The organism is Inquilinus sp. CA228 (assembly GCF_052078665.1).
In the GTDB taxonomy this organism is placed as follows: Bacteria; Pseudomonadota; Alphaproteobacteria; order DSM-16000; family Inquilinaceae; genus Inquilinus.
In genome coordinates this window covers 1-113603 of sequence record NZ_JBQJIK010000005.1, presented here as the reverse complement: position 1 = coordinate 113603, position 113603 = coordinate 1, and the positions used below count along the sequence as shown (strand labels likewise).

The 113603-nt window shown below is 69.7% G+C and carries 99 protein-coding genes, 1 tRNA gene, 1 pseudogene and 1 riboswitch (1 of these 102 running past the window's edge); of the genes and pseudogenes, 50 read left to right on the top strand and 51 right to left on the bottom strand.

The window, feature by feature from the left end; genetic code table 11:
• From hemC to ACTOWL_RS03735, 9 genes are all read left to right on the top strand, one after another.
• Positions 1-512, top strand: the 3' portion of a protein-coding gene (gene hemC / locus ACTOWL_RS03775) for a hydroxymethylbilane synthase (RefSeq protein ID WP_441319851.1). It extends 433 nt beyond the left edge of the window; the window shows 512 of its 945 coding nt (coding positions 434-945); the start codon falls outside the window, past its left edge; its stop codon occupies positions 510-512.
• Positions 512-2887 (top strand): uroporphyrinogen-III synthase, encoded by a 2376-nt coding sequence (locus ACTOWL_RS03770; protein WP_441319850.1) that lies wholly within the window; start codon positions 512-514, stop codon positions 2885-2887. Before hemC ends, ACTOWL_RS03770 begins: the two co-directional genes overlap by 1 nt.
• A complete protein-coding gene (locus ACTOWL_RS03765; protein ID WP_441319849.1) occupies positions 2884-3834 on the top strand; it encodes a heme biosynthesis HemY N-terminal domain-containing protein in 951 nt (316 codons plus the stop codon). Before ACTOWL_RS03770 ends, ACTOWL_RS03765 begins: the two co-directional genes overlap by 4 nt.
• A gap of 57 nt (positions 3835-3891) precedes the next feature.
• Positions 3892-3966, top strand: a tRNA-Thr gene (locus ACTOWL_RS03760).
• Between the two features lie 95 nt (positions 3967-4061).
• The gene (locus tag ACTOWL_RS03755; protein ID WP_441319848.1) at positions 4062-4745 is read left to right on the top strand and encodes an RraA family protein; all 684 of its coding nucleotides are present in this window, start codon (positions 4062-4064) and stop codon (positions 4743-4745) included.
• A 37-nt stretch (positions 4746-4782) separates the two neighbouring features.
• Positions 4783-6387: a sensor histidine kinase gene (locus ACTOWL_RS03750; protein WP_441319847.1), complete on the top strand. Its 1605-nt coding sequence runs from the start codon at positions 4783-4785 to the stop codon at positions 6385-6387.
• Positions 6384-7016, top strand: a complete 633-nt coding sequence (locus tag ACTOWL_RS03745) for a response regulator transcription factor (protein WP_441319846.1) — start codon at positions 6384-6386, stop codon at positions 7014-7016. Before ACTOWL_RS03750 ends, ACTOWL_RS03745 begins: the two co-directional genes overlap by 4 nt.
• Before the next feature lie 119 nt (positions 7017-7135).
• Positions 7136-7519 carry a response regulator transcription factor gene (locus ACTOWL_RS03740; protein WP_441319845.1) on the top strand — a complete coding sequence of 128 codons (384 nt, stop codon included), beginning with the start codon at positions 7136-7138 and terminating at the stop codon, positions 7517-7519.
• A gap of 143 nt (positions 7520-7662) precedes the next feature.
• Positions 7663-8088 (top strand): hypothetical protein, encoded by a 426-nt coding sequence (locus tag ACTOWL_RS03735; RefSeq protein WP_441319844.1) that lies wholly within the window; start codon positions 7663-7665, stop codon positions 8086-8088.
• 263 nt (positions 8089-8351) lie between these two features.
• On the opposite strand, the gene ACTOWL_RS03730 is transcribed toward ACTOWL_RS03735, so the two are convergent.
• From ACTOWL_RS03730 to ACTOWL_RS03720, 3 genes are all read right to left on the bottom strand, one after another.
• The gene (locus ACTOWL_RS03730) at positions 8352-9479 is read right to left on the bottom strand and encodes an NAD(P)/FAD-dependent oxidoreductase (protein WP_441319843.1); all 1128 of its coding nucleotides are present in this window, start codon (positions 9477-9479) and stop codon (positions 8352-8354) included.
• Between the two features lie 19 nt (positions 9480-9498).
• The gene (locus tag ACTOWL_RS03725) at positions 9499-11013 is read right to left on the bottom strand and encodes an amino acid ABC transporter permease/ATP-binding protein (RefSeq protein ID WP_441319842.1); all 1515 of its coding nucleotides are present in this window, start codon (positions 11011-11013) and stop codon (positions 9499-9501) included.
• Positions 11014-11077: 64 nt separating this feature from the next.
• A complete protein-coding gene (locus ACTOWL_RS03720; RefSeq protein ID WP_441319841.1) occupies positions 11078-11902 on the bottom strand; it encodes an ABC transporter substrate-binding protein in 825 nt (274 codons plus the stop codon).
• A 163-nt stretch (positions 11903-12065) separates the two neighbouring features.
• Between ACTOWL_RS03720 and ACTOWL_RS03715 the strand changes: the two genes are divergently transcribed.
• Positions 12066-13145 carry a LacI family DNA-binding transcriptional regulator gene (locus tag ACTOWL_RS03715; RefSeq protein WP_441319840.1) on the top strand — a complete coding sequence of 360 codons (1080 nt, stop codon included), beginning with the start codon at positions 12066-12068 and terminating at the stop codon, positions 13143-13145.
• A 24-nt stretch (positions 13146-13169) separates the two neighbouring features.
• Here the strand turns inward: ACTOWL_RS03715 and ACTOWL_RS03710 are convergent, their stop codons facing one another.
• Together ACTOWL_RS03710 and ACTOWL_RS03705 are read right to left on the bottom strand one after the other, a co-directional pair.
• Entirely contained in the window at positions 13170-21662 is an 8493-nt protein-coding gene (locus ACTOWL_RS03710) for a hypothetical protein (protein WP_441319839.1), read from the bottom strand.
• Between the two features lie 22 nt (positions 21663-21684).
• Positions 21685-22278: a hypothetical protein gene (locus tag ACTOWL_RS03705; protein WP_441319838.1), complete on the bottom strand. Its 594-nt coding sequence runs from the start codon at positions 22276-22278 to the stop codon at positions 21685-21687.
• 597 nt (positions 22279-22875) lie between these two features.
• Here ACTOWL_RS03705 and ACTOWL_RS03700 point away from each other — a divergent pair.
• Entirely contained in the window at positions 22876-24780 is a 1905-nt protein-coding gene (locus ACTOWL_RS03700; protein ID WP_441319837.1) for an ABC transporter substrate-binding protein, read from the top strand.
• A 42-nt stretch (positions 24781-24822) separates the two neighbouring features.
• On the opposite strand, the gene ACTOWL_RS03695 is transcribed toward ACTOWL_RS03700, so the two are convergent.
• The 4 genes from ACTOWL_RS03695 to rfbC are packed head-to-tail and all read right to left on the bottom strand — an operon-like array spanning position 24823 to position 28126.
• A complete protein-coding gene (locus ACTOWL_RS03695) occupies positions 24823-25650 on the bottom strand; it encodes an NAD-dependent epimerase/dehydratase family protein (RefSeq protein ID WP_441319836.1) in 828 nt (275 codons plus the stop codon).
• Between the two features lie 33 nt (positions 25651-25683).
• Positions 25684-26538 (bottom strand): dTDP-4-dehydrorhamnose reductase, encoded by an 855-nt coding sequence (gene rfbD, locus ACTOWL_RS03690; RefSeq protein ID WP_441319835.1) that lies wholly within the window; start codon positions 26536-26538, stop codon positions 25684-25686.
• Positions 26535-27569: a dTDP-glucose 4,6-dehydratase gene (gene rfbB, locus ACTOWL_RS03685; RefSeq protein WP_441319834.1), complete on the bottom strand. Its 1035-nt coding sequence runs from the start codon at positions 27567-27569 to the stop codon at positions 26535-26537. Before rfbB ends, rfbD begins: the two co-directional genes overlap by 4 nt.
• Positions 27566-28126, bottom strand: a complete 561-nt coding sequence (gene rfbC / locus ACTOWL_RS03680; RefSeq protein ID WP_441319884.1) for a dTDP-4-dehydrorhamnose 3,5-epimerase — start codon at positions 28124-28126, stop codon at positions 27566-27568. The genes rfbB and rfbC overlap by 4 nt, the downstream gene beginning before the upstream one ends.
• Before the next feature lie 478 nt (positions 28127-28604).
• On the opposite strand from rfbC, the gene ACTOWL_RS03675 reads away from it, so the two are divergent.
• Together ACTOWL_RS03675 and ACTOWL_RS03670 are read left to right on the top strand one after the other, a co-directional pair.
• Positions 28605-29258, top strand: coding sequence for a class I SAM-dependent methyltransferase (locus ACTOWL_RS03675; RefSeq protein WP_441319833.1), 654 nt, complete (start codon positions 28605-28607; stop codon positions 29256-29258).
• A 289-nt stretch (positions 29259-29547) separates the two neighbouring features.
• Positions 29548-31179 (top strand): glycosyl hydrolase family 28-related protein, encoded by a 1632-nt coding sequence (locus ACTOWL_RS03670; protein ID WP_441319832.1) that lies wholly within the window; start codon positions 29548-29550, stop codon positions 31177-31179.
• A 22-nt stretch (positions 31180-31201) separates the two neighbouring features.
• Here the strand turns inward: ACTOWL_RS03670 and ACTOWL_RS03665 are convergent, their stop codons facing one another.
• A complete protein-coding gene (locus ACTOWL_RS03665; protein ID WP_441319831.1) occupies positions 31202-32116 on the bottom strand; it encodes an NAD-dependent epimerase/dehydratase family protein in 915 nt (304 codons plus the stop codon).
• A complete protein-coding gene (gene gmd, locus ACTOWL_RS03660) occupies positions 32100-33134 on the bottom strand; it encodes a GDP-mannose 4,6-dehydratase (protein ID WP_441319830.1) in 1035 nt (344 codons plus the stop codon). The genes ACTOWL_RS03665 and gmd overlap by 17 nt, the downstream gene beginning before the upstream one ends.
• Before the next feature lie 323 nt (positions 33135-33457).
• Between gmd and ACTOWL_RS03655 the strand changes: the two genes are divergently transcribed.
• Positions 33458-34525 (top strand): glycosyltransferase family 4 protein, encoded by a 1068-nt coding sequence (locus tag ACTOWL_RS03655; protein WP_441319829.1) that lies wholly within the window; start codon positions 33458-33460, stop codon positions 34523-34525.
• A gap of 18 nt (positions 34526-34543) precedes the next feature.
• Here ACTOWL_RS03655 and ACTOWL_RS03650 read toward each other — a convergent pair whose 3' ends face one another.
• From ACTOWL_RS03650 to ACTOWL_RS03620, 7 genes are all read right to left on the bottom strand, one after another.
• Positions 34544-35545 (bottom strand): glycosyltransferase, encoded by a 1002-nt coding sequence (locus tag ACTOWL_RS03650; protein ID WP_441319828.1) that lies wholly within the window; start codon positions 35543-35545, stop codon positions 34544-34546.
• A gap of 9 nt (positions 35546-35554) precedes the next feature.
• Complete coding sequence (locus ACTOWL_RS03645; protein ID WP_441319827.1) at positions 35555-36499, bottom strand: polysaccharide pyruvyl transferase family protein; 945 nt, start codon at positions 36497-36499, stop codon at positions 35555-35557.
• Between the two features lie 148 nt (positions 36500-36647).
• Complete coding sequence (locus tag ACTOWL_RS03640) at positions 36648-38084, bottom strand: oligosaccharide flippase family protein (RefSeq protein ID WP_441319826.1); 1437 nt, start codon at positions 38082-38084, stop codon at positions 36648-36650.
• A 149-nt stretch (positions 38085-38233) separates the two neighbouring features.
• The gene (gene galE / locus ACTOWL_RS03635) at positions 38234-39226 is read right to left on the bottom strand and encodes a UDP-glucose 4-epimerase GalE (RefSeq protein ID WP_441319825.1); all 993 of its coding nucleotides are present in this window, start codon (positions 39224-39226) and stop codon (positions 38234-38236) included.
• Between the two features lie 46 nt (positions 39227-39272).
• Positions 39273-40094 (bottom strand): class I SAM-dependent methyltransferase, encoded by an 822-nt coding sequence (locus ACTOWL_RS03630; RefSeq protein WP_441319824.1) that lies wholly within the window; start codon positions 40092-40094, stop codon positions 39273-39275.
• A gap of 104 nt (positions 40095-40198) precedes the next feature.
• Entirely contained in the window at positions 40199-41575 is a 1377-nt protein-coding gene (locus ACTOWL_RS03625) for a hypothetical protein (RefSeq protein WP_441319823.1), read from the bottom strand.
• Positions 41572-42486, bottom strand: coding sequence for a hypothetical protein (locus ACTOWL_RS03620; protein ID WP_441319822.1), 915 nt, complete (start codon positions 42484-42486; stop codon positions 41572-41574). The genes ACTOWL_RS03625 and ACTOWL_RS03620 overlap by 4 nt, the downstream gene beginning before the upstream one ends.
• A gap of 522 nt (positions 42487-43008) precedes the next feature.
• Between ACTOWL_RS03620 and ACTOWL_RS03615 the strand changes: the two genes are divergently transcribed.
• The 5 genes from ACTOWL_RS03615 to modC all read left to right on the top strand — a co-directional run bounded on the left by ACTOWL_RS03615 (position 43009) and on the right by modC (position 47692).
• Positions 43009-43977, top strand: coding sequence for a glycosyltransferase (locus ACTOWL_RS03615; RefSeq protein ID WP_441319821.1), 969 nt, complete (start codon positions 43009-43011; stop codon positions 43975-43977).
• A gap of 78 nt (positions 43978-44055) precedes the next feature.
• Positions 44056-44835: a TIGR00730 family Rossman fold protein gene (locus ACTOWL_RS03610; RefSeq protein WP_441319820.1), complete on the top strand. Its 780-nt coding sequence runs from the start codon at positions 44056-44058 to the stop codon at positions 44833-44835.
• A 108-nt stretch (positions 44836-44943) separates the two neighbouring features.
• Positions 44944-45735, top strand: a complete 792-nt coding sequence (gene modA / locus ACTOWL_RS03605) for a molybdate ABC transporter substrate-binding protein (RefSeq protein ID WP_441319819.1) — start codon at positions 44944-44946, stop codon at positions 45733-45735.
• 143 nt (positions 45736-45878) lie between these two features.
• Positions 45879-46571, top strand: a complete 693-nt coding sequence (gene modB, locus ACTOWL_RS03600; protein WP_441319818.1) for a molybdate ABC transporter permease subunit — start codon at positions 45879-45881, stop codon at positions 46569-46571.
• On the top strand, positions 46568-47692 hold the full coding sequence (modC, locus tag ACTOWL_RS03595) for a molybdenum ABC transporter ATP-binding protein (RefSeq protein WP_441319817.1): 1125 nt from the start codon (positions 46568-46570) through the stop codon (positions 47690-47692). Before modB ends, modC begins: the two co-directional genes overlap by 4 nt.
• A gap of 4 nt (positions 47693-47696) precedes the next feature.
• Here the strand turns inward: modC and ACTOWL_RS03590 are convergent, their stop codons facing one another.
• The 3 genes from ACTOWL_RS03590 to ACTOWL_RS03580 all read right to left on the bottom strand — a co-directional run bounded on the left by ACTOWL_RS03590 (position 47697) and on the right by ACTOWL_RS03580 (position 52854).
• Positions 47697-49223, bottom strand: coding sequence for an amidohydrolase family protein (locus ACTOWL_RS03590; RefSeq protein ID WP_441319816.1), 1527 nt, complete (start codon positions 49221-49223; stop codon positions 47697-47699).
• 323 nt (positions 49224-49546) lie between these two features.
• Positions 49547-50659 carry an HNH endonuclease gene (locus ACTOWL_RS03585; RefSeq protein ID WP_441319815.1) on the bottom strand — a complete coding sequence of 371 codons (1113 nt, stop codon included), beginning with the start codon at positions 50657-50659 and terminating at the stop codon, positions 49547-49549.
• A gap of 158 nt (positions 50660-50817) precedes the next feature.
• The gene (locus ACTOWL_RS03580) at positions 50818-52854 is read right to left on the bottom strand and encodes a glycoside hydrolase family 3 N-terminal domain-containing protein (protein WP_441319814.1); all 2037 of its coding nucleotides are present in this window, start codon (positions 52852-52854) and stop codon (positions 50818-50820) included.
• Between the two features lie 134 nt (positions 52855-52988).
• Here ACTOWL_RS03580 and ACTOWL_RS03575 point away from each other — a divergent pair, with 134 nt between their 5' ends.
• The 10 genes from ACTOWL_RS03575 (at position 52989) to ACTOWL_RS03530 (ending at position 60003) form a co-directional block, all read left to right on the top strand.
• A complete protein-coding gene (locus ACTOWL_RS03575) occupies positions 52989-53705 on the top strand; it encodes a TetR/AcrR family transcriptional regulator (protein WP_441319813.1) in 717 nt (238 codons plus the stop codon).
• 216 nt (positions 53706-53921) lie between these two features.
• Complete coding sequence (locus tag ACTOWL_RS03570) at positions 53922-54218, top strand: type II toxin-antitoxin system HigB family toxin (RefSeq protein WP_441319812.1); 297 nt, start codon at positions 53922-53924, stop codon at positions 54216-54218.
• Positions 54218-54592: a helix-turn-helix domain-containing protein gene (locus ACTOWL_RS03565; protein ID WP_441319811.1), complete on the top strand. Its 375-nt coding sequence runs from the start codon at positions 54218-54220 to the stop codon at positions 54590-54592. The genes ACTOWL_RS03570 and ACTOWL_RS03565 overlap by 1 nt, the downstream gene beginning before the upstream one ends.
• A gap of 75 nt (positions 54593-54667) precedes the next feature.
• Positions 54668-55429 carry a GntR family transcriptional regulator gene (locus ACTOWL_RS03560; protein WP_441319810.1) on the top strand — a complete coding sequence of 254 codons (762 nt, stop codon included), beginning with the start codon at positions 54668-54670 and terminating at the stop codon, positions 55427-55429.
• A 1-nt stretch (position 55430) separates the two neighbouring features.
• Positions 55431-56654 (top strand): NAD(P)/FAD-dependent oxidoreductase, encoded by a 1224-nt coding sequence (locus tag ACTOWL_RS03555; protein WP_441319809.1) that lies wholly within the window; start codon positions 55431-55433, stop codon positions 56652-56654.
• Positions 56655-56661: 7 nt separating this feature from the next.
• Positions 56662-57666, top strand: coding sequence for a 4-hydroxyproline epimerase (locus ACTOWL_RS03550; protein WP_441319808.1), 1005 nt, complete (start codon positions 56662-56664; stop codon positions 57664-57666).
• A gap of 70 nt (positions 57667-57736) precedes the next feature.
• Entirely contained in the window at positions 57737-58105 is a 369-nt protein-coding gene (locus ACTOWL_RS03545; RefSeq protein WP_441319807.1) for a DUF423 domain-containing protein, read from the top strand.
• A 47-nt stretch (positions 58106-58152) separates the two neighbouring features.
• Positions 58153-58383: a sulfurtransferase TusA family protein gene (locus ACTOWL_RS03540; RefSeq protein ID WP_342241687.1), complete on the top strand. Its 231-nt coding sequence runs from the start codon at positions 58153-58155 to the stop codon at positions 58381-58383.
• 3 nt (positions 58384-58386) lie between these two features.
• Positions 58387-59316, top strand: coding sequence for a histone deacetylase family protein (locus tag ACTOWL_RS03535; protein ID WP_441319806.1), 930 nt, complete (start codon positions 58387-58389; stop codon positions 59314-59316).
• 219 nt (positions 59317-59535) lie between these two features.
• Positions 59536-60003, top strand: a complete 468-nt coding sequence (locus ACTOWL_RS03530) for an acyl-CoA thioesterase (RefSeq protein WP_441319805.1) — start codon at positions 59536-59538, stop codon at positions 60001-60003.
• A gap of 15 nt (positions 60004-60018) precedes the next feature.
• Here ACTOWL_RS03530 and ACTOWL_RS03525 read toward each other — a convergent pair whose 3' ends face one another.
• Positions 60019-60645, bottom strand: coding sequence for a TetR/AcrR family transcriptional regulator (locus tag ACTOWL_RS03525; RefSeq protein WP_441319804.1), 627 nt, complete (start codon positions 60643-60645; stop codon positions 60019-60021).
• Between the two features lie 76 nt (positions 60646-60721).
• Here ACTOWL_RS03525 and ACTOWL_RS03520 point away from each other — a divergent pair, with 76 nt between their 5' ends.
• Both ACTOWL_RS03520 and ACTOWL_RS03515 read left to right on the top strand, forming a co-directional pair.
• The gene (locus ACTOWL_RS03520; protein WP_441319803.1) at positions 60722-61165 is read left to right on the top strand and encodes an ABA4-like family protein; all 444 of its coding nucleotides are present in this window, start codon (positions 60722-60724) and stop codon (positions 61163-61165) included.
• 2 nt (positions 61166-61167) lie between these two features.
• Positions 61168-62007: a hypothetical protein gene (locus ACTOWL_RS03515; RefSeq protein ID WP_441319802.1), complete on the top strand. Its 840-nt coding sequence runs from the start codon at positions 61168-61170 to the stop codon at positions 62005-62007.
• A 21-nt stretch (positions 62008-62028) separates the two neighbouring features.
• On the opposite strand, the gene ACTOWL_RS03510 is transcribed toward ACTOWL_RS03515, so the two are convergent.
• Complete coding sequence (locus ACTOWL_RS03510) at positions 62029-62616, bottom strand: helix-turn-helix domain-containing protein (RefSeq protein WP_441319801.1); 588 nt, start codon at positions 62614-62616, stop codon at positions 62029-62031.
• A 138-nt stretch (positions 62617-62754) separates the two neighbouring features.
• Between ACTOWL_RS03510 and ACTOWL_RS03505 the strand changes: the two genes are divergently transcribed.
• A complete protein-coding gene (locus ACTOWL_RS03505; RefSeq protein ID WP_441319800.1) occupies positions 62755-63729 on the top strand; it encodes a quinone oxidoreductase family protein in 975 nt (324 codons plus the stop codon).
• 3 nt (positions 63730-63732) lie between these two features.
• On the opposite strand, the gene ACTOWL_RS03500 is transcribed toward ACTOWL_RS03505, so the two are convergent.
• From ACTOWL_RS03500 to ACTOWL_RS03490, 3 genes are all read right to left on the bottom strand, one after another.
• Entirely contained in the window at positions 63733-64017 is a 285-nt protein-coding gene (locus tag ACTOWL_RS03500; protein WP_441319799.1) for a hypothetical protein, read from the bottom strand.
• 172 nt (positions 64018-64189) lie between these two features.
• The gene (rpsU, locus tag ACTOWL_RS03495) at positions 64190-64393 is read right to left on the bottom strand and encodes a 30S ribosomal protein S21 (protein WP_225767343.1); all 204 of its coding nucleotides are present in this window, start codon (positions 64391-64393) and stop codon (positions 64190-64192) included.
• 45 nt (positions 64394-64438) lie between these two features.
• The gene (locus ACTOWL_RS03490; RefSeq protein WP_441319798.1) at positions 64439-64585 is read right to left on the bottom strand and encodes a hypothetical protein; all 147 of its coding nucleotides are present in this window, start codon (positions 64583-64585) and stop codon (positions 64439-64441) included.
• A gap of 336 nt (positions 64586-64921) precedes the next feature.
• Here ACTOWL_RS03490 and ACTOWL_RS03485 point away from each other — a divergent pair, with 336 nt between their 5' ends.
• Positions 64922-65737, top strand: coding sequence for a DUF1194 domain-containing protein (locus ACTOWL_RS03485; RefSeq protein ID WP_441319797.1), 816 nt, complete (start codon positions 64922-64924; stop codon positions 65735-65737).
• 3 nt (positions 65738-65740) lie between these two features.
• Here the strand turns inward: ACTOWL_RS03485 and ACTOWL_RS03480 are convergent, their stop codons facing one another.
• The 6 genes from ACTOWL_RS03480 to kdpF are packed head-to-tail and all read right to left on the bottom strand — an operon-like array spanning position 65741 to position 73693.
• Positions 65741-66454: a response regulator gene (locus tag ACTOWL_RS03480; RefSeq protein WP_441319796.1), complete on the bottom strand. Its 714-nt coding sequence runs from the start codon at positions 66452-66454 to the stop codon at positions 65741-65743.
• 4 nt (positions 66455-66458) lie between these two features.
• Positions 66459-69167, bottom strand: coding sequence for a DUF4118 domain-containing protein (locus ACTOWL_RS03475; RefSeq protein WP_441319795.1), 2709 nt, complete (start codon positions 69165-69167; stop codon positions 66459-66461).
• A gap of 18 nt (positions 69168-69185) precedes the next feature.
• Positions 69186-69791: a potassium-transporting ATPase subunit KdpC gene (gene kdpC / locus ACTOWL_RS03470; RefSeq protein WP_441319794.1), complete on the bottom strand. Its 606-nt coding sequence runs from the start codon at positions 69789-69791 to the stop codon at positions 69186-69188.
• Positions 69792-69798: 7 nt separating this feature from the next.
• Positions 69799-71859, bottom strand: coding sequence for a potassium-transporting ATPase subunit KdpB (kdpB, locus tag ACTOWL_RS03465; RefSeq protein ID WP_441319793.1), 2061 nt, complete (start codon positions 71857-71859; stop codon positions 69799-69801).
• Positions 71860-71873: 14 nt separating this feature from the next.
• Positions 71874-73583, bottom strand: a complete 1710-nt coding sequence (kdpA, locus tag ACTOWL_RS03460) for a potassium-transporting ATPase subunit KdpA (RefSeq protein WP_441319792.1) — start codon at positions 73581-73583, stop codon at positions 71874-71876.
• 20 nt (positions 73584-73603) lie between these two features.
• On the bottom strand, positions 73604-73693 hold the full coding sequence (gene kdpF / locus ACTOWL_RS03455) for a K(+)-transporting ATPase subunit F (protein ID WP_342240474.1): 90 nt from the start codon (positions 73691-73693) through the stop codon (positions 73604-73606).
• A 227-nt stretch (positions 73694-73920) separates the two neighbouring features.
• Between kdpF and ACTOWL_RS03450 the strand changes: the two genes are divergently transcribed.
• The gene (locus ACTOWL_RS03450; protein ID WP_441319791.1) at positions 73921-74340 is read left to right on the top strand and encodes a GFA family protein; all 420 of its coding nucleotides are present in this window, start codon (positions 73921-73923) and stop codon (positions 74338-74340) included.
• Between the two features lie 27 nt (positions 74341-74367).
• Here ACTOWL_RS03450 and ACTOWL_RS03445 read toward each other — a convergent pair whose 3' ends face one another.
• The 5 genes from ACTOWL_RS03445 to ACTOWL_RS03425 all read right to left on the bottom strand — a co-directional run bounded on the left by ACTOWL_RS03445 (position 74368) and on the right by ACTOWL_RS03425 (position 78194).
• On the bottom strand, positions 74368-74757 hold the full coding sequence (locus ACTOWL_RS03445; RefSeq protein ID WP_441319790.1) for a nuclear transport factor 2 family protein: 390 nt from the start codon (positions 74755-74757) through the stop codon (positions 74368-74370).
• A 312-nt stretch (positions 74758-75069) separates the two neighbouring features.
• Complete coding sequence (locus ACTOWL_RS03440; RefSeq protein WP_441319789.1) at positions 75070-75336, bottom strand: hypothetical protein; 267 nt, start codon at positions 75334-75336, stop codon at positions 75070-75072.
• A gap of 119 nt (positions 75337-75455) precedes the next feature.
• Positions 75456-75977 carry a GNAT family N-acetyltransferase gene (locus tag ACTOWL_RS03435; RefSeq protein ID WP_441319788.1) on the bottom strand — a complete coding sequence of 174 codons (522 nt, stop codon included), beginning with the start codon at positions 75975-75977 and terminating at the stop codon, positions 75456-75458.
• 3 nt (positions 75978-75980) lie between these two features.
• Entirely contained in the window at positions 75981-77180 is a 1200-nt protein-coding gene (locus ACTOWL_RS03430; RefSeq protein ID WP_441319787.1) for a benzoate/H(+) symporter BenE family transporter, read from the bottom strand.
• Between the two features lie 108 nt (positions 77181-77288).
• A complete protein-coding gene (locus tag ACTOWL_RS03425; RefSeq protein WP_441319786.1) occupies positions 77289-78194 on the bottom strand; it encodes a GGDEF domain-containing protein in 906 nt (301 codons plus the stop codon).
• Positions 78195-78374: 180 nt separating this feature from the next.
• Between ACTOWL_RS03425 and ACTOWL_RS03420 the strand changes: the two genes are divergently transcribed.
• Positions 78375-78581: a hypothetical protein gene (locus ACTOWL_RS03420; protein ID WP_441319785.1), complete on the top strand. Its 207-nt coding sequence runs from the start codon at positions 78375-78377 to the stop codon at positions 78579-78581.
• Positions 78582-78585: 4 nt separating this feature from the next.
• On the opposite strand, the gene ACTOWL_RS03415 is transcribed toward ACTOWL_RS03420, so the two are convergent.
• From ACTOWL_RS03415 to ACTOWL_RS03395, 5 genes are all read right to left on the bottom strand, one after another.
• Entirely contained in the window at positions 78586-79695 is a 1110-nt protein-coding gene (locus ACTOWL_RS03415) for an ABC transporter permease (protein ID WP_441319784.1), read from the bottom strand.
• Position 79696: 1 nt separating this feature from the next.
• Positions 79697-80857: an ABC transporter permease gene (locus ACTOWL_RS03410; protein ID WP_441319783.1), complete on the bottom strand. Its 1161-nt coding sequence runs from the start codon at positions 80855-80857 to the stop codon at positions 79697-79699.
• The gene (locus tag ACTOWL_RS03405; RefSeq protein WP_441319782.1) at positions 80854-82551 is read right to left on the bottom strand and encodes an ATP-binding cassette domain-containing protein; all 1698 of its coding nucleotides are present in this window, start codon (positions 82549-82551) and stop codon (positions 80854-80856) included. Before ACTOWL_RS03405 ends, ACTOWL_RS03410 begins: the two co-directional genes overlap by 4 nt.
• Before the next feature lie 254 nt (positions 82552-82805).
• Positions 82806-83810, bottom strand: a complete 1005-nt coding sequence (hlyD, locus tag ACTOWL_RS03400) for a secretion protein HlyD (protein WP_441319781.1) — start codon at positions 83808-83810, stop codon at positions 82806-82808.
• Complete coding sequence (locus tag ACTOWL_RS03395; RefSeq protein ID WP_441319780.1) at positions 83807-84433, bottom strand: TetR/AcrR family transcriptional regulator; 627 nt, start codon at positions 84431-84433, stop codon at positions 83807-83809. The genes hlyD and ACTOWL_RS03395 overlap by 4 nt, the downstream gene beginning before the upstream one ends.
• A gap of 156 nt (positions 84434-84589) precedes the next feature.
• Here ACTOWL_RS03395 and ACTOWL_RS03390 point away from each other — a divergent pair, with 156 nt between their 5' ends.
• A complete protein-coding gene (locus ACTOWL_RS03390; RefSeq protein ID WP_441319779.1) occupies positions 84590-85240 on the top strand; it encodes a hypothetical protein in 651 nt (216 codons plus the stop codon).
• 250 nt (positions 85241-85490) lie between these two features.
• Here the strand turns inward: ACTOWL_RS03390 and ACTOWL_RS03385 are convergent, their stop codons facing one another.
• The 5 genes from ACTOWL_RS03385 to ACTOWL_RS03365 form a co-directional block, all read right to left on the bottom strand.
• Positions 85491-86501, bottom strand: a complete 1011-nt coding sequence (locus tag ACTOWL_RS03385; protein ID WP_441319778.1) for an ABC transporter ATP-binding protein — start codon at positions 86499-86501, stop codon at positions 85491-85493.
• Positions 86498-87472: an ABC transporter ATP-binding protein gene (locus ACTOWL_RS03380; RefSeq protein ID WP_441319777.1), complete on the bottom strand. Its 975-nt coding sequence runs from the start codon at positions 87470-87472 to the stop codon at positions 86498-86500. Before ACTOWL_RS03380 ends, ACTOWL_RS03385 begins: the two co-directional genes overlap by 4 nt.
• Positions 87473-87477: 5 nt before the next feature.
• The gene (locus ACTOWL_RS03375) at positions 87478-88380 is read right to left on the bottom strand and encodes an ABC transporter permease (protein WP_441319776.1); all 903 of its coding nucleotides are present in this window, start codon (positions 88378-88380) and stop codon (positions 87478-87480) included.
• Between the two features lie 4 nt (positions 88381-88384).
• Positions 88385-89353, bottom strand: a complete 969-nt coding sequence (locus ACTOWL_RS03370) for an ABC transporter permease (protein WP_441319775.1) — start codon at positions 89351-89353, stop codon at positions 88385-88387.
• A gap of 67 nt (positions 89354-89420) precedes the next feature.
• Positions 89421-91040 carry an ABC transporter substrate-binding protein gene (locus ACTOWL_RS03365; protein WP_441319774.1) on the bottom strand — a complete coding sequence of 540 codons (1620 nt, stop codon included), beginning with the start codon at positions 91038-91040 and terminating at the stop codon, positions 89421-89423.
• Between the two features lie 449 nt (positions 91041-91489).
• Here ACTOWL_RS03365 and thrC point away from each other — a divergent pair, with 449 nt between their 5' ends.
• The 4 genes from thrC to ACTOWL_RS03345 all read left to right on the top strand — a co-directional run bounded on the left by thrC (position 91490) and on the right by ACTOWL_RS03345 (position 95306).
• Positions 91490-92896: a threonine synthase gene (thrC, locus tag ACTOWL_RS03360; protein WP_441319773.1), complete on the top strand. Its 1407-nt coding sequence runs from the start codon at positions 91490-91492 to the stop codon at positions 92894-92896.
• Positions 92896-94152 (top strand): M16 family metallopeptidase, encoded by a 1257-nt coding sequence (locus ACTOWL_RS03355; RefSeq protein WP_441319772.1) that lies wholly within the window; start codon positions 92896-92898, stop codon positions 94150-94152. The genes thrC and ACTOWL_RS03355 overlap by 1 nt, the downstream gene beginning before the upstream one ends.
• A 20-nt stretch (positions 94153-94172) precedes the next feature.
• On the top strand, positions 94173-94769 hold the full coding sequence (locus ACTOWL_RS03350; protein ID WP_441319771.1) for a GNAT family N-acetyltransferase: 597 nt from the start codon (positions 94173-94175) through the stop codon (positions 94767-94769).
• Positions 94770-94835: 66 nt separating this feature from the next.
• Positions 94836-95306 (top strand): MarR family winged helix-turn-helix transcriptional regulator, encoded by a 471-nt coding sequence (locus ACTOWL_RS03345; RefSeq protein WP_441319770.1) that lies wholly within the window; start codon positions 94836-94838, stop codon positions 95304-95306.
• Here the strand turns inward: ACTOWL_RS03345 and ACTOWL_RS03340 are convergent.
• The 3 genes from ACTOWL_RS03340 to thiC form a co-directional block, all read right to left on the bottom strand.
• Positions 95303-96586 (bottom strand): hypothetical protein, encoded by a 1284-nt coding sequence (locus ACTOWL_RS03340; RefSeq protein ID WP_441319769.1) that lies wholly within the window; start codon positions 96584-96586, stop codon positions 95303-95305. The genes ACTOWL_RS03345 and ACTOWL_RS03340 overlap by 4 nt on opposite strands.
• A gap of 42 nt (positions 96587-96628) precedes the next feature.
• Positions 96629-97525 carry a phytanoyl-CoA dioxygenase family protein gene (locus ACTOWL_RS03335; protein WP_441319768.1) on the bottom strand — a complete coding sequence of 299 codons (897 nt, stop codon included), beginning with the start codon at positions 97523-97525 and terminating at the stop codon, positions 96629-96631.
• A 161-nt stretch (positions 97526-97686) separates the two neighbouring features.
• Positions 97687-99492, bottom strand: a complete 1806-nt coding sequence (gene thiC / locus ACTOWL_RS03330) for a phosphomethylpyrimidine synthase ThiC (RefSeq protein WP_441319767.1) — start codon at positions 99490-99492, stop codon at positions 97687-97689.
• A gap of 65 nt (positions 99493-99557) precedes the next feature.
• Positions 99558-99673, bottom strand: a riboswitch (TPP riboswitch).
• Positions 99674-99830: 157 nt separating this feature from the next.
• Between thiC and ACTOWL_RS03325 the strand changes: the two genes are divergently transcribed.
• From ACTOWL_RS03325 to ACTOWL_RS03290, 8 genes are all read left to right on the top strand, one after another.
• On the top strand, positions 99831-101150 hold the full coding sequence (locus ACTOWL_RS03325; RefSeq protein WP_441319766.1) for an MFS transporter: 1320 nt from the start codon (positions 99831-99833) through the stop codon (positions 101148-101150).
• Positions 101151-101285: 135 nt separating this feature from the next.
• Positions 101286-101792, top strand: coding sequence for a CHAP domain-containing protein (locus tag ACTOWL_RS03320; protein WP_441319765.1), 507 nt, complete (start codon positions 101286-101288; stop codon positions 101790-101792).
• 93 nt (positions 101793-101885) lie between these two features.
• Positions 101886-102800 (top strand): class I SAM-dependent DNA methyltransferase, encoded by a 915-nt coding sequence (locus tag ACTOWL_RS03315; protein ID WP_441319764.1) that lies wholly within the window; start codon positions 101886-101888, stop codon positions 102798-102800.
• Positions 102797-103630, top strand: coding sequence for a 23S rRNA (adenine(2030)-N(6))-methyltransferase RlmJ (locus ACTOWL_RS03310; protein WP_441319763.1), 834 nt, complete (start codon positions 102797-102799; stop codon positions 103628-103630). The genes ACTOWL_RS03315 and ACTOWL_RS03310 overlap by 4 nt, the downstream gene beginning before the upstream one ends.
• A 244-nt stretch (positions 103631-103874) precedes the next feature.
• On the top strand, positions 103875-104747 hold the full coding sequence (locus ACTOWL_RS03305) for a hypothetical protein (protein WP_441319762.1): 873 nt from the start codon (positions 103875-103877) through the stop codon (positions 104745-104747).
• 121 nt (positions 104748-104868) lie between these two features.
• Positions 104869-105150 carry a hypothetical protein gene (locus tag ACTOWL_RS03300; RefSeq protein WP_441319761.1) on the top strand — a complete coding sequence of 94 codons (282 nt, stop codon included), beginning with the start codon at positions 104869-104871 and terminating at the stop codon, positions 105148-105150.
• 67 nt (positions 105151-105217) lie between these two features.
• Positions 105218-105979 (top strand): hypothetical protein, encoded by a 762-nt coding sequence (locus tag ACTOWL_RS03295; RefSeq protein ID WP_441319760.1) that lies wholly within the window; start codon positions 105218-105220, stop codon positions 105977-105979.
• A 123-nt stretch (positions 105980-106102) separates the two neighbouring features.
• Entirely contained in the window at positions 106103-107953 is a 1851-nt protein-coding gene (locus ACTOWL_RS03290; protein WP_441319759.1) for an AI-2E family transporter, read from the top strand.
• A 3-nt stretch (positions 107954-107956) separates the two neighbouring features.
• Here the strand turns inward: ACTOWL_RS03290 and typA are convergent, their stop codons facing one another.
• The gene (gene typA, locus ACTOWL_RS03285; RefSeq protein ID WP_441319758.1) at positions 107957-109777 is read right to left on the bottom strand and encodes a translational GTPase TypA; all 1821 of its coding nucleotides are present in this window, start codon (positions 109775-109777) and stop codon (positions 107957-107959) included.
• A 266-nt stretch (positions 109778-110043) separates the two neighbouring features.
• On the opposite strand from typA, the gene ACTOWL_RS03280 reads away from it, so the two are divergent.
• Entirely contained in the window at positions 110044-111954 is a 1911-nt protein-coding gene (locus tag ACTOWL_RS03280) for an autotransporter assembly complex protein TamA (protein WP_441319757.1), read from the top strand.
• Positions 111954-113603: pseudogene (locus tag ACTOWL_RS03275) on the top strand (hypothetical protein); the annotation flags it as partial. The gene ACTOWL_RS03280 and the pseudogene ACTOWL_RS03275, both read left to right, overlap by 1 nt.

Below are 113603 nucleotides of genomic sequence, written 5' to 3'. Positions count from 1 at the left end.
TGGCGCTGCGGCCCGACCTCCAGGTCGTCCCGTTCCGCGGCAATGTCGACACCCGCCTAGCCAAGCTGGATGCCGGCACGGTCGACGCCACCCTGCTGGCCCTGGCCGGGCTGAGACGCCTGGGCCGGGCCGACCGGGTCTCGGCCGTGCTCGACCCGCAGGAGATGCTGCCGGCGGTGGCCCAGGGCGCCATCGGCATCGAATGCCGCGAGGCGGACGACCGGGTGCGCGCCCTGCTGGCCCCGATCCATGACCGCGACACCGGCGACCGGGTGGCGGCCGAGCGTGCCCTGCTGGCGGCGCTGGACGGCAGCTGCCGCACCCCGATCGCGGCGCTGGCCGAGCTAGGCCCGAACGACACGCTGACCCTGACCTCCCGCGTCGCCCTGCCGGACGGCAGTGAGATGCATGAGGACCGGCGCCAGGGCCATCGGTCCGAGGCGGCGCGGCTGGGCACCGAGGCCGGCGCGGCCCTGCGCCGCCGCATCGGCCCGCGCTTCCTGGCCGGATGATGACGCGCTGGCTGGTCACCCGGCCGCGGGAAGAGGCCGAGCGCTTCGCCGACGCGATGCGCGATCGCGGCCTGGACCCGGTGGTCGCCCCGATCCTGGAGATCGAGCCGGTCGATCCCGGCCCGATCGACCTCGGCGACGTGCAGGCGGTGCTGGCCACCAGCCGCAACGGCATCGACGCCTTCGCCCGGCGGGTGACGCGGCGCGACCTGCCGGTGCTGGCGGTCGGCGACGCCACCGCCGAGCTGGCCCGGTCGCTGGGCTTCCGCGACGTGGCCAGCGCCGCCGGCGACGGCGACGACCTGGCCGAGCTGGCCCGCGCCCGGCTGGACCCCGCGGCCGGGGTGCTGCTGCACCCGTCGGGCGAAGAGGTGGCGCGCGACCTGCCCGCCCTGCTCGCCGGCTTCACCGTGCGGCGGATCGTGCTGTACCGCGCCCGGCCGGCGGCGGCACTGCCCTCGGCGGCGATGGCCGCCCTGGCCGACCCCGGGCTGGCGGGCGTGGTGTTTTTCTCTCCCCGCACCGCGAAGGTCTTTGCTACCCTCGCGGCCCGGGTCGAACTGACCCATCGCCTCGCCGGGCTGACGGCGGTCTGCCTGAGCCCGGCCGTCGCCCAGGCGCTGGATCCGTCGCCCTGGCGGGCGGTGCGAATCGCGGACAGGCCGGATTCGCCGTCGCTGCTGGCGCGGCTTTCCGATTTTCCCGCTGAGCAAGAGACGAGGACGGCGAACGGTATGGACCCGACCCCCGACAAGCCAGGCGAAGCAGCGGCCCCCGGCCCTGAGTCCCAGCAGCCGGACGACGTGTCGGCCACCTCTCAGCCGGGCCAGGCTCAGCCGGGTTCCGCCGACGAGACGGCCGCCGCCGCCGCACCGCTTCCCGAGGACGCCCTGGCGCTTCCGAGCGAGGGGCCGCTGACCCCGACCGAGCGGGTGATCGAGGCCTTCGGCGGCATCCGCCCGATGGCGGCGAAGCTGACCGTGCCGGTGACCACGGTGCAAGGCTGGAAGCGGCGCAACGCCATCCCGGAGCAGCGCCACGCCGACATCCTGGCCGCGGCCAGGACCCACGGCATCGCGCTCGACCCGGCCGAGCTGGCGCGCACCCGACCGGCCACGCCGGAGGAAGGCGCGCCCGAGCCGGCCGAGCTGTCCGAGCCGGAGAACCCGCCCGGCCCGCCGCGGGTCGGCCCGCCGACCATCCCGCCGCCGCCCCCGGCCGAGCCGCCGGGCAACCCTGCGCGCTCGGCCTGGTATGCGGCGGGCGTCGCCGTCATCTTCGCCGCGATCTCGGTCACCGCGCCGATGTGGTCGCCGAAGCTGTTCGGCCCCTCCACCCCCACCCCGGCGCCGCAGGGCTCGCCGACGCTGGGCGACCGCGTCGCCTTCATCGAGAAGCGCCTGGCCGACCTGCCCTCCGGCACCGCCGAGGCGATCGACGGGCTGGGCAAGCGGGTCGAGACCCTGGAGAAGCCGCCCGGCGGCCCGATCGACCCCGCCGCGATCGAGAAGGGCCGCGCCGACCTGGCCGCCCGGGTCGACGCGATCCAGCAGAGGCTGGACCAACTGGCCGGCACGGCGCCGCAGCAGCAGCCCGCCCCGGCGGCCCCTGCCCCGGCGGCCCCTGCCCCCGAGGCCGTGGCGGCGCTGGAGGCCCGGGTCGCGGCGCTGGAATCGGCCCAGGCCGCGGTCAAGACGCTGGGCGACACCGTCGCCACCCTGTCCTCCGGTTCCCAGGCCAATGGCAGCCCCCGGGCGGCGCTGCCGCAGCAGGTCGACGCGGTCAAGGCGACGGTCGAGCGGCTGCGCAACAGCGACACCGGCGCCCAGGCGCTGAGCCTGGCCGCCGGCCAGCTGCGCAGCGCCCTGGACACCGGAGCGCCGCTGGACGAGACGCTGGCCCTGCTGCGCGGCCTGGCCCAGAACGATCCCGGCCTGGCCAATGCCGTGGCGGCGCTGGAGCCGGCGGCGAAGGGCGTGCCCAGCCGCGCCGCCCTGGCCACCGGCTTCGTCCAGGCGGCGGAGGCGGCGCGCAAGGCCGACCAGCCGGAGAGCGGCGACTGGGTCGACCGCAGCCTCTCGGTGGTGCAGGACCTGGTCACGGTCCGCCCGGCCCCGGGCGAGGTCGAGGGCACCGACACCAACGCCGTGCTGGCCCGGGCCGAAGGCCGGCTGCAGCGCGGCGACCTGGCCGGCGCGGTCGAGGCGGTCAAGGGCCTGAACGGCCCCGCGGCCTCGGCGATGGCGCCCTGGCGCGGCCAGGCCGAGGCCAGGCTTTCGGCCGAATCGGCGCTGCAGAGCCTGTCCGCTTTGGCGGTGCAGCGCCTGTCCGCGGCGACGAGCGCCGGTGACACCCAGCCCCCGAAGGCGCCATGAAGCGTCTGCTGATCTACGCCCTCAAGCTGGCCATCCTGATCGCGGTCGCGGTCTGGCTGGCGGACCGGCCGGGCCATGTCGAGATCCAGTGGCAGGGCCGGGTGATCGAGACCTCGGTCGCGGTGCTGGTGGCGGCCGCGGCGGCGCTGATGCTGCTGGCGGCGTATCTCTACCGCTTCTGGCGCTCGCTGCGCCGGGCCCCCGGCCGCTTTGTCGAGGGCCGCCGCTTCGCCCGCCGCGAGAAGGGCTATCGCGCCCTGACCCGCGGCATGGTCGCGGTCGCCGCCGGCGACGCCGAGGCGGCGCGGCGCTTCGCCCGCAAGGCCGATGTGCTGCTGGACGAGCCGCCGCTGACCCTGCTGCTGTCCGCCCAGGCGGCGCAGCTGGCCGGCGACGACACCGCCGCGACCCGCTATTTCGAGGCGATGCTGCGCCGGCCGGACATGGAGTTCCTGGGCCTGCGCGGCCTGCTGAACCAGTCGCTGCGCCACAAGGAATCGCTGCAGGCGCTGGAGATGGCGCAGCGCGCCCGGTCGCTGCGGCCGGACGCGGCCTGGACCCACCGCGCCTGCTTCGACCTGGAGGTGGCGCAGCATCGCTGGGCCGACGCCCAGCTCAGCCTCGCCCATTCGGTGCGGGTCAAGGCGATCCCGGCCGAGGACGGGCGGCGCTTCAAGACCCGCATCCTGGTCGAGCGCAGCCGCGAGGCCGAGGACGCGGGCAACCTGTCCCAGGCGCTGGATTTCGCCCACAAGGCGGTGGGGCTGGAGCCGGATTTCGTGCCGGCGGCGCTGTGCGACCACTGCCACGGCTTCGACACGCTGGCCTGGCGCCTCCCCGGTCCCGCCCGCGGCCTGGCGCCGGCGCCGGTCGAGATCGACGCCTTCCTACCCGCGCCGGTGCCGCCGGCCGGCGGCACGGCCGTGGTCCCGGCCGCCACGGCCTGAGCCGCGCCGCCGTTGACGCTGCGGCGTGCGCCCTGTATAGGGTGCCCGCCCTGCGGCGCCGAAGTAGCTCAGGGGTAGAGCAACTGATTCGTAATCAGTAGGTCCGGGGTTCGAATCCCCGCTTCGGCACCACCCTTCCCGCCCGACGTCCCCGTGCTGTTGCCTTGGCTTTGCCGGGCGGTATAGCGTTCGCCCGGGCGATGGGCCTGTCGCCAAAGGGGTGCGCCATGATCGACGATCCGCCGCTGCTGACGATTCGCCGCCGCTTCGCCCGGCCGGACCCGGCGCTGGTCGAGGCCTTGCAAGGCATCCAGACCGGCTTCGCCGTCGACGCCATGGACGGCTCGGGCGCACTGCACCACCGGATCAAGCCGGTCGATCCCGCCGGCTTCGTCGGCGTCGCGGTGACCTGCGACTGCGGCCCGGCCGACAATCTGGCGGTGTTCGCCGCGCTCGACATCGCCGGGCCGGGCGACGTGCTGGTCTGCGCCGCCGGCGGCTATGAGGGCACGGCGGTGATCGGCGACCTGGTCGCCGGCATGGCTCGCAACAAGGGCGCGGTGGCGCTGGTGACCGACGGGCTGGTGCGCGATCTGGCCGGCCTGCGCCAGGTCGGGCTGCCGGTGTTCGCGGCCGGCATCACCCCGAACTCGCCGGCGCGGCAAGGGCCGGGCACGGCCGGGCTGCCGGTCGTGGTCGGCGGGGTGCGGGTCGAGTCCGGGGACGTGCTGGTCGGCGACCTCGACGGCGTGGTGGTGATCCCGCGGGAGCGCCTGGCCGCGGTGGTCGACCGCCTGGCCGCGATCCGGCAGAAGGAGGCGGCGCTCGACGCCGCGGTCCGCGGCGGCCTGACCATGCCGGACTTCGCCCGCCGCATCCTCGACTCCGACCGGGTCCGCTCGGTCGACTGAGAAGGTTGCCGCCTCGATGAGCCGCGACGCCGCAGAGATGCCCGCCGACCTCGCGCCCGGTTCCGGGCCTGGCTTGGCGCGGATCCAGCGCCGCCGCCGGCACCGCCTGCTGGCGCTGCTGCTGGGTGCGGCCGTCTTCGTCGTCGACACCTTCACCGATGTCACCGGCGCCATCGCGGTGCTCTATGTGCTGGTGATGCTGGCGGCCTCGGACACCTTCTCGCGGCGCGGCCTCATCCTCCTGGCGCTGGCCTGTGCCGGCCTCGCGGTTCTCTCCTTCTTCATCTCGCACGGCCAGGGGGCGGATGCCTCGGCCGTGGTCCGCTGCGGCATCTCGCTGGCGGCGATCGGCATCACCACGGTGCTGCTGCTGCGCGACCAGGCATCGAAGCAGTCCCTGGTGCAGGCGAACGCCGCCCTGGCCCGCAGCGAGAAGCGGTACCGGTCGATCTTCGAGCAGGCCCCCGTCTCGCTGTGGGAGCAGGACTTCTCCGAGGTCAGGGCCATGCTCGCGGCGCTGCGGCAGCAGGGCGTGCACGACCTCGCCGCCCATGCCCGCGCGCACCCCGCCTTCGCCCGGGACTGCGTCCGGCGGATCCGGACCGTGCATGTCAACGACGCGACGGCGGAGCTGCTGCGGCTGCCGTCGCCCGCCGAGGCGCTGGGCCCGATCGAGCGCTTCCTGCCGGCCGACGACCCTGCCCCGCTGGCGGTCCTGACCGCGGTGGCCGAGGGCAGCAGCCAGTTCGAGGGAAGGGCGAAGCTGGTCGCGGCGGACGGGCGGGTGATGACTGTCCTGCTCGGCATCACCTTCCCGGACGAGGCGGACGAGTTCGGCCGCGTGGTCGTCGCCATGGTCGATGTGACCCAGAGCGAGCAGATCCAGCAGACCCAGCTCGCCGTCCAGGCCGAGCTGGCGCGGGCGTCGCGGGCGGCGACGGTCGGCGCGCTGTCGGCCTCGATCGCGCATGAGATCAACCAGCCGCTCGGCGCCGTGGTGATGAACGCCCAGACCTGCCTGCGCTGGCTCGGCAAGGATCCGCCCGACATCGAAGCGGCGGTGCGGGCGGCGGAGCGGACGGTGCGGGACGGCCGGCGCGCCGCCGAGATCGTGCAGCGCACGCGCGGCCAGCTGGTGCGCGACCAGCGCAGCGACGAAGCGATCGATCTACGCGAGCTGATCGAGGAGACGATCGCGCTGCTGGAGACCGAGCTGAGCACCCATGCCGCGACGGTCGTGACGCAATTCGCGCCGTCGATCCCGCCGATCCGGGCCGTTCGCGTGGCGCTGCAGCAGGTGCTGATCAACCTGATGACCAACGGTCTGCACGCCATGGCTGATGCGGCGGCCGCCGCGCGCGAGCTGACGGTCAGCGTCGACGGGCCCGCGGGGCCCGCCGGGCCCGAGGCGCCGGAGGTGCGCGTCGCGATCCGCGATCGCGGCAGGGGCATTCCCGACGAGCTCCAGGCCCGGCTGTTCGAGCCGTTCTTCACGACCAAGAAGGGCGGCATGGGAATGGGGCTTGCGATCTGCCGCTCGACCATCGAGACATATGGCGGACGGTTGACGGCCAGGACTCACGAGCAGGGGGGAGCGGTGTTCGAGTTCGCGCTGCCGACGGACACCGCGCAAACGTCATGAAAGCACCAGCCGGAACCGCGCCCGCCGCCACGCCCCTCGTCCTCATCGTCGACGACGATGAGGGCATCCGCGAGGCGCTGACCGATCTGCTGCGCTCGATCGGGATCGAGACGAAAAGCTTCGGCTCGACCCGGGAGCTGCTCGACGCCGCCCCGACCGACCGGCCCGGCTGCCTGATCCTCGATGTCCGCCTGCCGGGCCTCAGCGGGCTGGACCTGCAGGCCCAGCTGGCCCGCACCGGCAACACCCGCCCGATCATCTTCATGACCGGCCATGGCGACATCCCGATGAGCGTGCGGGCGATGAAGGCCGGGGCGATGGATTTCCTGACCAAGCCGTTCCGCGACCAGGACATGCTGGATGCGGTGGCCGCCGCCATCGACAAGGACATGGCACAGCGCCGGGACGCCGCGGCGGCCAAGGAGGTGGCGGCGCTGGCCGCCACCCTGACCCCGCGCGAGACCGAGGTCATGGCGGCGGTGGTGAAGGGGCTGATGAACAAGCAGATCGCCGGCCTGCTCGGCATCAGCGAGATCACGGTCAAGCTGCACCGCGGCAACGTCATGCGGAAGATGGCCGTCCGCTCGGTCGCCGACCTGGTGCGGAAAACGGAGCTGCTGGAGCGGTGACGCCCGGCCTGGACGGACAGCCGCTTCGTCCTGAACCTATGTATGGTATCCGCGCGGCGGACCCTCGGCTATCCAGGATGGGCGGGCCTTAGTCCCGTTTTGCCGTCCGCCGAGGTATCGTGTCCCATTCCCCCGTCATTGCCGTCATCGACGACGACCAGGCCATCCGCGAGGCGCTGGAGGATCTCCTGTCCTCGCTCGGCTACAGCGCGCTGCCCTTCGCCTCGGCGGAGGAGTTCCTGGCCTTCCCGGGCCGGTCCGCGGTGGCCTGCATGGTCGTGGACGTCCGGATGGGGGGAATGACCGGCCTCGACCTGCAGGCGCTGCTGAACGCGCAGGGCGGGTCCTCCCCGATGATCTTCATGACCTCCTACACCGACGCGGCGACGCGGTCGAAGGCCCTGGCCGGCGGCGCCCACGGCTTCCTGGAGAAGCCGGTCGATGCCGAGGTGCTGATCGGATGCCTGGCCTCGGCGCTGCGGCGCGAGGCCCGGCCGAGCTGATCCCGGCGCATCGGCGACCTATACCTAGGTCTATCCCCCGCCACCGAAAACGCCAGCCGGCGCAAACCACAGTGGAATGGGTCCGCCCCACACCGTCCGCCATGCTGTGACTGTCTCGACGATCACAGAATTGGGAGGAGGCGATGTTCTGGAGCGGATCGGGCGCCTTCATTCGGCGCCATGTCGAAACCGGCAATGCCCAGTATTTCAGCTGGACGATCTCATTCACGTCCCGCCGCGACGCGTCGGGCAGCCGCCGGCTGGACGTCTTGCACCTGTCGTGCTCGCGGCAGCCGCTCGGCCCGTCGGAGGAGCGGCAGGCGGGAGAGGTCGAGATCCGGCTCGCGGCCCGGGACGGTGCCGGCAAGGACGGCACGGATCATTTCCTCCGCCTCCACGCCTCGGCCCGGGGCATCGACCTCTGGATCGCGGCTGCAGGCCCGGTGGCCCGGTCCCGACGCCGGATTCCTCTGCCCGCGCGGCCGGCGATCGAAGACGGCCTCACGGCGGTCCTGATCGACGGCGGCACGATCGTCCTCGACGGCGCCGCCGACAACTATCGAGAGTGAGGGTCGCCGGGCGCCGAGTGCGCCGGCCCCAGGCAAGACACCGAGCCGCGGAGCGAGGGATCGCTCCGCGGCTCCGCTGTTTGACCGGCCGGAGCCCAGCTCCGGCCCCATACCAAAGTCTCTGTCCGGCGACCGGAATGCAGGGCTCCGCCAGCCCCCCGCGCGATGGGGCCAGGCGGCGCCGCGGTTCACCGGACGCAACCGTCGGGGCCGACCGGGCGGCCTGCTCGATCACGGCGGCGACCTCCTGCGGACGAGCCCCCTTATCGGACGGTCCGGAACCGCTCCGGGCGGAACGGGGCGAGCATCGGGTGCCGCTCGCCGGTGGCGATCTCGAAGGCCAGAAGCTCGCCGGCGATCAGCCCGAGCGTGGCGCCGCTGTGGCTGAAGGCGACGAAATAGCCCGGGATCGCCTGCAGCTCGCCGAACACCGGGTCGCCGTCGCCGGGGATCGGCTTGCGGCCCACGCCATAGTGATCGAGCTCCAGCGTCGGGTTGCCTTCCAGGACCTTCGAGGCCTCCGCCAGCAGGCCGTCGATGGTCTCCGGCTTCACCCCATAGCTGCCGTCGGGGCGGATCTCCACCTCCTGCTCCGACCATGCGGAATCGAGCGCGAAGGCGCCGCCGGGCGCGGGGCGGATCGCCACGCGCGGCGTGTTCAGCACGGCCTTCAGCGGCGCGCCGACCGGCCTGGTGGTGACCAGCAGCGAGACCGGGGTGCCGTCGTCGATCCTCTGCCCGGCCTCGGCCGCCATCTGCGGCACCGACGGGCCGGTGGCGAGCAGCACGGCATCCGCCCGAAGCTCCCCTCCCCGCGCCGTCGCCACGCCGACGGCGCGTCCGCTTTCGACGAGCACGCGCGCCGCCCCGGCGTCGGTGACGAGGCGGCCGCCGCGCTCCTGGAACTCCTCCGCCAGCAGGCGGATCAGGCTCGGCAGGTCGACCCAGCCCTCGCCGGGATTGAAGATCGCACCCTGCGGCGTGATCGCGGAGACGTCGACGCCGGGCGTCACCGCCGGCACCTGCGCGGCCTGGAGATGCCAGGCGTCATAGGCCAGCGACACCTCGTGGCGATACGCCGCCTCGATCCGATTGCCGTCGTCATCGGCATCCCAGGTCAGCCCGCCGTCGAATCTCAGCCAGTCCGCGCCCGGGTGCTGGTGCGCCAGGGTCCGGTAGCGGTCGATACCGGCCATGCGCAGCCGGTGATAGGCGTCGGAGCGCCAGCGCGACGAGTTGAGCCAGGACAGCGAGCGGCCGGAGGCGCCGTTCGCGACCGGGCCGTCATTCACCAGCACGGTCGCCACGCCGCGCCGGACGAGCTGGACGGCCGTGGAGACGCCGAAGATGCCGGCGCCGATGACGACGACGTTCGAGACTCTGTTCTTCATCACGGGTCTTTCGCCTGGATTAGAGGACTTCCGCCAGGAAGCGCTTGAGCCGCTCGCTCTGCGGCCGGTCGAAGATCGCCTCGGGCGACCCGGCCTCGACCACCCGGCCTTCATCCATGAAGACGACCTGGTCGGCGACCCGCCGGGCAAAGCCCATCTCATGGGTGACGACCACCATGGTCATGCCGCGCCGGCCGAGATCGGCCATCAAAGTGAGAACGCCCTTCACCAGCTCCGGGTCGAGCGCGCTGGTGACCTCGTCGAACAGGATGACCTCGGGCTCCATCGCCAGCGCCCGGGCGATCGCGACCCGCTGCTGCTGGCCGCCCGACAGCCGCGACGGGCGGTGATGCTGGCGGCCGGCCAGCCCGACCTCGGCCAGCCGCGCCTTGGCGATGCGGTCGGCCGCGCCCTTCTTCAGGCGCTTGATCCGGGTCAGCGACAGCGCGACGTTCTCCAGCGCGGTGTGGTCCGGGAACAGGTTGAACTGCTGGAACACCATGCCGATCCGGCGGCGCAGCCGGTCCGGCTTCATGCCGAGGATGCTGTCGCCGTCGAGCAGGATGTCCCCGCCCTTGACCTCCACCAGCCGGTTCAGGCAGCGCAGCAGCGTCGACTTGCCGGAGCCGGACGGGCCGATGACGCAGGTGACCGATCCGGCCCGCACGGTGAGGTCGACATCCTTCAGCACCTCATGCTCGCCATAGGCCATGCTGAGGCCGCGCACGCTCAGGCTGCCGCCGCTGAAGCAGGTGTCCGCATCGCCGCCGCTCACGGCGCCCTTGAGTTCGCCGACCTCGACCAAACCACTGGCCCCGACACCGGACAGGCTGCGGCCGACCCGCAGCCGGGTGTCGATCAGGTTGACCAGATGAGTCAGGGGCACGGTGACCAGCAGGTAGAACACGCCGGCGAGCAGCAGCGGCGACAGGTTGCCGGTGACCACAGCCTGGTCCTGGCCGATGCGGAAGATCTCGCGCTCGGACGCCAGCAGGCCCAGGAAATAGACCAGGCTGGAATCCTTCACATTGCCGATGAACTGGTTCACCAAAGCGGGCAGCACCCGCCGGATGCCCTGCGGCACGATGATCAGCCGCATCGCCTGGCCGTAGCTCATGCTCAGGGCCCGGCAGGCGTCCATCTGGCCGCGGTCGACGCTCTGGATGCCGGAGCGGAAGATCTCGCCGATATAGGCGCCGGCGATCAGCCCGAGGGCGAGGATGCCGAGCGGATAGGGCGACGGCCCGAACAGCTCTCGCCCCGCCCGGGCCAGGCCCTGCCCGATCAGCAGGATGGTGACGATGGCCGGAAGGCCGCGGAAGACGTCGGTGTAGATCCGCGCCGGGATGCGCAGCCAGGGCGAGCGCGAGATGCCCATGATGGCGAGCGTCATGCCGATGGCGATGCCGAGCACGGTCGAGGCGAAGGCCAGGATCAGCGTGTTCTTCAGCCCGACCGCGATCATCATCGGCAGCACTTCGCCCATCGCGTCCCAGTCGAGGAAGCTGCGGCGCAGGGTTTCGAGCCAGTCCACTATTCTTTTCCCGGGTCGACGGCGGCGGAGCCTGCCCGGCCGCGGCGGCCGAGCAGGATTCGGCCTAGTTCTTGGGCAGGTACTGGTCCGGCATCGGCGAGCCCGGGAACCACTTCTGGTACAGCGTCTTCCAGGTGCCGTCCTGCATCGCCGCGTGCAGCCCCTGGTTCAGCGCGGTGCGCAGCGCGTCGTTGCCCTTGCGGATGACGAAGCCGGCCGGGGCGTCGAAGCTGGGGATGTTGATCGCGACCTTGAGCGCGGGATAGCGGCCGGCATAGTCCTTGGCTGCCTCGTAATCGAGGAAATGCGCGTCGATCGTGCCGTTGTTGAGCGCGGCGACGGCGGAGTTGTTGTCGGGGAACTTCACCAGATCGGTCGCGGTGAAATTCTTGGCCGCGTAGATCTCCTGCAGCGTGCCCTGCACCACGCCGAGCCGCTTGCCGGCAAGCTGGCCGCCATCGGTGATCTTCGGATCGGCCGTGAGGACCGACAGATAGCCGGCCAGGTAGCCGTCGGAGAAGTCGACGGTCTTCTTGCGCGCGTCGGTGGTGCCGATCGCCGCCACCGCCACGTCGAAGCGGCCATTCGCGACCGACGGCATCAGGGCGGAGAATTCCTGGCCGGTGAAGACGACCTGGTCCTTCTTGAAGCCGATCCGCTCGGCCACGTTGAGGAACAGCTCGATGTCGAAGCCGGTGAACTGCCCGTCCGCCGTCGTGAAGGTGTAGGGCTTGGCGTCGCCCATGGTGCCGACGCTGATCACCTTCGGGTCGATCAGGCCATAGGCATTGGATTCGGCCAGGGCCGGGCCGGCGAGCGAGCCACCCAAGGCCAGCGCGAGAGCCAACGCCCGGGCCCCCGTCGCCAGCATCGCCGCAAATCTCTCCATGTCTCCCTCCGTTGCGTGGTTCCGTCAGCCTGCCCAGAGATTCCGGCCATGAGACCGGTATCTTTTTGTAAGAGACCGGTCTCTACCTGATTGAGACCGGTCTCTTTCCGGAATTGTTAGAGCCGCGTTGACCGTCCGTCAATCTCTCCTGTAGAGCAGCCCGATGGAACAGCCCCCGCTTGCGAAGCCGTCCGTCACCGTCGCCGACGTCGCCCGGGCGGCGGGTGTCTCGAAGGCCACGGCGGCCCGGGTCCTCGGTGGCTACGGCGTCGTCAGCGACGCGGTGCGCGAGAAGGTGCTGGCGGTGGCGAAGGCCCTCGACTACCGGCCCAACGAGCTGGCGCGCAGCATGACCACGGGCCGGTCGGGCGCCATCGGCGTGGTGGTCGGGGACATCGAGAACCCGTTCTTCAGCGCTGCCGTGCGCGGCATCAGCGACGTGGCGCGCGCCGCCGGCTACACCGTGATCCTGGCCAATTCCGGCGAGGACATCGCGGCCGAGAAGGACGCCATCCGGACGCTGATGGCCAAGCGGGTCGACGGGCTGATCGTCACGCCGTCACGGTCCCGCGAGATCGACCATCTGCGGGATGTCCAGCGGTCCGGCCGGCCGCTGGCCCTGCTCGACCGCGCCATTCCGGAGCTCTCCGTCGACACGGTCACGGTCGACGACCGCGAGGCGGCCGAGGCGGCAACCCGCCTGCTGATCGAGCACGGCCATCGCCGCCTCGCCTACGTCACCGCCTGCGACACGCCCGAGCACACCTATCGCGACCTCGCCGACATCCACACCATGTCCGTCCGGCACCGCGTCGAAGGCTTTCTCGGCGCCTGCGACAAGGCGCGGATCCCGTCGCCGGCCGTACGGCTCGGGGCGACCGGCCGCGAGGAGACGCGCGAGCTCGCGATGGACCTGCTGCGGTCGCCCGCGCCGCCGACCGCGATTCTGGCGTCCGACAGCGTGATCGCGCTCGAGATTTTCAAAGTGGTTCGCGACCTCGGCCTCGCGATCCCCGACGATCTGTCGCTGATCACCTTTCACGATGCCGACTGGACCAGCGTCACCAGCCCGCCGGTCACCGTGATCGACCAGCCGGTGCATCAGCTCGGCACGGCGGTGGCCGAGCTCTTGGTGTCACGGCTGAAGGGCTATGACGGCCCGGCGCGCCATGTGGTGATTCCGACCAGGCTGGTGGCCCGCGCCTCGGTCGCGCTGCGGGGTCCGGCCGGCGCGTCCCTGTAGGGATGGCGTCGGCCGGCGCCGCCTCTACAGGATGAAGTCGCTGTTATCCATCCCGCCATACGCTCGTCCGACGATCATGATCGAGAAGTCGATGGTGTTCTCCTGACCATCGACGTCGCCTTCGATGTACATACTGTCACCCGCCCGCCAGGCATAGAGATGACCGATGGAGGCTCCATTGGAGTGAACTTGCCGCCACTCATCGCGATTGTCGAAAACCCCGTCAAACACGAAGCCCTGGTTCCCGGCCGCATTGATGTTCGCATCGATGCCCGACAGGTCCAGCCAGTCGTGGTCTGTCGAGGCATCGGCCTCGGTGTGATCCATGATGCGGTCGATGGCGCTGCCGCTGCTGTCCGATGTCGCGTAGTAGACGAAGGTATCGCCGCCGCCATTGCCGTAGAGCGTGTCGGCCCCGCCCAGCCCAGCAATGCGGTTGCTGCCGCCGTTGCCGATGAGCGTGTCGTTGCCCTGGCTGCCCTCGATGCCCTCGAAGCCGCTGAGGACGTCGCCCTCGGCGTCGCTCCAGGAGCCGCGGCCGGTGGATAGGTCGACATGGACCGCTCCCCCGGAGGCCGTGTAGCTCAGCCAATCCCAATCGCTGCCGCCGTCGAGGGTGTCGGCGCCCCATCCACCATGGATGAAGTCGTTGCCGGCGTTGCCGCGCAGCACGTTCACGGCACCATCGCCGAGCAACACGTCGCCGCCGCCGCCGCTCTGCACCTCCTCGATGCCGAAGAAGCGGTCGCCCTGGGCGATGCCGCGGACGCCCTGCCCTGTGTTGAGATCGATCGACACGCCGGCACCGTCCTCGGTGTACAGGGCGATGTCCCAGCCGGCCCCGCCGTCCAGGGCGTCGGCCCCGCCGCCGCCGCGGAGGGTGTCGTTGCCGTCGTTGCCGCGCAGCGTCTCGCCCGCACCGGTGCCGGTGATGACGTCGCCGAAGCGGCTGCCCCAGACCTCCTCGATGCCGGCGAGCGTGTCGCCTTGCGCCTCGCTCCAGAAGCCCTTGCCTTGTGAGAGATCGACATTGATCGAATTGAAGGACTCCGTGTAGCTCGCCACGTCCCAGCCGGCACCGCCGCTCAGAGTATCGGCATCGGCGCCGCCCGGCCCCCCGATGAGGATGTCGTTGCCGTTGCCGCCGGCCAGGGTGTCGCCGGCATTGCCGCCCCAGACCGTGTCGTTGCCGTCCTCGCCGTAGAGCTTGTCGGCGCCGTCGCCTCCGACCAGCCGGTCATCGCCGCCGGCCGCCTGGATCGTGTCGATCCCGGCACCGCCGACGAACGCGTTGGCAGCTTCGTTCCCCCGCAGCCAGTCATCTCCGACGCTGCCCAGCACGTCCTCGATCCCGGTCAGGGTATCGCCATAGGCATCGCCGCTGGCCCCCGCTCCGGTGGCCAGGTTGACGTTGACCGCCGCCGAGCTGGCCGAGTAGTCGGCGACATCCCGGCCGTCGCCGCCGTCCAGGGTGTCGGCCCCGGCACCTCCCACGAGCATGTCGTTGCCGCCCATGCCCGCCAGGATGTCGGCTCCGACGCCGCCCAGAAGGATATTGTTGGCCCCGTCCCCGCGCAGGGCGTCGTTGAACCGGCTGCCGAGAACCGTCTCGATCCCGGACAGCCGATCTCCTTCCGCGTCGCCGCCCAGCCCGGCGCCCGCGCTGAGGTCGACATTCACCGCCGCAGCGCTCGCCGCGTAGTTGGCCGCATCGCGGCCGTTGCCGCCATTCAGCGTGTCGGCACCGCCGCCCCCGCTGAGCTCGTCGTCGCCATCGGCTCCATACAGCGTGTCGGCGCCGAGGCCACCCACCAGCGTGTTGCCGCCGGTATTCCCCGCCAGCGCATCGCCGAAGTCGCTGCCCACCAGGATCTCGATGCCCGACAGCCTGTCGCCCTCGGCATCGCCGCCGAGGCCGGTGGCCCGCGCCAGATCCACGTTCACGGCCGCCAGGCTGTCTTCGTAGACCGCGACATCGCGGCCGGCGCCGCCATCGAGCACGTCGGCGCCGCCGCCGCCCCAGACCGTGTCATCGCCCGCGCCGGACTGGATCGTGTCGACCCCGGCGGCGCCGATCAGCGTGTTGGCGCCGTCATTGCCCCTGAGCCAATCATTCCCCATGCTGCCCAGCAGATCCTCGATCGAGGTCAGTGTGTCTCCGGCGGCGTCGCCGCTGGCCCCGATTCCGGTGCCGAGATTGACGTTCACGGCCGCGACACTGTCGGCATAGGACGCCATGTCGCGACCGTCGCCACCGTCCAGCACATCGGCGCCGGTGCCGCCCCAAATCGAGTCGTCGCCCGCACCGGCCTGGATCGTGTCCACGCCGGCAGCGCCCATCAGCCGGTTGGCCCCCGCGGTGCCGCGCAGCAGATCGTCGAACGCGCTACCGGACAGGTGCTCGACGCTGATGAGCCTGTCACCGGCGGCGCCGGCCTGACCGATCCCGGTGTTGAGATCGACGTTCACCGCCGCGGCGGCGTCCGAATAGAGGGCGAGATCCTCTCCCGCGCCGCCATCCAGGGTGTCGGCCCCGGCGCCACCGATCATGATGTCGTCACCGGCACCCGCCACGATCGAGTCGTTGCCGGCCCCGCCATAGAAGGAATTGGCGCCGCCGGTGCCCCGGAGCGTGTCCGCATAGAGGGTGCCATAGGCCGCCTCGACCCCGGCCAGAGTGTCGCCCTGGGCATCGCCGCCGGCGCCCGTGCCGGCCGCGAGATCGATGGTGACCGCCGCAGCGCTGGCGGAATAGCTGACGGCATCCACCCCGGCCCCGCCGTCGAGCTGGTCGGCACCGCCGCCGCCGATCAGCAGATCGTCGCCGGCCGCACCCAAAAGCTTGTCGATCCCGGCCCCGCCGGACAGGATGTTCCCCTGGTCATTGCCGATGAGCGTGTCGGCGCCGGCGCCGCCCAGCACGGCCTCGATGCCGCTGAGGACATCGCCCTGGGCCTCGCCGCCCGCGCCGACGCCCGTCGTCAGATTGACGTCCAGGGCCGTCGCCGCCTCCGTGTAGGCCGCGATGTCGAACCCTGCGCCGCCCTTCAGAACATCTCCGCCGCCGCCCCCTTCGAGCACGTCGTCACCGTCATTGCCCTCGATGGTGTCGACGCCGTCCGCGCCGGACAGGAAGTTGGCGGCGGCACTGCCGCGAAGCCAGTCGCTGCCGGCGCTGCCAAGGACATTCTCGATGTTGGTCAGGGAATCGCCAGTGGCGTCGCCCCCGGCCCCCAAGCCGGTGGCCAGGTTGACGTTCACCGCAACGGCGGAGTCCCGGTACGAGGCTCCGTCTGCACCTTCGCCGCCACTCAGCACATCCGCCCCGGCGCCGCCCCGGAGCACGTCGTCGCCGTCGAAGCCCCGCAGCGTGTCGACGCCGGCGCCGCCGGTGAGGACATTGGCCAGGGCGCTGCCGTTCAGAGTGTCGTTGAAGGCGCTGCCGATCAGATCCTCGATCGAGGACAGGGCATCGCCTTCGGCGTCTCCGCCCGCCTCCGTCCCGGCAGTCAGATCGATCGCCACGCCCGCGGCGCTGTCCGAATAGGAGGCCAGATCCCAGCCCTCGCCGCCCTTCAGCACATCGCCGCCGACGCCGCCGATGAGCACGTCGTCGCCCGCTCCGCCTTCGAGGGTGTCGACGCCCGCCGCCCCGATCAGCGTGTTGGCGCCGTCGTTGCCGCGCAGCCAGTCGCTGAACGCGCTGCCCAGGAGATCCTCGATCCCCGACAAGCTGTCGCCCGCGGCGCCGGCCTGGCCGATCCCGGTCGCCAGGTTGACGTTCACCGCAGTGGTCGCGTCGTCATAGGCGGCGAGGTCGCGGCCGTCGCCGCCCTCCAGGGCATCGGCGCCGGCACCACCGGCCAGGAGGTCGTCGCCCGCGCCGCCGTCGAGGGTGTCGTCGCCATCGCCGCCGACCAGGGTGTTGCCCGCCGAGTTGCCGAGGAGCCGGTCGCCGAAGGTGCTGCCGACGAGGCTCTCGATGCCGGTCAGGCGATCCCCGGCGGCCCCGCCCTCTGCGGTGCCGGCCGCGAGGTCGATGACGACCGCGGCAGCGGCATCGCCGTAGAGGGCGAAGTCCCACCCGTCTCCGCCCGCGAGGACGTCCGCGCCGGCTCCGCCGACGAGGGTATCGTCGCCGGCCATGCCGCCCAGCGTGTCCGCGCCGTCGCCGCCGATCAGGAGGTTGCCGACGGCGCTGCCGTAGAGCACGTCGTTGAAGGCCGAGCCTTCGAGATCCTCGATCGCGGTCAGGACGTCGCCTTCGGCTTCGCCACCGACGAAGGTCGAGCTGTTCAGACTCGCCGTCACGCCGGCCGCCGATGCGCGATACGACACCATATCGATCCCGGCACCGCCGTTCAGCCGGTCCGCGCCGGCGCCGCCGATGAGGAGATCGTCGCCGTCATTGCCCTCGATGGTGTCGACGCCGGCATTGCCCGACAGGGCATTGCCTCCGGCATCGCCGCGGAGCCAGTCGTTGAACTGGCTGCCGACCAGGTCCTCGATGCCGGAGAGCGTGTCGCCGCCCGCGCCTGCGATGCCTTCCCCGGTCGCGAGATTGACGTTCACGGCCGCGGTGGCGTCGTCATACAGCGCCACATCGATGCCGTCGCCGCCGGCCAGGGTGTCCGCCCCGACTCCTCCGGACAGCGCATCGTCGCCGGCTTGCCCTTGCAGCGTGTCGTCGCCCTCGCCGCCGATCAGCACATTCGCCGCGGCATTGCCGCGCAGCGTATCGGCGAAGTCGCTGCCAACCAGCATCTCGATGCCGGACAGGGTATCCCCGGCGGCGCCGGCCTCGCCCTTGCCGGTCGCCAGATCGACGGTGACCGCCGCCGCACCGGCGTAGAGAGCCATGTCGAAGCCGCCCTGACCGCTCAAGGTGTCGGCACCAGTCCCACCGATGAGGACATCGTCGCCGTCGCCGCCGCCGAGCGTGTCATTGCCGGCAGCGCCGATCAGCAGGTTGTCGCCGGCGTTGCCGTAGAGCGTGTCGTTGAACGCCGAGCCTTCCAGGTTCTCGATGCTGGCGAGGGTGTCGCCCGCGGCATCCCCGCCCTGGCCGGTGTTGGTGTTCAGGCTGACCGTCACCCCTGCCGCCGAGTCGAACCAGGTCGCCAAGTCGACGCCGTCATAGCCCGACAGCACATCCGCGCCCGCACCACCATGGAGGACGTCGTCGCCCGCCCGGCCGCCGAGCGTATCGTTGCCGGCACCACCGTGCAGCTCATTGTCCTCGGCATCGCCGGCCAGGCCGTCGTTGAAGTCCGAGCCGATCAGCCCCTCGATGCCGCTCAGCGTGTCGCCGGTGCCATCACCGCCATTGGCCGTGCCGGTTGCGAGGTCGACCCCGACCTGGCCCGTGCTGCCGGCATAGCTCGCCACGTCGAAGCCGAGCCAGCCCGACAGCGCGTCCGCACCCGCACCGCCAAGGAGGACATCGTCGCCCTCCTTGCCGTAGAGCCCGTCGTCGCCGGCACCACCACGAAGGGTGTTGTCGCTGGCGTCTCCGCTCAGCTGGTCGGCGAAGGCCGAGCCTTCCAGGTTCTCGATGCCGGCGAGGGTGTCGCCCACCGCGTCCCCGCCTTGCCCGGTGTTGGTGATCAGGCTGACCGTCACCCCCGCCGCGGAGTCGAACCAGGTCGCCAAGTCGATGCCGTCATAGCCCGACAGCACATCCGCGCCCGCACCGCCGTGGAGGACGTCGTCGCCCGCCCGGCCGCCGAGTGTGTCGTTGCCGGCACCGCCACGAAGCAGGTTGTCCTCGGCATCGCCGGCCAGGCCGTCGTTGAAGTCCGAGCCGATCACGCCCTCGATGCCGGTCAGCGTGTCGCCGGTGCCGTCGCCGCCATTGGCCGCACCGGCAGCGAGGTCCACCGAGACTTGGCCCGTGCTGACGGCATAGCTCGCCACGTCGAAGCCGAGCCAACCCGACAGCGCATCCGCGCCCGCACCGCCAAGGAGGACATCGTCGCCCTCCTTGCCGTAGAGCCCGTCATTGCCGGCACCGCCGAACAGGTCATTGGCAGCGGCGTCTCCGGTCAGCGTGTCGCCGAACGCCGAGCCTTCAAGGTTCTCAATCCCGCTCAGCGTGTCGCCCGCCGCGTCTCCACCTTGGCCGGTGTTGGTGATCAGGCTGACCGTCACCCCCGCCGCCGAGTCGAACCAGGTCGCCAGGTCGATGCCGTCCTGGCCCGACAGCACGTCCGCGCCCGCACCGCCGTGGAGAACGTCATCGCCGGCCCGGCCGATAAGCGTGTCGTTGCCAGCGTCGCCGTGCAGGACATTGTCTTCCGCGTCGCCCAGCAGGCTGTCGTTGAGGATGGAGCCGATCACGCCCTCGATGCCGGTCAGCGTGTCGCCGGTGCCGTCGCCGCCATTGGCCGCTCCTGCGGCGAGGTCCACCGAGACCTGGCCCGCGCTGCCGGCATAGCTCGCCATGTCGATGCCGGTGCCGCCGTCGAGCGCGTCCGCGCCCGCACCGCCCCGCAAGGTATCATTGCCCTCGCCGCCGTCGAGATCATCCGTGCCGGCTCCGCCCCGGAGAATGTCGTCGCCCACGCTGCCGGTCAGACTATCGATCCCCTCGCCGCCGATCAGCCGGTCGTCGCCCCCGCCACCGCTGAGGATGTCGTCGCCGAGACCGCCATAGATCTGCGAGTTGCCGGCGCCGCTGTCCGAGATCGTGTCGTTCAGGGCGCCGCCGATCGCGCCGGCGAGGCCGGTCTGCCCGGCGACGACCGCCGTCGCGAGATCGATGTCGAGCGCCTGCGACGCCGCCACGCCGAGCAGGCGGCCGCCGCCCGTCAGGGCGTAGAGGGTCGTGCCGTCGGCCTGCGGCGTGGCCGTCGCATCGACCGGGTCCACGGCCAGGCCGAGGTCGCCCACCAGCCGGGTCGAGCCGTCGCTCCGCGTCACCACGGTGACGCCGTACAGCTGGTTGCCGTCCGGCAGGTCGAAATGCGGCACGCCGTCGGCCTGCAGCGTCTGCCCGGCGAGGGACCATTTGCCGCGATCGGCCTCGGTCATCGCATCGGCGCCGTGCCAGCTGCCCTGCGGGCTGACATCGATGCTGGTGATCCCGACCTGGGCCAGGGTCTTCAGCTCGCCCACATCGGTGACGCCGTTGCCGTTGGCATCCTGCCACACCCGCAGTTTGCCGAAATCCGCATCCTGGGCGTCGATCTTGCCATCATGGTTGCTGTCGAACACCGCCGCCAGCGCCTCGAGATCCGTGTCCGCCCCCGGCGTCAGCAGCGACAGCGCCAACTCCTTGGCCTGGTCGATCTTGCCATTGCCGTTCAGGTCAGCGACCAGGAACCCGTCCTGCGGCCCGACCCAGGCCACGCGCTCCTTTTTGCCATCGCCATCAAAGTCGAACATGGCTTGGCTGTCGTCCAGCGAGACCAGCGCGATCCTGCCGTCCCCGTTCAGGTCCAGTGCGACCGGATCGTGCCCACCCGACCCGGAGCCTGATCCGCGGTCACCACCGCCATAACCGCCTGAGCCGGCATCCGGTGAATCGTGAGATGGCGAATGGTCGTAGCGAGATCCCGGATCGTGCGCCTTGTCGGAATCCGGCCATGAATAGCGATCGTAGCCGTCGTCATAGGTCAAAGGTCCGCCCTTGACGGGCTGGCTTACATGCTCGCCGAGTGCAATCGTGTTCCCGTATTCATCGAATTCACGAAGCATGCCGCCAGTGGCGCGCGGGAGACTCTTTCCATAATCTTCGTCGGTGGGACTCGCTCCGGGGCGGGGTTGGTCCCGGCCACCGCCATCGCTCTCGCGACCGCCGCCGCCCCAGCCTCCTCCGCTCGCGCCTCCTCCTCCGCTCGAACCGCCTCCACCGCGGACGCCGCCATCAGGCGACGGGTCCGTCGGCGTCGGGCTGGTGCTGGGCGGGCCGGAATGCAGATTGCCGCTCAGATCGGGCGGCGTCGTCCCCGTCGGGGCTGGCGTGGTCGGGGGCGGGTTGGATCCCGAGAACAACTCGGTGAAGCCCAGTTCGAGCCCCGCCCAGGCATCGGACACCACATCCGGCAGATTTTCGTTCAACCATTTGTCGACGCCGAGTTCCGTCATCGTCCAGCCGACGAACTCGCCGACAGCCCAACCCACGAGGGCTCCGGCGATCCCGACGGCGGCCGCGGGGGCGAGGCCGACCGCGGTGACGGCCACGAAAGGCATGAAGCCGGCCCCGATGGCCAGCGTCGCAAGGGAGCCGCCCAGTATGGACCCGCCCACCCCCCCAAGCACTTCGCCGGCATTTCTGGACCAGTTGCCATCATAGGCCGTATCGCCGGCAGCAAAGGCGACATCGGCGAGGAAGCCGACTGCCTTGGTGACGATGGTGCCGCGAAGCAGCGCCGCGGCGGCCTTCTCGTCGATCGTGGTCGTCGACGCCCACTTGGCCAGCTCCTCGACCGTGCCGAAGGCCCCATCCAGTGCGTTGCTGATCTCGAACGAATCGAATTCGTTCTCCGGCTCGCCGGCAGTGACCGTATTGGCCATGAACTTCCCCTCTCGGTTTTGTCTATCGCACCTTGAGATGCGAGAAATTTCGGACCGCATCGTAAAAATCGTTCTTAGTGATGGCCAACCACTTGAGATTGACTACCACTGCTGTTTGGCCGACATTTGCCGCACCATAGAATTTCTTTCCAACATGCTGCTTTAGATTTGCGCGTCCTGAATCCTTGATGATGAACTGGATCTGATGGACCCCAGGAGCACGCAGAGTGCGAACCGCCTCCACATCGCTCCACGGAACAGGCAAGCCATAGCGGACAAGAAACAATCCGGACCTCGACAACAATATCTCGCAATCATTCCGGGAAATTTTTTTATTCTTTGAAAGAAACAACCCCGCCAACCACAAAGACGCCAAAGACACCAAAAAACAGACTATCCAAGCCACTACAATGCTAGCGGGCCCCTTAGAAATTACAGAAGACGTCATATATATAGTTAGAAACAACAAAAGAGCTCCAAAAATTCCTATCACGACAAACTGGGTTTTCCTGAACCTTATTTTTACGACACCTTCATCCTGTCCCTGACGTCCCGAAGCCGACGCTGCAGGCGACGCTCCTGCCGGGCGAATATCGTGCCTTTCCATTTCAGTCATCGTCACTCTTTCCAGGACCATCAGGCACAGCTGAGGCGCGCCCAGGCAGATTGCAGGCGGGATAAGTTTCCTCTTCGTGGCCCTGGCGCCTGCAGGAGACTGGCCTTGCCGAGCGACTTCAGAAATATCGCTCTCGGCAGGAGCCTTGCTCCATCTGCACCAGGATAGTGATGGGAATGACGCTCAGCTCAAATCATCGCTTAACGAAATTACTTCTTTTGCCGATCGACCACACCCACCCGATCGGATCTTCATCCGCCGAAACCTGACCATCACCGGAACCGCCCCTCATCAATTTATGACAAATGCGCTTCTTGTTTCCTTCACCCGGCGCAGCCTGTCGTCGCTGCTTCTCCAACCCGGCTTCTAGGAAGATGAATAAGAGTTAATCTGAACCGGCGACCTTGCGCAAGCCACCCACGCAAATATTCCTGGCAACACCGGATACGGTTGCCTCAGGCGCTCCCGAGCCGCCTCCGCCGCCCTTGCCTCAAATGTCCGGCTTCACAATCCGCCCCTTTGCGGCTGATACTGGCGGCCTTCGAGGGAAACGACCACAACCCGCAACAGGGTGGGAACCCACAACAGGGTAGGCAGATGACCTGGATTCTTCGTTTCGCAGCGGCGGCGGCCGCTGTGCTGTCTGTTGCCGTTCCGGCCGGCGCTGCAGCGCTGGTCGAGACGCCGATGTATGAGCAGGATGTGGCGGCCGGCAAGCTGCCGCCGGTGGCCGAGCGCGTGCCGCAGGCGCCGCTGGTGGTCGACCTGGCGGCGGAGCGGAAGGAGCCCGGGAAACCGGGCGGCGAGATCGCCTGGATGGCCGGCCGCGCCCGCGACATCCGGATCATGAACACCTACAGCTACGCCCGGCTGGTCGGCTACGGCCCGGACTTCCAGCTGCATCCGGACATCCTGCAATCGGTCGATGTCGACGGCGAGAAGGTGTTCACCCTGCATCTGCGCCCGGGCCACAAATGGTCCGACGGCCAGCCCTTCACCAGCGACGACTTCCGCTACTTCTGGGAGGATGTGTCGCTGGACAAGGAGCTGATGCCCTACGGCCCGGATGCGCGCCTGCTGGTCGACGGCGAGCCGCCGAAGGTCGAGTTCCCGGATGCGCAGACCGTGCGCTATTCCTGGTCCAAGCCGAATCCGGACTTCCTGCCGTCGATCGCCGGGGCGACCCCGCTCTACATCTTCGCGCCGGCGCATTACCTGAAGCAGTTTCACAAGAAATACACCGACGCCGCGGCGCTCGACGCCCTGGTCAAGGAGGCCGGCGCCCGCAACTGGGTCGCCCTCTACACCCAGCGCAGCAAGCTGATCGATTCGGCCAATCCGGACCTGCCGGTGCTGGAGCCCTGGATCAACACCACCAAGGCCCCGGCGGAGCGCTTCGTCTTCGTGCGCAACCCCTATTACCACCGGGTCGATGGCCAGGGCCGGCAGCTGCCCTATCTCGACCGCGTCATCGTCAATGTCGTCGAAGGCTCGCTGATCCCGGCCAAGGCCGGCACGGGCGAGGCCGACCTGCAGGCCCGCGGCCTGCGCTTCGACAACATCAGCTTCCTCAAGGCCGGGGAGCAGGCGGGCGGCTACAAGGTCCGGCTGTGGCCGACGGCGCTCGGCTCCGAGGTCGCGCTGTACCCGAACCTGAACTGCAACGACCCCGACTGGCGGGCGCTGAACCGCGACGTCCGCTTCCGCCGCGCCCTGTCGCTCGCCATCGACCGCGACGAGATCAACCAGACCGTGTTCTTCGGCCAGGCCCGGCCGAGCCAGAACACGGTGCTGCCGGAATCGCCCTATTACGACGAGACGCTGGCCACGGAATGGGCCCAGCTCGACCTCGCCAAGGCCAACGCCCTGCTCGACGAGATCGGACTGACCAAGCGCGACGGCGACGGCATCCGGCTGATGCCGAACGGCAAGCGGCTGGAGATCGTGGTCGAGAGCGCCGGCGAGCGCAGCCTCGAGACCGACATCCTGCAGCTGGTCCGCGAGAGCTGGGCCAAGATCGGCGTCGCCCTGCACACCGCCCAGTCGCAGCGCGACGTGTTCCTGCAGCGGATCTTCGCCGGCGACACGGTGATGTCGGTGTGGATGGGTTGGGACAACGGCCTGATCACGTCGACGACGGTGCCGACGCAGCTGGCGCCGGTCGACCAGAACTGGCTGCAATACCCGAAATGGGGCCAGTATCTGCAGACCGGCGGCGGCGCCGGCGAGAAGCCGGATGTCGAATTCGGCCAGAAGCTGATGGCGCTGTACGATGAATGGCGCGGCACCACCGACGCGGCCCGCCGCGACGCCATCCTGCGCGAGATGATCAAGATCCAGGCCGACGAGGTGACCTCGATCGGCACGGTGCAGGGCGTGCTGCAGCCGGTCGTGGTCAAGGCCCGGCTGCACAACGTGCCGGAGAAGGGCATCTTCTCCTGGGACCCCGGCGCGCATTTCGGCGTCTACCGCCCCGACACCTTCTGGGTCGATCCGTCCTGACCCATCCGAAGCGCCCGGCCTTCTCGGCCGGGCGCTTTCGCTTCAGGCGGCCAGTCGCCGGCCGATGGCCAGGCAGGCCGCGCGGATGTCGTCGCGATCGGCGACCGGGCCGAAGCGCCCGACGAACTTGTCCACATCCATCGCGAAGGCATCGCGAATCGACGGATCGACGATGCTGAGGCTGCCGCGGCCGTAGCCTTCCAGGATCCACATCGCCAGCCAGCCGACCTCGAGCGCCACGCCGGAGCCGAGGTTGAACAGCCCGCCGGGGCGCGCCCGCACCACCTTGACCAGCGCCGCGGCGAACGCCTCGACCGGCAGGAAATCCTTCGGCGTGAAGGGACTGACGTCGTAGCGGATCACCCCCTCCTCGCGCAGCGACCGCAGCAAGAGGCCGAGGAAGGTGCGGCGGCCGGGCAGATCCTCGAAGCCGAAGATGTTGGACAGGCGCAGGATGGTGAGGTTGGGGCCGAACCGGTCCTGCAGCAGCTGTTCGGTCACCAGCTTGTTGCGGCCATAGGCGTCCTGCGGCGCCGGAGTCCGGGCCTCGACCAGCGGCGCGTCCCCGGCCGGGCCGTAGACCTTGCGGGTGCTGACCATCACCACATGCGCATCCGCCGGCATGCGGCCGTCGCCCTGCGCCCGGCCGATCGCCTCGGCCACGGTGCGGTCGCAGTCGAGCGCCGGGTCATAGGCCTCGCGCTGGTAGCGCGGGTCGATGGCGAAGTTGACGACGCAGCCGATGCCGTCGAAGGTCTCCGGCCGCGCCACATCGGCCCAGGCGGCGTGGCGGAGTCCGCCGGCGTCATGGGCTTCGACGAAGCTGCGGGCGAGAAAGCTCGCCCGCCCGATCACCAGAACGTCAGCCACCCATCACCCCCAGGCCTGACTTGATCTGCGGCGCTACTGCGCCCGCACCACGGCGGAGAGCGCCCGCCGCCAATCGGGCTGCGCCAGCCCGAACACCCGGTCGATCTTGCCGCAATCCAGCACCGAGTTCGACGGGCGCCGGGCCGGGGTCGGGTAGTCCGAGGTCGCGATCGCGTGCAACACCGGGGCGGTACCGCCCTTCTCGGCGAAGATCGCGGTGGCGAAACCGTGCCAGGTCGTGGCCGGGGCGCCGGCGAAGTGGAAGGTGCCCCAGCCATCGAAGCCCGGCGCCAGGGCTTGCTCGCGGATCGCCAGGATCGCCGCGGCGATGTCGGCCGCCGCGGTCGGACCGCCGCGCTGGTCGGCGACGATGCGCAGCTCCGGCCGCTCGGCGCCGACCCGCAGCATGGTGCGGACGAAGTTGCTGCCGTGGGCGGCGAAGACCCAGGCGGTGCGCAGGATGACGTGGCGCGGCAGCGCCGCCCGCACCGCCGCCTCCCCCGCCGCCTTGCTCTCGCCGTAGACCGAGAGCGGCGCGATCGGGTCGTCCTCGCGCCACGGCCGGTCGCCGTCGCCGCGGAAGACGTAGTCGGTCGAGATGTGCAGCAGGACGGCCCCCGTCTCGGCGCAGGCCCGGGCGATCACGCCGGGCCCGGTCGCGTTGACGGCGAAGGCCTGGTCGCGCTCGGTCTCGGCCTTGTCGACCGCGGTGTAGGCGGCACAGTTGGCGACGAAATCGGCGCCGCGCACGGCCTCGGCCACCGCAGCAGCGTCGGTGATGTCGACCTCCGGCCGCGCCAACGCCCGCACGGCGAGGCCCTGCGCCGCGGCCAGCCCGGCCAGCTCGCGTCCGACCTGGCCGCCGGCGCCGAAGACGACCAGCGTCATGCCGCGTGCCCGAGGCCGATGCGGCTGCGCTCACCGGCCCGTGCGCACCAGTCGCGGTTGGCGATGTACCAGGCGACGGTCTCGCGCAGCCCCTGCTCCAGGCTGTGCTGCGGCCGCCAGCCCAGCTCGGTCTCGGCCTTGGTCGGGTCGATGGCGTAGCGGGCGTCGTGGCCCGGCCGGTCGGTGACGTAGGTGATCAGGCTGTCATAGGGCTTCGCCGCCGGCTGCAGCTCGTCCAGGATGCGGCAGATCTGGCGCACCAGGTCGATGTTGGTGCGCTCCGACCGGCTGCCGATCAGATAGGTCTCGCCCGGGCGGCCCTTGGCGACGATCGCCCGCAGCCCGGCGGCGTGGTCGTCGACATGGATCCAGTCGCGGACATTCTCGCCCTTGCCGTAGATCGGCAGTTTCTTGCCCTCGAGCGCGTTGAGGGTGACGACCGGGATCAGCTTCTCCGGATACTGGTAGGGCCCGTAATTGTTCGAGCAGTTCGACACCATCACCGGCAGGCCGTAGGTGCGGTGCCAGGCTCGGGCCAAATGGTCGGAGCCGGCCTTGCTGGAGGAATAGGGCGAGTTCGGCTGGTACGGGCTGGTCTCGGAGAACAGGCCGGTGGCGTCGAGCTCGCCATAGACCTCGTCGGTCGAGACATGCAGGAAGCGGAAGCCGTTGCCCATGGGCAGGCCGCGCCAGTGCTCCAGCGCCGCGGCCAGCAGGCTGCCGGTGCCCATCACATTGGTGCGGACGAAGGCCAGCGGGTCGTCGATCGACCGGTCGACATGGCTCTCGGCCGCCAGGTGGTAGACGATGTCCGGCCGATGCTCGCCGAACAGGGCCCGCATGGCGTCGACATCGCAGATGTCGGCCCGGGCGAAGCGGTGCCGGCCGGTGGCGTCCAAACCCGCCAGATTGTCGAGGTTGCCGGCATAGGTCAGCTTGTCGATGGTGACGACGGTCTCGCCGTCGGCGACCAGCTGGCGGACCAGGGCCGAGCCGATGAAGCCGGCGCCGCCGGTGACGAAGATGGTCATGCTGCACCGTGATGGAAATGGGCGGGGGCGTCGGCGAGGCGCGGCCAGTTGCGGTCGCGGTCGTTGACGATCATCTCGGCCGGCGCGATCGGCCAGTCGATGCCCAGCGCCGGGTCGTCCCAGCGGAGGCCGCCCTCGGCCTGCGGGGCGTAGCCGGCGGTGACCTTGTAGACCACCTCGGTGTCGGGCTCGAGCGTGACGTAGCCATGGGCGAAGCCGACCGGGATCCAGATCCGCGAGGGCTCGGCCGCGGTCAGCGTCACCCCCACCCGCCGGCCGAAGGTGGGCGAGCCGCGGCGGATGTCGACCGCGACGTCGTAGATCGAGCCGCGCAGCACGCCGATCAGCTTGCCCTGGGCGTGCGGCGCGATCTGGTAGTGCAGGCCGCGCATGGTGCCGACGGCGGCGCTGCTGGCCTGGTTGTCCTGGACGAAAGTCATCGGCAGCCCGGCTTCGGTGAACTTCTGCAAGTTCCAGGTCTCGAAGAAGCGGCCACGCTCATCGCCGAACACGCGCAGCTTGATGAGCTTGACGTCCTCGATATCGGTACCAACCACCTGAACCAAGATACCCCCCACCCAGACGACGCGATGCCGAAGGCGCTGCAACCTAGTGCGGACGCCTGCCGTTGTCGACGATAGCTGATTCGTCCCCCCAAACGACCGGGCGGTTAAGGGACGAGACGATCCGGACGGAGGCTGCTACCGGACCTTCTCGACCGACGGCGGCATCAGCCCGGTCTCGGATCTGTCCCGCTTCGAGCCGTGCACCGTGTTCGATCTGCTGTTTACAATCTAGCGGCCACTGGTATCGTTCCGGGCAATCGGGTGGGAGGCTGAGCCACGTCCGGGTGGGAGGCTGAGCCACGTTGCGTCCGTCCTTTCCCTGTCATTGCCGGGCCTGACCTGCAAATCCAGAAGTCGACGGCCTCTGGATACCTGGGTCGAGCCTCGGCGTGGCAGTCAACAAGCAATGCTCCTTCAGCCGGTTGCTCTGGGTATCGTTTCCGAGATTCGAGGAATGGGGGATCGCAATATGATGAAACACAAACTCAAGGAAATGGCTCGATCGTCTCTGGTTCCGCTGCTGTATCGGTATCCACCGACGTGTCTGGCTCCGGAACGGCTGTATCTGTATCTGCATTACCTGATCGAATACAGAGACGTACCGGGAGACATCGTGGAAATCGGCTGCAATCTGGGCGGGACGGCAGCCGTGGCCCAAAATATGATCACGCGGCTGGGAATCAACAAAAAATATATCTGCTACGACACGTTCGACGGGTTCGTCGAGCAGCAGTTTTCCGACGACGTAGGGCGGGGAACGCCGACCGGCAACCGGCACATGTTCTCCGGCAGTTCGAAGCGGCTGGTCGCGAAGATCCTGCGGCGCCACAATGCCGGGGACGTCACGCTGATCCAGGGCGACATCACGACGATCCCGGACAGCAAGCTGCCGGCATCCTGCTCGGTCGTGCTGGCCGACGTCGACCTCGCGGAGCCGACCTATCACGCGCTGAAGCGCTTCTGGCCACGGCTTGCCCCGGGCGGCGCCATCCTGGTGGATGATTGCCCGGAAGGGAACGATTGGAAGGCCCGGATCGGCTACAGCCGATTCTGCCAGGAGGCCGGCCTGCCGGAGCAGTATCGCCACGGCATGGGCATACTGACCAGCGGCGCGACACATTGATCCTCCGATAGTCTGGCATCGGCTGCGGCGAGCAGAGCCAGGCCGTGTGCCGCTGCGCTCAGGGCATCGAGCCGGCGGCACCGCATCCGCCCGCCCGGCTTGCCGCAAAGGTGCTGCAACCTGGTGCGGACGCCTGCCGTTGTCGACGATAGCTGATTCGTCCCCCCAACGACCGGCCGCCCGTGCCGCTGCGACTCTGGCCCGGGCGTTCGGTCGCGGCATGGCGGCGTCGTGGCACAATCGCGGCCAGCCGGTGTTAAGGGACGAGACGATCCGGACGGAGGGTCCCGTGGCGACCGTTGCGCTGAGCTGCATTGAGACCGTCGCCGACCTGGCGGCGCTGGAGGGTTCCGGCGCCGCCCTGGTGCTCGGCTATCACCGGCCGGGCGACGGCGGCGGCGGCCAGTTCTATTGGGACGCCAAATCGGAAGCCCCGGAGGATGGCGGGCTGGCGTTCCGCGGCTCGGCATCGGCCGGCCGCTGGATCCGCCTGGCCAAAGGCGCCGTGGATGTCCGCTGGTTCGGCGCCCTGGGCGACGGCGCCACGGACGACACCGACGCGGTCCAGCGGGCGTTCGACACCAACCGGGCGATCTATCTGTCGAGCGGCACCTACCTGGTCGGCAATCTGCGCTTCGGCACCAACCAGACCGACGGCCAGCAGTCGATGCACGGCCCCGGCATCGAGGGCGACGGGCGCGGCTCCAGGCTGAAAGCCAAGCCGGGCACGCAGGGCTTCGTGCTCAACGCCCAGGCCACCGCCGGGCTGCTGCTGCGCGCCTTCGTGGTCGACGGCAACGGCCAGTGCGGCGGCATCGACACCGGCTGGCCGAAGGGCCTCGGCAAGGCCCAGATGAACCGCTACGAGAACATCTGGATCGAGAACTATGCCGGCCCCCTGGGGTGGCAGGCCCTGCACAACGAGGACAGCAGCTTCGTCGGCTGCGTCGTGGGGAGGCCGCAGCCGGCCGAGTCCGACGCCACCGCCATCAGCGCCTTCTGCCCCGGCGGGCCGGTCAGCTTCGACCGCTGCATCTGGTACGGCGCCAAGCTGGTGATCGACTGCCAGAATGCGCTCTTCAGCGCCTGCGGCGGCCACGGCATCGAGGTGCTCGGCCGTTCGATCAACCTGCTGTCCTTCAACGGCTGCTACCTCTACAGCAACGCCAAGTCGGGCCGGGTGGTCTGGACGGATCCGGCCAGCAAGGGCCACATCAACAACATCACCTCCCGCGGCAGCATATGGATCGCCACCGGCAAGGAGAGGGACGTGGCGATCTTCGGCGGGCGGTACTTCGCCGGGATCGATTCGACCGGAGACGAGTTCGTCACCGACGGCAAGGGCACGAAGGGCCGGGTTCTGGACGAAGACGTCGCCAATCATAGCGGCCAGTTCGTGGCCCGGGCCGATTTCCGGCACGTCACCTTCGGGCTGGAGCTGGCGATCACCGACCCCAGCTCCGGCGCGATGAAAGCCAGCTTCCAGAACTGCCGGGCGGGGGGTTTGAACGTTGCCGACCGGCTCTATATCGGCAATCCGTCGACCCAGCGGGTGCTGCTCGAGCCGAACGGCCTCGACGTCTCGAACGCCGCGACCCCGGACACCCGGTTCCGCATGTTCGACGAGACCCGGACGGTCGCCGGCGGTGAATGGCAGCCGGTGTTCGACCAGCCGATGACCCAGGGTAGCGGCCAGGTCTACATCGTCAGCCGGGCCGGCCAGGGCCCGGCGCTGCATGCCCGCCTCACCCGGGCCACGGGCGAGGAAAAGGCGGATCAGATGTCGGTGCTGCAGGACCAGAACGCCGCCGATGGCGGCAAGATCGAGATGCGCTGGCTGGCGGGCAAGAGCCCCGAATTCCGCGTCAACGGCACCGGCAAGATCGTGGTCGAGATCGTGTCGGAGAGCATGGGCCACTGACCCGCCGCGCCCGCCCGGTCGGTCAGCCGGCCCGGTACATCCATTCCAGCGTCTGGCGCAGCGACAGGGGCGGCAGCTCCCCGACCGTCGCGCGCAGCCGCTGCCCGTCGCCGCACACCCATTTCAGCTCATTGGCGCGGACCAGGGCCGGGTCCACTTCGACGGCGATCTCGTAGCCGGCGATCTCCGCCATCATCTGCAGGATCTCGGCCAGGGACCAGGCCCGGCCGGAGCAGATGTTGAACACGCCGTCCGCCACCTCGCTCGCCAACAGCCGCCGATAGGCCCAGGCCACCTGGCGGACATCGGAAAAGTCGCGCGAGACGTCGAGATTTCCGAGCCTGATGGTCGGCTCCCGTTTCCGGAAGTGGCTGACGATCTTGGGCAGCAGAAAGCTCTCGCCCTGCCCCACCCCGGTATAGTTGAACGGCCGCACGATGGTGACGGGCAGACGGTCGGCGAACATCGCCGCGACATGCTCCATCGCCATCTTGCTGATGCCGTAGTCGTTGGCGGGACGGAGCGGCACGGTCTCCGGCACCGGCGCGGCCGAGGCGGTGTTGCCGTAGACGCTGGCGCTGCTCGCCAGGATCACGGATTCGGGCTTCTCCTCGAGGTCCAGCAGGCTGGTCAGAAGGTTGCGGGTGCCGACGATATTCGCCCGGTAGATCGCATCGACATTGCTGTGGGCGACGAACGAGATCCCGGCCAGATGAACGACCTGCCGGGGCCGGACCTGCAGCACGAAGTCGCGCAGGGCCGATGCGTCGAGGATGTCGACGGCGGTCACGCTCACGCGATCATCGGCAGGCGCCTGGTGCCCGGTCCCGTGCACGGAATAGCCCGCCTGGAGGAGCTCGCCGACGACATGGTGTCCGGTGAAGCCGGACGCTCCGGTGACCAGGACGCGCCCGGCCGCCTCAGAATGTGACGCCACGTCGGTTCCTCTTCACATCCGCCTCAACCATCATCGAGCACAGCTCTTCGAGCGTCGTCCTGGGCTCCCAGCCGAGGTCCCGTTTCGCCCTCTCCGCATTGCCGATCAGCAGATCGACCTCGGCCGGGCGATGGACTTTGGGATTGACCCGGACCAGCAGCTTGCCGGTGTCCTGGCAGCGGCCGGTCTCCGCCTCGTTGGCACCGTCCCAGACCACGGTGGTGCCGACGGCCTTGAATGCCATCGTGGCGAAGTCGCGGACCGTCTCGGTGCGGTTCGTCGCCAGGACATAGGTGTCCGGCTGGTCGACCTGCAGCATCCGCCACATCCCGTCCACGTATTCCTTGGCAAACCCCCAATCCCGCTTGGCGTCGAGATTGCCGAGCTCGAGCACATCCAGCGTGCCGAGATGAATCTTCGCCACGGAATCGGAGATCTTGCGGGTCACGAATTCGAGACCACGGAGCGGCGATTCGTGATTGAAGAGAATCCCGCTGGTGCCGAACAGGCCATAGGATTCGCGGTAGTTGACCGTCATCCAATGCGCATAGAGCTTGGCGACACCGTAGGGGCTCCGCGGCCAGAACGGCGTCAGCTCATCCTGCGGCATGGCCTGCACCTTGCCGAACATCTCCGACGTGGAGGCCTGATAAAAGCGGATCTTCGGGTCGACGATGCGGATCGCCTCGAGCACATTGAGCGCACCGACGCCGGTGATCTCGGCCGTGGTGCGCGGCTGCGCGAACGACACGCCGACGAAGCTCTGGGCCGCGAGGTTGTAGACCTCCGACGGGCCGGCCTGCTCGATGAGGCGAACGATGCCTCCCAGATCGGTCAGATCGAACTCCACGAGATGCAGGTCGCGATGGCCGGCGATGCCGAGTTCCTCGATCCGCCAGAAGTTGGTCGAGCTGGTCCGCCGATAGGCTCCGTAGACGAGATAGTTCTTCTCCAGCAGAAGCTGGGCAAGATAGGCCCCGTCCTGGCCAGTGATACCGGTGATGAGCGCCGTCTTCATATCGTTCTGTCCCATCGCCTTTATATGTTGGCCCACGCAGCCGATGGCCTGCGATATACCGCAGGCATCGCCCCCACGGCGTCGCTGCGGACGAAAGCAAGCCGCCATGTCCGTTTATGGCGGGCGACCCCCCGTCCGTTTCGTATCCGATCCGGGCGACCATGCCTAGCAGCCTCGCCGCCGCAACTCTGCCCCGGAGTCCGGTGTAGACGGCTGCCCGACTTCGAATCGCGGGGCTCGGCCGGTGTCGGCCCGATTCCCCTGGGATTGGGAGCGGCCTTGGGCTACTGGGTCGTTCGATTGGACGGGAAACGACGGAGAGCATGTTGACAGCTGCGATCGACGACAGCGCCGTCGGGGGCCGCCCGGTGGTGGTGAACACCCGGATCCTGCGCGACAGCGTCACCGGGGCCCAGCGCTATCTGACCGAGCTCCTGGGCCGCGTCGGCCCCCATGACACGATCGCCCCACGAACCCCGGCGAAAGGGATGCTCGGCCATCTCTGGGAGCAGGGCCCGCTGGCGCTCCATCGCCGTGACGCGGTGCTGTGGAGCCCCGCCAACACCGGCCCGGTGATCCGGCGGCGGCAGGTGGTGTCGATCCTCGACATGTCGCCGGTCGATCATCCGGAATGGTTCACGCCGCGCTTTGCCGCCTGGTACAAGATGATCGTCACCTCGGTCGCCCGGCGGGCGGCGCGGGTGCTGACGGTGTCGCAGTTCTCGGCCGGCCGCATCGCCGAGCTGTCCGGCCGGCCGCTCGACCGGATCGACGTCGCCTATCCCGGCGTCGATCCGCGCTTCTTCAATGCCGCGCCCGGGGAGGCCCTGGCCCGCTACGATCTCGCCGGCCGGCCCTATGTGCTGATCATCGGCACCCTGGAGCCGCGCAAGAACCTGGAGCGGGCGATCGAGGCCTGGCGGCTGGCGCAGCCGAAGCTGGGTCGCGATGCGGTGCTGGCGATCGGCGGCGGCCTGAGCAACCCGCGCATCTTCAAGGACGCCGCGCTGGGGGCCGAGATCCCGAATGTCCGGCTGTTGGGCTACGTCGACGACGCCCTGCTGCCCGGCCTCTATGCCGGCGCATCGGCCTTCCTGTATCCGTCCGTGTACGAAGGGTTCGGCCTGCCGCCGCTCGAAGCGCTCGCGGCAGGGGCGCCCGTGGTGACCAGCCGCGACACCGTGATGGCCGAGATCGTCGGGCCGGCCGCCTTGCTGGTCGACCCGCATGATGCCGGCGCCATCGCCGACGGATTGGTCGAGGTGCTGCGCGGCCCGACGGCGGCCGTCGAGGCCCGGCGGGCGGCAGGGCTGGAGCGGGCGCGGGGCTTCACCTGGGACCGCTGCGCCGACGGCGTCAGGCGCGCCCTGCGGGCGGCGGCGGACGCGTAGGCGCCAGGAGCGTCGGCGTCAGGCGCTGCGCAACGCCTGACGCAGCATCCGCTTGGCCGCCTTCGCCGCCCGGAACGCCGGGAAACAGTGGGTGACCAGGAAGAGCTTGGGATTGGCCCAGGCGCGGCGCCGGGCCATCTTCGGAACCGAGCGCAGCTCGGGATGGTCGAGCGGAAACTCGCCCGAGCGCATCATGCCCATCGTGATGCCCAGGAGGCGCGTCTTGAAGCGGCGCAGGTTCCGGCGCGTCTCGGGCTTCAGTCCGGCGTTGTCGATGAGGCCCTGCATCGCCGCCATCGAGCGGATATAGCCGATGACATGGCGTTCGGTCAGCTTGCTGGACGAGATCGAGTTCTGCCGGATGCGCCAGAGGTAGAAATCGCGGCTGCTGAGATAGGTCGGCCCCGCCTTCATGAACAGCCGCGGCGTGTATTCGACATCCTCATGCAGGATCGGCAGGAACTTGATGCCGTTGTCGCGGGAGACCGAGCGGCGATGGATATGCAGCCAGGCCATCGCATAGAAACTGCGCCGCCGGTACAGGGCATTGAAGGCGTCCTCGCCGCTCGGGAACGGACCTTCGAGGCCAAGGTTGTAGCGGACCGCGACCGAATTCGCCGCATCCTGCGCCGGGCCGGTGAAGGAGAACGTCGAGAAGCAGAACAGGTCGATCTCCGGATGCCGGCTGTGCACCTCGTAGAAGGATCGGACGAAATCCGGGTCCAGCACGTCATCCGAGTCGAGATAGTAGATGAAGTCGCCGGTGGCGACCGCGACCCCGTTGTTGCGGGCTTCGCCCAGGCCGCAATTCCTGGTGTGCAGGATCCTGACGTTCGGGATATGGCCGTACAGCCGGTCGACGAGCCGCCCGCTCCCGTCCGTCGAGCCGTCGTCGACGATGATGATCTCATGCACCGGGGCGGTCTGCCGGAGCAGCGAATCGACCGCCTCCTGGACGTAGTCTTCGACGTTGTAGGTCGGGATGATGACCGACAGCTTGGGCGTTGAGACCTGCATCATTTCCCGCCTCTAGGCCGCAAACAGCTCGCAATCGTCGACGCGGCTGGTCCACGCCTCGAAATAGGTCGAGTTCTTGCCGTAGGAATTGTCGAGCAGGACCGTCTTCATGCCCAGCAGGCAGGCCAGGATGTGGCCGTGCATGCGCGACGTCACGATCCGGTCATAGGCCAGGATCCGGTCGATCGACTTCGCCACCATGCGGTCGGTGTAGCCGTACCAGAAGCGCTCGACCGGAACCAGCTTGCGGCCGGTCACCCCGTTGACCTGGTCCGTCCGGCGGGTCAGCAGGTTGACCATCCGATCCTGACGGGTGGTGAAGTCCGACCAGTCGAGCGGCTGGTCGATCTGGCCCCGGAACATCTCGGGGACGGCGACCGTCTCCTCGTCCCGGCGCATCATCCACATCGTGCCGCCGCCGGTGGCGCCGGGCGCCTTCCGCGGCAGCTTCCCCCACAGGAAATGCGCCATGTCCGGGCACAGCTCGGTGTTGTTCGAGAATTCGCTCCGGAAGACGTCGTAGGTCCGCTGGTCCCGCGCCAGGAAGTGCAGGTCCTTGTGCCGCGACATGACCTCGGCGGCTTGGCGCATCCGGGCCGGCTCGCTGAAATGCATGGTCTGCGGAAAGATCACGATCCGGTGATCGCGATAATGGTTGATGATCTTTTCCCGCAGAAGCTGGTGCGGATAGTAGATGTCGCCGAAATTGCCGCCGCCATGCAGCACGATCGTGACATCCTTCGGCACCACCGGGAAGTTGCGCTCGTGCCACGGAAAGCCGAAATACGAGTAACGCCGGGTCACGTCGTACCGCCGATCCGCAAAGAATGCCTCAGTCCCCTTGAGGATCAGAAGATCCCCAACATTGAAGTGCAGTGGATAGTCGATATATAGGATTCGACTACCGGGCTTTATATATTGATCAATGACAGAAAGGCGGTTCTTCAGATAATCCATGCCGTGCATCTTGCACCACGCCTTCCGAGCTTGAGAGACTCGCCCTATTGATCAAACGGAGAGATATACAGCAGGCCGCGTCCGGAGTTCGACGGAGGTTATAGTATAGAGCCGAGAAAGATGGCAATGCCGTGACGCATCCCTCCCGTCACGCGCCGGCGCCGCCGCCCCGCAAGCGCCCGATCCGTTGGCGCAGCTCGCTGATCATTCGCCAATTGAACAGCGGCACGGTGATCGCGGCGGTGATCAGGCCGACCAGGATCGCCGAGACCAGCCGAAGCACGGCCGGCGCGTCGGCAAGCAGATGCTGCGTCAGCAGGACCGCGGCGATCATCGCCGCCATCGGCGCGAGCGGACGGGCTATGAATACCACCTGGTCGCGGACCGGGATTCGGCCGTAGCGGCTCACCATGACGTAGCTCCAGGGCAGCGAAACCAGATTGCGGGCGGCCCACCCAAGCACCACGACGACCAGCGCCTGCTCGGCCGTGACGAAGCCGCTGGCCAGCGTGATCCCGCAGGCGACGAGGCCGTACAGGACCATGGCGTTCTGATGCCCCTTGGCCCGCAGCAATGGGCCGGCCAGGGCCCGCGACAGCGGGAAGAACGCCGCCACGGCAAAGATCTGCATCAGGGGGGCCGCGGGCTGCCACCTGGCGCCGAAGATCAGCGGCACGAGATCCCCCGCCACCAGCGCCACCCCGATGAACAGGACGCCGCCGGCGAGCGTGATCAGGCTCGTCCCCGTCAGGAACGCCCGGTTCGCATTGCGGTCGCTGCGGTCGAGATCGGCGAAGAACGACAGGCCGAAACGGACGACATTGGCCTGGATCAGGTTTCCGGCTTCCTCCACCACCCGCTGGGCGAACTGGAAGTACCCCAGAGCCACGACGCCGTGAAAATAGCCGACCTGCAGCGCGAAGAGGCGGGTGGTGCCCTGCCACAGCAGCAATTCGATGCTCATCGAGCCGCCGAAGGACGCCAGCGAGCGGAACTCGCCCCAGTCGAACCGCAGCCGCGGCACCCGCGGCATCGCCCGCCACAGCACGATGGCGGACAGCGCATTGGAGATGAGCACGCCGCCGACCATGGCCCAGGCCCCGGCCCCGAGCCAGCCGAGGACGCCGATGACGACCACCTGCGAGATCCGCGACAGCATCATCCGGCGGGTCAGCACATTCGCCCGCATCTTGCGGGTGAGGAGCGCGGTCGGCACCGCCATGACCGCGTTGAGCAGCAGCAGGAAGCTGGTCGCGCCGAGCAGGGAGAACAGTGTCGGGTCGTCGAAGAACCAGCCGATCGGTGCGGCCACCACCCAGCACACGGCGAAGCCGGCGGCCCCCAACGCCATCAGGCCGGTGAAGGCGGTATCGGTGACGCTGGCATGCACCGAGCGATGGCGGATCAGGGATTCCTGGATTCCCAGCCCCGTCGCCAGGCCGAGCAGCATGACGAGACCGATCACGATGCCGGCGCGGCCGATATCGGCCGGCGTCAGGAGCCAGCCCGCCACGAAGATCGAGGCCACGCCCGCCAATGCGTTGGAGACCGCCTCAGCGACCGCCCAAGGCGCGGCCCGCATCATGCGGGTTTCCAATCTTTTCGACATTGATCCGCCCAGATCCGCTCAGCTGGTCTCGCACCGGTCATGCTCGCCGGACCGGAGACGGCGTGTCGTCTGCTGTCCCGGCCGCATCGTCAAACGATCATCGACGAGGCCGCATCGCCGGGCCGTCACGCCCCACCGATCTCGCTTTGGTACCACCTCCAGGCCGTCCGGATCGACTCCTCCAGGTCGAAGGCAGGGCGGAACCCGAGAACCGATGCCGCGAGGGAGGGGTCGGCCACCAGCTCCGCCGCGTCGCCGGAGCGCTGCGGCGCCAGCTCCACCGGGATGGGCCGGCCGGTGACGCGCTCGGCCGTCCGGATCACGTCGAGCACGGTGTGGCCGGTGCCGGTGCCGAGGTTGAAGGCCCGCGGCTCACCACCATCGAGCAGGTAGCGCAGGGCGCGCAGATGGGCGTCGGCCAGGTCGGCGACATGGATGTAGTCGCGGACGCAGGTGCCGTCCTTGGTCGGGTAGTCGTTGCCGAGCAGCCGGATATGGGGCAGCCGGCCCGCCGCCGCCATCAGCGTCAGCGGGATCAGATGGGTCTCGGGGTCGTGCCGCTCCCCCACCTCGCCGTCGGGATCGGCGCCGCAGGCGTTGAAGTAGCGCAGCGCCGTCCAGCGCAGGCCGTAGGCCGCGGCGAAATCCCCCAGCATGCGCTCGATCATCAGCTTCGATGCGCCATAGGGGTGGATCGGCGCCTGCGGCGTGTCCTCCACGATCGGCATGCGCTCCGGCAGGCCATAGGTGGCGCAGGTGCTGGAGAAGACGAGATGGCGGACGTCGTGGCGCCGGGCCGCCTCGAGCAGGGACAGCGATCCCGCGACATTGTTGCGGTAGTAGGTCGCAGGATCGCCGACCGACTCGCCGACATAGGTCAACGCCGCGAAATGCAGGATCGCCACCGGCCGGTGCCGCGCCATCACCCGGTCGAGCGCCGCGGCGTCGCCGATATCGGCGTGCTCCAGCGGGCCCCATTTGACGAAGTCGCGATGGCCGCGGGACAGGTTGTCGAGCACGACCGGAGCGAAACCGGCCGCCGCCAGCGCCTTGCAGGCATGGCTGCCGATATAGCCGGCCCCGCCGGTGACGAGGACGACGCGGCTGCTGTTGCTCATCGGTTTACGACCTCTGGAAGATGGCTGGCAGGAGCGGTCCTCGGCCTCAGGCCGCGGCACCCGCCGGCGTCGCGGCCCGGGCCACGACGATGTCCTGCCGGTTCATGCTGACCAGCTCCGGATCGACCTTGGCGCCGGTCCAGCCGCCGCGGAGGATGGTCTCGATGGTCAGGCCGGCCGCGGCATAGGCGCCGCGCAGCCAGGCCTCGTCCAGCGCGGTCAGGTCCTCGGGGATGTTCGGATTGTTGGTCCAGTAGCGGTCGCCTGGATACAGGGTGAGATCGATGGTGCCGTTCTTCAGGCCGGCCAGGGCGTCGTCGTTGATCAGGTAGTACGACGCCGCCAATTGGCCGCCGGGGCGCAGCACGCGGCCGATCTCGGCGAGGTAATGCGCCACGTCGTCCGGATACATGTGGGTGAAGACCGACCACAGCGAGACGACGTCGAAGGAATTGTCCGGGAAGGGCAGGACGAACTTGGACGGCGGGATGGCGCCGGAATGGTTGTAGAACTTGTTGAACAGGTCGACATGGATGAAGGTGAAGCGGAAGTTTCGCGGCGTGATGTTGCGGCTGCACCACCGCACTTGGTCCCGGTCGATGTCGAGGCCGATGTAGCGGGCCGTGTCGTCCAGATAGGACAGCAGCGGAATCGTCTTGCGCCCCATGCCGCTGCCGATGTCCAGCATGACGGCGCTGCGGTCGAGCTGCAGCACGTCGCGGTAGAAGTGCAACGCCTCCCGGCCGTTCTGGGTCCAGACCTCCCGTCCTCGCGGGCCGTCGCGCATCAGGCGCAGCGGCGGCATCACCTGATCCTGCGCCCCGCGGTCGACGAAGTCCCGGATCGCCCAGGGAACGTCCCGGATCACGGAAAAGACCGGCGCTGGGACAATGTTCTTAATAGTCTGCTTGATGCTCATAACCCCCACCTTCCAGGGCAATCGACGAAGCGTGTTTGCGACCCCCACACGCCTCAACCCGTTTGCGGCACAATACTCTTCGGCTGCCTGCGCCCCAGCAGCCGGGTCATGGCCGGAGCCAGCCGGAGCATCAGGAACATGATCATCATCAGAACGTCATCGATTCTCCATTGCAGCAGGTTGTTGCAGATCAGGAAAACGACTTTGTAGGTGATGATGTTGATGGCCAGGACATATCGGCTGCCTCCCTTCCCGACAACCAGCCGGAACAGGAAGGCCTGGACCACCACCGTGAACCCGTCGACCGCCGACCAGAGGACGATGCCGGGGTAGCGGAAGGCGTCGTAGCCCCAGACCGACATCGGCAGCCGGAATCCGCCCGACCCCGTGTTCGGGTCCGCGCCGATGATCCACTTCGTGTAGTTGGCGGGATTCCACTGGAAGTCGTAGGGCACCAGCCCGCCGAACACCGTCATGCCCATGGTCGGGTCCGGTCCCGCCTTGTCATAGGCGTCCATGAACCACCAGAGGTCATAGATGTCCGACAGCCCCTTGATGATCGCATCGAGCCCGACCTCGGTCCTCAGCCCCAGCATATAGAACAGGATCTGGTTGACGGCGGAGCCGAAGGTAAAGACCAGCACATAGGTCGCCACGCCGGCGATGACCCAGCCGAGGCGACCCCGGATCAGCAGCAGGATCAGCAGCCCTTCGACGATCGGCTGGGCCGCGGCGCCCCGGCGGAGCGACAGCAGCGCCAGCACCGCGGTGCAGGCCAGCAGGCCCAGCAGGAGGAAGATCATGATCCGCCCGACATTGACCCGCACCGGCAGCAGCAGGATGCCGATCAACGTCCCGACCTGGTACAGAACCATGCCGCCCCGGAACAGCGCCATATAGGGTGCCGTCCGGGCGGTGTATTCGCCGGCGAAATACTTGGCGACCAGCGGATTATCGGCAAAGGCCGGTACCACGCCTGTGAGCATGTAGAACGCGCTGATGGAGGCTGCCGCCACGGCCAGCATGAGCATGGCCGAGATCGACAGCAGCAGCCCGGCCCCCCGGGTCACGTCATCGACCAGAAGACCGTTGAACACCGCATAGCCGCGCGGGGTGGCCAGCGCCCGGACCGTCGCGACCGCCGACAGGCACGTCATCGCCGACCCGATCGCCAGGATCATGAGGAAGAATTCGGCGGTGCCCTGGCTCAGCCCCTCCCCCGCGATGTATTGGTTCGTCCACCAGAAGGAGCCCCAGCCGACCGCGATAACGACGAAGGGAATGGACAGGATGAATGGCACGTTCCGGATGCTGGGAAAGACGAAGAACGACAGCATCTTGGTCGTGCCGACCAGGAACAGGGCGAAACCCATCCAGGACAGGCCCGGCAGGCTCCACGAGAAGGTGTAGAGATAGCCGTCGCTGGTCATTTCGTGGCGTTCGCCAGATCCCCGAGCCCGCGCAGGGTGATGCGGAAGATCAGCGCGGAGGAGGCGGCAAAGATGGCAAAGACGCCGATGATGACCAGCAGCAGCAGCGGCTTGGGAGAGGTCGGCTGGACCGACACCGTCGGCGGGTCGATCACGTCGATGGCGAAGGGCGTGTCGCCCTGCACCGCCAACTGCCGGCGGCGCTGCTCGACCAGCAGCGGGATCAGCGTATCGCGCATGGTCAGGTCGGTGGTCGAGGACAGCAGGGCGTTGATGCGGCTCATCAGGGACGAGATCTGGCTGGCGATCTGCTCCCGGTTGATCTGGTCGTTGTCGCTGATGACGGTGCGCAGCACGTACAGCGCCGCCTGCGGGTCGGTGTGATCGTAGGTGAGGACCTGCGCGTTGCTCGCAACACCGGACTTCATGTTGATGATGTTCTGGATGGCGTCCCGGATCCGGTCGGCGCTGGGCGGGGTGTAGGGCGGCAGGCCGGCGGCCTTCTCCACCTGCCCCTTGATCCAGGCGACCGGCCCCCGCGGCGCCACCCAGCTCCGGGTCTCGGGATCCCATTCACCGGCGAAGAAGGCCTGGAGGAACTCAGGATCCTGCAGCAGGCGTTCGGCCAGCGAGGTGCTGGCCAGCGTCTGCATGAACCGGTCGAACTCCGGCGGCACCTTCTGCCCGCCGAACAGCAGGCTGGCGACGCCGTCGCTGGAGCCGCCGCCGAGCAGGCGCTGGTCGGGCTTGTCCGCGATGATCGGCATGATGATCGCCGATGCCGTGTACTTCTTCGGGCTGACCAGGATGAAGGCCACGGCGGCGGCTTCGCACAGGATCAGCGTCACGAGAATGAACATCCAGGGACGTTCGAAATAGAGCGAACGATACCAGCGGAAGGGGGCGCTCAACCAACGCATCAGATGGCCGTTGTCCAGACTGTTTGCGGAAAACGCGCAGCGCAGGGCGCTGCAGCGTCGTACATCTTCGATCACCACGCGTCGGCGGTCAGGCATCCTTCGGCGGCGGCGGGATATTGCCTCACGCCTCTAACGATGTCTATACGGCCAGATCAAAACTTCACCCGAAAATAAGAGACCCCAGTCGACCCAGTAAAGGCGGAAGAATTACCTTAATCCTGCCGCAATTTTGCCCGCTTCAGCCAGCCAGATGCTTGTCCGGCATGAGATCGCGCTGGTCGAGGGGATGTTGTCGCCGGCTCGCCCCAATGCAGGTTGACTTGACCGGTGCGGTGCCGCAGCAGGGACGCCGGACCAAGATCGGATCTGGCGCGTTTAGGGTCGGTTCGGCGTGTCAAGCGACGCCCGGCCGACAGCAGGATGCTTCCGAACCTCTTCTAGGAATGAATGCGACTGGCCTGTGATGCCGAATTCCCGTACAAATGCTGCATTGCACAAGACGATGAGATGGGCATGATGTCCTTGGATGCGGATAAGGCTGCGCCCGCGGTCGGGCCGAAGATTGCCGAGGATCGTGTCGCGCTGGTGATTCCGACGCTGAACGCGGCGAAGCATCTCGACACCCTGCTTCCGGCCCTGCAGATGCAGTCCTTCCAGCCGCGGTCCGTCCTCGTCATCGATTCCAGCTCGACCGACGACACGGTGGCCCGCTTCCAGGCGGCCGGGGCCGAGGTGGTGGTCATCCCGAAATCGCAGTTCGACCATGGTGGCACCCGCCAGCGCGCGGTCAACCGCCTGTCGCCGCGGATCGAGGTCGTCGTCTTCCTCACCCAGGATGCGGTGCCGGCGGACGGCGAGACCGTCGCCCGGATCGTCGCCGCCTTCGCCGACCCCGAGGTCGGCGTCGCCTATGGCCGGCAACTGCCGCATCTCGGCGCCGGGGCGATCGAGGCCCATGCCCGGCTGTTCAACTACCCGCCCGAGAGCCTCGTTCTGCGGCCGCAGGATGCCGCGGCAGCCGGGATCAAGGCGAGCTTCTGCTCCAACTCCTTCGCCGCCTATCGCCGGCGGGCGCTGGAGATGGTCGGCGGCTTCCCCTCCGGCACCATCTTCGGCGAGGACGCGGCGGTGACCGGCCGGATGCTGCTGTCGGGCTGGGCCAAGGCCTATGTCGCCGACGCCCAGGTGCATCATTCGCATTGCTACGGCCTGGGCGAGGAGTTCCGCCGCTATTTCGATGTCGGCGTGATGCACGCCCGCGCCCCCTGGCTGCTGGAGCGCTTCGGCAAGGCCGGGGGCGAAGGCAAGCGCTTCGTGCAGTCGGAGCTGCGCCACCTGGCCCGGCACCAGCCGATGGCGATCCCGTCCGCCATCCTGCGCAGCGCGATCAAGCTGGCCGCCTATCATTGCGGCCGCCGCGAGGCGCGAATCCCGCGCCCGCTGAAGCGCCGGATCAGCCTGAACCGGCGCTACTGGGCCTGACGGGCGCGGGGACGCCGCCGCACGGGTGTGGCATAGGCCCCCCTTCCCGGCCGGCCCGCGATCTGCTTTAGAGGGGCGATGAGCAAGCCAGCCTCCGACCGTCCGACCCGTCCCAATGCGGCGCAGATCGTGTCGCCCTCCTACCGCCTGCCGGAGCTCGACCAGGACTTCCTGCTCGGCGATTCCACGCGCGGCGTGCGCCTGATGCTGGAATACGCCAAGGCCGAGGAGTCGCTGCGGGCCTGGGGTGTGCGCTCGACCATCGTCGTCTTCGGCAGCGCCCGCGCCACCGAGGACGGGCCCGGCCGCCACGCCCATTGGTACGCCCAGGCGCGCGAATTCGGCCGCATCGCGTCCGAGCGCGGCGGCGCCCTGACCGACCATGGCGGCCTGCGCGACAACGTCATCGCCACCGGCGGCGGCCCCGGCATCATGGAGGCGGCGAACCGCGGCGCGGCCGAAGCCGGCGCGCCGACCATCGGCTACAACATCACCCTGCCGCACGAGCAGGAGCCGAACGCCTGGTCCACCCCGGCCCTGACCTTCCGCTTCCACTATTTCGCCATGCGCAAGATGCACCTGGCGATGCGGGCCAATGCGCTGGTGGTGTTCCCCGGCGGCTTCGGCACCTTCGACGAGCTGTTCGAGCTCCTGACCCTGCGCCAGACCGGCAAGTCCTCCTCGGCCCTGCCGGTCGTGCTGTTCGACCAGGCCTATTGGCGTGCCGTGATCGGCTTCGACGCGCTGGTCGAGCACGGCATGATCGACGCCCGCGACCTGCAGCTGTTCCACTTCGCCGACAGCGCCGAGGGGATCTGGTCGATCCTGGCCGAGCAGGGGCTGAAGCGCCGGTCGTGACACCCGCCTGCGGCCTTTAGCGAAATGTTTGCCCGGATATAGCGACGCTGTAAGATCGCGCCCGACAGGCCGGCAACCGGCCGGCAATCGGGAACGGGGAACAGGACGATGCGGATCACACGACGCGGCTGGCTCGGCGCGCTCCTGGCCGGGGCGCTTGGGGCGGCCACGGCCTTCGGCGCACCCGCCGGCGCCCGGGCGCAGGACATCACCGTCTTCGCCGCCGCCAGCCTGAAGGACGCGCTGGACTCGATCAACACCCAGTGGCAGGCCGATGCCAAGCACAAGGCGACGATCTCCTACGCCGCCAGCTCGGCGCTGGCGAAGCAGATCGAGGCCGGGGCCCCGGCCGACGTCTTCATCTCGGCCGATCTCGACTGGATGACGTATCTGGCCGACCGCAAGCTGATCAAGCCGGAGACGCAGGCGACCCTGCTGGGCAACCGCATCGTGCTGGTGGCGCCGAAGGATTCGACGGTGCAGCTGACCATCGCCCCGAATTTCGAGCTGGCCAAGGCGCTGGGCGACGGCCACCTGGCCATGGCCGACGTCAAGGCGGTGCCGGCCGGCAAATACGGCCAGGCGGCGCTGGAGACGCTCGGCGTCTGGGCTTCGGTGAAGGACAAGGTCGCCCAGGCCGAGAATGTCCGCGCCACCCTGGCGCTGGTGTCGCGCGGCGAGGCCCCGCTCGGCATCGTCTACCAGACCGACGCCGCGGCCGACACAGGAGTCAAGGTCATCGGCATCTTCCCGGCCGACAGCCACCCTCCGATCCTGTATCCGGTGGCGGTGCTGGCCAGCAGCAACAAGCCCGAGGCCCAGGCCTTCGTCGACTACCTGAAATCGGCCGCCGCCAAGCCGCTGTTCGAGAAGCAGGGGTTTGCGGTGGTGGCGCAGTAAACGGAAGGTCCCTGCTTTGAGCTGTCATCCTCGGGCTTGACCCGAGGATCCAGGGGCCGCCAGAACCGTTCTTGATGGCCCCTGGATTGCCGGGTCAAGCCCGGCAATGACAGCGTTCGGCTGAGGTCTTTGAGAAGGCATACGTGTTCGACTTTACCCCCGACGAGCTGACCGCGATCCTCTTGAGCCTGAAGGTGTCGCTCTGGGCCATGGTGGTCAGCCTGCCGCTCGGCGTGCTGGTGGCGCTGGCCCTGGCGCGCGGCCGGTTCTGGGGCAAGTCGATCCTGAACGGCGTGGTCCACCTGCCGCTGGTGCTGCCGCCGGTGGTCACCGGCTACATCCTGCTGCTGCTGTTCGGCAAGATGGGGCCGATCGGCTCCGTCCTGGCGCAGGTCGGCATCGTCTTCTCGTTCCGCTGGACCGGCGCCGCGCTGGCGGCCGGGGTGATGGGCTTCCCGCTGATGGTCCGCGCCATCCGCCTGTCGATCGAGGCGGTGGATCGCCGGCTGGAGGCCGCGGCCGGCACGCTCGGCGCCTCGCCGGTCTGGGTGTTCCTGACCGTCACCCTGCCGCTGATCCTGCCGGGCGTGATCGCCGGCGCCATCCTGGCCTTCGCCAAGGCGATGGGCGAGTTCGGCGCCACCATCACCTTCGTCTCCAACATCCCCGGCCAGACCCAGACCCTGCCCTCGGCGATCTACACCTTCACCCAGGTGCCGGGCGGCGACATCGGCGCGCTGCGCCTGACCCTGGTCTCGGTCGTCATCGCCATGGCCGCCCTCCTCGCCTCCGAGGTGATGGCCCGGCGCGCCGGCGTGCGGGTGCACGCGGCATGAGCCTCGAGGTCGAGATCCGCCACCGCCAGGGCGATTTCGCCCTGGACATCGGCTTCCACAGCGAGGGCCGGCTGACCGCGCTGTTCGGCCGCTCCGGCGCCGGCAAGACCTCGGTGGTCAACGTCATCGCCGGGCTGGTGCGGCCGCAGCACGGAAGGGTGGTGGTCGACGGCCGGCCGCTGCTCGACACCGAACGCCGCGTCTTCCTGCCGCCGCATCGCCGCCGCATCGGCTATGTCTTCCAGGAGGGGCGGCTGTTCCCGCATCTGACGGTGCGGCAGAACCTGCTGTACGGCCGCTGGTTCACGCCGAAGGCCGAGCGCGGCACCGAGTTCGGCCGCGTCGTCGAGTTGCTCGGCATCGGCCCGCTGCTCGACCGCCGGCCGGCGCTGTTGTCGGGCGGCGAGAAGCAGCGGGTGGCGATCGGCCGGGCGCTCCTGTCCAGCCCGCGCCTGCTCTTGATGGACGAGCCGCTGGCCTCGCTGGACGAGGCGCGCAAGGTCGAGATCCTGCCTTATGTCGAGCGGCTGCGCGACGAGGCGCGGATCCCGATCGTCTATGTCAGCCACGCCCTCGGCGAGGTGACGCGGCTGGCCGCCACCCTGGTGGTGCTGGCCGAGGGCCGGGTCGCCGCCGCCGGCCCGGTGGCCGAGGTGATGGGCCGGGCCGACCTGTTCCCGCGGGCCGAGGCCGGCGCCGTGCTGGAGGCGGTGGTCGAGGACCATGACGACCGCTACCAGCTGACCCGGCTGCGCGTCACCGCCGGCTTCCTGACCGTGCCGCGGGTCGAGCTGCCGCCCGGCAGCCCGGTGCGCATCCGCATCCGCGCCCGCGACGTGATGCTGGCGACCCGCGCCCCGGACCATCTGAGCGCGCTGAACGTGCTGCCGGCGACGGTGCTGGCGATCACGGCCGGTGACGGCCCGACCGCCGAGATCCGCCTGGACTGCGCCGGCGACGGGCTCTTGGCCCGGCTGACCCGGCGCTCGGTCGAGGCGCTGGCGCTGGCGCCCGGCCGGCCGGTGCATGCGGTGATCAAGAGCGTCGCCTTCGACAGCCACACGGTCGGCGGCGCCCTGCGCGGCCCGAACGGCGCCGATGCCGATCTCGAGGGCGGGTGAGGCGTCAGGCGAAGGCTGACCAGTCGACGGCGCCGGACACGTAGCCGTAGCGCAGGTTCGAGCGCGCCGGCCCCTGCCGCTCATACTCCTCCTTGATCAGGGCGAAGCGGTCGCGGTCCGGGCCGATGTCGCTGCGCCGGCCGATATCGACATCATAGAGCCTGGCGTTGGTGCCGCCGAAGATCGCGGTCTTCACCGGGCCGTCGGCAGCGGCGCCGAGCGGCGTGAAGCCGTATTGCCGCTGCATGTCCTCCGGGATCTCCAGCCGGCGCAGCGCCTCGATCTGCCATTGCGGCGACCCGGTCCACACCGCGTCGGTGCCCCAGACCACGCGGTCATAGCCCAGGCCGCGGCCCAGGATGCCCATCAGCGCCGCCGCCAGCCGCGGCTCGGCCACGACGCTCTGGGCGAAGAGCTGGCCGACATCGGCATAGACGTTGCGGACGCCGAATTTTTCCGGGATCTCGGCAAGGTCGCTGACCCAGGACACCCGCCCGGTCTCCGCGAACTCCCGCCAGCCATCCTCGGCCCGGCCGCCGGCGGCATGGCGGTAGCCGGCGTGGTAAATGATGAAGTTCAGCTGCGGCCAGTCCTTCGCCGCCTTGCCGACATCGTGCACATCGGCATGGGCCAGCAGGTGCGGGTAGCGCTCGGCCGTCGCCCGCGGAAACAGGCCCTTGTGCACGCAGACATTCTTGATGCCGTGTTTCACGCACAGCTCGTAGGCCTTGTAGGTGACGGCCTCGTCATCCATGAACCAGGGATGCCGCGCCTCGTCCTTGTTGGTGTTGTCGCCGACCGTATAGCCCTTGATCGATTCCGGCTTGCGCTGCAGCGACCCTTCGAGATGGTCCAGCCAGCCGTCCCATCCGGGCGTGAAGATCGCATGGGCGAACATGCGCCGCGCCCCCGCCTCCCGGTTCACCCGGTCGCGCGCGTCGATCATCATCTCGTTGGTCAGGAACCAGTCGCGCGGGATCTCCGACGGCGAGCTCGAGATCAGCGCGATCTTGGTGTCGCTGTCGAGATAGATCTCCTTGAAGTAGTTGTTGAACTTGAGGTCCTCGAGCGTCTGCGGCTTGCCGACCAGGGCCGGGTTCCAGCCCGCCTTGCCGACCGCCTCGCGCGACCGGACGAAGTTCTCCAGCCGGGTGTCGTCGCGCAGGAAATGCGTGTGCATGTCCATGATGAACTGGTCCTTCAGCGCGGCCGCGCGCTCCCCCGCCATGTCGGGGGTAGCGGCCTCGGCGCGGCTGGCGTCGAAGACGGCGCCGAAGGTCTCGTTGAGCGCCACGAAGCCGGCCGCCATGCCGGCCGCGCTCTGGAAGAAGGCCCGGCGTGACAGGCCCTGGCGGCCGCCGAGCTCGTCGGCCATGGCCAGGAGGCGGGCCTCGACCTCCTTCTGCCGCTCGCTCTGCGGCGGCGGCGTGTACTCGTCGCTGGAAACGATCTGCGTCGGGATCGGCGTCCGGTGCGGCAGCAGTTCCGACGGCACCAACTCGGCGATCTCCTCCTCGGTCAGAAAGCCCATGATGTCCTCCGGTGTCGGGACGGGTCTCGGGGCCAGTCGATCCGGCGCGGATCCGCGGGATGCCGTGCCGGGCCCGGGCGGGATAGCCGTCGACGAGCGGCCGGCGGAGGTCCGTGACGGGCCGCTCCGCGTCCGACCGTCGCGCGTCTGTCCCGCACGGCGGTGCTAGGACATTGGACCCATAGAGGAGGACGGCCGTCAACCGGAAGACGGCCCGGCGCGCAGCGGCATGGCGGCGCAGCACGGGTGCAGGCCGCCACGGCATCCGCCCAGGCGAGATCCGCCGCGCCGCGGGCGAAGCCCCGGCCTGACAGGCGGGACAGTCAGGTTCTCAGGGCCTCGTTCAACTCCCGCAGCGCCGCCCGGACTGCATCGGACGCATCCAGGATGTCGAGAACACTGATCCGCCCCCCTCGACGGCCGACCCGCCACATCCTTGGGGTCTCGTAGGCGATGGCTCCAGGGATCGCGGCGGCGAGAATCGCGGCGAAGCCACGGAACCGGTCCTTCTCGTCGCCGATCGACCACGGAATCTGGACATCGCCGTCCGGCTCGATGCCGAAGACGTCGAGCATCCGATCACCCATGCTCACCTTGACCAGCAGCACCTTGCCGAGCGTCCAGGAAACCTGGAGTTCTCGGCAGTCCTCCAGCAGGGCGAGCAACCGCATGGAGGGTGTTCCCAGGGCCCGATCCATGTCGGAGAACCATCCGGCGTGCCCTTCTGTCGCCGGAGACGGCGTTGATGCCACAGCGACATGCTCGGCTTGGTCGGTCGGGATTGCGCTTCCTGGCCTTGCCGAGCGACGCTTCGGGACAGTGAGCCGCATCAGCCCGTCCCAGTCATCGATGATCGGTGGCCGGCCCCTCGGGTCGATCAGCCCGACCTCCTCGATCAGCCAATCGCTTCTCCCAAAGTTGCAGGCCTGGCAGGTCGTCAGCAGGTTCTCCGGATCGTTGCCGCCGCCCTTGGCATGAGGCACTAGGTGATCGATCGTCGCGGTCAGGGCGAAGAAGGCCGCGTGGCGCTCGACATTGGTGCTGCCCCAGCGAATGGAGTCCGGAAGCCTCGCCGTCATGGCCGGCCGCACCGTCGGCAGCACAACCCGACAGCCGCAGAACCGGCAGCGATATCCGTCACGCGCGTAGATCGCGGCCTGGGCCGAAATCCCCGGCATTCGCTGCACCACTCGCGTGACAGGCGCGGCCAGGCCCGCCGCTGGCCGATACCGGTGGATCTCGTCATCGACGCTTCCCATAATCCGCGACGCCCAGGCATGGATCACGGGCACGTCCGCGCGGCGGATACGGTCGCGGGCGAGATCTTCGTCGCCCGCAAGCAAGCCGTCCACAGCTTGGCTCAGCAGGTCGACGGCTTCGCTCAGTTCCGGAATCGGCGCCAACAGGCAGGGGCGAAGCCCCTCGATCTCGCTCATGTCACGCATCCTCCCCGGCACCGTCTCGACCGGCATTCATGGCCGGGCGCCAGTGTCCGCGGCCCCAGTATGGGCGGATGCCGTCGCTCCGGCCAGCCATCTGCTAAGCACCAGAAAGGAGCCCCCCGCGCGGCGGCCGGGGGGCTCCCGGTCGGCGGTCAGTAGCTCAGCCCGGCGCCGAAGCGGTACAGCGGCGCCCGGCTGTCATAGGGCGCGTCCGAGGCCTGGGCCAGCACGGCGGCCATCGACGACGGCAGCTCGAAGGGCAGCCGGCCGCGCGGCCGCGCTTTGCCCTGCAGCACGTCGAGCAAAGCGTCGTCGGTGATGCCGAAATTGCCGATCAGCGCCGTCGCCCGATCGCGCACATCGGTCAGGATCGCCGGCCGGTCCAGATAGACCGTGACGATGGTCGGCACCGCCGCCGCAGCCCGCTTGATCGCCTCGTAATCGGCGTCGCCGTCGCGGAAGTCCAGCCGCCCCTCATGCTGCCGGCTGCCGAAGGTGTAGTTCGGGTGCAGCGTCTCGAACGGCGCCGCCGCCCGCACCAGGGCGAAGTCGGCCTGGCGCGGATCGGCGACCACGGTGAAGCCATGCGCCCGCACCGTCGCCGCGTCCACGCCATGCAGCCAGACCCGCCGCATCGACGGGCTCAGCGGCAGGATCGGACGGCGGTTCGGCCCGGGCCGCCAGGCGCTGCCATCCGCCGCCGCCACCAGCGGCCCCCGGGCAGCGGGACGGTTCTCCAGCAGCACCAGCGAGGCCTGCTGCGCCGCACGCCCCTCGGCCGCGAAGCGGGCGTTGCCGGCGATGCGCCCGGCCGCCGCCGCGTCGACATAGGGGGTCTCGAACAGGCCGAGCCGGAACTTCTGCAGCAGGATCCGGGCCACCGACTGGTCCAGCCGCCGCTCGCTCAGCTGGCCGGCGCGCACCGCCTGGACGATCGGCGCCGGGTCGTCGCCACTGCCGCCGAACTGGTCGATGCCGGCGTCGATCGCCTTGACGAAGCGCTGCTGCACGGTGAGGTCTTCCACCCCCCAGGAGGTGCCGAAGCCGGCGAAGCCCGGCGCCTGCCCGTCCGGCCAGCCGTCGCGGCAATGGACGTCGCAATCCGCGGTGATCGCCCAGTCGCTGAGGATCACGCCGTCGAAGCCGAAGCGCCGGCGCAGCAGGTCGGTCAGCAGTTGCCTGCTGAAGCCGGCGCCGACCCGCTCCAGCTGCCGGCCGAACAGGGTCAGGCCCTGCGGCGGCACCGCATAGGTCGGCATGATCCCGGCCGCATTGGCGGCGAAGGCGCCGAGGAACGGGATCACATGGTCGCCGAAGCGCCCGGCCGGGAAGGTCAGGTCCTGGCCGTAATAGTTGTGCGCGTCGAACCCGTCCACCGCGGCGCCGTAACCGACCCAGTGCTTGACCACGGTGACGACGCTGCCGGGGTTCAGGCCGCGCCCGCCGTTCTGGAAGCCGCTGACATAGGCGTCGACCATGCGGCGGGCCAGCTGCGGATCCTCGCCGAAGGTGCCGTTGATGCGCGGCCAGCGCGGCTCGGTGGACAGGTCGGCCTGCGGCGACAGGGTCTCCTGCAGGCCGATCGCCCGGTACTCCTGCCGGGCGATGTCGCCGAAGCGGCGCAGCAGGCCGGAATCGCCGACCGCGGCCAGGCCCGTCGTCTCGGGCCATTGCGAGAAGGCCGTGCTCGCGACGCTGGCCCCGTAGACATACTGGAAGTGGTGGCGCGGGTCCGAGCTGATGACCAGCGGGATGCCCAGCCGGGTCGATTCGGCGATCTCCTGGGCCCGGTTGGCGGCATGGGCCTGGGCCTGTGCGGTGCCGGAGAGGCGGCTGATCATGGCGCCGACATGGTTGCCCGCGACCAGCGCCTGCAGCGACTCCTCGGTCCAGCCGTCGCCGGTGGCCGTCGACGCCGCCGTGGCGTGGATCATGGCGCCGGCCTTCTCCTCCAGCGTCATGCGCCGGACCAGGTCCTGCGCCCGCAGCGCGGCCGGCAGGCGGCGGTCCTCATAGGGATCCAGCCGGCCGTTGCGGTTCAGGTCCCGGTACGGGAACCCCCGCTCCGCCAGGATCGGCGCCGACCTCGATTCCAGGCTCGGCGCCGCGTCGGCGAGCGCCGAACCGGTCGCCAGCCATCCGCCGAGGCCGAGCGCGGCGACGGCAGGCCAGGTCCGTGACAAGGGCATCTTCTCTCCCCCTCTGGTGGGTTACTGATTCTGGGAAACCCGTTTCGTTAAACCTACCAATCACTCGGTAAGTTTACCAAGCCGGATCTGCGCGCGGCGCTCCGCAAGGCGGCGCGGCCGTGCTAGAGAGCGGGATGCGTTCGAAGACTCCCGCGGCCGCCGGTCCGGCCGCACAGCCCGATGGCCCGAGGACCCGGCGGTCGCCCAAGGGGCAGCGCCGGCGCCAGCAGATCCTGGACGCGGCCATGGAGATGTTCGCCCAGGGCGGCTATGCCGGGACCTCGATCGCCTCGATCGCCGAGAGGGCGGGCCTGACCCTGCCCGGGCTGCTGCACCATTTCCCAAGCAAGATGTCGCTGCTGCTGGCGGCGATGGAGGAGCGCGACCACGAGACCGGGCGCCTGCTCGCCGCCGAGGCGGAGGGACGCGACCCGAAGTCCGGAAGGCTGCTCTCCCCGGAAGGGCTGACCTGGCGGCGGGTGCTGGACGACGCCCGCCGGGTGGCGCGCCACAACGCCGGCAAGCGGAACCTGGTCCAGGTCTTCGCCATCCTCAACGGCGAGAGCCTGATCGACGGCCATCCGGCACAGCCCTTCTTCCGCCGGCGCTCGGCCTATCTGCTGTCCTTCATGCAGGCCGCGTTCCAGGCCGGCATCGACGCGGGGGAGCTGCGCCCGGACCTCGACCCGCAGCAGCTCGCCTATGAGCTGATCGCGATGATGGACGGGCTGCAGATCCAGTGGCTGCGCGACCCGGAGGATGTCGACCTGGCCGCGGGCTTCGACGCCTATGTCCGGCGCCTGGAGGAGAGCATCCAGGCCCGGCCGGGCGGCTTCGGGCCGGACGGTTGACCACACGATATATTCCATGGGATATATCGATTCGGGCATCGGGGACTCCCCGACAGCCTCCCAGGTTGCGTGCCGGTCCGTCCCAAGCCCGGCCCGCGGCCCAGCCTTTCGGGGCGGCGGTTCTTCCGCCGCCCTTTTTCTTGACAACAGTCAGAGACGTTCCCATGTTGGGAACGTCACGATCGATCCCGAATCGGGGTCGCCTTACGATGCCCCATGCAGATCATCGCGAAGCGGACGCTGAAGCAGTTCTGGGAGATCCATCCCCAATCGGAAGGGCCGCTGCGCAACTGGTTCACGCTGGTCAGCAAGGCGGAATGGGCCGGCCCCGCCGACGTGAAGGCCATGTTCGGGGCGACCGTCGATTTCCTCGGCGACAACCGCTTGATCTTCGACATCTCTGGAAACCGCTATCGGCTCATCGTCCACGTCGCCTACCCGTTCCGCCGCGTGCTGATCAAATTCGTCGGGACGCACAAGGATTACGACAAGATCGACCCGGAGACCGTGTGATGGACATCCGTCCGATCCGCACCGAAGACGACTACGACTGGGCGCTCGGCGAGATCGCCCGGTATTTCGAGGCCCAGCCCGAGCCCGGCACGCCGGACGGGGATCGCTTCGACGTCCTCGCCGCCCTGATCGAGGACTACGAGACGAGGCACTGGCCGATCGAGCCGGTCGATCCGATCGACGCCATCCGCTACCGGATGGAAACAGGCGGTTTCCGGCAAGCTGATCTCGCCCGGCTGCTCGGTTCGCGGTCGCGCGCCTCGGAGATCCTGAACCGCAAGCGCCCGCTGACGATCGACATGGCGTGGCGCCTGCACAAGGAATGGAAGATCCCCGCCGAGGCGCTCATCGTCCCCTATCATACCGGCACATGACCGAGGTTTGTCGACAAACTGCATCCCACTCGCCTATCATCCGACTCCGACGGAGTTGCGGGGAAGGACACGCCCTTGGCGCGAGCGGCGAAACCAAAGGACAAGAGCGCCGAGGCCGGCGAGACCCGCGCCCGCGGCGGCGGCGTCGCCAAGGTCTATGAGGCGCTGAAGCACGACATCCTCGACCTGGTGCTGGCCCCCGGCTCGGCGCTGGACGAGACCCGCATCGCCGAGCGCTTCGGCCTGTCGCGCACGCCGATCCGCGAGGCGCTGGTGCGGCTGGTCGCCGACGGGCTGGTCGCCACCCTGCCGAACCGCAACACCATCGTCGCGCCGATCGACTTCTCCACCCTGCCCGCCCATTTCGACGCGCTGACCCTGATGCACCGCGTCACCACCCGGCTGGCCGCCTTGCGCCGCACGGCGAAAGACCTGGACGAGATCCGCCTCCATCAGGCCGGCTTCGGCCGGGCGGTGGCGGCGGCCGATGCGATCGGCATGGCCGACGCCAACCGCGACTTCCACCTGGCGATCGCCCGCGCCGGCCGCAACCGCTACTACACCGAGCTGTTCGGCCGGCTGCTGGACGAGGGCCGACGCCTGAACCGGATCTACTACGCCTCCTTTGACGACCACCTGCCGGCCGAGTTCGTGGCCGAGCACGAGGCCATCATCCAGGCCATCACCGAGCGCGACGCCGACCGCGCCGACAGCCTGGCCCGCGCCCATGCCGGGCAGGTGGTGCGGCAGATCCAGGGCTTCCTGGCCAGCGGCGTGGCCGGCGACGTCGCCCTAGGCCCCGCGACCGAGCCCGCCCAGCCCGCGCTGCCGGCCTGAGATGGCCGGCATCGCCATCATCGGCGGGGGCGTGATCGGCTGTGCGACCGGGGTCTGGTTGGCGGCCGGCGGGCACGAGGTCACGGTCTATGAGCGCCGGCCGGAGGACCGCCACGCCTCCGCCGGCAATGCCGGCCTGCTGGCCTTCCCCGAGATTACGCCGCTGGCCCGGCCCGGCGTGCTGAAATCGGTGCCGCGCTGGATGATGGACCCGCTGGGCCCCCTGGCCCTGCGCTGGCGCGACCTGCCGGCGCTGACCCCCTGGCTGCTGCGCTTCCTGGCCGCGGCCAGGGCCGAGCAGGTCGAGCGGTCGACCGCGGCGCTGGGCGGGCTGATGCGCGGGGCGCTGGACGACCATCACGAGCTGGCCCGCCGCGCCGGCCTGACGGGCCATCTGCGCCAGACCGGAGCGATCGACATCTACGACACCGAGGCCAGCTTCCGCGCCGCCCTGCCGGAATGGGAGCTGCGCCGCCGCCTGGGCGGTTACGACTTCGAACCGCTGACGCCGGACCAGGCCCGCGCTTTGGTGCCGGACCTGACCGGCGACTTCGCCCGTGCCGTGCTGTGCCGGGCCTATTGGATGGTCGACAGCCCGCTCGGCGTGCTGCAGGGCCTGCGCCGCAGCCTGGGCGACCGGCTGGTCACGGGCGGGGTGGCAGCGGTCGAGCCCGGCCCCGACGGCATCGCCGTCCGGCTGGCCGACGGCACGTCCCGCGCCTTCGACCAGGTCGTGGTCTCCGCCGGCGTGTGGTCGCGCGAGATCGTCCGCGGCCTCGGCCTCAAGGTGCCGCTGGAGACCGAGCGCGGCTACAACACCACCATCCCGGAGGCGCCGCTGCGCCTGCCGATGCCGGTGGTGTTCGCCGATCACGGCTTCGTCGCCTCACCGCTGTCCGACGGGCTGCGCATCGGCGGGGCGGTGGAGCTGGCGTCGGTGGACGCCCCGGCCAACCTGGACCGCGCCCGGGCGCTCCGGCGCAAGGCCCGACGCTATCTGCCGGCGATCCCGGAGACCGGCGGCACGGAATGGATGGGCCGCCGCCCCTCCACCCCCGACAGCCTGCCGGTGATCGGGCCGCATCCGCGCGACCCGCGCATCGTCTTCGCCTTCGGCCACGGCCATCTCGGCCTGACCCTGTCGGCCACCACCGCCCGCCTCGCCGCCGGCCTGCTGTCCGGCACCCCGGCCCCCGCCCCCTTCGGCATCGACCGCTTCCAGTGAGAGTGCCATGACCAAGAGCAGCTTCTTCTGCATCGACGCCCACACCTGCGGCAACCCGGTCCGCGTCGTCGCCGGCGGCGCCCCGCCGCTGCAGGGCGCGACGATGAGCGAGAAGCGCCAGGCCTTCATCGCCGAATATGACTGGATCCGCACCGGGCTGATGTTCGAGCCGCGCGGCCATGACGTGATGTCGGGGTCGATCCTCTACGCCCCGACCCGCGACGATGCCGACGCCGCCATCCTGTTCATCGAGACCTCCGGCTGCCTGCCGATGTGCGGCCACGGCACCATCGGCACGGTGACGGTGATGGTCGAGGAAGGGCTGGTGCGGCCGAAGCAGCCGGGCAAGCTGCGGCTGGAGGTGCCGGCCGGCATCGTCGACGCCGAGTACGAGCAGGATGCCGCCGGCCACGTCACCTCGGTGCGCATCCGCAACGTCCCGTCCTTCCTCTACCGGGAGAAGCTGGCGTTCGAGCTGCCGGGCTTCGGCCCGCTGGTGGCCGACATCGCCTATGGCGGCAACTTCTACGCCATCATCGAGCCGCAGCCGGGCTATGCCGACCTGGAGGCGCTGTCGGCCGGCGAGATCCAGCGCCTGTCGCCGATCGTCCGCCAGGTGGTGAACGAGCGCGCCGACATGGTGCATCCGGAGGACCCGACCATCCGCGGCCTGCGCCATGTGCAGTGGACCGGCCGGCCGAAGCATCCGGAGGCGCATGCCCGCAACGCCGTGTTCTACGGCGAGAAGGCGATCGACCGGTCGCCCTGCGGCACGGGCACCTCGGCCCGCATGGCCCAGCTGGCGGCGCGCGGCGAGCTCAAGCCCGGCGACGCCTTCGTGCATGAGAGCATCATCGGCAGCCTGTTCCACGGCCGGGTCGAGGGCACGGCCAAGGTCGGGCCCTTTGACGCGATCATCCCGTCGATCGCCGGCCAGGCCTGGCTGACCGGCTACAACACCATCTTCCTCGACGACCGCGACCCCTTCGTCCGCGGCTTTACGGTCATGTGACGCCAGGGTCATGTGAAGGGGGGCCTGCCGCCGCTATGGTGTCCATCGGACGAGTCGCGGGAGGGCGGGGATGATCGACCGGGTGCTGCTGATCGGGGGCGGGCTGCACGGCATGGTGGCGGTGGCGATGGGCGCCTTCGCCGCGCACGGCATGGCCACGGCGGCGCCGGAGCGGCTGGGCTGGGTGCACACCGGGGCGCAGTACCAGCTGGTCCATGCCGTCGCCCTGCTGGCCCTGGCCCTGCTGGGCGCGCCGGGATCGCTGCGCTGGGCCGGATGGGCCTTCCTGGTCGGCGCCGTGATCTTCTCCGGCACCCTGTACCTGATGGCCTTCGGCGCGCCGCGCTGGTTCGGCGCCATCACCCCGATCGGCGGGGTGCTGATGATCCTGGGCTGGGGCCTCGCCGTGCTGGCCGCCTTCCGCCTGGCGGAAAGCTGAGGCGCGAGGCGTTGGCCCCGGCCGCCGCCCGCGCTAGGGTCTGATTCATGGCGGACCTCGACCTCGATGCGCGCGACCTGATCTGCCCGATGCCGGTCCTGAAGGCGCGCAAGGCGCTGCAGGGGCTGGCGCCGGGCCAGGTGCTGGACGTGCTGGCCACCGACGCCGCGGCGCGCAAGGACTTCCCGGCCTTCTGCGACGCCACCGGCCACGTCCTGGTCGCGGTCGCCGACGAGGCCGACGGTGTCACCCGCTACAGCATCCGCAAGGCAGGATAGGGCATGGACACGCTGCTCTTCACCCACCCGGCCTGCATCGGCCACGACACCGGCCCCGGCCATCCCGAGCGGCCGGACCGGCTGCGGGCGGTGCTGACGGCGCTGGAGGACGAATCCTTCGCCCTGCTGCAGCGGCGCGAGGCGCCGGAGGCGACGATCGAGCAGATCGCCCGCGCCCATCCCGACGCCTTCGTCCGCCGCCTGCTGGCCGCGGTGCCGGAAAGCGGGCTGCAGCCGATCGACGCCGACACCGTGCTGTCGCCCGGATCCGGCGCCGCCGCTCTGCGCGCCGCCGGGGCCGGCTGCGCCGCGGTCGACGCGGTGCTGGCGGGCGAGGCGCGCAACGCCTTCTGCGCCGTGCGGCCGCCCGGGCACCATGCCGAGACGGCGCGGGCCATGGGCTTCTGCCTGTTCAACAGCGTCGCCATCGCCGCCATGCACGCCCGGATGGCGCATGGGCTTGGCCGGATCGCGGTGGTCGATTTCGACGTCCATCACGGCAACGGCACCCAGGACATCTTCTGGTCCGAGCCCGACCTGTTCTACGCCTCGACCCACCAGTCGCCGCTGTATCCCGGCACCGGCTCCGAGGACGAGACCGGGGTGGCCGGCAACATCCTCAACGCGCCGCTGCCGCCGATGTCGGGCGGCGTCGAGTTCCGCCGGGCGATGGAGCGGATCGTGCTGCCCGCGGTCGACGCCTTCGCGCCGGAGCTGCTGCTGATCTCCGCCGGCTTCGACGCCCATGCTCGCGACCCGCTGGCCAATCTCGAGCTGCACGAGGTCGATTTCGCCTGGGCGACGCTGGAGCTGATGCGCCTGGCCGATCGGCATTGCGGCGGCCGCGTCGTCTCCACGCTGGAAGGCGGCTACGATTTGCGCGCGCTGGCCCTGTCCACCGCCGCCCATGTCAACATGCTGATGACCGGCTGAGCAACAGGCCACCTTTGTAGGTTGGGTTCGCGCAAGCGAACCCAACGCTTGTCTCGGCGGCATGGTGTTGGGTTCGCACGCGAACCCAACCTACGAATATCCCATATTGCAATGCAGCATTTATAAACCATTTATGCGTCATGCAATTGACTCGACATATGCTGCGTCGCAGCATGACTTGAGCGACCGGAAGGAAACGCCGCATCACCCTCGAGGTTCATGATGTGGCCCTACACCACGCCCGAAGCCGACTACCTGACCGCCGCCCCGGCGCCGGATGAGATCACCCCGGACGAAACCGTTCCGCGCGGGGAGCTCGCCGCCCGCGCCCTGGCGATGCCGGCGCACGCCAACCCGTCCGGCGACATCTTCGGCGGCTGGATCATGTCGCTGATGGACGAGGCCGGCGCCATGACGGCGATGAAGCACGCCCAAGGCCGAGTGGTCACCATAGCGGCCACCGACATGGCCTTCATCCATCCGGTCAAGGTCGGCGACGCCGTCTGCTGCTACGCCGAGGTCGCCCGGATCGGCCGCACGTCCATCACCCTGCACATCGAGGTCTGGGTGCTGCGCTCCGGCCTGGGCGAGCGGATGAGGGTGACCTCCGCCGAGTTCACCTTCGTCGCCCTCGACGAGGCCGGCACGCCGCGAGCCATCCGCCGGGCCGACGCCCGAGCTGCCTGAAGGACGGCCGCGGCCTCACCCCGGCCCGTCCGGCCACAGCCCGGCCAGCATCTCCGGCAGGATGGCGTCCGCCTCCTGCGCCCCGCCGAGCGCGTCGAACTTGCCGTCCAGCGCCAGATGGGCGAAGCCGTGCACCACCGACCAGGCGGCCAGCACGGTGGCAAGGGCCGCGCGGTCGAGCGGCCCGCCGGCGGCGATGCCGCGATAGGCGCGGACCGCGTCCTCGAGCTCGACGAAGGCGGCCTGGCCGGCGGCGCGCAGGCGCCCGTCCTCCCAGCTCAGCCGGTCCTTGCGGAACATCAGCAGGAACCGGGCCGGATGCGCCCGGGCGAAGCGGACATAGCCCAGCCCCTGCCCGCGCAGCCGGGCGGCGGGGTCGGTGCCGCCCTCCGCCGTGCCCTCGCGCAGGAAACGGGCCAGCGTCTCGAACCCCAGCAGCGCCACCTCGGTCAGCAGCCCCGCGGCGCTGCCGAAATGATGCGCCGGCGCCGCGGCCGACACCCCGGCCCGGCGCGCCGCCTCGCGCAGGGTGAAGCCCTCGACCCCGCGCTCGATCAGGATCGCCTCGGCCGCCGCGATCAGCGCCCGCTGCAGGTCGCCATGGTGGTACCGCTCGCGCGGCTCGGTCGTCTCATCCGCCATCGGCCTCTCGAACTTTACAGTGTTTAGATTAAGTGATAGCGTCTCATCTTAACACTGTTTAGACGGAGAGGAAGCCATGCTCGACCTGCTGTTCCAGGGCGGCAACGTGATCGCGACCCTCGCCTGGCTGGCACTGGCCGCCGCGCCGCTGCTGCCGCGCCACAAGGACCGGCTGCGGAGCGCCGCCGGGCTGGCGGTGCCGCTGCTCTTCGCCGCCGCCTATGTCGGGCTGGTCGGCACCAGCTGGTGGTCGGCCCAGGGCGGCTACGGATCGATGGCCGCGGTGCGGGCGCTGTTCGATTCGCCCGGCATGCTGGTCGCGGGCTGGCTGCACTACCTGGCCTTCGACCTGTTCGTCGGCACCTGGATCGCCCGCGAGGGCGAGCGGGCGGGGCTGCCGCACCTGCTGCTGATCCCCTGCTTCGTCCTGACCTTCCAGTTCGGGCCGGCCGGCCTGCTGGCCTTCGTCCTGCTGCGGGCCGCCCTCCGTCGCCGCGCGCCCAGCCAGGTGGAGGCGTGACCATGTCCTCCGCAACCCTCCCCTTGCCGCAGGATCCGGTGCGCGGGCCCGTCCCCCTGCTCCGGGCAGTCCGGCGCCGCGACCCCGTCCTCGCCGATTTCGGCCTGGCCCTGCTGGCGATCGCCCTGATCCTGGCCGCCGCCTGGCTGTTCGACGCCCGCCAGCTGCATGGCGAGGGCGTCTGGGCCAAGCCGATCAAGTTCCTGCTGTCGGTCGGGCTGTTCGCCCTGACCAACGCCTGGTTCATCGGCGATCTGCCCGAGGCGCGGCGAGGCGCGGCCCCGATCCGCGCCGCGCGCTGGACCATCATCGGCGCCGGCACGTTCGAGCTGGTCTACATCACCTGGCAGGCCGCGCTCGGCCAGCCCTCGCACTTCAACGAGGCGACGCCGTTCCACATGGTCATGTACGCGCTGATGGGGATCGGCGCGATCACCCTGACCGCGACGACCGTGCCGCTGGCGCGCGAGATCGCCCGGCACGGCACCGGGCTGTCCCCGGCGCTGCGCCTGGCGATCGTGCTGGGGCTGGTGCTGACCTTCATCCTCGGCACCGGCGCCGGCGTGGCCATCGCCGCCTATGGCGGCCATGCCGTGGGCGGCGTCGCCGACGGCCCCGGGCTGCCGCTGCTCGGCTGGTCGACCACCGGCGGCGACCTGCGAGTGCCGCATTTCCTCGGCATCCATGCCCCGCAGCTGCTGCCGCTGGCCGGTGCCGGCCTGGCCGCGGCCTGGCCGAGGCGGGCGCGGGCGGTGGTCTGGCTGGTGTCGGCCCTCTATATCCTGGTCACCCTCGCCGCCTTCGCCCAGGCGCTGCTGGGCCGGCCGCTGATCGGCCTGTGACGGGCGGGGGCGGGAGGCGCACTACCGTGCGGGCGCCGTGATCCACAGCGCCCGCGCCTCCGCCTCGCCGGTGGCGATCGCGGCGTGCCCGATCCGGGCATCGAAATACACGGCGTCGCCCGGGCCGAGCTCGACCGGGCCGTGGGTCTCGCTGAACAGCGTCACCCGGCCGGCCAGCACATAGAGGAAATCGTCGCTGTCGTGCCGCTCCCAACCCTCGAAATCGTCGAGGGAGCGGGCGCGGAGGGTGACCTCGGACGCCAGGAAGGGCGCGTTGCGCAGCGCGCCGCTGAACGGCTGCAGGCGATAGTTCGGCATCTCGGTGGCCGCGCCGTCGCCGGCCCGCACCAAGATGCGGCGCCCGCGCAGGGGTGAATCGGCCGGGCCGAACAGCGCCGCCAGCTCGATCTCGAAACCCCGCGCCAGCTTCTGCATCGCCTGGAAGGTCGGCGACATCTCGCCCCGCTCGATCTTCGACAGCGCCGAACGCGACAGGCCGGTGTGGCCGGCCGCCTCCTCCAGCGTCCAGCCGCGGTCGGCCCGCAGCCGGCGCACGGTCTCCGCCAGGTCGATCGGCGGCATGGACGGGCCTTCGTCCATCAGGGGCATGATCGGGTCTCGTCGTTGCCAGTCCCCGCTTGTCGGGCGGCGGCGCCGGCCGGGTCAAGCCATCTTTCCACTATGATGGAATTTTCCACTATAGTAGATCACAACAGCCGGCATTACCGGCGGTGGTGGAGAGAGATCATGCAAGCGCTGGTGTTCGAACGGTTCGGCGGCCCCGAGGTGCTGGAGATCCGGACCCTGCCCGACCCGCAGGTTCCGCCGGGCCATGTCCAGCTGGCGCTGCGCGCCGCCGGGCTGAACTTCGCCGACCTGCACCGCCGCCGCGGGAACTACCACCTGGCCGGGACCGCGCCGCATATCGCCGGTTACGAGGGCGCGGGCGAGGTGGTGGCGCTGGGCGACGGGGTCGCGGGCCTCCGTCTCGGCGACCGCATCGGCTTCGCCGACGTGCCCTTCGCCAATGCCAGCCGCGTCACCGTGCCGGTCGACCGCGCCATCCCGCTGCCGGACGACATCGGCTTCCGCGAGGCGGCGGCGATCCTGCTGCAGGGGCTGACGGCGCAGTATCTGGTGGCGGACAGCGCCCCGGTTCGCGCCGGGTCCCGGGTGCTGGTCCATGCCGCGGCCGGCGGGGTCGGGCAGCTGCTGGTGCAGATGGCGAAGCAACGTGGCGCCATGGTCATCGCCCTGGCCTCGACGCCCGAGAAGGCGGCGATCGCGGTGGCAAGAGGCGCGGCCCACGGCCTGACCACTGCCGGCGACTGGGTGGCCACGGTCCGGGATCTCAGCGATGGCGGCGTCGACATCGCCTATGATTCGGTCGGCACCACGCTGGCGCACAGCCTGGCCGCCGTCCGGCCGCGCGGCACGGTGGTGGCCTATGGCACCGCCGGCGGCGACCCGCCGGCGATCGATCCGCGCCGGCTGATGGAGCAGTCGAAGGCGATGGTCGGGGGCGACCTGTGGGACCATCTCGACAGCCGCGACGGCCGGCTGGCCCGCGCCGCCGCGCTGTTCGCCGCGCTACGGGCCGGGGAGTTCGCCCTGCCGGAGATCGAGGTGTTCGCACTGTCGCGCGGGGCCGATGCGCATCGCCGGCTCGAGAGCCGCGCCGTCACCGGCAAGATCGTGCTGGTGCCGGACGGGGCAGGCTGAACCTCAGCCCAGCGCCGCCGCGATCTCCGCCCATTCCTGCTCCAGGCTGGCGGAGGACATCGGCTTGCCGGCCCGGCGGTACCAGTAGCCGGCATTGCCGAGGTCGCCTTCCTTGCGGTGCAGATAGGCATGGGCCCAGGCAGCGTCGGCGCCGTCCTCGGAATCGACGCAGCCATGCGCCCGGCCCCAGTCGCCCTTGGCGTCCCACCACAGCGCGGCAAGCGGCGGCGACAGGGTCGCGGGCGGCTGGTCCTGGTCGAGGGAATTTCTGAAAGCGGAGAGATCCATCGGTCGGCCTCCCGGTCCGGCAGGGGCGCGGCGCCCCGGGTCGGGGATCACCGCACAGCCCGGCGCCGGGCACAAGCCGGAGATGGAGTCAGCACAACGAAACAAGGGGCCGAAGGCCCCTCGTCTCATCCATCGGAACGACCGGGTCGGGGCCGAAGCCCCGTTCGCCGGATCAGTAGCCCTGGATCTGCATCCGCTTGCGCAGCGCCTTGCGCTGGCGGCGGACGGCTTCGGCTTCCTCGCGGATGCGGCGCTCGGACGGCTTCTCGTAGTTCCGACGCTGCTTCATCTCGCGAAAGATGCCTTCACGCTGCATACGCTTCTTGAGGACGCGCAGCGCCTGATCGATGTTGTTGTCGCGGACGAGCACCTGCATCGGGCAAAGGCCTTTTCACTAACGGGTCGGGCGAGGTTACGCCTTTCAGCCGAGAATGTCGAGAACGATCTGACGAATCTCGGCGCGGGACAGCTCTGCCTTGTGTGCCGGCTGCCGCAGCGGGGTGGTGGCCAGCCGCGGCGTCGGACGACGCGGGCGGCGGGGCATGGTCTTGATCTGTACGGTCTTCATGTCTGTTCTTTACGGTTCGGGCCCTTGGGGCCTCGTTGCACTCAATATCGCTTAAACCACGACGCACGGGCCATCGGCCTGCCCGTCGCGGCACAAAGCACGATCGACAGGCGAAACGCCTGCCTTATCGTTCGGATCATGGTTGGGAGGGGGATCCGGGCCCGTTCCTCGGAACGGCGGCGCGGATCGTGTCGAAACCGATCTCGGTGCTCCATATGGGGCAATCGCGGCAGGTTTGCAAGCCGCCGGACGAAAAACAGCCGATCGGCGGAGGTGACAGAAGGCGGCATCGTTCCCACATCGAAATCATCGCGGCGGCTGACACTGGGGGGCGAAATGCGCTTCGGCATCGTCGGATTCGGCCTGGTCTTCACCCTGCTCCTGCCCACGGCACCGGCGGCGGCCCAGGACCAGCCGGTCGATCTCGAACTGGTGCTCGCGGTCGACGTCTCGCGCTCGATGGACGATGACGAGCAGGCGCTGCAGCGCGACGGCTATGTCGGCGCCCTCACCCACCCCGAGGTGATCAATGCCATCACCTCCGGCATCCATGGCCGCATCGCCATCACCTATGTCGAATGGGCCGGCGCCAACTCCCAGGCCGTGATCCTGCCCTGGCGGCTGATCGACGGCGCCGCGGCGGCCCGCACGGCGGCGGCGGACCTGTCCGAGACCTTCGGCACGGTGACGCGGCGCGGCACCTCGATCTCCGGCGCGCTGCTGTTCTCCGCCGGGCTGTTCGACGGCAACGGCTTCGAGGGCATCCGCCGCGCCATCGACATCTCCGGCGACGGGCCCAACAACGCCGGCTGGCCGGTGTCGGGCGCACGCGAGATCGCGCTGGCGAAGGGCATCACCATCAACGGCCTGCCGGTGATCCTGAAGCGCGGCGGCTTCGGCGGCCTGCCGGAGCCCGACATGCTCGACGCCTATTACCGCGACTGCGTCATCGGCGGCCCCGGCGCCTTCACGGTGGCGGTGCGCAGCCCGCAGCAATTCGCCGAGGCGATCCGGCGCAAGCTGGTGCTGGAGATCGCCGGGGCGACGCCGGAAGCGACCCCCGTCGCCTTCATCCCGGCCCAGGCCGGCGGCACCGACTGCATGATCGGCGAGAAGACCCGCCCGCGCTGGCTGGACCAGGACCAGCGGTAGGCCCTACCCCTCCACCACCAGCCGGTAGCCGACTCCGGCCTCGGTCGCGATCAGGCGCGGCCGGGCCGGGTCGTCGCCCAGCTTCTGGCGCAGCTGGCCGACATAGACGCGGAGATACTGCATCGCATCGATATGCGCCGGGCCCCAGACCTCGCGCAGGATCTTCTGGTGCGTCACCACGCGGCCGTGATGGGCGGCCAGCAGGCGCAGGATCTCGAACTCCTTCTTCGACAGCCGGATCTCGCGTCCTTCGAACCGCACGCGGCGGTGCGGCACGTCGACGGTCAGCGGCCCGGCCTCGATCACCGCCTCGGCCGCCTCGTCCTCCTGCCCGCCGCGGCGCAGGGCGGCGCGCAGCCGGGCGGTCAGCTCGGCGATGCTGAAGGGCTTGGTGACGTAGTCGTTGGCGCCGCGGTCCAGCGCCTCGACCTTCTCGGCCTCGCCGGCGCGGACCGACAGCACGACCACCGGCACCGCCGACAGCTCGCGGATCCGGCTCAGCACCTGCTGGCCGTCGATGTCGGGCAGGCCGAGATCGAGGATCACCAGGTCGGGCCGGTCCTGCACCACCCGCTCCAGCCCCTCGGTGCCGCCGGCCGCCTCGATCGGGGCATAGCCGTCGGCGGCCAGGCTGATCTTGAGGAAGCGGCGGATCTGCGGCTCGTCGTCGATGATCAGGATGCGCGGCGCCGGCCGCGCCTCGGGCGGGTTCGACATCGGTTCACATCCCCATCGAAATGCCGGGCAGGGCCGGGGCGGCGAGGTCGGGCGGGAAGGTGACGGTGAACACGGCGCCGCGCCGGTCGCCGCGGTTGCCGGCGACGATCCGCCCGCCCATGGTCTCGACGAAGCCGCGGCAGATGGCGAGGCCCAGCCCGGTGCCGGCCTGGGCGCTGTCGCCGTGGTGGATGCGGTGGAACTTGTCGAAGATCGCCTCCAGCTTGTCCTCCGGGATGCCGTCGCCCTCGTCCAGCACCCGCAGCACCAGCCCCTTCTCCTCCCGCGCCGAGACGGTGATGGTGGTGCCGGCCGGCGCATATTTGGCGGCGTTGTCGATCAGGTTGACCAGCGCCTGCTCCAGCAGGATCGGGTCGAGCAGGTACAGCGGCAGGCCGGGCGCGATATCGAGCACCAGCCGGTGCCGGGCGACCAGGGCGGCGCAGCGCTGGGCCGCCGCCCCGACCACCTCCGCCACCTCGGTCGTCTCCAGCCTCGGCTGCAGCACGCCGGATTCGAGCCGGGTCATGTCGAGCAGGTTGCCGACGAAGCGGTTCAGCCGCTCGGCCTCGTCCTCCGCCGTCTCCATCAGCTCGGACCGCGCCTTCGGGTCCAGCGCCGCGTCGTGGCGGCGCAGACTGGAGATGGCGCCGATGATCGAGGCCAGCGGCGTGCGCAGGTCGTGGCTGATCGAGGTCAGCAGGGCGGCGCGCAGCCGCTCGGTCTCCGCCACCACGCGGACCTCGTCGACATCCTTGACCAGGCGCACCCGCTCGATCGCCACCGCCGCCTGGTCCATCAGCGAGTCCAGCAGGCGCTGGTCGTCGGGGCTGAGCAGCGGCCCCGGCTGGTCGCGGTCGATGCCGACCACGCCGATCTGGCCGGAGGCGGTGCGCCAGGGCAGGAACAGCCATTTGCCGCCGGGCAGCGTGTCGGCGCCGCGCCCCGCCGGCCGGTCATTGGCCCAGCTCCATTGCGCCGCCGCCCGCTCCGCCTCCTCGATCCGGTCCTCCGGCGGATAGCCGGCGACCACCTGCAGCGAGCCGTCCTGTGGCATCAGCACGACCACGCGCAGCTTCAGCATCGACGCGACCTGATAGGCCGCGGCCCAGAGCAGGTCGTCGGCCGAGCCGATCGCCGCCAGCTTGCGGCTGAACCCGAATAGCTCCGCCGTCGCCCGGGCCCGCGCCGCGGCGCCGCGGGCCTGCAGCCGGGCCCGGCTCTGCAGGTTCGAGGTGACGACCGCTACCACCAGGAAGAACACCAGCGTGGTGACGTTCGACGGGTCGGCGATCACCAGGCTGTACAGCGGCGGCAGGAAGAAGAAGTTGACCGCGAACACGCTCAGCAGCGAGGCGAAGATCGACGGCCCCAGCCCGTAGCGCGCGGCGCAGAACAGCACCGGGATCAGGAACACCAGCGCGATGCTGTTGGTGGTGGCGACGAAGGCGACGAGATGGGCGGCCGCAGTGGTGGCCGCGACGCCGACCGCGGCGACCAGATAGGGCCGCGGGTCGAGGCCGGCATCGGCCGGGCGGGTCTGGATCCGCTCCGCCCCCGGCTGGGCCTCTGCCTCCTCCCCCGCCATGACGTGAACCGAGATCGACCCCGATTTGCGCAGCAGATCATGCACCACCGAGCCGTGCAACATCTCGAACCAGCGCGACCGGTCGGATTTGCCGATGACGATCTGGGTGATGTTGTTGCGCCGGGCGTAGCTCAGGATCTCGGCGACGATGTCGTTCGCCGGGATGGTGACGGTCTCGCCGCCCAGCTTCGCCGCCAGCAGCAGGGCGCGGGCGATGCGGTCGCGCTCGGCCTCGCCCAGCCGGTGGTGGCGCGACCCTTCGATGTAGACCGCGATCCAGCGCGCCCCCAGCCGGTCGGCCACGCGCCGGGCGTAGCGGACCAGCGCCCCGCTGTTCGGCGCCTCGCTGACGCAGACCATGATGCGGTCGCCGGCGGCCCAGGGGCCGGTGATGGCATGGGCCCGCATATAGCCCAGCATCTGGTCGTCGACCCGCTGGGCGGTGCGGCGCAGCGCCAGCTCGCGCAGCGCGGCCAGGTTGCCGGGCTTGAAGAAATGGTCGACCGCGCGGCGGGCCTGGTCGCGGATATAGACCTTGCCCTCGGCCAGCCGCTTCTGCAGGTCCTCCGGCGTCAGGTCGATCAGCTCGATCTCGTCGGCGCCGTCGATCCAGGCATCCGGCACCGTCTCGCGCACCCGGATGCGGGTGATCTGGGCGACGACGTCGTTCAGGCTCTCGACATGCTGGATGTTCAGCGTGGTCCAGACGTCGATGCCGGCGGCGATGATCTCCTCGACATCCTGGTAGCGCTTGTCGTGGCGGCTGCCGGGGGCGTTGGTGTGGGCCAGCTCGTCGACCAGCACCAAAGCCGGCCGCCGCTTGAGGATGGCGTCGAGGTCCATCTCCTCCAGCGTCCGGCCGCGATGCTCGGCGCGGCGGCGGGGGATGATCTCGAAGCCGCCGACCAGGGCCTGGGTCTCGGCCCGGCCATGGGTCTCGACCACGCCGATGACGACGTCGAGCCCGTCGCGCCGGCGCGCGGCGCCCTGGGACAGCATCTCATAGGTCTTGCCGACGCCGGGCGCCGCCCCGAGGAAGATCTTGAGGCGGCCGCGAGTTTTCGCGACCGCCTCGAGCAGAGCCTCCGGCGAGGGACGATGATCGTCGTCGGACCGATCGGTCAATGACATCGGGACAGGAGACTACGGGGTCTTCAGCCCGTCCAGCGCCATGTTGAGCTGCAGGACGTTGACCCGCGGCTCGCCGATCAACCCGAGCAGCCGGCCGGACGTCGCCGCCCGCACCGCCTGACGGACCTGGTCCGCCGGCAGGTTGCGGGCGGCGGCGACGCGGGCGATCTGCAGCTCGGCATTGGCCGGGCTGATGTCCGGGTCGAGGCCCGAGGCCGAGCTGGTGACCATGTCGGCCGGCGGGTTCTTGATGCCCTGCGCCGCCAGCGCGTCGACGTCGCCCTTGACCCGGTCGGACAGCGCCTGGCTGGTCGGGCCGAGGTTGGAGCCGGCCGAGTTGGCGGCGTTGTAGGGCAGCGAGATCGACTTGCTCGGGTCGTTCGGGTCGGTGCCCGAGGTCGCCGACAGCCGGCCGTGGAAGTACTTCTCGCTGGTGAAGTCCTGGCCGATCAGCGACGAGCCGATGACGGTGCCGTCGGCTCGGGTGATCAGGCTGCCATTGGCCTGGCCGGGCAGCAGCCCCTGGGTGATGCCGGTCATGGCGAAGGGGTAGGCGATGCCGGTGAGGATCGTCAGCAGGACGACCATCACGATGGCGGGTCGGATCTGGTTCAGCATGTTGGCCTCACGCCAGGCCGAGGGCGGTGACGATCAGGTCGATCGCCTTGATCCCGACGAACGGGATGATGATGCCGCCCAGGCCGTAGATCAGAAGGTTGCGCCGCAGCAGGCTGGCCGCGCTGAGCGCCCGGTAGCGGACACCGCGCAGCGCCAGCGGGATCAGCGCGATGATGATCAGCGCGTTGAAGATGATCGCCGACAGGATCGCGCTCTGCGGCGTGTGCAGATCCATGACGTTGAGCACGCCGAGTTGCGGATAGAAGGCCAGGAACATCGCCGGGATGATGGCGAAGTACTTGGCCACGTCGTTGGCGATCGAGAAGGTGGTCAAGGCACCGCGGGTGATCAGCAGCTGCTTGCCGATGCCCACCACCTCGATCAGCTTGGTCGGGTCGCTGTCGAGGTCGACCATGTTGCCGGCCTCGCGCGCCGCCACCGTGCCGGTCTGCATCGCCACGCCGACATCGGCCTGGGCCAGCGCCGGCGCGTCGTTGGTGCCGTCGCCGCACATCGCCACCAGCCGGCCTTTGCCCTGCTCCTCGCGGATCAGCGCCAGCTTGGCCTCCGGCGTCGCCTGGGCCAGGAAGTCGTCGACCCCCGCCTCGGCCGCGATCGCCGCGGCGGTCAGCGGGTTGTCGCCGGTGATCATGACCGTGCGGATGCCCATCCGCCGCAGCTCGGCGAAGCGCTCGCGGATGCCGCCCTTGACCACGTCCTTCAGATAGATGACGCCGAGCGGCTTGCCGTCCTTGGCCACGGCCAGCGGCGTGCCGCCGGCCTTGGCGATGCGCTCGGTGATCTGGTCCAGCTCCTTCGGCATGGCCAGCCGCGGATTGCCGGCGACCTCGCGGACATGGCCGATGACGGCGTCGACCGCGCCCTTGCGGATGACCGAGCCCTCGATGTCCACGCCGCTCATCCGCGTCTGCGCGGTGAAGGGCACGAAATGGGCCTGCATGCGGCCGACCTCGCGGGCGCGCAGCCCGTACTTCTCCTTCGCCAGCACCACGACCGAGCGGCCTTCCGGCGTCTCGTCGCTGAGCGAGGAGAGCTGGGCGGCGTCCGCCAGCTCGGCGTCGGTGACGCCGGGCAGCGGCACGAACTCGGTGGCCAGGCGGTTGCCGAGGGTGATGGTGCCGGTCTTGTCGAGCAGCAGCGTGTCGACGTCGCCCGCCGCCTCGACCGCACGGCCGGACATGGCCAGCACGTTGAAGCGCACCAGCCGGTCCATGCCGGCGATGCCGATGGCCGACAGCAGCGCGCCGATCGTGGTCGGGATCAGGGTGACGAACAGCGCCACCAGCACCACCACCGAGATCGACCCGCTGGCATAGGCGGCGAAGCTGGGGATGGTGACCGTGGCGAAGACGAAGACGATCGACAGGCCGGCCAGCAGGATGTTCAGCGCGATCTCGTTCGGCGTCTTCTGGCGCGAAGCCCCTTCGACCAGCGCGATCATGCGGTCGAGGAAGGTCGACCCCTGGGCCGCGGTGATGCGCACCTTGACCCAGTCCGACAGCACCCTCGTGCCGCCGGTGACGGCCGACCGGTCGCCGCCGGATTCGCGGATCACCGGGGCGGATTCGCCGGTGATCGCGCTTTCGTCGACCGAGGCGATGCCCTCGATCACCTCGCCGTCGGAGGGGATCAGGTCGCCGGCCTCGACCAGCACCAAGTCGCCCTGGCGCAGCGACAGCGCCGGCACCGGCTCGGTCTCACGCCCGGCCGGGTCGCGCAGCCGCTTGGCCACGGTGTCAGTTCGGGTCTTGCGCAGGCTTTCGGCCTGCGCCTTGCCGCGGCCCTCGGCCACCGCCTCGGCGAAGTTGGCGAACAGCACGGTGAACCAGAGCCAGAGCACGATCTGGATCGTGAAGCCGATGCTCGGCGCGCCGGTGACGATGTCGCGCAGCAGCAGCACGGTGGTCAGGGCAGCGACGGTCTCGACCACGAACATCACGGGGCTGCGCCACATGATTCGCGGGTCGAGCTTGCGCACCGCGTCGATCGCGGCCGGGCCCAGGATCTTGGCGTCGAACAGGGACGCCGGGGTGTTGGAAGTCTTCATGACCGAGTGTCCGATCAGAACAGAGTGCCGGCGGAGGCGGCCAGGTGGTCCACCACCGGGCCCAGCGCCAGGGCCGGGAAGAAGGTCAGTCCGCCCATGATCAGCACCACGCCGATCAACAGGCCGACGAAGAGCGGGCCGGTGGTCGGGAAGGTGCCGGCCGAAGGCGGCAGGCTGCGCTTGGCGGCGAGCGACCCGGCGACGGCCAGCATCGGCACGATCATCAGGAAGCGGCCGATCAGCATCGCGAAGCCGAGGGTGATCGTATAGAACAGCGAGGTCGCGGTCAGGCCGCCGAAGGCCGAGCCGTTGTTTGCCGTGCCCGAAGTGTAGGCATAGAGCACCTCGGTGAAGCCGTGCGGCCCCGGGTTGAGGATGCCGGCCAGCCCGGCCTCGGTCGACAGCGCCAGAGCGGTGAAGCCGAGCATCGAGGCCGGCAGGATCAGCAAGGCCAGCATGGTCATCTTGACCTCCTTGGCCTCGATCTTCTTGCCGACATATTCCGGCGTGCGGCCGACCATCAGCCCGGCGACGAAGATCGCCTCGACGACGAACAGCAGCATGCCGTAGAGGCCGGCGCCGACGCCGCCGATGACGACCTCGCCCAGCATCATGTTGATCAGCGGCATCATGCCGCCGAGCGCGGTGAAGCTGTCATGCTGGGCGATGATGGCGCCGCAGGAGGCGGCGGTGGTGATCACGGCGAACAGGGCCGACAAGGCCTCGCCGAAGCGGACCTCCTTGCCCTCCATGTTGCCCAGCGTGGTGTCGACGCCGAGCGAGGCCAAGAGATGGCCGCCGCCGGCTTCCTGCCAGTAGGCGATGACGACGCCGGCGAGGAACAGCACGCCCATGGCGCTGAGGATCGCCCAGCCCTGGCGCTCATTGCCGACCATGCGGCCGAAGACATTGGTCAGCGCGGCGCCGATCGCGAAGATCAGCACCATCTGCACCAGGTTCGCCAGCGCGGTCGGGTTCTCGTAGGGATGGGCCGAATTGGCGTTGAAGAAGCCGCCGCCATTGGTGCCGAGCATCTTGATCGCCAGCTGCGAGGCCACCGGCCCCTGGGCGATGGTCTGATGCGCGCCTTCCAGCGTGGTGGCGTCGACATAGTCGCTGAAGTTCTGCGGCACGCCCTGCCAGACGAAGAAGATGGTGGCGACGACGCAGATCGGCAGCAGCACGTAGAGCACGGTCCGGGTCAGGTCGATCCAGAAGTTGCCGATGGTCTGGGACGACCGCCGGGCGAAGCCGCGCACCAGCGCGATGGCGAGCGAGATGCCGACCGCGGCGGACGCGAAGTTCTGCACCGTCAGCCCGGCCATCTGCACCAGGTAGCTCATGGTGCTTTCGCCACCATAGGACTGCCAGTTGGTGTTGCTGACGAAGCTGACCGCGGTGTTGAAGGCGAGGCCTTCCGGCACCGCCGCCATGCCGGCGGGGTTCAGCGGCAGCACGTCCTGGAAGCGCTGCAGCGCGTACAGCACGACGACGCTGACCAGGCTGAAGATCAGCATGCCGAAGGCATAGCCGGTCCAGTGCTGTTCGCGGTCCTCGCGCACGCCGGCGGCGGCATAGAACAGCCGCTCGACCGGGCGGAGGACGGGGGAGAGGAAGGTGCGCTCGCCCGCGAAGACGCGGGTCATGTAGCCGCCGAGCGGGCGCACCAGGAGGATGACGATCGCGCAGTAGATCGCGATCTGGATCCAGCCGTTGAGAGTCATGTGTCTGCCGCTTTCCTGGCTCAGAACTTCTCGGGGCGGACCAGGGCGTAGACGAGGTAGCCGAGCAGCAGCACGGACACCAGGCCACCGAGGACGAGGTCGAAGGTCATCGCTTCCTCACAGCCGGTCGCAAAGCAACACGTAGCCCAGGCCGACGGCGAAGAACGCCGCGGCCAGGGCGAGCATCAGAACGTCGAGCACGAAGTCTCCTTTCCGCAGATGGCCTGCGGACTCGTGTGATCGGGGCGGATCAGGCACCCGGAGCGCATAAAAATTCGATCCGGATTTCCGCCGGGCTATCGTGGCCGCGGCGGGAGCCGAGCTTGGGAGACCAGGGATGATGACAGGCGGATGCCTGTGCGGGGCGGTGCGCTACGAGGTGGCGGCCGACCCGGTCTATGCCGGACACTGCCATTGCCGGTCCTGCCAGCGCGCCAGCGGCGCCGGCCACTCCACCTATGTCGGCGTCCCGCGCGCGGCCCTGACCGTGCGCGGCGAGACCCGCAGCTTCGCCCTCACCGGGGGCAGCGGGCGGCAGGCCTTGCGCCATTTCTGCCCGGTCTGCGGCAGCCAACTGTTCGGCACCGGCGAGATCGATCCCGGCACGGCCACGCTCTATGCCGGGTCGCTGGACGACCCCTCGGCGATCCGGCCGGACGCCGCGATCAATGTGGCCAGCCGCCAGCCCTGGGACCGGGTCGCCGGCGACCTGCCGGAATTCGCCGGCATGCCGCCGGGCGCCGGGGGCAAGGCCTGACGGCGGACCGACACCGGAACGGGTCGATCAGGCGAGCGTGAGGTAGATTTCGGCCTCGATCACCCAATCCGAGCCGGTCTTGCGCCATTTGGCGGTGTAGGTGCCGGATGCGAGGGCCAGTCCGCCGGCGGCGGTGACGCCTTGCCAGCGGCCGTGCTCGAGGGCGATGGGCTCGACCGGCGAGACCAGGATGGTGTCTGGGGTGCGGATGTAGATCGTGCGCAAGGACGCGGCGAATTCCTGCTCCCACGCCGCGAGCTGGGCCTTGCGGCCGGAGATCACGGCGCTGTCCGTGCCCGTGACGAGAATGGCGTCCTGGGCCAGAAGAGGGCCGATGGCCTTGAGGTCCGCCGCGGCCAGGGCACGATTGAAGGCGTCGCGCCGCAGGCGGATGGCGTGATCGGCAGCATGAGTCATTTCGGGATTTCCGGCGGAGGGGATCGACTGCTGGGGATATTGCCCCCGCGCGCGATGGCGGTCGACGCCCCGTTTTCGCTGCGACGGGGCTGCCGAATGGGTCGAGACGCGGCGTGGGGGTGATCAGTGCTCCGGCGCGCTGATCTTGGTCGATCCCCGGGGGGGCGGGCCGTGATGTCTCTGGTCGGGTCTAGCCGCTTTCGATCCAAACGCGACGTTCAATGAGGCGCTCGGAAGCCGCTGGTCGGGCACGCAAGAGACGCTCGAGAACGCTCAATCCCATCCCGCGGCAACGCCGTACGACGACTGGGATCACTTACCGTCGGCAGACTGAATGAGCTTCTGTAGACGGCGGATTTCGTGAATGAGAGCTGGCACGTCCTGCCGGGCACTGGCGATGAAGTCCTGGTCGTCCACCGACGCTCCGGCGAGATAGATATCCTCACCGCCCGTCATGATGAAGCTATCGCCGCTCGTGTGGTCCCGGCCTTCGACATAAGATTTCCAGGGGCCTGGCGTTGCCCGACCGCACCTTTGCTCGATCTGGACGAGTGCGTCGATGGAGAGCGGTTCCGACATCGTTAACCTCATGTCCGATGATGGTGCGAGGGTAGGACGCCACTGCCCCAGGGCAAAGGCCCGCTTTCCGCCCCTTCCAGCCAGTTGGCGGGATTTCCGCCAGTCAGCGCTCCGGCGGCTCAACCCGGCCGGGCCGCCCAGACCAGCCCGTGCCAGGCGGCGCCGTCATAGGTCGCGGTGAAGTCGCGCGACGGGTCCCGCTGCAGGCGCAGCCGTGCCATCACGGCTTGGGACCGCAGGTTGTCGGGCGCGGTGTAGGCCAGGATGTCGGCCAGGCCGAGCCGGTCGAATCCGTCCGCCAACGCTGCACCGGCGGCCTCGGTGGCATAGCCGCGGCCCCAGGCGTGCCGCGCCAGCCGCCAGCCGATCTCGACGCTCGGGCCGAGCGGATGGTCCGGTCCCAACGGCATGATCCCGGCATAGCCGAGGAATTCGCCCGCCGGGCTCTCCACCGCCCAGCGGCAGAAGCCGTGCCGGTCGAAGGCGGCGCGATAGCGGTCGAGCTTGGCGTCGCTGCCCGCCCGGTCCAGCGGCCCGCCGAGGTCGCGCATCACCTCGGGGTCGGCGGCCAGGGCGGCGAAGGCGTCCCGGTCCTCCTCGCGCCAGGGCCGGAGCCGCAGGCGCGGCGTGACGAGGATCATCCGTCAGCCCCGCAGCCGGTCCAGCGCCAGCACGGCACCGCCGGCCACCAGGCCCCAGAAGGCGGCGCCGATGCCGAACAGGGACAGGCCGGAGACGGTGGTGACGAAGGTGACGACCGCCGGCAGCCGCTCCTCCTCCCGCGCCAGCGCGGTCGATAGGGCGCCGCCGAGGCTGCCCAGCAGCGCCAGCCCGGCCACCGCCTGGATCAGGAGCGGCGGCGAGGCGGCGATGAAGGCGGCGGCGAAGCCGGCGAACAGGCCGAGCCCGACATAGACGGCCCCCGCCACCACCGCCGCCGGCCAGCGCCGCGCCGGGTCGGGATGGGCCTCGGCCGAGGCGCAGAGCGCGGCGGTGATCGCCGACAGATTGACCGCATGGCCGCCGAACAGCGCGGTCAGGGCGCTGGTCGCGCCGGTGGCGACGAACAGCGGCCCGACCGGCGGGCGGTAGCCGTTGGCGTTCAGCACCGCCAGGCCGGGCACGTTCTGCGACGCCATGGTGACGATGAACAGCGGCACCGCGATGCCGATGATCGCGCCGGTGGAGAATGCCGGGGCGACGAAGACCGGCTCCGGCCACAGATGGGCGAAGGCCTCCGGCGGCACCGCGGTGGTCAGCGCGATCAGCGCCACCGCCGCCACCACCGCGGCGGGCACGGCGTAGAGCCGGGCGAAACGCCAGGTCAGCGCCCAGACCAGCAGCACCGGCAGGGCCAGCATCGGCATGGCGCCGACCGCCCGGGCCGGGGCCAGGCACAGGTCGAGCAGCACCCCGGCCAGCATGGCGCTGGCCAGCGGCGTCGGGATCGCGGTGACCAGCCGGCCGAAGGGGCGCCACAGCCCGGCGGCCATCACCAGGGCGGCGGCCACCAGGAAGGCGCCGACCGCGGCCGCGAAGCCGCCCGCCGGCACGCCGGTGGCGATCAGCAGCGCCGCGCCGGGGGTCGACCAGGCGATGCTGATCGGCAGCTTCGAGCGCCAGGACAGGAGGATCGCCAGCAGCCCCTGGCCGATGCAGACGGCGAGCAGCCCGGAGGCCGCCTGGGCCGGGGTGGCGCCGGCCGCCGCCAGGCCCTGCAGCACCACGGTGAAGGCGCTGGCGAAGCCGACGATGGCGGCCAGGAGACCGGCCGCGACCGGCTGCAGCGCCGAGCCGCCGCGCGGCGCCGGTACGTCGAAGGTGGAGGAACTGTCGGTCCGCATCGCCGGGCCTCTGCAATGGGCCGGTGGAAGGCTGCCGCCCGGCGGCTGCCCAAGCTAAAGCCAGTCGCCCGGCTCCGAAACAGGTCAATTGTTTGGATACAACCGCTTCTACTGCGCGATCGCCGGCCGGTCGGGCTCCGGCCCCTCGCGATAGATCCGGTTGCGGCCGCTCATCTTGGCGCAATAAAGCGCCTTGTCCGCCCGGGCATAGAGGCTGGCGGCCGTGTCGCCGGGACGGCCTTCCGCCAGCCCGGCGGAGAAGGTATAGGCGATGTCCCCGCGGTCCGGCACCGGCCGGGCCGTGCGGATCACGGCCAGCATCCGCTCGACCACCAGCACCGCCTGCCCGATCGAGGTGCGCGGCAGGACCAGCAGGAACTCGTCCCCTCCCATCCGGCCGAAGCAGTCGGACCGCCGGACCATGCCGGCGATGCGCCGCGCGAAGTCGCGCAGGATCAGGTCGCCGGCCTGATGGCCGTGCCGGTCGTTGATCGGCTTGAAATGGTCGATGTCCAGCAGCACGACGCAGCCGAGGAGTCCGGCCCGGGATGGCGGCCGGCGGAGCATCTCCTCGATCCGCTCGGTGACGAAGCGGCGGTTGGCGACGCCGGTCAACTCGTCGGTGTAGGACGCCTTGACGGCGAAGTCCCGGTCCTGCCGCACGGTCCGGTCCTCGGCCCGCATGCCGGTGATGTCGCTGGCGATGCACAGCATCCAGCCGTCGCCGCGGACGCTTTCGGTCATCCACAGCCACCGGCCGTCGACCAGGTCGGTCTCATAGGCCCGGAAGCCGGTCTTGCCGCGGCGGGACTGGGTCGAGACCAGCCATGCCTCGAAATCCTCGGCCCGGATCACCGAGCCCCGGCCAGCGCCATGGTTCCGGCGCATGATCTCGGACCAGAGTGGGGTCTCGTCGTCGTCGATGAAGAAGGCGGCCCGGAAGGCCGGGTTGGCGTAGCGCAGCCGGTCGAACTCGTCATAGGCAGCAACCAGAACCGACGTTCCATCGAACATCTGAACGAGGGTTTCGAGAACGCTGCCCATAATGCCCCCATCATGACCGAGATCCGGGCGCGGGGCGAGTGTCGTCGCGGCGCGCGGATGCGGCTTGCGGAGGAGGACGGCGAGGAGGATCGTAGGATGAGAATCCATGCCGTCGAACGGCGACGGCGGCGCGCAGGAGGAGTGCGGATCATGCGGAATCCGGTGCGGGTGTTGCTTCCGATGGTCGGGCCGATGGTCGTGGCCGGCGCGGTGCTGGCCGGCTGCTCTTCCCCCGAGACGCCGGGCGACAGCTTCAACCTGTCGGTGCACAACCCGACGCCCTCGGCCCAGGCCCGGACCGGCCCCACCGCGGAGCCCGGCGAGGATCCCTACAACCGGACCGTCCCGCTGCCCTGAGTCTTCATCCCATCCGGCGACGGAACATCCAGGCCGCGGCGCTGAGCGTCACCAGGGCGATCAGCGCCAGCGGCACGGTGTTGCGCAGCATCTCCTCGACCGGCAGCCCCTTCAGGAACACGCCGCGGACGATGATGATGAAGTAGCGCAGCGGGTTGACGAAGGTCGCCGGCTGCAGCCATTCCGGCATGTTGTCGATCGGGGTGGCGAAGCCGGACATCAGCGTCGCCGGGATCATGAACAGGAACGACCCGAGGATCGCCTGCTGCTGCGTCGCCGACAGGGCGGAGATGAACAGCCCGATCCCGATCAGGGCCAGCAGGTAGAAGAACACCCCGGCATAGAACATGCCCAGCGACCCGCGCAGCGGCAGGCCGAACCAGATCAGCGCCGCCAGCAGGTAGAAGCTGCAATGGGCGAAGCCGATCAAGAGCGACGGGATGGTCTTGCCCAGCAGGATCTCGTGCACCCGCAGCGGCGACACCAGCAGCTGGTCGAAGGTGCCGAGCTCGCGCTCCCGCGCGATGGTCAGGCCGGTGACGATCAGCCCGATCAGCACGGCGATCACCGCAATCAGGTTCGGCACCATGAACCATTGCGTGTCCAGCGCCGGGTTGAACCAGAAGCGCGGCACCGCGGCATCCGGCACCGCCGCCACGCCGCTGGGGCTGGCCGTGTCGAGCGCCATGGCGCTGACGATCTGCGAGATGTAGTTGCCGGCCAGCTGCGAGGCGTTGGAGCGGCGACCGTCCAGGATCACCTGCAATTCCGCCGGACGCCCGGCGGCGATGTCGCGGGAGAAGCTCGGCCCGATCTGCACCGCCGCCAGCACCTCCTGCTGATCGATCGCCTGGCGCAGCGCCTCCGGCGTGTCGACCACCAGGATGCTGCGGAAGGTCGGCGTGCCCTCGACCCGCCGCACCAGCTCCTGGCTCCAGGCGCCGCGGTCGCGGTCGAGCAGGGCGATGTCGACGTTCTTCACCTCCATGGTCGCGGCATAGGCGAAGACGAACAGTTGCAGGATCGGCGGCACGATCAGGATCATCCGGCCGCGCGGATCGCGCAGCACGGCCAGCAGCTCCTTGACCACCAGGGCCCTCAGGCGGCGCCACATCTCAGGCCAGCCTCTTCCGGGTCAGCCGTGCCGCCAAGGCCAGCAGGATTGCCCCCTCGACCAGCATCACGGCCATGTTGCGCAGGTACAGCGGCCAGATGTCCCCGGCCAGGAACACGGTCTGCAGCGCCGGCACGTAGTAGCGCGCCGGCAGGATGTAGGTGATCCACTGGATCGGAAGCGGCATCGAGCTGATCTCGAACAGGAAGCCGGACAGCAGGAAGGCCGGCAGGAACCCCGCGACCAGAGCCAGCTGCGACGCCAGGAACTGGTTCTTGGTGGCCGAGGAGATGATCAGCCCCAGCCCCAGTGCCGGGCACAGGAAGGCGGCGGAGACCAGGTAGAGGGCCCCGATCGAGCCGCGGAACGGCACCCCGAACAGGACCACGGCGACGAAGACGCACAGGGTCAGCGACGCCAGGCCGAGCAGGAAGTAGGGCAGCACCTTGCCGGCCAGCAGCTCCAGCGCGGTGACCGGCGTCGCCATCATCGCCTCCATGGTGCCGCGCTCCCACTCCCGCGCCACCACCAGCGCGGTCAGCAGCGTGCCGATCATGGTCATGACGATGGCGATGGCGCCGGGCACCAGCGTGTTGCGGCTGACCAGCTCCTGGTTGAACCAGACGCGCTGCTCGACATCGATCGCAGGCAGGCCGTCGGCGCCGTGCCCCGCCGCCCGCATCGCCCGCCAGCCCGACAGCACGCCCTGGGCGTAGGCCATGACGAAGTTCGCGGTGTTGGGGTCGCTGCCGTCGACCAGGATCTGGATCTGCGGCGCCCCGCCCGGCCGCGCCGCCTCGGCGGCGAAGGTGGCGGGGATGACGATGATGCCCTTGACCCGGTTGGTCACCAGGTCCTCGGCGAACTGCCGCCGGTCGGTGCCGATGCGGGCGTCGAAATAGCGCGAGGCCTGGAAGCTGGCGGCCAGGTCGCGCGCCTCCGGCCCCGGGCTCTCCACCGCCACGCCGACGCGGGTGTGGTCGGCGTCGAGCGACAGGGCGTAGCCGAACAGGAACAGCAGCAGCACCGGCAGCACCACAGCGATCAGCAGGCTGGACGGGTCGCGCAGGATCTGCCGGCTCTCCTTGCGCAGCAGCGCCCCGAACCGCCGCAGCCGGTCGGCGCGGGAGATGGCCGCAGCCTCGTGGACGGCTTCGGTCATGCCGCCTCCTGCCGCGCGTCGGAGGCCTCGACCAGGGCGATGAAGGCGTCCTCCATGGTCGGGTCGGGGTGCTCGCCGTCAGCCACCTTCGCCTTCAGCTCGTCCGGCGAGCCGAGCGCGATCGAGCGGCCGCGATAGATCAGCGAGATCCGGTCGCAATACTCGGCCTCCTCCATGAAATGGGTGGTGACCAGTACGGTCACGCCGCGCTCGACCAGGCCGTTGATGTGGGTCCAGAACTCGCGCCGGCTGATCGGGTCGACGCCGGAGGTCGGCTCGTCCAGGAACAGCACCTCGGGCTCGTGCATCACGGCGCAGGCCAGCGCCAGGCGCTGCTTGAAGCCGAGCGGCAGGGTGCCGGCCGAGCGCGACCGCACCTCGCCGAGCGCGAAGATCTCGGTCATCAGCCCGATCTGCCGCCGCGCCCGGCGCCGGTCCAGCCCGTAGACCCCGGCGAAGAAGTCGAGGTTCTGGCCGACGCTGAGATCGCCGTAGAGCGAGAATTTCTGGGCCATGTAGCCCAGCCGGTTGCGCGCCTCGGCGCTGTCGCGGCGCAGGTCGAAGCCGGCCACCCGTCCCTCCCCCGCCGTCGGCTTCAGCAAACCGCAGAGCATCTTGAAGGTGGTCGACTTGCCGGCGCCGTTGGGGCCGAGCAGGCCGAAGATCTCGCCGCGCGGGATGTCGAAGGTGATGTCGGCGGCGGCGGTGAAGTCGCCGAAGCGCTTGGTCAGGCCGCGCGCCTCGATCACCGGCCCTTCCCGCGGCGGCAGGGTCTCGCGCGCCTCGGCCAGCTTCGACCGGCCGCCGGGACCGCCGCCGAGGATGTCGACGAAGGCGTCCTCGAAGCGCGGCACCGCCGGGCCGATCTTCGCGGCCGGGCCGGCCTCCTCCGGCGGCGCCGGGGGCTGTCCGGCATCCTTCGCCACCAGCCGGATCGCGGTGCCCTGGATCACGCCGTCGATCACGCCCGGCTGGTCCAGCACGACCGCCAGCACCTGCCGGCGGCGGCCCTCGACCCCGGTCAGCCGGAACACCCGGCCCTCGACCCTCCCGGTCAGCCCGTCCGGCTCGCCCTCATACAGCAGCTTGCCTTCATTCAGCAGCAGCACCCGGTCGCATTTCTCGGCCTCGTCGAGATAGGCGGTCGACCAGACCACGCCGATGCCCTCGCGGGTCAGGTCGCGCACCATGCCCCACAGCTCGCGCCGCGAGATCGGGTCGACGCCGACGCCCGGCTCGTCCAGCAGCAGCAGGCGCGGCTTGCGCAGCAGGGCGCAGCCGAGGCCGAGCTTCTGCTTCATGCCGCCGGACAGCTTGCCGGCGAGGCGGCCGGTGAAGCGCTTCAGATCGGTGAAGGTCAGGATCTCGTCATACACCGCCGGCCGCTCGGCCCTCGGCAAGGCGCGGAGATCGGCGTAGAGGTCGAGGTTCTCCTGCACCGTCAGGTCCTCGTACAGGCCGAAGCGCTGCGGCATGTAGCCGATCGCGGCCTGGATCGGTGCCGGCTCGGCCCGGCTGTCATGGCCGAGCACGGTCAGCGTTCCCTTCTCCGGCCACATCAGCGCGGTCATCAGCCGGATCAGCGTGGTCTTGCCCGCCCCGTCCGGCCCGACCAGCCCGGTGATCCGGCCGCCGCCGATCGCCGCGGTGACGGCGTCGAGCGCCGGCTTGCCGGGCCCGAAGCGCTTGGTCACCCCGTCGATCCGGACCAGGTCCGTAGGCGCCGGGACAGGGATGGGGTTGTTCGACGGCATGGTCCGATCCCCCTCACCCTCCCGTCGGCTTCGCCGCCGGGCCCCTCCCTCTCCCCGAGGAGAGGGAATTTCGGAGCAGCGCTTCCTTCACCTCTCCTTGGGGAGAGGTCGAAATCGCGCCAGCGATTTCAGGTGAGGGGGCGGCTCCGGCCCCTCCGCCCGGCTCGACCGCCATGTCCGGAGCAGCAGTCATCTCAACCACCCCTCGGCACGCGCACGGTCACCGGCATGCCCTGGCGCAGCGCCGGGTCGGGCGCGTCGACGATGATGCGCAGGCGGTAGACCAGGTCGGTGCGCAGCTCCGGCGTCTGCACCGTCTTCGGCGTGAACTCGGCGACCGGCGAGACGAAGCCGACGCGCGCACGATAGGGCTGGTCCGGCCTGGTGTCGGTCACCACCTCGACCATCAGCCCCGGATGGACCCGGCCGAGATCCGGCTCAGCCACATAGGCGCGGATCCAGACCGGCCTGGTCAGCGACAGCACATAGGCGACGCTGCTTGGCGCCATGATCGCCCCCGGCTCGGCCACCCGCGACAGGATGATGCCGTCGGCCGGGGCCGTCAGCGTCGCATCGGCCAGCGAGGTCTCGGCGGTGGCTAGGTCGGCCTGGGCGGCGGCAAGGTTGGCCCGGCCGGCGGCGATGTCCTCGGCCCGGCTGCCCTCCAGCAGCAGTTCCAGCGCCTGCCGGTCCGAGTCCAGCCGGGCCTGGGCCATGTCGCGGGCGGCCTGGGTCTGGTCGAGCGTCGATTGCGGCGCGTTGCCCTTCTGGCGCAGCTCCTGGGTGCGGTCGAAGGCCAGCCTGGCGTTCTCCAGATCGGCCTCGCGCTCGGCCACCGTGGCCCGGCCCTGGGCGATCTCCGCCGCGCGCGGCCCGGCCACCAGCTTGTCGAGATCGGCCTGGCGCGCCGCGACATCGGCGCGGGCCGAGGCGATGCTGTCCTGGAACGGCCGGTCGTCGAGCCGCGCCAGCACCGTGCCGGCGGTCACCGCCTCGCCCTCCTCCAGCTTCATCTCGACCAGCCGGCCGGAGACGCGGAAGCCGAGCTCGGCCTGGCGGATGTCGACATTGCCGTAGAGCGTCAGCGCGCCGTTCCCCGCCGCGCGCCAGCCCAGCCGGCCGGGCAGGTCGAACCACCAGCCGGCGGCCACCCCGGCCGCAAGCAGGAGGACGACGGCGATGCGGATGCGCGAATTCATGGCCGTTTCTCCACCGCCAGGCCGCGCAGATAGATATCGAGATGCCGGTCGATGAAGGTGCCGAGGTCGAAGTTCTCGTCCTGGCGGACGAAGGTGGTGCCCCAGATCACCGCCATCAGCAGCGGCGCGATCATCAGCCGGGCGGCGTCCGCCGGATCGACCGGCCGGATCTCGCCGGCGGCGATGCCGCGCGCGATCAGGCCGGAGACGGTGTCGAGCATCCGGTCGATCACGGTCTCGCGCCAGAACTGCGCCAGCTCCGGGAATTGCGGCGATTCGGCGATGATCAGGCGCGGGAACTGCAGCAACGTGGACCCGGCCACGGTGCCCAGGATGGCGCGCAGCAGCTGCGGCAGGATCTCCAGCACCGGGGTGCCCGGCTGCGCCGTCTCGCCGATCAGCCGCTCGACATTGGGCAGCACCGACTGGCGCACCAGCGCCTCGAACACCGCCTGCTTGCTGGGGAAGTAGAGATAGACCGTGCCCTTGCTGACCCCGGCGCGGGCGGCGATGTCGTCGATCCGCGTCGCGGCGAAGCCCCGCTCCACGAACAGGGCGAAGGCCGCCTCCAGCAGCTCCGCCGGCCGTGCCTCTTTTCGCCGTTTCCGCACCGCCTGGGCCATGCCGGTCCGCTCGCCTTCGTTAATGACTGACCAGTCAGTTATTAACGAAGGGAGGATCGGAGTCAAGAGGGTGGCGTTCCAGCCCGCCGCCCGAGCCGGCATCAGGGCGGAGTTAGTAAACACATTGTTTGGTTGTATTAATCTGCGATCTTGTTCATGCTACGTTCTATGGACAAGGCGCAGACCGATTCGGTTTCGGAGGCCCCGGCCACTCCCCAGGAGGAGCGGACGGCGCGGCATCTGCGCATGCTCGCCCGGGTAGCGGACGTCCATATGGAGATCATCGAGGCGACCCGCACCGAGGCGGTCGAGGCGCCGCAGCCCGGTGTCGACTATGGCCAGCGGATCGCCGTCATCACCAAGTCGCTGCGGCTGACCCTGCTCTTGGAGGAGAAGTTCGCCGGGCAGCGCGACGAGCAGCGCAAGGCTGCGGCGAAGCGGGAGGCGGCCCAAGAGGACTGGCACAAGCTGCGGGTGAAGCTGGCGATGATGGCGGCGGCCTACGAGGTGTCCGAGGACGCTGAGGAGGTCGAACGCCGCACCACCGAGGTGGGCGAGCGGCTGGAACGGCCGGAGGTGGCCGAGCTGATCGAGGCCAGCCGGGCGCCGGTCGCAGTGGCGGCGTTGTGCCGGCGCTGGGGCTTCCCGCCGCAGGTGGAGCGCTGGCTCGAGATGGCGGACGAGGCCATGGAGCATTACGGCTTCATACCGCCGCAGGACGGCGAGGACGATCCGCCCGAGGATGCGCCCGGGCCACGCCCGGCCGGCGTCGACGGCCGCAAGCCCAAGCCGCCGGACACGGGGTGAGTCCGCCGCGCGTCGCGCCTCACCCGTCCGCCCACTTTCAGCACCAACGAACGCAGCCTTCCACACTCCCCCTCCCCTTAGCGGGTCCGCGCGCCTATGGCCCGTTCCCAAAGCCGGCTAAACCCCGGGCAACCATCGCCGGCTCTGGCTGCGCCAAACCCCTCCCCCTGCCCCCCTCCCGCAAGGGGAGGGGGAGTGTGAAGAGATACGTGCCTCTGTGTGACAGCGCCCGGGCTGCAAGCCTTCCGCCCTAGGCGGCCGCCCGGTCCCGCCGCTCCTCGACCGCATGGCAGGCGACCAGGGCGTCGCCCGCCGCGAGCGGCTGCGGCACCTCCTGCCGGCAGCGGTCGTTGGCCAGCGGGCAGCGCGGATGGAAGGCGCAGCCCGGCGGCGGGGCGATCGGGCTCGGGATCTCGCCCTCCACCATGCGCCGCGGCCGGCCGGTCATCTCCAGGTCCGGCAGGGCGTCCAGCAGCATCCGCGTGTAGGGATGGCGCGGCGCCCGGAACAGCGACCGGGCCGGCGCCAGCTCGACCATCCGGCCGAGATAGACGACGCCGATCCGGCTGGCCATGTGCCGGACCACGGCCAGGTTGTGGCTGATGAACAGGTAGGTCAGGCCGAACTGGTCCTGCAGATCCTTCATCAGGTTCAGGATCTGGGCCTGGACCGAGACGTCCAGCGCCGAGGTCGGCTCGTCGCAGACGATGAACTCCGGCTCCGACGCCAGCGCCCGGGCGATGCAGATGCGCTGGCGCTGGCCGCCGCTGAACTCATGCGGGAACTTGCGCCCGTCGCGCGGGTCGAGCCCGACCCGGCGCAGCAGCTCCGCCACCTTCTCCGCCGTCTCGGCCGGGGACGAGGACAGGCCGAAGGCGCGGATCGGCTCGGCCACGATGCGGTCGACCCGCCAGCGCGGGTTCAGGCTGGCATAGGGGTCCTGGAAGATCATCTGGATCCGCCGGCGCAGCTTGGCCAGCTGCACCTTCTTCGCCGGGTCCGACAGATCGATGCCGTCGATCAGCACCGCCCCGTCGCTCGGCTGCAGCAGCCCCACCGCCAGCCGGGCGATGGTCGATTTGCCGGAGCCGGATTCGCCGACCAGCGCCAGCGTCTCGCCCCGGATGATGGTGAAGTTGACATCCTGCACCGCCTTCAGGGTCAGCCGCGGCGCCCCGCCCAGCAGCCGCGCCAGCCAGGGCTGGGACAGGTCGAAGCGGCGGCTCAAGCCCACCACTTCGACCAGGACCTTCGTCGTCATGCGCGACCCCCTTCCACCAGCCAGCAGGCCGCCGCCCCCGGCCCAGCCGCGATCAGGTCCGGCCGGTCGCGCCGGCAGCGGTCGAAGGCGGCGGTGCAGCGCGGGTTGAAGGCGCAGCCGGCCGGGATCGCATCCAGCCGCGGCATCGCGCCCGGGATCTGCTGCAGCCGCTCGTCGTCGCCCGTGACGGTCGGGATCGAGCCCATCAGCCCCATGGTGTAGGGGTGGTGCGGCTGCTTGATCACGGTCCGCACCGGCCCGATCTCGGCGATCCGGCCGGCATACATCACCGCCACCCGGTCGGCGGTCTCGGCGATCACGCCCATGTCGTGGGTGATCAGCATCACCGCCGTGCCGCGCTCGCGGCACAGCCGCTTCAAGACCGCGATCACCTGGGCCTGGACCGAGACGTCGAGCGCCGTGGTCGGCTCGTCGGCGATCACCAGCTCCGGCTCCGCCGCCAGGGCCAGGGCGATGACCACGCGCTGGCGCATGCCGCCGGAGAATTCATGCGGATAGGCGTCGATCCGCGCCGCCGCCGCCGGGATGCCGACCTCCTCCAGCAGGGCGATGGCGCGGCGGCGGGCGCCGTCGCGGCCGAGCGGCAGGTGGGTGGCGATGGTCTCGGTCAGCTGCCGGCCGACGGTGTAGAGCGGGTTCAGGCTGGTCAGCGGGTCCTGGAAGATCATGCCGATGCGCCGGCCGCGGATCCGCCGCATCGCCTCGGGCCGCAGGTTGTCGATGCGCTCGCCCTTGAGCCGGATCTCGCCGCCGGCGATGCGGCCGGGCGGGTCGATCAGCCCGATCACGGCGGTGCCGGTGATCGACTTGCCGGCGCCGGATTCGCCGACCACGCCCAGCACCTCGCCGGGGGCGATGTCGAAGGACACGCCGTCGATCGCGGTCAGCAGGCCGCGGCGGCTGCGGAACTGGACCTTGAGGTCGCGGACGCTGAGCGTCGTCTCGGCCATGGCCCTCACCGCAGCTTCGGGTTGAGGGCGTCGCGCAGCCAGTCGCCCAGCAGGTTGACCGACAGCGCCAGCACCGCCAGCGCCGCGCCGGGGAAGATCGTGATCCACCACTCGCCGGAGAACAGGAAGCGGTTGCCGATGTTGATCAGCGTGCCCAGCGACGGCGAGGTCGACGGCACGCCGACGCCGAGGAAGGACAGCGTCGCCTCGGTGATGATCGCCAGCGCCAGGTTGATGGTGGCGATCACCAGCACCGGCCCCATCACGTTCGGCAGCACGTGGCGGAACATGATGGTCCAGTCCGACAGGCCGATCAGCCGGGCGGCCTGGACGTATTCCTTGCGCGATTCGACCAGGGTGGAGCCGCGCACGGTGCGGGCGTACTGCACCCAGTAGGACAGGCCGATGGCGACGACGATCACCCCGATCTGCAGGTCGGTGCCGCCGCCCTTGCCGACCAGCGCCAGGGCGATGCCGTTGATCAGCAGCGCGATCAGGATCGCCGGGAAGGTCAGCTGCACATCGGCGACGCGCATGATCACGGCGCCGACCCAGCCGCCGCGATAGCCGGCGACCAAGCCGAGGGTGACGCCGATCAGCATGGCCAGCGCCACCCCGGCGACGCCGACCAGCAGCGAGATCCGGGTGCCGTAGAGGATGGCCGAGAACAGGTCGCGGCCCTGGTCGTCGGTGCCGAGCGGGAATTGCGGGTCGCCCAGCGCCTCGAAGGCCGGCGGGATCAGCGAGTTCATCAGGTCGAGGCTGGCCGCGTCGAACGGGTCCTGCGGCGCGATCAGCGGCGCCAGCACCGCCCCCGCGGCCATCAGCAGCGTGACCACGAGGGCGATGATGGCGATCGGCGAGTGGCGGAAGCGCCAGGCGAGGTCGCTGTCGAGCAATCGTCGCATCGGCTCAGGTCCCGACGCGGATGCGCGGGTCGACCGCGGCGTACAGGATGTCGACCACCAGGTTGATGGTGACGAAGATGAAGGCGCTGAGCAGCAGGTAGGCGGCCATGATCGGGATGTCGACATTGGCCACCGCCTGGATGAACAGCAGGCCCATGCCCGGCCACTGGAACACCTGCTCGGTGATGATGGCGAAGGCGATGATCGAGCCGAGCTGCAGCCCGGTGATGGTGATGACCGGGATCAGCGTGTTCTTCAGCGCATGGCCGAAATGGATCGCCCGGTCGGGCAGGCCGCGGGCCCGGGCGAAGCGGATGAAGTCGGTGCGCATCACCTCCAGCATCTCGCCGCGCACCAGGCGCATGATCAGCGTCATCTGGAACAGGCCGAGCGTGATCGCCGGCAGGATCAGCGAGCGCAGGCCGGACAGGGTGAGGAATCCGGTGCTCCACCAGCCCAGCCGCACCACGTCGCCACGGCCGAAGGAGGGCAGCCAGCCGAGCTCGACCGAGAAGATGAAGATCAGCAGGATGCCGATCAGGAAGGTCGGCAGCGACACCCCGACCAGCGAGCCGCCGAGGAACAGGCGCGAGATCCAGCGCCGGGGATAGAGGCCGGTGAACACCCCCATCGGCACGCCGATCAGCAGCGCCAGCAGGGCGGAGGTCAGCGACAGCTCCAGCGTCGCCGGCGCGCGGTCGCCGATCAGGCCCGAGACCGGCTGCTTGAACTGGTAGGAGTTGCCGAAGTCGAACCGCACCACGTTGCCGGCATAGCGGATGAACTGCACCACCACCGGGTCGTTCAGCCCCAGGCTGTCGCGCAGCGCCTCGCGCTCCGCCTCGGTGGTCTCCTGCCCGACCATCTGGTTGATCGGGTCTCCGACGAAGCGGAACATGGTGAAGGCCAGCAGCGCCACCACCAGCATCACCAGGATCGCCTGCGCCATGCGCGTCAGGATGAAGGCCAGCATCACACCCCGCTGCCGATGAAGGTAAGGGGGCGGCGGCTCGAGGCCGCCGCCCGGCGGGTTCGGACCTCTAGTTCGTCTTGATCCAGTCGAAGATCAGCCAGTTGTCCGGCCGCTGGACCACGGTGAACTTCTTCGACACGCCCCAGGACAGCGCCTGCTGGTGCAGCGGCAGGTAGCCGACATCCTGGTTCAGCAGGATGTCGTAGGCCTGGAAGATCAGCTCGTCGCGCTTGGCCTTGTCGCCCTCGACCGAGAAGGCGTCGACCAGGGCGTCGACCTTCGGGTTGCAGTAGCCGCCATTGTTCGAGACGGCGACGCCCGGCGCCCGGCAGCGCACCAGGTTGTTGAAGACGCTGAGCGAATCATAGCCGTCCGGGGTCCAGCCCAGCAGGTAGAAGCTGGTGCTGTGGCCGCCGGCCTCGCCGATCTGGGTGAAGTGCTTGGCACGGGGCTGGGCGTTCAGCGTCACCTTGACCCCGACCCGGGCCAGCATCGACACCACCGCCTGGCAGATCGCCTCGTCATTGACGTAGCGGTCGTTCGGGCAGTCGAGCGTGACCTCGAAGCCGTCCGGATAGCCGGCCTCGGCCAGCAGCTTCTTCGACGCCTCCGGATCATAGGGATGGCGCTTGAACTCGCCGGCGCGGGCGAACAAAGCGGGCGAGATCATCAGCGCCGTCGGCGTCGCCTGGCCGCGCATGATGCGCTGGCCGATCGCGTCCTCGTTGATCGCCTGGTAGAAGGCCAGCCGCACCTTCTGGTCCTTGAACGGGTTCTTGCCCTTGACGCTGGAATACAGCAGCTCGTCGCGGTCCTGGTCCAGGCCGAGGAAGATGGTGCGCAGCTCCGGCGCGGCCAGCAGCGCGGTGTCGGCGTTGTTGGTGACGCGGTCCTGGTCCTGCACCGGCACCGGATCGACCCAGTCGACCTGGCCGGACAGCAGGGCGGCGACGCGGGTGGCGGAGGACGCGATCGGCGTGAACTCGACCCGGTCGACATTGCCCTGGGGCTTGCCCCACCAGTTCGGGTTGCGCACGAACACCGTCTTCACCCCGATCTCATGGCTTTCGACCATGAAGGGACCGGTGCCGTTGGCGTGCAGCACGGCGTAGCCGGGGTTCTTGTCGGCCGTGGAGGACGGCGCCGCGGCGTTGTTCGCCTCCGACCACTGCTTGTCGAAGATCGGCCAGGAATCCCAGGTCGCGTTCAGCAGCGGGTTGGGCTTGGTCAGGACGAAGTCGACCGTGTGGTCGTCGACCTTCACCGCCTTCATGTCGGAGGGCACGCGGCCCTTGATGTCCGAGCCCGGGGACCGCAGCCGGTCGAGCGAATACAGCACGTCGTCGGCGGTGAACGGGTCGCCATTGGCGAACTTCACGCCCTCGCGCAGGCGGATGCGCCATTTCAGCCCGTCATCGGTCACCTCCCAGCCGGTGGCCAGCGCCGGGACGATCTTCATCTCCTGGTCGCGCTGGGTAAGCCCCTCATAGACGTTGCTCATCGTCGCGGTCGTGAAGGTCTCGTTGAACTGGTAGGAGTCGAGCGTGTTCAGGTTGCCCTGGAAGGCGAAGCGGAACACGTTTTCCGCCCGCGCCGAGGCCGAAGCCACCAGGACCGCCGCCCCGATCAGAAGCCCGGCCGCGGCCCAACGCAGCGGCCCGGGGGCCGCCAGGGCCAAAGATCCCAAGCCTGAAGATCGGTGTCTGCCTCGCTGTCTCACATCCGCCATCGCTGCCTCGCTGTTCTTGGTTGCAGGACGCCGGGCGGCCGATGCCGGCCCGGCTGGGTCCAAAAGGTTCGAAGGCGCGGCCGGTCGCGGCCACGGTCTGGAACGCCGGTCGGCGTGACTGGATACCTCCCCGATCCGGATGATTGCCCGACTTTTGCTCCGGGTCGAGCCGGATCGGGAATCGATGCCCAAATCTCAGGCAATCCCTGCCCGTCCCCGACGGCAGATCCGCCCCGCCATCCCCGATTTCCCCGTCCATCCCCTTCCGTCCGGGCAAGCCCAGCAACTGCCGTGCCAACGGCGCCGGTCTGCGATGCGGCCGCGCCGGACAGGGCCGCAGCCGGCCGGCTTGCGCCGATTCCGCCTTCGCCCTAGGGTACGGCGCTTCTGTCCTGGAGAATGTTGCGGTGCGCTATATCAGCACCCGGGGTCACGCCCCTGCCCTCGGTTTCGATGACGTGCTTCTGGCCGGCCTGGCCCGCGACGGCGGTCTGTACCTGCCCGAGAGTTGGCCGACCCGCTCGGCCGAGGAATGGCGGCGCCTGCGCGGCCTGCCCTATGCCGAGCTGGCGACCGAGGTGATGCTGCCCTTCGTCGAAGGCTCGCTGACCCGGCCGGAGCTGGCGGCGCTGACGGCCGAGACCTATGCCGGCTTCGGTCATCCGGCGGTGGCGCCGCTGGTCCAGCTCGACCACGATCTGTGGCTGATGGAGCTGTTCCACGGCCCGACCATCGCCTTCAAGGACTACGCCCTGCAGCTGCTGGGCCGCCTGTTCGACCATGTGCTGACCAGGCGCGGCGAGCGGGTGACGATCGTCGGCGCCACCTCGGGCGACACCGGCTCCGCCGCGATCGAGGCCTGCCGCGACCGCGCCGCCATCGACATCGTCATCCTGCACCCCGAGGGCCGCACCTCCGAGGTGCAGCGCCGGCAGATGACGACGGTGCACTCGTCCAACGTCCGCAACGTCGCGCTGAAGGGCAGCTTCGACGACTGCCAGGACATGGTGAAGGCGATGTTCGCCGACGCCCCGTTCCGCGACGAGGTGCGGCTGTCGGCGGTGAACTCGATCAACTGGGCCCGGATCATGGCCCAGATCGTCTACTACGCTGCGGCCGCCCTGGCGCTGGGCGCGCCCGACCGGCCGGTGGCCTTCGCCGTGCCGACCGGCAATTTCGGCAATGTCTTCGCCGCCTATGCGGCCCGGAAGATGGGCCTGCCGATCGCGAAGCTGGTGGTCGGGTCGAACCGCAACGACATCCTCGACCGCTTCTTCAAATCGGGCGAGATGAAGATGGACGGGGTGGTGCCGACGCTGAGCCCGTCGATGGACATCCAGATCTCGTCCAACTTCGAGCGGCTGCTGTTCGAGCTGTGCGACCGCGACGCCGACCGGCTGAGCGCGCTGATGGCGGAGTTCCGCGGCACCGGCCGGTTCAGCGTGACCCCGGCGATGCACCAGGCCGCGACCGAGCTCTTCGCCAGCCACCGCCTGGACGACGAGGGCACGCTGAAGGTGATCGCCGAGACCCGCGCCGCCACCGGCCAGACCCTCGACCCGCACACCGCCTGCGGCCTGGCCGCGGCCCGCGCCCATCCGGCCGGCCCCGGCATCCCGATGGTGGTGGCCGCCACCGCCCATCCCGCCAAGTTCCCGGACGCGGTCGAGCGCGCCACCGGCTGGCGCCCGCCGCTGCCGCCGCATCTGGCCGACCTGTTCGAGCGTGAGGAGCGGCTGACCGTGCTGCCGAACGAGATCGGCGCGGTCGAAGCCTTCGTCCGGCAGGCCCGCACCAACGGAGGTCCGGCCTGATGCCGACCCGTGAGAGCACCCTGTCGAACGGGCTGCGCGTCGTCACCGACCCGATCTCCACCGTCGAAAGCGCCTGCGTCGGGCTGTGGATCGGCGCCGGCACCCGGCACGAGACCGCTGAGGTCAACGGCGTCGCCCATCTGCTGGAGCACATGGCGTTCAAGGGCACGCGCCAACGCAACGCTCAGGACATCGCCCAGGAGATCGAGGCGGTGGGCGGCCACCTGAACGCCTACACCAGCCGCGAGAACACGGCCTACTACGCACGCATACTGAAAGAGGACGCGCCGCTGGCGCTCGATATCCTCGCCGACATCCTGCAGAACTCGGTGTTCGACGAGGCCGAGCTGGGGCGCGAGCGCGCCGTGGTGCTGCAGGAGATCGGCCAGGCGATCGACACGCCGGACGACATCATCTTCGACCAGTTCCAGGAGGCCGCCTTCCCGGACCAGCCGATCGGCTGGCCGGTGCTGGGCACGGCCGAGATCGTCGGATCGCTGCCGCGCGAGGCGATCGCCGGCTATATCGGCCGCAACTACGGCGCCGACACCATGGTGCTGGTCGCCTCCGGCAACATCGACCACGACCGGCTGGCCGAGCAGGCCGAGCGGCTGCTCACCGGCCTGCCGGCCAAGACCGAGGCGCGCACCGCCCCTGCCGCCTATCAGGGCGGCGAGCACCGCGAGGAGCGCGACCTCGAGCAGTTGCACCTGGTGCTGGGCTTCCCCGGCCTGTCCTACACCGATCCGGACTTCTACGCCGCCTCGGTGCTGTCGACTCTGCTCGGCGGCGGCATGTCCTCGCGGCTGTTCCAGGAGATCCGCGAGAAGCGCGGCCTGGTCTACTCGATCTACTCCTTCACCAGCGCCTACCAGGATGGCGGGCTGTTCGGCATCTATGCCGGCACCGGCGAGACCGAGGTGCAGGAGCTGCTGCCGGTGCTGTGCGGCGAGATCGGCCGGGTGGTCGGCGACGCGGCCGAGGACGAGGTCGCCCGCGCCCGCGCCCAGATCAAGGCCGGGCTGCTGATGAGCCTGGAATCGACCATGGCGCGGGCCGAGCAGCTGGGCCAGCAGATGCTGATCTTCGGCCGCCCGGTGCCGGCGGAGGAGGTGGTGGCGCGGATCGACGCGATCGACGCCGCCGCGGTGCGCCGGGTCGCCGAGCGCGTGTTCCGCACCGCCCCCACCCTGGCGGCGCTCGGGCCGGTCGGCCGGCTCGAGAGCTACGACGCGATCCGCGCCCGAATCGGCTGACGGCGTTGAGCGGGGCGGCGGTGATCGGCTTTTTCCGAACCGGGCTCGGCACCCTTCCGCCGGTCCGGATCGACGGCCGGCGGACCTATCTGCGGCCGCCGCGGCTGCGCGACTGGCGCCCCTGGGTGGCGCTGCGCGGCGACAGCCGCAGCTTCCTGACGCCGTGGGAGCCGACCTGGCCGGAGGACGCGCTGAGCCGCGCCGCCTATCTGCGCCGGCTGCGGCGCCAGATCTACGAATGGCGGCAGGACGAAGGCTACGGCTTCCTGATCTTCGAGCGCGACAGCAAGCAGATGGTCGGCGGCATCGGCTTCTCCAACGTCCGCCGCGGCGTCGCCCAGTCGGCCTCGCTCGGCTACTGGATCGGCGAGCGCTTCGCCCGGCAGGGGCTGATGACCGACGCGACCGCGGCGGCGGTGGCCTTCGGCTTCAACCAGCTCGGCCTGCACCGAATCGAGGCGGCCTGCCTGCCGCACAACGAGGCCAGCCAGAAGCTGCTGCTACGCCTCGGATTCACCCATGAGGGCCAGGCCCGCGCCTATCTCAAGATCGACGGGGATTGGCGGGATCACTTGCTGTTCGGGCTGGTCGACACCGAGTTTCATCCGGCGCCGTGACCATCCGGCTTGATGCCGTTCCTCTGCGCGCCTAGGGTCAGGCAAAATCATGGCGGAACGCGGCACGTGGCATTGGACTGGGACACCCTCTCGCGCACCCTGCGCCCCGAGAACAGCCCCGGCTTCCTGCTGTGGCAGGTCGCCAACCAGTGGCAGCGGCTGCAGCGCTCGACGCTTGAGCCGCTCGGCCTGACCCATGTCCAGTTCGTGCTGCTCGCCGGCTTGGCCTGGCTGAGCCGCAAGGAGAACGACGTCACCCAGGCGCGGCTGGCCGCCTTCTGCAAGACCGACGCGATGATGACCAGCCAGGTGGTGCGGTCGCTGGAGGCCGGCGGCTTCATCGCGCGGGCGCCGCATCCGACCGACAGCCGGGCCCGGCAGCTGCGGGTCACCGCCAAGGGGGCCGAGGTGCTGAACGCCGCCATGCCGCGGGTGCGCGAGGCCGACGCCCAGTTCTTCGGCACGCTGCAGGAGAGCCAGGACTTCGTCGACCAGCTGCGCCGGCTGTGGGCCAGCGGCTCCAAGCGTGAACCTTAAGCCAGCAGCCAAGCCGGGATCAGGAACACCAGCGGCGCGAACAGGCCGATCCGCATCCGCGGCAGCGCCACGCCGTTGCGCTTGAGCAGCGTCAGCTGGATGTGCAGCGCGGTGAACAGGGTGGCGGCGAAGACCAGCGCCGCCGTCGACAGGGTCAGGAGACCCAGCGTCTTCAGCAGCGCCAGGACCGCGACCATCACCCCGGCGCAGCCGAGCAGCCATAGCGTCGCCTGCTTCGAGATCAGGGCGCGGTTGATCCGCAGCTCGACATGGGCCAGCGACACCCACCAGATCGTCTGCATGCAGACGATGGGCAGCAGCCGCGACATCTCGGGCAGATGCGCCCGCCAGCCCGGCAGCAGGTCGGCGCCGAACAGCTCGAAGCCGGCGAGGATCAGCGCGGCCCCGGTCATGGTCAGCGCCAGCAGCACCAGGTAGAAGTGGTCGAACCATTCGACCGAGGCCTCGTACAGCGTCTTGAAGAAGGCGGTCACGATCAGCTGGTGCACCAGGAAGATCGCCGCCGAGATGCGAAAGCAGACCGCATAGACCGACACCGCCTCGACCGACAGGAAGAAGCCGACCAGGACGCGGGAGCTGTTGACGATGGCGAAATAGACCAGCGAGTTCACCATCATGAAGAAGCCCATCCGCCGGGCGTCGGCATAGGCGGCGAAAAAGCCCGGCCGGATGGTGCGCGCCAGGCCGATCAGGGCGAACAGGGTGAAGCCGAGCGCCGCGGCGCCGCAGCCGAGGACCACCGGCGCCAGCGGCACCCGCCACAGCGCCACGAACACCAGCGCGCCGGCGATCAGGAAGACGTAGAGCGCCAGGTTGTCGGCCACCAGGATGCCGAAGCGGCGCCCCATGGCGCGGTAGTAGACGCTGGCGGCGACCTGCGCCCCGGCGCCGGCGATGGCGACGCCGGCGAAGACCGGCAGCAGCGGACCAGAGGTGGCCCAGGCGACGGCGGCGCCGCCCAGGCCGATCAGGCCGATCGTGGCGACGACGAAGAACAGCAGGTCGAGGACCCGGTCGTCCTTGCGGATCAGCACCAGCTGCGGGATCGCGCCCGGGATGCCGAGGCTGAGGATCTGCGCCCCGATCACGCCGATGCTGAGCCCCAGCTCGGCCGTGCCGTAGTCCTGGATGCTCATCACCTGCGACAGCAGCAGCGGCCCGAAGAAGGCGGAGCCCTTGCCGAGCGCGAAGGCGAGCAGGAACAGCGCCGCCTGGCCGCCGACCGCCCTGACCCGGGCGAGGTTCATCGCCAGCGCCATGGCCGGGGGCGGCTCACGGCGACCCTGGGATCATCATCCGGGTCAGGCCCGCAGGTAGACGCGGTTGACGTGCGGGTCGAGCGTCAGGCCCGGGGCCACCCGGCCGGCCTCGACGATCGGGCGCAGCGGGCCATACAGGATCGGGCCCTGGCAGTAGACCACCTGGAAGATCAGCCGCGCCGATGTCCGCGCCGGCTGGCCGCGATGGAAGCCGAAGGTGTTCTCCAGGAAGCTGGTGCCGGCGGGGCCTTCGAACCGGACGAAGCGCTCGCGCCCGAAGGCGCCTTCGACCTCGGCGTCGGAATAGCGCCGGATCGGCATCAGCCGGTCCTCGCGGTGCGACCCGCGGACATAGATGTGCGGCCCGGCCCCGGCATCGACGTCGGTGAGGTAGACGAACAGCTTGATGAAGCGCCAGTCGTCATAGTCGCGGTGGAACAGCTCGGCGTGCTGCCCCTCCTCGTCCCCGGCGATCGACCACCAGGCGGCCATGTAGCTGATCGTCGGCTTGCAGCCGAGGGCGGCCTGCACCGCCTCCAGCACCGCCGGGTCGTTGGCGATCGCCAGGGCATGCGGCGCGTTCACCACCACATCCGGCCGGAAATGCGCGACATGGGTGCCCTTCGGCGCCTGCTCCGGCGCCTGGAAGCTGCCGTGCTCGGGCTTGTAGGGGTTGAACGACGGGTGCCCGGCGAAGTGGCGCCGCATCTCCGCGACCCGGTCGGGGGTCATCAGCCAGGGCGTCATGGCGAAGCCTTCGGCGGTCAGGGCCGTGGCGGCCCCCTGGGCCTCCGGCGTGCCGGAGACCGGGCCGCGCCCGACCCGGCTGGCGATCCGGTCGGCCACCCAGTCGCGCCAGGCGACCCGCCGGAACCGGCGCTGCACCAGGAACCGGGTCATCAGCCCGGCCTTGGCCGCGTGTTCGGAAAGGGCTGCCATCGAAATCTCCTCGCGCCGAGCGCCGTCACGCCGTCGACGACAGCCCGGGACGGAAGCCCGCCCCGGGCCGCCAGCGGTCAAATTCCGCCACGAGTCCTATACCGGTCGTCTCCCTGCGCACCAAGAATGATTTTCATCTCGGCCGCGGGACCGGCCGGCGGTCACTCGGCCGCGCGGTAGATCTCTCCCCCGCCTTCGCGGAACCGAGCCGACATCTCCTCCATCCCGGCCTCGGCCGCGGCCCGGATCTCCTGCGTGATCTTCATCGAGCAGAATTTCGGGCCGCACATCGAGCAGAAATGCGCGGTCTTGGCGCCTTCCGCCGGCAGCGTCTCATCGTGGTAGGCGAGCGCCGTGTCGGGGTCGAGCGACAGGTGGAACTGGTCGCGCCAGCGGAACTCGAAGCGGGCGCGGGACAGGGCGTCGTCGCGTCGCTGCGCCGCCGGATGGCCCTTGGCCAGGTCGGCGGCATGGGCCGCGATCTTGTAGGTGACGACGCCGGTCTTGACGTCGTCGCGGTCCGGCAGCCCGAGATGCTCCTTCGGCGTGACGTAGCAGAGCATGGCGGTGCCGAACCAGCCGATCATCGCCGCGCCGATGCCGGAGGTGATGTGGTCGTAGCCCGGCGCGATGTCGGTGGTGAGGGGCCCGAGCGTGTAGAACGGCGCCTCGCCGCAGACCGCCAGCTGCTTGTCCATATTGGCCTTGATCTTGTGCATCGGCACATGGCCGGGGCCTTCGATCATGACCTGGACGTCGTGCTCCCAGGCGATCTTGGTCAGCTCGCCCAGCGTCTCCAGCTCGGCGAACTGGGCCGCGTCGTTGGCGTCGGCGATCGATCCCGGCCGCAGCCCGTCGCCCAGCGAGAAGGCGACGTCATAGGCCCGCATGATGGCGCAGATCTCGCGGAAATGGGTGTAGAGGAAGCTCTCGCGGTGATGCGCCAGGCACCATTTCGCCATGATCGAGCCGCCCCGGCTGACGATGCCGGTCACCCGCTTCGCCGTGAGATGGATGTAGGGCAGCCGCACCCCGGCATGGATGGTGAAGTAGTCGACCCCCTGCTCGGCCTGCTCGATCAGCGTGTCGCGGAAGATCTCCCAAGTCAGGTCCTCGGCCACGCCGCCGACCTTCTCCAGCGCCTGGTAGATCGGCACCGTGCCGATCGGCACCGGCGAATTGCGCAGGATCCATTCGCGGGTGGTGTGGATGTTGCGGCCGGTCGACAGGTCCATGACCGTGTCGCCGCCCCAGCGGATCGCCCACACCATCTTCTCCACCTCCTCCGCGATCGAGGAGGTGACGGCCGAGTTGCCGATATTGGCGTTGATCTTGACCAGGAAGTTGCGGCCGATCGCCATCGGCTCGGATTCCGGGTGGTTGATGTTGGAGGGAATGATCGCCCGGCCCCGCGCCACCTCGTCGCGCACGAATTCCGGCGTCACGTAGTCCGGAATCTCGGCACCGAAGCTCTCACCGTCGCGCGCCGCCTGCTCTTGCGCCCGCTCGCGGCCGAGATTCTCGCGGATCGCGACATACTCCATCTCCGGCGTGACGATGCCGGCCCGGGCATAGGCCATCTGCGTCACCGCGGTGCCGCCGCGGGCCCGCAGCGCCCGCCGCTCGCCGCGCGGGAACTCGAACAGGTTGGCGGCCTCGCCGGGGCGGCGACCGTCATCCTCCGGCCGCACGGTGCGGCCGTCATAGGCCTCGACATCGCCGCGGGCGGCGATCCAGCCGGCCCGCAGTGCCGGCAGCCCGGCGCCGATGTCGATCAGCGCCGCCGGGTCGGTGTAGGGGCCGGAGGCGTCATAGACCCGGAGCGGCGGCTCGCCGGATTCGGGCGACAGCACGATCTCGCGCATGGCGACGCGCAGGTCGGGGTTGCGCTCGCCCGGCACATGGACCTTGCGCGACGCCGGCAGCGGGCCGGTGGTGACGGTTGTGGGGATGACGTCCTTGGGCATCCACGGCCTCCTCGATCGGACGGATTGAGGGCGTGCCAAAGACGGAAAGCGGAAAAAACGGCTGAGCGCGCATGTGGTTCCATTCCCTACGCCGGCACGACCCGGATCAGGTTCGAAGGGTTCCCACGTCGCAGATGGTGTGGTGTCTCAGCTCCTTACCGGAGCTCCCCTCGGAACGCCCCGATCAGAGCGCGCCCCGGGACGGGATGTCAAGCGAGGGAGTGCACCAAGCCGGCGATCCTGCGACAGGATGGCAGTCCGATCGTTTTGTCTGGCAATTGCCCGGGACCGGTTCCAAGGTTCCGCCCAACAGTCGGAAAGACGAAGCGGAGGAAACGATGGCGGCTCTCCCGAGATCGGCCCGCATCCGGACCATCCAGGTCACCGCGCTGGCGCTGCTGGTGCTCAGCGGCGTGGTCAACTACATCGACCGCGCCACCCTGGCCGTGGCCAACCCGCTGATCAGTCAGGATCTCGGCTTCTCGCCGTCGGAGATGGGGCTGCTGCTCTCCGCCTTCCTCTGGGCCTACGCCTTCGCCCAGCTTCCGGCCGGCGCACTGGTCGACCGGCTGGGGCCGCGGCTGATGCTGTCGCTCAGCCTCGGCCTGTGGTCGCTGGCCCAGGCAACCGGCGGCCTGGTCCGGAACTTCACCCAGTTCTTCGCCATCCGCATGGTGCTGGGGCTGGGCGAGGCGCCGCAATTTCCGACCAGCGCCCGCATCGTCCGCGACTGGTTCAACGTCCGGTTGCGCGGCACCGCGACCGGCATCTGGAACTGCTCCTCCACCCTCGGCACCGCGATCTCCGCCCCGGTCCTGACCTTCCTGATGCTCAGCTTCGGCTGGCGCTGGATGTTCGCGATCATGGGCATCCTCGGCCTGCTCGTCGCCATCGCCTTCTACGCCCTGCACCGCAACCCGGCCGAGGTCCGGCTGACCGAGGAGGAGCAGCGCTACCTGACCGAGGGCGACCCAGCCACCACGGGCGGCGGCGTCACCTGGACCGAGTGGAAGCGGCTGTTCGGCTTCCGCACCACCTGGGGCATGATCTTCGGCTTCTTCGGCGTGATCTACGTCACCTGGATCTACAACTCCTGGCTGCCGGTCTATCTGGAGCAGGACCGCCACCTCAGCATCGCCAGCACCGGCATCGTCGCCGCCATCCCCTTCCTGTGCGGCGTGGTCGGCAGCATCCTGGGCGGGCGACTGAACGACTGGCTGGTGACGCGCGGCCTGTCGCCGATGAACAGCCGGAAATACCCGATGGCCGGGGCCATGGTGGCGACCGCCGGCTTCACCACCCTGGCGGCCCTGACCCCGAGCATCACCATCGCGGTCGGCGCCATCTCGATCTCGCTGTTCCTGCTCTACATCGCCTCGACCTCGGCCTGGGCGATGGCGCCGGTGGCGGCGCCCGCCAACACCACTGCCTCGCTCGGCGCCATGCAGAATTTCGGCGGCTATGTCGGCGGCGCGCTGGCACCGATGGTGACCGGCTTCATCCTGCAAGGCACCGGGTCCTTCACCTTCGCCCTGCTGGTCGGCGCCGCGGTCGCGCTGGTGGCCGCGGTCGGCTACGTCATCATCGTCCGCGACCCGATCCCGGCCTCGGACGCCGCCGCCTTCGGCGGCACCGACCTGCCCGCCGCGGCGCACTGAGCGCTCCTCACCGGCCCGTCGGCCTGGAACCGTCGACCGCCGGTTCCGCCGTCTCGTCTCGATCTTGACCAGAATCCTAAAAAAATCTACATTCCAACGCATTGGGGTGGATTTCTGAGTCATCGGTTGAGAACGATGCTGCGCCGTGCCTGTGTGCTGTCGATCGCGCTGGCCCTGGCCGCCTGCGGTGGCGGGCGCGAGATCGTCCGCAACCCGACCGGCAGCGGCGTCGCCCGCTACGTCACCGCCAATGCGCCGGAGGAATGCGTCCCCTACGCCCGCGCCGTCTCCGGCATCCAGATCAAGGGCGACGCCTGGACCTGGTGGGACCAGGCCGACGGCGTCTACGGCAAGGGCGGCGCGCCGCGCTCCGGCGCCGTGCTGGTGCTGGGCCGGTCGGACCGGCTGAGCGCCGGCCACATCTCGGTGGTCGTGTCGGTGCGCAATTCGCGCGAGATCACCGTGTCGCACACCAACTGGGGCAATGACGGCGCGACCCGGCGCCGGATCTACCGCGAGCAGTCGGTGATCGACGTCTCCAGCGGCAACGACTGGACCGCGGTGCGGTTCTGGAACCCCGACACCGGCGCCTATGGCGGCGTCTACGAGGCGGATGGCTTCGTCTACCCCACCGGCGCCTGAGGCTCTCCGCCTCCCTCTCGACGCTGGGGCAGCGCTTCGGCTATAAGCCCGCGCGCGACTGCGGCACGGCCGTGGCGCTTCGGACGCTTCGCCATGACCCTGCCCCTCCCCACTCCGGATCCACGGGCGCGCCGGCGCCTGGAGATCGGCCTTGCCCTGCTCGCCGACGGCCAGCCGGCCGAGGCCGCCGACGCCATCCGCGCCGCCATCGAGATCGCCCCCGGCGACGTCGAGATCCACTATGCCCTGGGCCAGGCGCTGGAGGCGGCTGGCGGCGACGCTGCCGCGGCCTATCGCGCCACACTGGAGCTGGATCCGGAGGACCGGATGGGCGCCGCGGTGCGGCTGGCGCTGATCGGCGCCGCCCCGGCGCCGGCGCAGCTGCCCGAGGCGCATGTCCGCACCCTGTTCGACCAGTACGCGCCGCGCTTCGAGGCGTCGCTGGTCGACGCCCTGCACTATCGCGGGCCGGCGCTGCTGCGCCGCGCCGTCGACCGGGTGGCTCCCGCCACCCTGTCGGTGGACGGCCACCTCGACATCCTCGATCTCGGCTGCGGCACCGGGCTGGCCGGCGCCGCCTTCGCCGACCGACGCCGCCGGCTGGACGGGATCGACCTGTCGCTCGGCATGATCCTGCAGGCGATGGCGCGGAAGCTGTACGACCGGCTGGAGCCGGGCGAGATCGTGGCCGCCCTGGCGGGCTGGCCGGAACGCTACGACCTGATCCTGGCCGCGGATGTCGCGGTCTATATCGGCGACCTCGCGCCGCTCTTCGCCGCCGTGCGGCCGGTGCTGCGGCCGGGCGGGTGGTTCGCCCTGACCGCGGAGTCGCATGACGGTGAGGGCTGGCGCCTGGGCGGCCGCCACCGCTACCTGCATTCGCCCGGCTATCTGGCGGCGGTCGCCGCGGCCACCGGCTTCGCCGTGACCGAGGTCGAGGCCGCCTGGGCCCGCACCGAGAACGGGACGCCGCTGCCCGGCTGGGTGGCGGTGCTGCGGGCGGCATGAACTACCGCCACGCCTTCCACGCCGGCAACCAGGCCGACGTCCTCAAGCATGTGGTGCTGGTGGCGCTGGTCGAGGCGCTGCGCGGCAAGGACAAGCCGTTCTCCGCCCTCGACCTGCACGCCGGGATCGGCCGCTACGCCCTGGCCGCCGAGGCCGCCAAGACCGGCGAATATGTCGACGGCATCGCCCGGATCGAGCGCGAGACCGGGGCCGAGCCCCCGGCCCCGGCCGCGGTGGCGCGCTATCTCGAGCTGGTGCGCGGCTTCAACCCGTCCGGCCGGCTCGAGATCTATCCGGGGTCGCCGCGGCTGATCCGGGCGCTGATGCGGCCGGAGGACCGGCTGACCCTGGTCGAGCTGCACCCGGAGGACAATGCGAAGCTGCGCGCCGAATTCGCCGGCGACGGCCAGGTCGCGATCCATCACCGCGATTCCTGGGAGGCGCTGCGCGGCCTGCTGCCGCCGCAGCCGCGGCGCGGCCTGCTGCTGCTCGACCCATCCTTCGAGCAGCCGGACGAGCTGGCGCGGCTGGCCCGCGGCATCGCCACCGCGCATCGCCGCTGGCCCGAGGGCGTGATCGCCGCCTGGTACCCGATCAAGGACCGGCCGCCGGTCGACGCCATGCTGGCGGCGCTGCCGCCATTGCCCCACGCCCGGGCGGCAGAGCTGACCGTGTTCGACACGCTGTTCCCGGCCCGCCTCAACGGCTCCGGCCTGGTCCTGGTCAACCTGCCCTGGGGGGTGGAGGAGGCGCTGCGCGAGGCCCTGGCCTGGCTGCAGCCGAAGCTGGCCCGCCAGGGCGGCACCTGGCGGCTGGAGCCGCTGCGATAAATGGCCCAGCAGCCCGGCCTCTCAAGAGCGCTGCGTTTTCAAACCTGACCGCCGAAATGGTGGATCGCTACTCAGCGCCTTCCATTTCGCGTCCTCATTGACAAAAGCGATTGAGCTGTGGTTTTATTTCAACTTATAGGATAATGTTTGCGTATACAAATTTAGTCCTTTCTTAATTCAATATCACTGACTCTCAAACAGGTGCAATGAAAGAATCGAAATATTTTATTAGGGAATCAAAAAGATGAGGACCCATCTCAACAGCATACTTATCATGATATGCGCCACAATTGTTGCCGGATGCGGTAGTTTTAAAAAAATTCAGGACGCAGAACTTCGAAGCAGCGGCGGCATCGTTGGGAAAACTGCTGATAATATATTTCCGGCTAAAGATAAAAGTGTTCAACTATACAGAGCCTCAATAGCGATGGCATTGATCGCAGCGGCTGGATCAAAAACAGTAGCATCTGTGGATGACTCATACGAACTTACCAGGGCTATAGCCGGCACCTCTGCCCAGATAAACGATATGCGAGGACTAATTTTTGAATACCACGATTGCTATTCAATGAATACTATTTGCAAAGAATATCCACAACAATTCGAAGGTCGCATCCCAGATCTGGAGAACAGATTATACAGACAAGCACTCGCAGCTCTTCCAAGAGACCAATTCGGTGATCTCAAAGACGACATAATCAGTCAATCATACATATCATTTGCCATTAACTTGGCAAAGGCAACGGGCACAACGTTGCTTGCGGCACATCAGATGGCGGCAACTGAACGCTCTGTATTGGAAGGACTTGCGCGAGTGGTCGCTAGGGCGAGGAAAGACTCCGACGCGAAGTTTGCGACCGTGGAGCAAGCGAGCGCCTACATTGGCGAACATCTCAGCGGACGAAACACCCCGGAAAGGACGGATTTGGATCCCTTGGATCAGGATTTCGATCTGATTTTCAAACTAACCGGTGAAGCATGCAGTAAAATAGCCAATCAGGCCGGCGGCAGGCAGAATGAAGCGATATCCGAGTGCGCTAAGGTCATTCTTATCCCCCGAAACGGTGTAAGCAAGGTCGTGTCCGCTGTCGAGATGCTGGAGCCGCTGTCGGGCTGACGCTCACGAGTTGACTCGACCGCATGTCACGACAGTCATCCATTGGGCCGGCATAATTGGCCGGCCTTCAGAGCGTCGCCTCATTCGTTCATCTATTTTCATCTGCATTGTGGAGATTCAGATGCGCCTCCGATTCCTCGTCCTGGCCCTGGCCACTATCGTGCCGCAGGCATCCCAGGCCGTTGACCGTCCGACGGACCGCACAACCACCCAGAACAGCAGCCAGCCCGCCCAGAGCTATCGGCTCGCGGCCGGCTCCTGCATGCGGGCGGAGCGGTCCTATCCGCCCGGGCACGTCGCGCGGCTCTGCGCGTCCTATCCGCCGGGCGGCGGGGCCTGCCAGCAGTACCAGTGCACCACCTGCGGAGCCGACGGCCGCTGGTCGAACTTCTTGCCGTGCTGACGAACCGGAATCCCATCGCCGCCAGGGCGCCGTCGCGCTAGGCTTCCCGGGTACGGAGGGGGATTTCATGATGCGATTGTTCGGACTGGCCGTCGTTCTGACGGCGCTCTCGGCCTGCACCGGCCAGGCGTCGCTGCCTTCCACATCGCAGTCAGGCATGCCGCCCTTCCAGGCGGTCGCGCCTGCGGGCTATTGCCTGTCGGACGAGTCCGACAGGCTCGGAGCCGAGCTCCGCCGATCCAGGATGGCTGAAGCGCAAGGGACACAGATTCTGGCGGTGTTCCGGCCTTGCGGCGAAAAGGAGCCTCAGCCGTCCGATGGAAGCTGGAGCATTAGCCGCGTGGTCTTCAGCGTCGATCCCTCGCCGCCTCGGTCGGGCCGGCAGGTCATGGACCGGGAGATGTATGTGACGTTCTTGTCGAACCCGAAGCTGATCGACCTTCTCAACCGGCGCCTTCTGCCACAGTTCCGCGAGGCGCTGGCAAAATCACCCCAAGGGGGGACGGCCAGCGACATACGCTATCTCGGCTCCGACGACATTGCCGTCTACTTCGGCCTGACCATCAGCCAGGACAGTCTGGGCCCAATGGCGCCACGAGGCCTCAAGGGAGCCACCCGGACCGTCTCGGGCCAGACCATGGTGGCGGGGAGGGCCGTCAAGGTGACGGTGACAAATCTGACCGCAGGCAGGCTACCCGAGGATTGGGCGGTCCTCCAGCAGATGGTCACGCAGGCGATCCGCAACACGATCGTCTCGGCGGAAAAGGGAATACCGGCCGCGCCGGCCCAACAGCCGCCGAAAGCGACCGGCAGCGGCCTCTCGGCGTAGCAGCGGGGGCACGACCGGCCGAAACGCCTCGGACGAGAAGACAAGGCGAGCCGGCATGCCGACGGGAACTGCCGGTTCGGCTGCCGCGTTCCCTCTCCGCCCCAGGCTTCCGCCCGTGCCCAGATGCTGTCCGAACCCGGCCGATCCCCCCGCAGCCTGACCCCGCTGACCGACAAGATCGGCGCGTTGTCCTCGACCAACGGCATCCTGGTGATCCTGGCGGCGAGCGCGGCGCTGTATTTCGGCCGCGACGTGCTGATCCCGTTCTCGCTGGCGCTGCTGATCAGCTTCGCCATGGCCCCGGTGGTGCTGCAGCTGCGCAAGCTGGGGCTGCCGCGGACCCCGGCGGTGCTGGTCGTGATCGTCGCCCTGTCGATCGCGGCGGTGGTGTTCATCGTGCTGGTCGCCGGCCAGGCGATCGACCTGGCCGGCAACCTGCCGCGATACCAGAGCAACCTCGAGGCGAAGATCCAGTCGATCAAGGAGGTCGCGCCGGGCGGCGGGCTGATCGACCGGCTGATGGCCATGGTGGCCCGCCTGTCGGAGGAGGCGACCGAGCGGGTCGCGGCCGGCCCGATGGGCTTGGCCCCGATGGCCGCGGAGGGCGCGCAGGGCAAGCCGGTCCCGGTGCAGCTGGTGCCGCCGGCGCTGACGCCGCTGCAGCTGGCCTGGGAGGTCGGCGCGCCGCTGATCGAGCCCTTCGCCATCATCGGCGTCGTCCTGATCTTCTCGGTGTTCATGCTGCTGGAGCGGGAGGATCTGCGGAACCGGCTGATCTGGCTGCTCGGGTCCAAGGACCTGACCCGCGCCACCGCGGCCATGGACGACGCGGCGCAGCGGCTGAGCCGATTCCTGCTGGCGCAGGCGGTGCTGAACTTCGGCTACGGCGCGGCCTTCGGCATCGGCCTCTGGGTCATCGGCGTGCCCAACCCCGTACTGTGGGGCCTGCTCGCGGCGGTGCTGCGCTTCATCCCGCTGGTCGGGACCATCGCCGCCGCGCTGCTGCCGACCATCCTGGCCTTCGCCGTCGATCCCGGCTGGCTGATGCCGCTGGCGACGATCGCGCTGTTCGTGGTGCTGGACCTGATCACCGTCAATGTCGGGGAGCCGCTGCTGTATGGCGGCAGCACCGGCCTGTCGCCCTTCGCCATTCTGTTCGCCACCATCTTCTGGCTGACCCTGTGGGGCATTCCCGGGCTGCTGCTGGCGGTGCCGCTGACGGTCTGCCTGGCCGTGCTGGGCCGGCACGTGCCGCAGTTCGGCTTCCTCGACGTGCTCCTGGGCAGCACGCCGGCGCTGACGCCGGAGGCGCATTTCTACCAGCGCATCCTGGCCGGCGATCCGCTGGAGGCGTCGGAGCTGGCCGAGCGCGGGCTGCTGAGCCAGTCCCGGCAGGCGCTGTTCGAGAGCATGATCCTGCCGGCCATCCACATGGCCCAGGCCGACCGGCAGCGGGGAGCGCTGGACGGCCTCCAGCGCGCCGCGGTCTGGGGCGGCATCCTGGCGGCGGTCGCGGATCTCGACGAGGACGGGCAGGACACGCCGCCCGCCGTGCTGTGCCTCGGCGCGCGGGACGAGCTGGACCAGGCCGCCGCGCTGATGACCGGCCAGCTGCTGGCCGAGAAGGGCATCGCCTGCCGCTACAGCGACCGCGGCGGGGCCGTGCCCGAGGCGGTCGACGGTCCGGTGGTGATGGTGGCCCATGCCGGCGCCGTGGCCGAGCACCAGCTGGGCCGGCTGATCCGGCGGCTGCGCCGGCGCATCGGGCCGGACGCCATGCTGATGGTCGGCCTGCTGGGGCCGCGGGACCTGTCCGGGGAGATACCGGACGGGCTCGACGCGCACACGGTCGTCACCCGCGGCTTCGGCACCATCGTCGCGGCGGTGATGCAATGGATTCCGAAACCGCTCGGGGACGGCGACGGCGGCGAGAGCGAGGCGATGCCGGAGCCGTCCGGCATCGCCGCGGCCTGAGCCTCAGGCTTCTTTCTTCTGGCGCTCGATCCTCTTGCGCTCGTTCGGGTCCAGCAACTGCTTGCGCAGGCGGATAGTCTTCGGCGTGACCTCGACCAGCTCGTCGTCGTTGATGTAGGTCAGCGCCCGCTCCAGCGTCATCTGGATCGGCGGGGTCAGGCGCACCGCCTCGTCCTTGCTGGTGGTGCGGATGTTGGTCAGCTGCTTGCCCTTCAGCACATTGACCTCGAGGTCGTTGCCGCGGGTGTGCTCGCCGATGATCATGCCCTGGTAGACCCGGACCTGCGGCTCGATCAGCATCGGGCCGCGATCCTCCAGGTTCCACAGCGCATAGGCCACGGCCTCGCCCTGGGCGTTGGAGATCAGGACGCCGGTGTGGCGCGAGGCGATGGCGCCCTTGTGCGGGGCGTAGTCGTGGAAGATCCGGTTCAGCACGCCGGTGCCGCGGGTGTCGGTCATGAACTCGCCCTGGTAGCCGATCAGGCCGCGGGTCGGCACCAGCATCACCAGGCGCTGCTTGTCGCCGCCCGAGGGCCGCATCTCCAGGAGCTCGCCCTTGCGCTCGGACAGCTTCTGCACGACGACGCCGGAATGCTCCTCGTCGACGTCGATCGTCACTTCCTCGATCGGCTCCAGCTGGTTGCCCGACTCGTCGGTCTGGTAGACCACGCGCGGCCGGCTGATCGACAGCTCGAAGCCCTCGCGGCGCATCGTCTCGATCAGGATGCCGAGCTGCAGCTCGCCGCGGCCGGCCACCTCGAAGGCGTCCTTCTCGGCGGTCTCGGTGATCTTCAGCGCGACATTGCCCTCGGCCTCGCGCAGCAGGCGGGCGCGGATGACGCGGCTGGTGACCTTGTCGCCCTCGGTGCCGGCCAGCGGGCTGTCATTGACCGAGAAGGTCATGGCGATGGTCGGCGGGTCGATCGGCTGGGCCGCGAAGGCCTCGGTCACGTTCAGGTCGCAGATGGTGTCGGCGACGGTCGCGGTCTCCAGCCCGGCGATGGCGACGATGTCGCCGGCCTCGCCGGACTCGATCGGCTGGCGCTCGATGCCGCGGAAGGCCAGCACCCGGCTGATCCGGCCGGTCTCGATCGTCTGGCCGTCGCGCGACAGCGCCTTGACCGTCATGTTCGGCTTGACCGTGCCGGAGCGGATGCGGCCGGTCAGCACCCGGCCGAGATAGGGGTTGGCCTCAACCGTGGTGGCCAGCATGCGGAAGGACTGGTCTTCCTCGATCTTCGGCGCCGGCACGTGGCGCAGCACCAGGTCGAACAGCGGCGCCATGTCGGTCCGCTCCGCCTCCAGGCTCTCCGCCGCCCAGCCCTGCTTGGCCGAGGAGAACAGGGTCGGGAAGTCGAGCTGGTCGTCATTGGCGTCGAGCGCCGCGAACAGGTCGAACACCTCGTCATGCACCTGGTGCGGGCGGGCATCCGGCCGGTCGCATTTGTTGACCAGCACGATCGGCCGCAGCCCCAGCTTCAGCGCCTTGCCGGTGACGAACTTGGTCTGCGGCAGCGGCCCTTCGGCCGCGTCGACCAGCACCACCACGCCGTCGACCATGTTCAGGATGCGCTCGACCTCGCCGCCGAAATCGGCGTGGCCCGGCGTGTCGACGATGTTGATGCGGACGTCCTTCCACACCAGCGACGTGCATTTCGCCAGGATGGTGATGCCGCGCTCGCGCTCGAGGTCGTTCGAGTCCATGATCCGCTCCGCCACCACCTGGTTGTCGCGGAAGGCCCCCGACTGGCGCAGCAGCACGTCGATCAGGGTGGTCTTGCCATGATCGACATGGGCGATGATGGCGATGTTCCGGATATCCATGGTCCGTCCAGGGGGCGGGAGGGCGGGAAGCGTGCGGGCAAAACAAAGGACGGCGGACGGGGTCGCCTTCGCAACGCCCCAGCCGCCGTTGCAGCGCAATATAGGCAGATCGGCGCCAAACGCAAGCCGAGGCCGGCAAATCGTCGAAAAGTCGAGAGCGAATTTAAGGCAACGAAAGCCTACCAGTATGTGTTCCCATCATGGCATCAACCGAAGCGCGAACGGCGGCAGCAATACGGGCGCGCGGCGAAGTGGGGAGCTTGGGATTGCGGGCAAGACTGGGCAGACTCGGGTGGCTCGGCCTCCTCGCCGCATTGGTTCCCTCGGCCGTCCTGCTGGCCCAGGACGAGGCGCCGGCCACCGATGGCGACGCGGCGACCGAGGCGGCGCCGCTGCCCGACGAGCTGCCCTATGCGGCGACGCTGGAGCCGATCCCGGACGAGAACGCGACCGCGGCGCTGACCGGCGCCTCGAACCTGCTGAAGCTGCAGTCCAGCCCGCCCTCCGGCCCGGTCGGGCTGGTCCGCCGGGCGCTGGCCGACCGCGACCGGCTGTACGGCGCGCTGGGTGCCCTGTCCTATTACGGCGGCGAGGTCCACATCACCATCGACGGCCTGCCGATGGACGATCCCGGGCTGATCGACCGGCTGACGGCGCGGCAGGGCAAGGATCCGGTCAAGGTCTCGATCAAGATCGATCTCGGTCCATCTTATAAGTTCGGGACCGTGCGGCTGACCGACACCCAGGGGTCGGACCAGCTGCCGCTGGTGATCGACCGCACGCCACTCGGCCTCGATCCCGGCAAGCCGGCGCTGTCGGGCACCATCCTCAGCGCCGAGGGCGCGATGGTGGCGCAGATGAACGACCAGGGCTATCCGCTGGCCAAGGTGCCGTCGCGCGATGCGGTGGTCGACCATGCCGACCAGACCATGGACCTGACCGAGGTGCTGGACCCCGGGCCCAAGGCCGGCTTCGGCCCGGTGACCGTGGAAGGCGAGGAGACGGTCCGGGAGAGCTTCATCCAGAGCCGCGTGCCCTTCGTCACCGGCCAGGTCTACTCGCCGCAGCAGGTCCAGGACCTGCGCAAGGATCTGACCGATCTGGGCGTGTTCAGCAGCGTCCGCGTCACCACCGCGGACCAGGTGGACGCGCAGGGCAATGTCCCGGTGACCATCGCGGTGCAGGAGCGGCCGCTGCGCTTCATCGGCTTCGGCGCCAATTACGAGACCAATTACGGCGCCGGGGTGAATGCCTATTGGGGCCACCGCAACCTGTGGGGCGGGGCCGAGCAGCTGCGGATCGACGGCGAGGTCAGCGGCCTCGGCTACAACGACGCCACCGAGCCGAACTTCAAGTTCGGCGTCTCGCTGAAGGTGCCGGGCTTCTTCGACCGCAACACCACGCTCGACGCCAAGGCCGAGGCGGTGCGCGAGGTGCTGGACGCCTACACCAGCACCCGCGGCCTGGTGCAGGGCATCGCCACCTACAAATACACCAAGCAGATCGACCTGCTGGCCGGGCTCAGCTTCGAGACCGGCCATGTCGAGAACGACGAGGGCGAGTGGGACTACACCTTCGTCGGCATTCCGCTCGGCGCCAAGATCGACACCACCGACAGCCTGCTGAACCCGACCAACGGCTACCGGGCGCAGCTGTCGCTGACCCCCTACCCGACCTTCCTCGGCTCCTCGGTCGACATGATCGTGGCCAAGGCGCTGGGGTCGGCCTATCTCGACCTGTCGGGCGGCGATGGCGACATCGTCCTGGCCGGGCAGCTGGGCATCAGCAGCATCGCCGGGCCGGACATCGCCGACGTGCCGCCCGACAAGCGGCTCTATGCCGGCGGCGGCGGCAGCGTGCGCGGCTACAAGTACCAGAGCATCGGCCCGCTGGATAAGAACGACAACCCGACCGGGGGCCTCAGCTCGATCATCGGCAGCCTGGAGCTGCGCTACAAGATCACCGACACGATCGGCATCGTGCCGTTCTTCGACGCCGGCGGCGTCTACGAGAAGAGCGTCCCGGATTTCGGCAGCGACCTCCAGTACGCCGCCGGGCTGGGCGCCCGCTACTACACCGGCATCGGGCCGATCCGCGCCGACATCGCCATCCCGCTGAACAAGCGCGAGAGCGACGACAGCTTCCAGCTCTACATCAGCATCGGGCAGGCCTTCTGATGCGCGCTCTCAGAATCCTCCTCATCGTCCTGGCGGTCGTCATCGGCCTGCCGGTCGCGCTGCTGCTGATCGTCTTCGCGGCGGCGCAGACCGGCCCCGGCAAGCGCCTGATCGCCGACCAGGCCGGCAGCCTGGCGAGCTCGCCGGAGATGCAGGTCTCGGTCGGCGCGATCGAGGGCTTCGTGCCCTTCGACATGACGGTGCGCGACGTCGCGGTGTCAGACCCGAAAGGCCCGATGGTGACGGTCGACTGGGCCCGGCTGGCCTGGAGCCCGTCGGCGCTGCTGCGCCGCACACTGCGGGTCGACGCGGTCGAGGCCGGCACGGTCACGGTCGACCGCCTGCCCGCCGGCGGTGCCGAGCCGGAGCCGGAGCCCAGTTCCACCGGCTTCTCGCTGCCGCGGCTGCCGGTCGACATCCGGCTCGACCGGCTGAATGTCGAGCGGATCGCGATCGGCCCGGCCGTCGCCGGGCTGGCGGCGACGCTGAGCGCGGCCGGCGACGCCCAGCTGGGCGACCCGTCGCAGGGGCTGGCGGCCAACCTCGCGGTCCGGCGGCTGGACGGCGCGGCCGGCGACATCACCGCCCGGCTGGCCTTCATCCCGTCGACTGAGCAGCTCGACGTCGCCGTGTCGGTGCAGGAGCCGCCGGGCGGCCTGATCGCCACCATGGCCCAGTTCCCCGGGCAACCGCCGGTCGACCTGAAGCTCGACGGCACCGGCACGCTGTCCGACTGGCGCGCCACCCTGTCCGGCAAGGTCGGCGACCTCGGCGGGGTCGACGGCCAGGTCCGGATCGAGCCCGGCGAGGGTCGCCGGCGCCTGACCGTCGATCTCAACGCCGACGCGGCCAAGCTGGCCCCGGCGGGGATCGCCGCCCTGCTGCAGGGCCGGACGACGCTGCAGGCCGAGGCCGAGATCGCCGATGCCGGCCAGATCTCCATCCGCCAGCTCGACGCCACGGCCGCGGCCGGCAGCGTCTCGGTGACCGGCAGCGTGGACCCGACCGGCAACCAGGTCGATCTCGCCTACAAGCTGCAGGCCGGCGCCGCCGCCGGCTTCGCCACCCTGCTGCCGCCGGGCACCGGCTGGGACTCGCTGGCGGTCGACGGCACCGCCAAGGGCGCCCTGGACGCGCCGGTCGTGGCCGCCGCAATCCGCGGCGCCGGGCTGCGCCAGGCCCCCTACGGCGCCGACACGCTGGCGGTCGACCTGACGGCGACGCCGCAGGGCCCGTTCTCCGATCCCGACGCCCCGATCAACCTCCACGTCACCGCCTCCGCCGCCGGCCTGGCGCTCGGCGACCCGCAGATGGAGGCCGCGGCCGGGCGCAGCCTGCAGCTCAGCCTCGACGGCAGCGCCACCCAGTCCGGCAAGGCGGTGATCGACCGGCTGGAGACCCGGCTGGACGGCGCGGTGCTGACCGCCAGCGGCCAAGGCGACGGGATGGCGCCGTCCGGCGCCGGCACCCTGCACCTGAGCGCCGCCGATCTCAGCCGCTTCTCCGGCCTGGTCGGCCAGCCGATCGCCGGCAACCTCGACCTGACGGTGAAGCCCACTCTGGCCGCCGACGGCGCCGCCACCCTGGAATGGGACGGCACCATCGGCGAGGCGAAGGTCGAGGCGACGCCCACCGCCGCGGTGCTGGGG

Coding starts and splice junctions, on each gene's coding strand:
- ACTOWL_RS03520 (WP_441319803.1), top strand. CDS start 60,722: ATGCTCGACCTGCTGTTCCAGGGCGGCAACGTGATCGCGACCCTCGCC.
- ACTOWL_RS03335 (WP_441319768.1), bottom strand. CDS start 97,525: ATGGCAGCCCTTTCCGAACACGCGGCCAAGGCCGGGCTGATGACCCGG.
- ACTOWL_RS03300 (WP_441319761.1), top strand. CDS start 104,869: ATGCGCCTCCGATTCCTCGTCCTGGCCCTGGCCACTATCGTGCCGCAG.
- galE (WP_441319825.1), bottom strand. CDS start 39,226: ATGAGCAACAGCAGCCGCGTCGTCCTCGTCACCGGCGGGGCCGGCTAT.
- ACTOWL_RS03640 (WP_441319826.1), bottom strand. CDS start 38,084: ATGATGCGGGCCGCGCCTTGGGCGGTCGCTGAGGCGGTCTCCAACGCA.
- ACTOWL_RS03525 (WP_441319804.1), bottom strand. CDS start 60,645: ATGGCGGATGAGACGACCGAGCCGCGCGAGCGGTACCACCATGGCGAC.
- ACTOWL_RS03755 (WP_441319848.1), top strand. CDS start 4,062: ATGATCGACGATCCGCCGCTGCTGACGATTCGCCGCCGCTTCGCCCGG.
- ACTOWL_RS03750 (WP_441319847.1), top strand. CDS start 4,783: ATGCCCGCCGACCTCGCGCCCGGTTCCGGGCCTGGCTTGGCGCGGATC.
- ACTOWL_RS03705 (WP_441319838.1), bottom strand. CDS start 22,278: ATGACTGAAATGGAAAGGCACGATATTCGCCCGGCAGGAGCGTCGCCT.
- ACTOWL_RS03490 (WP_441319798.1), bottom strand. CDS start 64,585: ATGAAGACCGTACAGATCAAGACCATGCCCCGCCGCCCGCGTCGTCCG.
- ACTOWL_RS03305 (WP_441319762.1), top strand. CDS start 103,875: ATGAGGACCCATCTCAACAGCATACTTATCATGATATGCGCCACAATT.
- ACTOWL_RS03585 (WP_441319815.1), bottom strand. CDS start 50,659: ATGAGCGAGATCGAGGGGCTTCGCCCCTGCCTGTTGGCGCCGATTCCG.
- ACTOWL_RS03310 (WP_441319763.1), top strand. CDS start 102,797: ATGAACTACCGCCACGCCTTCCACGCCGGCAACCAGGCCGACGTCCTC.
- ACTOWL_RS03295 (WP_441319760.1), top strand. CDS start 105,218: ATGATGCGATTGTTCGGACTGGCCGTCGTTCTGACGGCGCTCTCGGCC.
- ACTOWL_RS03385 (WP_441319778.1), bottom strand. CDS start 86,501: ATGACGACGAAGGTCCTGGTCGAAGTGGTGGGCTTGAGCCGCCGCTTC.
- ACTOWL_RS03375 (WP_441319776.1), bottom strand. CDS start 88,380: ATGCGACGATTGCTCGACAGCGACCTCGCCTGGCGCTTCCGCCACTCG.
- ACTOWL_RS03320 (WP_441319765.1), top strand. CDS start 101,286: ATGCTGCGCCGTGCCTGTGTGCTGTCGATCGCGCTGGCCCTGGCCGCC.
- kdpB (WP_441319793.1), bottom strand. CDS start 71,859: ATGAAGACTTCCAACACCCCGGCGTCCCTGTTCGACGCCAAGATCCTG.
- ACTOWL_RS03645 (WP_441319827.1), bottom strand. CDS start 36,499: ATGGATTATCTGAAGAACCGCCTTTCTGTCATTGATCAATATATAAAG.
- thiC (WP_441319767.1), bottom strand. CDS start 99,492: ATGCCCAAGGACGTCATCCCCACAACCGTCACCACCGGCCCGCTGCCG.
- ACTOWL_RS03590 (WP_441319816.1), bottom strand. CDS start 49,223: ATGGGCTTTCTGACCGAGGAGGAGATCGCCGAGTTGGTGCCGTCGGAA.
- ACTOWL_RS03745 (WP_441319846.1), top strand. CDS start 6,384: ATGAAAGCACCAGCCGGAACCGCGCCCGCCGCCACGCCCCTCGTCCTC.
- ACTOWL_RS03485 (WP_441319797.1), top strand. CDS start 64,922: ATGCGCTTCGGCATCGTCGGATTCGGCCTGGTCTTCACCCTGCTCCTG.
- ACTOWL_RS03730 (WP_441319843.1), bottom strand. CDS start 9,479: ATGAAGAACAGAGTCTCGAACGTCGTCGTCATCGGCGCCGGCATCTTC.
- ACTOWL_RS03615 (WP_441319821.1), top strand. CDS start 43,009: ATGATGTCCTTGGATGCGGATAAGGCTGCGCCCGCGGTCGGGCCGAAG.
- ACTOWL_RS03650 (WP_441319828.1), bottom strand. CDS start 35,545: ATGATGCAGGTCTCAACGCCCAAGCTGTCGGTCATCATCCCGACCTAC.
- ACTOWL_RS03435 (WP_441319788.1), bottom strand. CDS start 75,977: ATGATCCTCGTCACGCCGCGCCTGCGGCTCCGGCCCTGGCGCGAGGAG.
- ACTOWL_RS03290 (WP_441319759.1), top strand. CDS start 106,103: ATGCTGTCCGAACCCGGCCGATCCCCCCGCAGCCTGACCCCGCTGACC.
- ACTOWL_RS03535 (WP_441319806.1), top strand. CDS start 58,387: ATGGACACGCTGCTCTTCACCCACCCGGCCTGCATCGGCCACGACACC.
- ACTOWL_RS03420 (WP_441319785.1), top strand. CDS start 78,375: ATGCGGAATCCGGTGCGGGTGTTGCTTCCGATGGTCGGGCCGATGGTC.
- ACTOWL_RS03770 (WP_441319850.1), top strand. CDS start 512: ATGACGCGCTGGCTGGTCACCCGGCCGCGGGAAGAGGCCGAGCGCTTC.
- ACTOWL_RS03700 (WP_441319837.1), top strand. CDS start 22,876: ATGACCTGGATTCTTCGTTTCGCAGCGGCGGCGGCCGCTGTGCTGTCT.
- ACTOWL_RS03505 (WP_441319800.1), top strand. CDS start 62,755: ATGCAAGCGCTGGTGTTCGAACGGTTCGGCGGCCCCGAGGTGCTGGAG.
- ACTOWL_RS03380 (WP_441319777.1), bottom strand. CDS start 87,472: ATGGCCGAGACGACGCTCAGCGTCCGCGACCTCAAGGTCCAGTTCCGC.
- ACTOWL_RS03425 (WP_441319786.1), bottom strand. CDS start 78,194: ATGTTCGATGGAACGTCGGTTCTGGTTGCTGCCTATGACGAGTTCGAC.
- typA (WP_441319758.1), bottom strand. CDS start 109,777: ATGGATATCCGGAACATCGCCATCATCGCCCATGTCGATCATGGCAAG.
- kdpC (WP_441319794.1), bottom strand. CDS start 69,791: ATGCTGAACCAGATCCGACCCGCCATCGTGATGGTCGTCCTGCTGACG.
- ACTOWL_RS03710 (WP_441319839.1), bottom strand. CDS start 21,662: ATGGCCAATACGGTCACTGCCGGCGAGCCGGAGAACGAATTCGATTCG.
- ACTOWL_RS03515 (WP_441319802.1), top strand. CDS start 61,168: ATGTCCTCCGCAACCCTCCCCTTGCCGCAGGATCCGGTGCGCGGGCCC.
- ACTOWL_RS03340 (WP_441319769.1), bottom strand. CDS start 96,586: ATGGCGCTGGCGATGAACCTCGCCCGGGTCAGGGCGGTCGGCGGCCAG.
- modA (WP_441319819.1), top strand. CDS start 44,944: ATGCGGATCACACGACGCGGCTGGCTCGGCGCGCTCCTGGCCGGGGCG.
- rpsU (WP_225767343.1), bottom strand. CDS start 64,393: ATGCAGGTGCTCGTCCGCGACAACAACATCGATCAGGCGCTGCGCGTC.
- ACTOWL_RS03580 (WP_441319814.1), bottom strand. CDS start 52,854: ATGCCCTTGTCACGGACCTGGCCTGCCGTCGCCGCGCTCGGCCTCGGC.
- ACTOWL_RS03545 (WP_441319807.1), top strand. CDS start 57,737: ATGATCGACCGGGTGCTGCTGATCGGGGGCGGGCTGCACGGCATGGTG.
- ACTOWL_RS03550 (WP_441319808.1), top strand. CDS start 56,662: ATGACCAAGAGCAGCTTCTTCTGCATCGACGCCCACACCTGCGGCAAC.
- ACTOWL_RS03570 (WP_441319812.1), top strand. CDS start 53,922: ATGCAGATCATCGCGAAGCGGACGCTGAAGCAGTTCTGGGAGATCCAT.
- ACTOWL_RS03370 (WP_441319775.1), bottom strand. CDS start 89,353: ATGCTGGCCTTCATCCTGACGCGCATGGCGCAGGCGATCCTGGTGATG.
- ACTOWL_RS03500 (WP_441319799.1), bottom strand. CDS start 64,017: ATGGATCTCTCCGCTTTCAGAAATTCCCTCGACCAGGACCAGCCGCCC.
- ACTOWL_RS03625 (WP_441319823.1), bottom strand. CDS start 41,575: ATGACCAGCGACGGCTATCTCTACACCTTCTCGTGGAGCCTGCCGGGC.
- ACTOWL_RS03575 (WP_441319813.1), top strand. CDS start 52,989: ATGCGTTCGAAGACTCCCGCGGCCGCCGGTCCGGCCGCACAGCCCGAT.
- kdpF (WP_342240474.1), bottom strand. CDS start 73,693: ATGACCTTCGACCTCGTCCTCGGTGGCCTGGTGTCCGTGCTGCTGCTC.
- ACTOWL_RS03675 (WP_441319833.1), top strand. CDS start 28,605: ATGATGAAACACAAACTCAAGGAAATGGCTCGATCGTCTCTGGTTCCG.
- modC (WP_441319817.1), top strand. CDS start 46,568: ATGAGCCTCGAGGTCGAGATCCGCCACCGCCAGGGCGATTTCGCCCTG.
- gmd (WP_441319830.1), bottom strand. CDS start 33,134: ATGAAGACGGCGCTCATCACCGGTATCACTGGCCAGGACGGGGCCTAT.
- ACTOWL_RS03555 (WP_441319809.1), top strand. CDS start 55,431: ATGGCCGGCATCGCCATCATCGGCGGGGGCGTGATCGGCTGTGCGACC.
- ACTOWL_RS03655 (WP_441319829.1), top strand. CDS start 33,458: ATGTTGACAGCTGCGATCGACGACAGCGCCGTCGGGGGCCGCCCGGTG.
- ACTOWL_RS03415 (WP_441319784.1), bottom strand. CDS start 79,695: ATGTGGCGCCGCCTGAGGGCCCTGGTGGTCAAGGAGCTGCTGGCCGTG.
- ACTOWL_RS03735 (WP_441319844.1), top strand. CDS start 7,663: ATGTTCTGGAGCGGATCGGGCGCCTTCATTCGGCGCCATGTCGAAACC.
- ACTOWL_RS03355 (WP_441319772.1), top strand. CDS start 92,896: ATGCCGACCCGTGAGAGCACCCTGTCGAACGGGCTGCGCGTCGTCACC.
- ACTOWL_RS03765 (WP_441319849.1), top strand. CDS start 2,884: ATGAAGCGTCTGCTGATCTACGCCCTCAAGCTGGCCATCCTGATCGCG.
- ACTOWL_RS03410 (WP_441319783.1), bottom strand. CDS start 80,857: ATGACCGAAGCCGTCCACGAGGCTGCGGCCATCTCCCGCGCCGACCGG.
- ACTOWL_RS03540 (WP_342241687.1), top strand. CDS start 58,153: ATGGCGGACCTCGACCTCGATGCGCGCGACCTGATCTGCCCGATGCCG.
- ACTOWL_RS03390 (WP_441319779.1), top strand. CDS start 84,590: ATGCTACGTTCTATGGACAAGGCGCAGACCGATTCGGTTTCGGAGGCC.
- ACTOWL_RS03530 (WP_441319805.1), top strand. CDS start 59,536: ATGATGTGGCCCTACACCACGCCCGAAGCCGACTACCTGACCGCCGCC.
- ACTOWL_RS03565 (WP_441319811.1), top strand. CDS start 54,218: ATGGACATCCGTCCGATCCGCACCGAAGACGACTACGACTGGGCGCTC.
- rfbD (WP_441319835.1), bottom strand. CDS start 26,538: ATGACGCTGGTCGTCTTCGGCGCCGGCGGCCAGGTCGGACGCGAGCTG.
- ACTOWL_RS03395 (WP_441319780.1), bottom strand. CDS start 84,433: ATGGCCCAGGCGGTGCGGAAACGGCGAAAAGAGGCACGGCCGGCGGAG.
- ACTOWL_RS03325 (WP_441319766.1), top strand. CDS start 99,831: ATGGCGGCTCTCCCGAGATCGGCCCGCATCCGGACCATCCAGGTCACC.
- ACTOWL_RS03510 (WP_441319801.1), bottom strand. CDS start 62,616: ATGCCCCTGATGGACGAAGGCCCGTCCATGCCGCCGATCGACCTGGCG.
- ACTOWL_RS03430 (WP_441319787.1), bottom strand. CDS start 77,180: ATGCGGACCGACAGTTCCTCCACCTTCGACGTACCGGCGCCGCGCGGC.
- kdpA (WP_441319792.1), bottom strand. CDS start 73,583: ATGACTCTCAACGGCTGGATCCAGATCGCGATCTACTGCGCGATCGTC.
- ACTOWL_RS03610 (WP_441319820.1), top strand. CDS start 44,056: ATGAGCAAGCCAGCCTCCGACCGTCCGACCCGTCCCAATGCGGCGCAG.
- ACTOWL_RS03315 (WP_441319764.1), top strand. CDS start 101,886: ATGACCCTGCCCCTCCCCACTCCGGATCCACGGGCGCGCCGGCGCCTG.
- ACTOWL_RS03445 (WP_441319790.1), bottom strand. CDS start 74,757: ATGACTCATGCTGCCGATCACGCCATCCGCCTGCGGCGCGACGCCTTC.
- rfbB (WP_441319834.1), bottom strand. CDS start 27,569: ATGACCATCTTCGTCACCGGCGGCGCCGGCTTCATCGGCTCGGCCCTG.
- ACTOWL_RS03720 (WP_441319841.1), bottom strand. CDS start 11,902: ATGGAGAGATTTGCGGCGATGCTGGCGACGGGGGCCCGGGCGTTGGCT.
- ACTOWL_RS03480 (WP_441319796.1), bottom strand. CDS start 66,454: ATGTCGAACCCGCCCGAGGCGCGGCCGGCGCCGCGCATCCTGATCATC.
- ACTOWL_RS03440 (WP_441319789.1), bottom strand. CDS start 75,336: ATGTCGGAACCGCTCTCCATCGACGCACTCGTCCAGATCGAGCAAAGG.
- ACTOWL_RS03450 (WP_441319791.1), top strand. CDS start 73,921: ATGATGACAGGCGGATGCCTGTGCGGGGCGGTGCGCTACGAGGTGGCG.
- hlyD (WP_441319781.1), bottom strand. CDS start 83,810: ATGAATTCGCGCATCCGCATCGCCGTCGTCCTCCTGCTTGCGGCCGGG.
- ACTOWL_RS03715 (WP_441319840.1), top strand. CDS start 12,066: ATGGAACAGCCCCCGCTTGCGAAGCCGTCCGTCACCGTCGCCGACGTC.